The 112,733-nt window shown below is 61.5% G+C and carries 104 protein-coding genes, 3 tRNA genes and 4 pseudogenes (1 of these 111 cut by a window edge); 51 read left to right on the top strand and 60 right to left on the bottom strand.

All coding sequences use genetic code 11. The features are described 5' to 3' along the window. Positions 1-265 precede the first annotated feature (265 nt). Positions 266-1,540, bottom strand: a complete 1,275-nt coding sequence (locus tag ACOZ4H_RS09625; RefSeq protein WP_424329068.1) for a PGF-CTERM sorting domain-containing protein — start codon at positions 1,538-1,540, stop codon at positions 266-268. A 609-nt stretch (positions 1,541-2,149) separates the two neighbouring features. After that, a tRNA-Leu gene (locus ACOZ4H_RS09620) sits at positions 2,150-2,233 on the bottom strand. A 204-nt stretch (positions 2,234-2,437) separates the two neighbouring features. Here ACOZ4H_RS09620 and ACOZ4H_RS09615 point away from each other — a divergent pair. Both ACOZ4H_RS09615 and ACOZ4H_RS09610 read left to right on the top strand, forming a co-directional pair. Beyond that, positions 2,438-2,920, top strand: a complete 483-nt coding sequence (locus ACOZ4H_RS09615; protein WP_424329067.1) for a DUF309 domain-containing protein — start codon at positions 2,438-2,440, stop codon at positions 2,918-2,920. A gap of 45 nt (positions 2,921-2,965) precedes the next feature. Beyond that, positions 2,966-3,754 carry a succinylglutamate desuccinylase gene (locus tag ACOZ4H_RS09610; protein ID WP_424329066.1) on the top strand — a complete coding sequence of 263 codons (789 nt, stop codon included), beginning with the start codon at positions 2,966-2,968 and terminating at the stop codon, positions 3,752-3,754. A 35-nt stretch (positions 3,755-3,789) separates the two neighbouring features. On the opposite strand, the gene ACOZ4H_RS09605 is transcribed toward ACOZ4H_RS09610, so the two are convergent. The 10 genes and pseudogenes from ACOZ4H_RS09605 to ACOZ4H_RS09560 form a co-directional block, all read right to left on the bottom strand. Beyond that, on the bottom strand, positions 3,790-3,927 hold the full coding sequence (locus ACOZ4H_RS09605) for a hypothetical protein (RefSeq protein ID WP_424329065.1): 138 nt from the start codon (positions 3,925-3,927) through the stop codon (positions 3,790-3,792). Between the two features lie 141 nt (positions 3,928-4,068). Continuing rightward, complete coding sequence (locus tag ACOZ4H_RS09600; RefSeq protein ID WP_424329064.1) at positions 4,069-5,385, bottom strand: ABC transporter ATP-binding protein; 1,317 nt, start codon at positions 5,383-5,385, stop codon at positions 4,069-4,071. Next, positions 5,378-6,433 (bottom strand): ABC transporter ATP-binding protein, encoded by a 1,056-nt coding sequence (locus ACOZ4H_RS09595; protein WP_424329063.1) that lies wholly within the window; start codon positions 6,431-6,433, stop codon positions 5,378-5,380. Before ACOZ4H_RS09595 ends, ACOZ4H_RS09600 begins: the two co-directional genes overlap by 8 nt. Next, entirely contained in the window at positions 6,430-7,605 is a 1,176-nt protein-coding gene (locus tag ACOZ4H_RS09590) for an ABC transporter permease (RefSeq protein ID WP_424329062.1), read from the bottom strand. Before ACOZ4H_RS09590 ends, ACOZ4H_RS09595 begins: the two co-directional genes overlap by 4 nt. Beyond that, positions 7,605-8,573 (bottom strand): ABC transporter permease, encoded by a 969-nt coding sequence (locus tag ACOZ4H_RS09585; protein WP_424329061.1) that lies wholly within the window; start codon positions 8,571-8,573, stop codon positions 7,605-7,607. The genes ACOZ4H_RS09590 and ACOZ4H_RS09585 overlap by 1 nt, the downstream gene beginning before the upstream one ends. Next, positions 8,570-10,462, bottom strand: a complete 1,893-nt coding sequence (locus ACOZ4H_RS09580) for an ABC transporter substrate-binding protein (RefSeq protein WP_424329059.1) — start codon at positions 10,460-10,462, stop codon at positions 8,570-8,572. The genes ACOZ4H_RS09585 and ACOZ4H_RS09580 overlap by 4 nt, the downstream gene beginning before the upstream one ends. Positions 10,463-10,690: 228 nt before the next feature. Then, positions 10,691-10,803, bottom strand: a pseudogene (locus ACOZ4H_RS09575) (IS6 family transposase); the annotation flags it as partial. A 182-nt stretch (positions 10,804-10,985) separates the two neighbouring features. Further along, positions 10,986-11,507: a hypothetical protein gene (locus ACOZ4H_RS09570; RefSeq protein WP_424329058.1), complete on the bottom strand. Its 522-nt coding sequence runs from the start codon at positions 11,505-11,507 to the stop codon at positions 10,986-10,988. Next, on the bottom strand, positions 11,500-12,111 hold the full coding sequence (locus ACOZ4H_RS09565) for a DUF7344 domain-containing protein (RefSeq protein ID WP_424329057.1): 612 nt from the start codon (positions 12,109-12,111) through the stop codon (positions 11,500-11,502). Before ACOZ4H_RS09565 ends, ACOZ4H_RS09570 begins: the two co-directional genes overlap by 8 nt. Before the next feature lie 182 nt (positions 12,112-12,293). Beyond that, positions 12,294-12,455 carry a hypothetical protein gene (locus ACOZ4H_RS09560; RefSeq protein WP_167467371.1) on the bottom strand — a complete coding sequence of 54 codons (162 nt, stop codon included), beginning with the start codon at positions 12,453-12,455 and terminating at the stop codon, positions 12,294-12,296. Positions 12,456-12,926: 471 nt separating this feature from the next. Between ACOZ4H_RS09560 and ACOZ4H_RS09555 the strand changes: the two genes are divergently transcribed. The 5 genes from ACOZ4H_RS09555 to ACOZ4H_RS09535 all read left to right on the top strand — a co-directional run bounded on the left by ACOZ4H_RS09555 (position 12,927) and on the right by ACOZ4H_RS09535 (position 18,048). Beyond that, the gene (locus ACOZ4H_RS09555; protein ID WP_148709131.1) at positions 12,927-13,670 is read left to right on the top strand and encodes a hypothetical protein; all 744 of its coding nucleotides are present in this window, start codon (positions 12,927-12,929) and stop codon (positions 13,668-13,670) included. Positions 13,671-13,703: 33 nt separating this feature from the next. After that, positions 13,704-14,267, top strand: a complete 564-nt coding sequence (locus tag ACOZ4H_RS09550; RefSeq protein WP_424329056.1) for a hypothetical protein — start codon at positions 13,704-13,706, stop codon at positions 14,265-14,267. A gap of 252 nt (positions 14,268-14,519) precedes the next feature. Further along, complete coding sequence (locus tag ACOZ4H_RS09545; RefSeq protein WP_424329054.1) at positions 14,520-15,395, top strand: hypothetical protein; 876 nt, start codon at positions 14,520-14,522, stop codon at positions 15,393-15,395. A 240-nt stretch (positions 15,396-15,635) separates the two neighbouring features. Continuing rightward, positions 15,636-16,778, top strand: a complete 1,143-nt coding sequence (locus ACOZ4H_RS09540) for a signal peptidase I (RefSeq protein ID WP_424329053.1) — start codon at positions 15,636-15,638, stop codon at positions 16,776-16,778. Between the two features lie 85 nt (positions 16,779-16,863). Continuing rightward, positions 16,864-18,048, top strand: coding sequence for a DUF5305 domain-containing protein (locus ACOZ4H_RS09535; protein ID WP_424329052.1), 1,185 nt, complete (start codon positions 16,864-16,866; stop codon positions 18,046-18,048). 272 nt (positions 18,049-18,320) lie between these two features. On the opposite strand, the gene ACOZ4H_RS09530 is transcribed toward ACOZ4H_RS09535, so the two are convergent. Beyond that, positions 18,321-19,115 (bottom strand): hypothetical protein, encoded by a 795-nt coding sequence (locus tag ACOZ4H_RS09530; protein WP_424329050.1) that lies wholly within the window; start codon positions 19,113-19,115, stop codon positions 18,321-18,323. Between the two features lie 142 nt (positions 19,116-19,257). Here ACOZ4H_RS09530 and ACOZ4H_RS09525 point away from each other — a divergent pair, with 142 nt between their 5' ends. Next, positions 19,258-19,824 (top strand): hypothetical protein, encoded by a 567-nt coding sequence (locus ACOZ4H_RS09525; RefSeq protein WP_424329049.1) that lies wholly within the window; start codon positions 19,258-19,260, stop codon positions 19,822-19,824. A gap of 50 nt (positions 19,825-19,874) precedes the next feature. Here the strand turns inward: ACOZ4H_RS09525 and ACOZ4H_RS09520 are convergent, their stop codons facing one another. The 3 genes from ACOZ4H_RS09520 to ACOZ4H_RS09510 all read right to left on the bottom strand — a co-directional run bounded on the left by ACOZ4H_RS09520 (position 19,875) and on the right by ACOZ4H_RS09510 (position 22,235). Further along, positions 19,875-20,162: a hypothetical protein gene (locus ACOZ4H_RS09520; protein ID WP_424329048.1), complete on the bottom strand. Its 288-nt coding sequence runs from the start codon at positions 20,160-20,162 to the stop codon at positions 19,875-19,877. A gap of 104 nt (positions 20,163-20,266) precedes the next feature. Further along, positions 20,267-20,776 (bottom strand): metal-dependent hydrolase, encoded by a 510-nt coding sequence (locus ACOZ4H_RS09515; protein ID WP_424329047.1) that lies wholly within the window; start codon positions 20,774-20,776, stop codon positions 20,267-20,269. A gap of 241 nt (positions 20,777-21,017) precedes the next feature. Next, positions 21,018-22,235 (bottom strand): orc1/cdc6 family replication initiation protein, encoded by a 1,218-nt coding sequence (locus ACOZ4H_RS09510; protein WP_424329046.1) that lies wholly within the window; start codon positions 22,233-22,235, stop codon positions 21,018-21,020. 1,005 nt (positions 22,236-23,240) lie between these two features. On the opposite strand from ACOZ4H_RS09510, the gene ACOZ4H_RS09505 reads away from it, so the two are divergent. Beyond that, complete coding sequence (locus ACOZ4H_RS09505; protein WP_424329044.1) at positions 23,241-23,468, top strand: hypothetical protein; 228 nt, start codon at positions 23,241-23,243, stop codon at positions 23,466-23,468. Between the two features lie 116 nt (positions 23,469-23,584). On the opposite strand, the gene ACOZ4H_RS09500 is transcribed toward ACOZ4H_RS09505, so the two are convergent. Next, positions 23,585-24,484, bottom strand: a complete 900-nt coding sequence (locus tag ACOZ4H_RS09500) for an alkaline phosphatase family protein (protein ID WP_424329042.1) — start codon at positions 24,482-24,484, stop codon at positions 23,585-23,587. 654 nt (positions 24,485-25,138) lie between these two features. Here ACOZ4H_RS09500 and ACOZ4H_RS09495 point away from each other — a divergent pair. Then, a pseudogene (locus ACOZ4H_RS09495) lies at positions 25,139-25,878 on the top strand (IS701 family transposase); the annotation flags it as partial. A gap of 20 nt (positions 25,879-25,898) precedes the next feature. Here the strand turns inward: ACOZ4H_RS09495 and ACOZ4H_RS09490 are convergent. The 5 genes from ACOZ4H_RS09490 to ACOZ4H_RS09470 all read right to left on the bottom strand — a co-directional run bounded on the left by ACOZ4H_RS09490 (position 25,899) and on the right by ACOZ4H_RS09470 (position 32,704). After that, positions 25,899-27,326, bottom strand: a complete 1,428-nt coding sequence (locus ACOZ4H_RS09490) for a flippase (RefSeq protein ID WP_424329041.1) — start codon at positions 27,324-27,326, stop codon at positions 25,899-25,901. After that, positions 27,323-28,381 (bottom strand): glycosyltransferase family 4 protein, encoded by a 1,059-nt coding sequence (locus ACOZ4H_RS09485; protein WP_424329040.1) that lies wholly within the window; start codon positions 28,379-28,381, stop codon positions 27,323-27,325. Before ACOZ4H_RS09485 ends, ACOZ4H_RS09490 begins: the two co-directional genes overlap by 4 nt. Continuing rightward, positions 28,381-29,811 (bottom strand): sulfatase-like hydrolase/transferase, encoded by a 1,431-nt coding sequence (locus tag ACOZ4H_RS09480; RefSeq protein WP_424329039.1) that lies wholly within the window; start codon positions 29,809-29,811, stop codon positions 28,381-28,383. Before ACOZ4H_RS09480 ends, ACOZ4H_RS09485 begins: the two co-directional genes overlap by 1 nt. Further along, complete coding sequence (locus ACOZ4H_RS09475) at positions 29,808-31,379, bottom strand: hypothetical protein (protein ID WP_424329038.1); 1,572 nt, start codon at positions 31,377-31,379, stop codon at positions 29,808-29,810. The genes ACOZ4H_RS09480 and ACOZ4H_RS09475 overlap by 4 nt, the downstream gene beginning before the upstream one ends. Positions 31,380-31,552: 173 nt before the next feature. After that, positions 31,553-32,704 carry a glycosyltransferase gene (locus tag ACOZ4H_RS09470; RefSeq protein WP_424329037.1) on the bottom strand — a complete coding sequence of 384 codons (1,152 nt, stop codon included), beginning with the start codon at positions 32,702-32,704 and terminating at the stop codon, positions 31,553-31,555. A 125-nt stretch (positions 32,705-32,829) separates the two neighbouring features. On the opposite strand from ACOZ4H_RS09470, the gene ACOZ4H_RS09465 reads away from it, so the two are divergent. Beyond that, positions 32,830-33,969 carry a glycosyltransferase family 4 protein gene (locus ACOZ4H_RS09465; protein WP_424329036.1) on the top strand — a complete coding sequence of 380 codons (1,140 nt, stop codon included), beginning with the start codon at positions 32,830-32,832 and terminating at the stop codon, positions 33,967-33,969. 156 nt (positions 33,970-34,125) lie between these two features. Here the strand turns inward: ACOZ4H_RS09465 and ACOZ4H_RS09460 are convergent, their stop codons facing one another. Together ACOZ4H_RS09460 and ACOZ4H_RS09455 are read right to left on the bottom strand one after the other, a co-directional pair. Further along, positions 34,126-34,767, bottom strand: a complete 642-nt coding sequence (locus ACOZ4H_RS09460) for a hypothetical protein (RefSeq protein WP_424329035.1) — start codon at positions 34,765-34,767, stop codon at positions 34,126-34,128. 19 nt (positions 34,768-34,786) lie between these two features. Further along, positions 34,787-35,095: pseudogene (locus ACOZ4H_RS09455) on the bottom strand (minichromosome maintenance protein MCM); the annotation flags it as partial. Positions 35,096-35,108: 13 nt separating this feature from the next. Between ACOZ4H_RS09455 and ACOZ4H_RS09450 the strand changes: the two are divergent. Next, positions 35,109-36,416 carry an acetamidase/formamidase family protein gene (locus ACOZ4H_RS09450; protein ID WP_424329034.1) on the top strand — a complete coding sequence of 436 codons (1,308 nt, stop codon included), beginning with the start codon at positions 35,109-35,111 and terminating at the stop codon, positions 36,414-36,416. Positions 36,417-36,674: 258 nt separating this feature from the next. Here ACOZ4H_RS09450 and ACOZ4H_RS09445 read toward each other — a convergent pair whose 3' ends face one another. Together ACOZ4H_RS09445 and ACOZ4H_RS09440 are read right to left on the bottom strand one after the other, a co-directional pair. Then, positions 36,675-37,127 carry a UPF0179 family protein gene (locus ACOZ4H_RS09445; protein ID WP_424329033.1) on the bottom strand — a complete coding sequence of 151 codons (453 nt, stop codon included), beginning with the start codon at positions 37,125-37,127 and terminating at the stop codon, positions 36,675-36,677. 32 nt (positions 37,128-37,159) lie between these two features. Then, positions 37,160-37,537: a DUF5820 family protein gene (locus ACOZ4H_RS09440; RefSeq protein WP_424329032.1), complete on the bottom strand. Its 378-nt coding sequence runs from the start codon at positions 37,535-37,537 to the stop codon at positions 37,160-37,162. 611 nt (positions 37,538-38,148) lie between these two features. On the opposite strand from ACOZ4H_RS09440, the gene ACOZ4H_RS09435 reads away from it, so the two are divergent. The 5 genes from ACOZ4H_RS09435 (at position 38,149) to ACOZ4H_RS09415 (ending at position 46,327) form a co-directional block, all read left to right on the top strand. Next, positions 38,149-40,221 (top strand): PrkA family serine protein kinase, encoded by a 2,073-nt coding sequence (locus tag ACOZ4H_RS09435; protein ID WP_424329031.1) that lies wholly within the window; start codon positions 38,149-38,151, stop codon positions 40,219-40,221. Next, positions 40,221-42,503 carry a PrkA family serine protein kinase gene (locus ACOZ4H_RS09430; RefSeq protein WP_424329030.1) on the top strand — a complete coding sequence of 761 codons (2,283 nt, stop codon included), beginning with the start codon at positions 40,221-40,223 and terminating at the stop codon, positions 42,501-42,503. Before ACOZ4H_RS09435 ends, ACOZ4H_RS09430 begins: the two co-directional genes overlap by 1 nt. Then, positions 42,494-43,810: a YeaH/YhbH family protein gene (locus tag ACOZ4H_RS09425; RefSeq protein WP_424329029.1), complete on the top strand. Its 1,317-nt coding sequence runs from the start codon at positions 42,494-42,496 to the stop codon at positions 43,808-43,810. Before ACOZ4H_RS09430 ends, ACOZ4H_RS09425 begins: the two co-directional genes overlap by 10 nt. Further along, entirely contained in the window at positions 43,807-45,846 is a 2,040-nt protein-coding gene (locus ACOZ4H_RS09420) for a SpoVR family protein (protein ID WP_424329028.1), read from the top strand. The genes ACOZ4H_RS09425 and ACOZ4H_RS09420 overlap by 4 nt, the downstream gene beginning before the upstream one ends. A gap of 88 nt (positions 45,847-45,934) precedes the next feature. Then, complete coding sequence (locus ACOZ4H_RS09415) at positions 45,935-46,327, top strand: secondary thiamine-phosphate synthase enzyme YjbQ (RefSeq protein WP_424329027.1); 393 nt, start codon at positions 45,935-45,937, stop codon at positions 46,325-46,327. A 30-nt stretch (positions 46,328-46,357) separates the two neighbouring features. Here ACOZ4H_RS09415 and ACOZ4H_RS09410 read toward each other — a convergent pair whose 3' ends face one another. Continuing rightward, positions 46,358-48,340, bottom strand: a complete 1,983-nt coding sequence (locus ACOZ4H_RS09410; protein ID WP_424329026.1) for an AMP-dependent synthetase/ligase — start codon at positions 48,338-48,340, stop codon at positions 46,358-46,360. Between the two features lie 164 nt (positions 48,341-48,504). On the opposite strand from ACOZ4H_RS09410, the gene ACOZ4H_RS09405 reads away from it, so the two are divergent. Next, positions 48,505-48,714, top strand: a complete 210-nt coding sequence (locus tag ACOZ4H_RS09405) for a hypothetical protein (RefSeq protein ID WP_424329025.1) — start codon at positions 48,505-48,507, stop codon at positions 48,712-48,714. Between the two features lie 109 nt (positions 48,715-48,823). On the opposite strand, the gene ACOZ4H_RS09400 is transcribed toward ACOZ4H_RS09405, so the two are convergent. The 3 genes from ACOZ4H_RS09400 to ACOZ4H_RS09390 form a co-directional block, all read right to left on the bottom strand. Continuing rightward, complete coding sequence (locus ACOZ4H_RS09400) at positions 48,824-49,003, bottom strand: DUF7576 family protein (protein ID WP_424329024.1); 180 nt, start codon at positions 49,001-49,003, stop codon at positions 48,824-48,826. Positions 49,004-49,153: 150 nt separating this feature from the next. Next, positions 49,154-50,335, bottom strand: coding sequence for a bifunctional sugar-1-phosphate nucleotidylyltransferase/acetyltransferase (gene glmU, locus ACOZ4H_RS09395; RefSeq protein WP_424329023.1), 1,182 nt, complete (start codon positions 50,333-50,335; stop codon positions 49,154-49,156). A 103-nt stretch (positions 50,336-50,438) separates the two neighbouring features. Then, positions 50,439-50,513 (bottom strand) — tRNA-Glu (locus ACOZ4H_RS09390). Between the two features lie 138 nt (positions 50,514-50,651). On the opposite strand from ACOZ4H_RS09390, the gene ACOZ4H_RS09385 reads away from it, so the two are divergent. Continuing rightward, on the top strand, positions 50,652-51,323 hold the full coding sequence (locus ACOZ4H_RS09385; RefSeq protein WP_424329022.1) for a DUF502 domain-containing protein: 672 nt from the start codon (positions 50,652-50,654) through the stop codon (positions 51,321-51,323). Positions 51,324-51,416: 93 nt separating this feature from the next. On the opposite strand, the gene ACOZ4H_RS09380 is transcribed toward ACOZ4H_RS09385, so the two are convergent. Then, entirely contained in the window at positions 51,417-53,381 is a 1,965-nt protein-coding gene (locus ACOZ4H_RS09380; protein ID WP_424329021.1) for a 3-hydroxyacyl-CoA dehydrogenase NAD-binding domain-containing protein, read from the bottom strand. A gap of 113 nt (positions 53,382-53,494) precedes the next feature. Here ACOZ4H_RS09380 and ACOZ4H_RS09375 point away from each other — a divergent pair, with 113 nt between their 5' ends. Then, positions 53,495-54,652 (top strand): acyl-CoA dehydrogenase family protein, encoded by a 1,158-nt coding sequence (locus tag ACOZ4H_RS09375; RefSeq protein ID WP_424329020.1) that lies wholly within the window; start codon positions 53,495-53,497, stop codon positions 54,650-54,652. Positions 54,653-54,663: 11 nt separating this feature from the next. Here ACOZ4H_RS09375 and ACOZ4H_RS09370 read toward each other — a convergent pair whose 3' ends face one another. After that, positions 54,664-55,941, bottom strand: coding sequence for an RNA-guided endonuclease InsQ/TnpB family protein (locus ACOZ4H_RS09370; protein ID WP_127013100.1), 1,278 nt, complete (start codon positions 55,939-55,941; stop codon positions 54,664-54,666). A 254-nt stretch (positions 55,942-56,195) separates the two neighbouring features. On the opposite strand from ACOZ4H_RS09370, the pseudogene epsC reads away from it, so the two are divergent. Together epsC and ACOZ4H_RS09360 are read left to right on the top strand one after the other, a co-directional pair. Beyond that, positions 56,196-56,644, top strand: a pseudogene (gene epsC / locus ACOZ4H_RS09365) (serine O-acetyltransferase EpsC); the annotation flags it as partial. A 45-nt stretch (positions 56,645-56,689) separates the two neighbouring features. Continuing rightward, entirely contained in the window at positions 56,690-57,301 is a 612-nt protein-coding gene (locus ACOZ4H_RS09360; protein WP_424329019.1) for a DNA-3-methyladenine glycosylase family protein, read from the top strand. A 30-nt stretch (positions 57,302-57,331) separates the two neighbouring features. Here the strand turns inward: ACOZ4H_RS09360 and ACOZ4H_RS09355 are convergent, their stop codons facing one another. Next, on the bottom strand, positions 57,332-58,684 hold the full coding sequence (locus ACOZ4H_RS09355) for a RimK family alpha-L-glutamate ligase (RefSeq protein ID WP_424329018.1): 1,353 nt from the start codon (positions 58,682-58,684) through the stop codon (positions 57,332-57,334). 114 nt (positions 58,685-58,798) lie between these two features. On the opposite strand from ACOZ4H_RS09355, the gene ACOZ4H_RS09350 reads away from it, so the two are divergent. The 4 genes from ACOZ4H_RS09350 (at position 58,799) to ACOZ4H_RS09335 (ending at position 61,596) form a co-directional block, all read left to right on the top strand. After that, entirely contained in the window at positions 58,799-59,821 is a 1,023-nt protein-coding gene (locus ACOZ4H_RS09350; protein WP_424329017.1) for a succinylglutamate desuccinylase/aspartoacylase family protein, read from the top strand. 99 nt (positions 59,822-59,920) lie between these two features. Further along, on the top strand, positions 59,921-60,340 hold the full coding sequence (gene sdhC, locus ACOZ4H_RS09345; protein ID WP_004592522.1) for a succinate dehydrogenase, cytochrome b556 subunit: 420 nt from the start codon (positions 59,921-59,923) through the stop codon (positions 60,338-60,340). Then, positions 60,340-60,705, top strand: a complete 366-nt coding sequence (locus ACOZ4H_RS09340) for a succinate dehydrogenase hydrophobic membrane anchor subunit (protein ID WP_424329016.1) — start codon at positions 60,340-60,342, stop codon at positions 60,703-60,705. The genes sdhC and ACOZ4H_RS09340 overlap by 1 nt, the downstream gene beginning before the upstream one ends. A gap of 3 nt (positions 60,706-60,708) precedes the next feature. After that, the gene (locus ACOZ4H_RS09335; RefSeq protein WP_424329015.1) at positions 60,709-61,596 is read left to right on the top strand and encodes a succinate dehydrogenase/fumarate reductase iron-sulfur subunit; all 888 of its coding nucleotides are present in this window, start codon (positions 60,709-60,711) and stop codon (positions 61,594-61,596) included. A gap of 146 nt (positions 61,597-61,742) precedes the next feature. On the opposite strand, the gene ACOZ4H_RS09330 is transcribed toward ACOZ4H_RS09335, so the two are convergent. Then, a complete protein-coding gene (locus tag ACOZ4H_RS09330) occupies positions 61,743-62,663 on the bottom strand; it encodes a 2-dehydropantoate 2-reductase (protein WP_424329014.1) in 921 nt (306 codons plus the stop codon). Positions 62,664-62,737: 74 nt separating this feature from the next. Further along, positions 62,738-64,087 (bottom strand): PAS domain S-box protein, encoded by a 1,350-nt coding sequence (locus ACOZ4H_RS09325; RefSeq protein WP_424329013.1) that lies wholly within the window; start codon positions 64,085-64,087, stop codon positions 62,738-62,740. A 249-nt stretch (positions 64,088-64,336) separates the two neighbouring features. Between ACOZ4H_RS09325 and ACOZ4H_RS09320 the strand changes: the two genes are divergently transcribed. Next, complete coding sequence (locus ACOZ4H_RS09320; RefSeq protein ID WP_424329012.1) at positions 64,337-66,163, top strand: FAD-binding protein; 1,827 nt, start codon at positions 64,337-64,339, stop codon at positions 66,161-66,163. 39 nt (positions 66,164-66,202) lie between these two features. On the opposite strand, the gene ACOZ4H_RS09315 is transcribed toward ACOZ4H_RS09320, so the two are convergent. Further along, the gene (locus ACOZ4H_RS09315; RefSeq protein ID WP_424329011.1) at positions 66,203-66,523 is read right to left on the bottom strand and encodes a cupin domain-containing protein; all 321 of its coding nucleotides are present in this window, start codon (positions 66,521-66,523) and stop codon (positions 66,203-66,205) included. 214 nt (positions 66,524-66,737) lie between these two features. Here ACOZ4H_RS09315 and ACOZ4H_RS09310 point away from each other — a divergent pair. Beyond that, positions 66,738-66,839, top strand: a tRNA-OTHER gene (locus tag ACOZ4H_RS09310). A 379-nt stretch (positions 66,840-67,218) separates the two neighbouring features. On the opposite strand, the gene ACOZ4H_RS09305 is transcribed toward ACOZ4H_RS09310, so the two are convergent. After that, entirely contained in the window at positions 67,219-67,443 is a 225-nt protein-coding gene (locus ACOZ4H_RS09305; RefSeq protein ID WP_004592515.1) for a DUF7385 family protein, read from the bottom strand. Positions 67,444-67,529: 86 nt separating this feature from the next. Here ACOZ4H_RS09305 and ACOZ4H_RS09300 point away from each other — a divergent pair, with 86 nt between their 5' ends. The 4 genes from ACOZ4H_RS09300 to ACOZ4H_RS09285 all read left to right on the top strand — a co-directional run bounded on the left by ACOZ4H_RS09300 (position 67,530) and on the right by ACOZ4H_RS09285 (position 71,572). Beyond that, complete coding sequence (locus ACOZ4H_RS09300) at positions 67,530-68,570, top strand: nicotinate-nucleotide--dimethylbenzimidazole phosphoribosyltransferase (RefSeq protein WP_424329010.1); 1,041 nt, start codon at positions 67,530-67,532, stop codon at positions 68,568-68,570. Between the two features lie 2 nt (positions 68,571-68,572). Beyond that, complete coding sequence (locus ACOZ4H_RS09295) at positions 68,573-69,892, top strand: cobyrinic acid a,c-diamide synthase (RefSeq protein ID WP_424329009.1); 1,320 nt, start codon at positions 68,573-68,575, stop codon at positions 69,890-69,892. A gap of 73 nt (positions 69,893-69,965) precedes the next feature. Further along, the gene (gene dacZ / locus ACOZ4H_RS09290) at positions 69,966-70,775 is read left to right on the top strand and encodes a diadenylate cyclase DacZ (protein WP_424329008.1); all 810 of its coding nucleotides are present in this window, start codon (positions 69,966-69,968) and stop codon (positions 70,773-70,775) included. Positions 70,776-70,777: 2 nt separating this feature from the next. Further along, the gene (locus ACOZ4H_RS09285) at positions 70,778-71,572 is read left to right on the top strand and encodes a mechanosensitive ion channel domain-containing protein (RefSeq protein WP_424329007.1); all 795 of its coding nucleotides are present in this window, start codon (positions 70,778-70,780) and stop codon (positions 71,570-71,572) included. 6 nt (positions 71,573-71,578) lie between these two features. Here the strand turns inward: ACOZ4H_RS09285 and ACOZ4H_RS09280 are convergent, their stop codons facing one another. The 3 genes from ACOZ4H_RS09280 to purD are packed head-to-tail and all read right to left on the bottom strand — an operon-like array spanning position 71,579 to position 75,055. After that, positions 71,579-72,127 carry an acyltransferase gene (locus tag ACOZ4H_RS09280; RefSeq protein ID WP_424330356.1) on the bottom strand — a complete coding sequence of 183 codons (549 nt, stop codon included), beginning with the start codon at positions 72,125-72,127 and terminating at the stop codon, positions 71,579-71,581. 20 nt (positions 72,128-72,147) lie between these two features. Continuing rightward, a complete protein-coding gene (locus ACOZ4H_RS09275) occupies positions 72,148-73,644 on the bottom strand; it encodes a TrkH family potassium uptake protein (RefSeq protein WP_424329006.1) in 1,497 nt (498 codons plus the stop codon). A gap of 58 nt (positions 73,645-73,702) precedes the next feature. Further along, positions 73,703-75,055, bottom strand: coding sequence for a phosphoribosylamine--glycine ligase (purD, locus tag ACOZ4H_RS09270; protein WP_424329005.1), 1,353 nt, complete (start codon positions 75,053-75,055; stop codon positions 73,703-73,705). Positions 75,056-75,208: 153 nt separating this feature from the next. Here purD and ACOZ4H_RS09265 point away from each other — a divergent pair, with 153 nt between their 5' ends. Both ACOZ4H_RS09265 and ACOZ4H_RS09260 read left to right on the top strand, forming a co-directional pair. Then, positions 75,209-75,472, top strand: coding sequence for a hypothetical protein (locus tag ACOZ4H_RS09265; RefSeq protein ID WP_424329004.1), 264 nt, complete (start codon positions 75,209-75,211; stop codon positions 75,470-75,472). A 54-nt stretch (positions 75,473-75,526) separates the two neighbouring features. After that, positions 75,527-77,728: a thioredoxin domain-containing protein gene (locus tag ACOZ4H_RS09260; RefSeq protein ID WP_424329003.1), complete on the top strand. Its 2,202-nt coding sequence runs from the start codon at positions 75,527-75,529 to the stop codon at positions 77,726-77,728. 2 nt (positions 77,729-77,730) lie between these two features. Here ACOZ4H_RS09260 and ACOZ4H_RS09255 read toward each other — a convergent pair whose 3' ends face one another. The 3 genes from ACOZ4H_RS09255 to ACOZ4H_RS09245 form a co-directional block, all read right to left on the bottom strand. Next, positions 77,731-78,120, bottom strand: a complete 390-nt coding sequence (locus ACOZ4H_RS09255) for a thioredoxin family protein (RefSeq protein ID WP_424329002.1) — start codon at positions 78,118-78,120, stop codon at positions 77,731-77,733. Positions 78,121-78,229: 109 nt separating this feature from the next. After that, positions 78,230-80,389 carry a beta-glucosidase family protein gene (locus tag ACOZ4H_RS09250; RefSeq protein WP_424329001.1) on the bottom strand — a complete coding sequence of 720 codons (2,160 nt, stop codon included), beginning with the start codon at positions 80,387-80,389 and terminating at the stop codon, positions 78,230-78,232. A 41-nt stretch (positions 80,390-80,430) separates the two neighbouring features. Then, positions 80,431-82,149 carry a histidine kinase N-terminal 7TM domain-containing protein gene (locus ACOZ4H_RS09245; RefSeq protein WP_424329000.1) on the bottom strand — a complete coding sequence of 573 codons (1,719 nt, stop codon included), beginning with the start codon at positions 82,147-82,149 and terminating at the stop codon, positions 80,431-80,433. 27 nt (positions 82,150-82,176) lie between these two features. Between ACOZ4H_RS09245 and ACOZ4H_RS09240 the strand changes: the two genes are divergently transcribed. After that, positions 82,177-82,500 (top strand): DUF5827 family protein, encoded by a 324-nt coding sequence (locus ACOZ4H_RS09240; protein ID WP_424328999.1) that lies wholly within the window; start codon positions 82,177-82,179, stop codon positions 82,498-82,500. Beyond that, on the top strand, positions 82,497-83,321 hold the full coding sequence (locus ACOZ4H_RS09235; RefSeq protein ID WP_424328998.1) for an ATPase: 825 nt from the start codon (positions 82,497-82,499) through the stop codon (positions 83,319-83,321). Before ACOZ4H_RS09240 ends, ACOZ4H_RS09235 begins: the two co-directional genes overlap by 4 nt. Before the next feature lie 21 nt (positions 83,322-83,342). Here the strand turns inward: ACOZ4H_RS09235 and ACOZ4H_RS09230 are convergent, their stop codons facing one another. Then, on the bottom strand, positions 83,343-83,918 hold the full coding sequence (locus ACOZ4H_RS09230; RefSeq protein ID WP_424328997.1) for an MBL fold metallo-hydrolase: 576 nt from the start codon (positions 83,916-83,918) through the stop codon (positions 83,343-83,345). Positions 83,919-84,030: 112 nt separating this feature from the next. Between ACOZ4H_RS09230 and ACOZ4H_RS09225 the strand changes: the two genes are divergently transcribed. From ACOZ4H_RS09225 to ACOZ4H_RS09205, 5 genes are all read left to right on the top strand, one after another. Further along, positions 84,031-84,615: a response regulator gene (locus ACOZ4H_RS09225; RefSeq protein ID WP_424328996.1), complete on the top strand. Its 585-nt coding sequence runs from the start codon at positions 84,031-84,033 to the stop codon at positions 84,613-84,615. A gap of 10 nt (positions 84,616-84,625) precedes the next feature. After that, entirely contained in the window at positions 84,626-85,285 is a 660-nt protein-coding gene (locus ACOZ4H_RS09220) for an RAD55 family ATPase (RefSeq protein WP_424328995.1), read from the top strand. 78 nt (positions 85,286-85,363) lie between these two features. Next, positions 85,364-86,107 (top strand): FAD-dependent thymidylate synthase, encoded by a 744-nt coding sequence (gene thyX / locus ACOZ4H_RS09215; protein ID WP_424328994.1) that lies wholly within the window; start codon positions 85,364-85,366, stop codon positions 86,105-86,107. Positions 86,108-86,305: 198 nt separating this feature from the next. Next, positions 86,306-86,479: a DUF7556 family protein gene (locus ACOZ4H_RS09210; protein WP_424328993.1), complete on the top strand. Its 174-nt coding sequence runs from the start codon at positions 86,306-86,308 to the stop codon at positions 86,477-86,479. Between the two features lie 135 nt (positions 86,480-86,614). Next, entirely contained in the window at positions 86,615-87,019 is a 405-nt protein-coding gene (locus ACOZ4H_RS09205; RefSeq protein ID WP_424328992.1) for a translation initiation factor IF-2 subunit beta, read from the top strand. On the opposite strand, the gene ACOZ4H_RS09200 is transcribed toward ACOZ4H_RS09205, so the two are convergent. The 6 genes from ACOZ4H_RS09200 to ACOZ4H_RS09175 all read right to left on the bottom strand — a co-directional run bounded on the left by ACOZ4H_RS09200 (position 87,020) and on the right by ACOZ4H_RS09175 (position 90,419). Beyond that, positions 87,020-87,199, bottom strand: coding sequence for a hypothetical protein (locus ACOZ4H_RS09200; RefSeq protein WP_004515550.1), 180 nt, complete (start codon positions 87,197-87,199; stop codon positions 87,020-87,022). It abuts the gene before it with no gap. A 72-nt stretch (positions 87,200-87,271) separates the two neighbouring features. Continuing rightward, the gene (locus ACOZ4H_RS09195) at positions 87,272-88,240 is read right to left on the bottom strand and encodes a transcription initiation factor IIB (protein ID WP_424328991.1); all 969 of its coding nucleotides are present in this window, start codon (positions 88,238-88,240) and stop codon (positions 87,272-87,274) included. Positions 88,241-88,719: 479 nt separating this feature from the next. Beyond that, positions 88,720-89,022, bottom strand: a complete 303-nt coding sequence (locus ACOZ4H_RS09190) for a hypothetical protein (protein WP_424328990.1) — start codon at positions 89,020-89,022, stop codon at positions 88,720-88,722. A gap of 55 nt (positions 89,023-89,077) precedes the next feature. Then, positions 89,078-89,353 carry a winged helix-turn-helix domain-containing protein gene (locus tag ACOZ4H_RS09185; RefSeq protein WP_424330355.1) on the bottom strand — a complete coding sequence of 92 codons (276 nt, stop codon included), beginning with the start codon at positions 89,351-89,353 and terminating at the stop codon, positions 89,078-89,080. 201 nt (positions 89,354-89,554) lie between these two features. After that, a complete protein-coding gene (locus tag ACOZ4H_RS09180) occupies positions 89,555-90,058 on the bottom strand; it encodes a fasciclin domain-containing protein (protein ID WP_424328989.1) in 504 nt (167 codons plus the stop codon). Between the two features lie 76 nt (positions 90,059-90,134). Further along, positions 90,135-90,419, bottom strand: coding sequence for a DUF357 domain-containing protein (locus ACOZ4H_RS09175; protein WP_424328988.1), 285 nt, complete (start codon positions 90,417-90,419; stop codon positions 90,135-90,137). A gap of 101 nt (positions 90,420-90,520) precedes the next feature. On the opposite strand from ACOZ4H_RS09175, the gene ACOZ4H_RS09170 reads away from it, so the two are divergent. From ACOZ4H_RS09170 to ACOZ4H_RS09155, 4 genes are all read left to right on the top strand, one after another. Then, the gene (locus tag ACOZ4H_RS09170; RefSeq protein ID WP_424328987.1) at positions 90,521-91,570 is read left to right on the top strand and encodes an NAD(P)/FAD-dependent oxidoreductase; all 1,050 of its coding nucleotides are present in this window, start codon (positions 90,521-90,523) and stop codon (positions 91,568-91,570) included. Between the two features lie 388 nt (positions 91,571-91,958). Beyond that, entirely contained in the window at positions 91,959-93,878 is a 1,920-nt protein-coding gene (locus ACOZ4H_RS09165; protein ID WP_424328986.1) for an Ig-like domain-containing protein, read from the top strand. 63 nt (positions 93,879-93,941) lie between these two features. Continuing rightward, positions 93,942-95,033: a hypothetical protein gene (locus ACOZ4H_RS09160; RefSeq protein WP_424328985.1), complete on the top strand. Its 1,092-nt coding sequence runs from the start codon at positions 93,942-93,944 to the stop codon at positions 95,031-95,033. A gap of 58 nt (positions 95,034-95,091) precedes the next feature. Further along, a complete protein-coding gene (locus tag ACOZ4H_RS09155) occupies positions 95,092-95,379 on the top strand; it encodes a DUF7545 family protein (RefSeq protein ID WP_049919156.1) in 288 nt (95 codons plus the stop codon). A gap of 19 nt (positions 95,380-95,398) precedes the next feature. Here ACOZ4H_RS09155 and ACOZ4H_RS09150 read toward each other — a convergent pair whose 3' ends face one another. Both ACOZ4H_RS09150 and ACOZ4H_RS09145 read right to left on the bottom strand, forming a co-directional pair. After that, a complete protein-coding gene (locus ACOZ4H_RS09150) occupies positions 95,399-96,058 on the bottom strand; it encodes a 2,5-diamino-6-(ribosylamino)-4(3H)-pyrimidinone 5'-phosphate reductase (RefSeq protein WP_424328984.1) in 660 nt (219 codons plus the stop codon). 44 nt (positions 96,059-96,102) lie between these two features. Then, a complete protein-coding gene (locus ACOZ4H_RS09145) occupies positions 96,103-96,561 on the bottom strand; it encodes a hypothetical protein (RefSeq protein WP_424328983.1) in 459 nt (152 codons plus the stop codon). A gap of 243 nt (positions 96,562-96,804) precedes the next feature. Between ACOZ4H_RS09145 and ACOZ4H_RS09140 the strand changes: the two genes are divergently transcribed. From ACOZ4H_RS09140 to ACOZ4H_RS09130, 3 genes are all read left to right on the top strand, one after another. Next, positions 96,805-98,085 (top strand): Single-stranded DNA binding protein, encoded by a 1,281-nt coding sequence (locus ACOZ4H_RS09140; protein WP_424328982.1) that lies wholly within the window; start codon positions 96,805-96,807, stop codon positions 98,083-98,085. After that, positions 98,082-99,803: a hypothetical protein gene (locus ACOZ4H_RS09135; RefSeq protein WP_424328981.1), complete on the top strand. Its 1,722-nt coding sequence runs from the start codon at positions 98,082-98,084 to the stop codon at positions 99,801-99,803. Before ACOZ4H_RS09140 ends, ACOZ4H_RS09135 begins: the two co-directional genes overlap by 4 nt. An 86-nt stretch (positions 99,804-99,889) precedes the next feature. Continuing rightward, positions 99,890-100,639: a metallophosphoesterase gene (locus tag ACOZ4H_RS09130; protein WP_424328980.1), complete on the top strand. Its 750-nt coding sequence runs from the start codon at positions 99,890-99,892 to the stop codon at positions 100,637-100,639. A 19-nt stretch (positions 100,640-100,658) separates the two neighbouring features. On the opposite strand, the gene ACOZ4H_RS09125 is transcribed toward ACOZ4H_RS09130, so the two are convergent. Beyond that, the gene (locus ACOZ4H_RS09125) at positions 100,659-101,507 is read right to left on the bottom strand and encodes a class 1 fructose-bisphosphatase (RefSeq protein WP_424328979.1); all 849 of its coding nucleotides are present in this window, start codon (positions 101,505-101,507) and stop codon (positions 100,659-100,661) included. Between the two features lie 174 nt (positions 101,508-101,681). Here ACOZ4H_RS09125 and ACOZ4H_RS09120 point away from each other — a divergent pair, with 174 nt between their 5' ends. After that, positions 101,682-104,516 carry a DEAD/DEAH box helicase gene (locus ACOZ4H_RS09120; RefSeq protein WP_424328978.1) on the top strand — a complete coding sequence of 945 codons (2,835 nt, stop codon included), beginning with the start codon at positions 101,682-101,684 and terminating at the stop codon, positions 104,514-104,516. A 14-nt stretch (positions 104,517-104,530) separates the two neighbouring features. Here ACOZ4H_RS09120 and ACOZ4H_RS09115 read toward each other — a convergent pair whose 3' ends face one another. After that, a complete protein-coding gene (locus ACOZ4H_RS09115; protein WP_424328977.1) occupies positions 104,531-105,268 on the bottom strand; it encodes a sporulation protein in 738 nt (245 codons plus the stop codon). Positions 105,269-105,377: 109 nt separating this feature from the next. On the opposite strand from ACOZ4H_RS09115, the gene ACOZ4H_RS09110 reads away from it, so the two are divergent. Both ACOZ4H_RS09110 and ACOZ4H_RS09105 read left to right on the top strand, forming a co-directional pair. Then, entirely contained in the window at positions 105,378-105,986 is a 609-nt protein-coding gene (locus tag ACOZ4H_RS09110; RefSeq protein WP_424328976.1) for a zinc ribbon domain-containing protein, read from the top strand. A 35-nt stretch (positions 105,987-106,021) separates the two neighbouring features. Further along, positions 106,022-107,779, top strand: a complete 1,758-nt coding sequence (locus ACOZ4H_RS09105) for a MutS-related protein (RefSeq protein ID WP_424328975.1) — start codon at positions 106,022-106,024, stop codon at positions 107,777-107,779. Positions 107,780-107,787: 8 nt separating this feature from the next. Here the strand turns inward: ACOZ4H_RS09105 and ACOZ4H_RS09100 are convergent, their stop codons facing one another. The 6 genes from ACOZ4H_RS09100 to ACOZ4H_RS09075 all read right to left on the bottom strand — a co-directional run. Then, positions 107,788-108,249, bottom strand: coding sequence for an SRPBCC family protein (locus ACOZ4H_RS09100; protein WP_424328974.1), 462 nt, complete (start codon positions 108,247-108,249; stop codon positions 107,788-107,790). 289 nt (positions 108,250-108,538) lie between these two features. After that, positions 108,539-108,850, bottom strand: coding sequence for a hypothetical protein (locus ACOZ4H_RS09095; RefSeq protein WP_424328973.1), 312 nt, complete (start codon positions 108,848-108,850; stop codon positions 108,539-108,541). A gap of 354 nt (positions 108,851-109,204) precedes the next feature. After that, positions 109,205-109,375, bottom strand: coding sequence for a hypothetical protein (locus ACOZ4H_RS09090; protein WP_199722474.1), 171 nt, complete (start codon positions 109,373-109,375; stop codon positions 109,205-109,207). Positions 109,376-109,506: 131 nt separating this feature from the next. Continuing rightward, positions 109,507-111,888 (bottom strand): heavy metal translocating P-type ATPase, encoded by a 2,382-nt coding sequence (locus ACOZ4H_RS09085; RefSeq protein ID WP_424328972.1) that lies wholly within the window; start codon positions 111,886-111,888, stop codon positions 109,507-109,509. Then, positions 111,885-112,658 carry a sulfite exporter TauE/SafE family protein gene (locus ACOZ4H_RS09080; protein WP_424328971.1) on the bottom strand — a complete coding sequence of 258 codons (774 nt, stop codon included), beginning with the start codon at positions 112,656-112,658 and terminating at the stop codon, positions 111,885-111,887. Before ACOZ4H_RS09080 ends, ACOZ4H_RS09085 begins: the two co-directional genes overlap by 4 nt. Before the next feature lies 1 nt (position 112,659). Further along, positions 112,660-112,733: the 3' end of a hypothetical protein gene (locus ACOZ4H_RS09075; protein WP_424328970.1), read on the bottom strand. Its footprint extends 103 nt past the window's final position; 74 of the gene's 177 nt are visible here — the last part of the coding sequence; the start codon falls outside the window, past its right edge; the stop codon is at positions 112,660-112,662.

Raw genomic sequence — 112,733 nt, 5'->3', positions numbered from 1 at the left:
TACGCAGTATTCCATCAAACCTCAAAAACACGTGGACTCTGTCAGAGGATTTTACGCGTACACCTCGAGAGCCAGTCAGCTATTCACATCGCATCTGTGAGAACTATCTATGGTCGTAAACGGGCGGCAGCGGATAACCAGTAGCGCGGACAGTTTATATCAACCTGCTCGTGTATCTGGCTGCGGCACCGGTCAAAAGCCGCAAACCTTGGTGCCGCAATACGTGGCCGATCAATCGAATCTGTGAACCGGCGTTCCAGATTAGTTATTCTTCTTCGTCGTCATCGCCGTCCCCAGCATCGTTCGGTCCGCCAGCGTTGTCCGGGGGACCGCCGCCGTTTCCTGGGCCCCCACCGTTGTCAGGACCACCAGCCTGGCTCAGTGTCACCGTTCCGGTGTCCGAGTTGATGGTCCCGGACTCGTTGCCGACTGCGACGTGGACGTACTGATACGCACCGTTTGGCCAGGAATCCAGCGTCTGGACCGTCACGTTCGCGTCGGAGTCGTCGCTGACGACCGTTACAGAGGCATGGATAACGTCGCCGTCAGCGTTCGATTCAGCCTCGGAAACCACCATACCGAACAGTCCCTGCAACCCGATTGCGGGTATCGACTGGTTCGCGGAGAGGGCGGCACCCGCGAATCCGGTGTTCTCGCCGACTGTTGCAACACCACTGACGTCGTCAAACGAATTCTCGGCGGAAATCTGGTCCAGACTGAAGCTCTCGTTCAGTTCGCCCGACACCGTCACTGTGCTCGACTGCCGTTGGAGCTCACCCTGTCTCACCAGCAACACCGCGTGCGTGGCGTTTTCGTCTTCGATCTCCGTATCGACATCTAGCGTGACGTTGTCTCCGGGATTGGCCGGGTTCTGAGTCGGCTCGACGGCCGAGGCGTTATCCTGCACGATAGCCTGCTCGACACCGACGACAGTCACGTCCCCGTTGACGGAGACATTGCCGTCGGAAACCGACAGCCCCTCGTCACCATCGTCGACTGTCACCAGGACGAAGGCGTATGTACCACCCGACTCGGGAGTGTAGGACGCGCTCAGCTCGCCCTCTTCACTTATCGCTCCAACGCCCTCTGAGTCATCGAGAAGCTCAGACGACGTAATGTTCGAATTGTTTACGAAGATATCCTCGAGAGAGCCCGAGACGTCGCTGGTGTTAGCCCCTTCAGTAGTCGGTGCCTGATCTAGCTTGACAGCCAGCAGTTGTGCCTCGTCGCCGGCAAGTGTCCTCGTCCCGGCACCGATCCTGGGTTCGAAGGACATGTTTATCGACTCGTTGCGCTCGTGGATCGTCACTGTGCGCTTGTTGAGCGGTAGGTCGCCGGTCGCAGCCGACTCGACATTGATGAACGTCCGCGGTGCCGTGATCGTGGTCGGCCCTTCCGACGTTGTTCGGAGCGTAAGCGGGGACCGTTCCCACACGTCGACGTTTTCGGTCACCGAGAACGACTGGCTCTCAGCAACGGGGGTTGCCCCAACAGTGGACGTCACCGACAACGGGCCTGCGAGTACCAACGCAACTGCCATCATAGAGATGACAGCGGATTTTAGTATTGGAGTTTTTACCATTACTGAAACATTACAGAAGCCTGTGATATATTTCTTGTGCAGTGACAATACTTTGTGGCGCCCCGAGTGGCTCCTAACCCCGCTATTACATACAAACGGAGGTAGAAATGACTAATATCTTGTAATTAGATATATAAAATATGTATCCGTAGATAAGGTGGTAATTAACCGATAGTAAAATAACCTGTATAATAAGTCAATAGCCGTAGACAGTGTCTAGAGCGGTAATTACTGAAGTAAATCTGGTATAATCCGTAGGTGAGATGGTGGCCCTCTTTCCGGATACACGTCTCTGGCACAGTGGATCGGAAAATTGCGAGGGAAGACCGCTCCGTGCGAGTCTTCCGGCACCGATCAGCTACCGTCTTTTCAGCGAGGTTCCATCGGGGTCGATGGAACGTTCGCGACCGTGACGATAGCCGCCCGCTGTTTGCGAGGGACCGCGTCGGTCCAACAGTGCGAAGGAAGGGATTTGAACTACGCGAAGGCGGGCAACCGTCCCGCCTCCTCTCATCCAAACTCTTCCGTGTGCATCCTTCGGCGCCGCGTCGTGCGGCCCCTATACGATGCGAGGGAAGGGATTTGAACCCTTGGACCCCTACGGGAGCGGATCTTGAGTCCGCCGCCGTTTCCTGGCTTGGCTACCCTCGCACGCGTATGCATTCGGAACACATGATGGTACGATATAAATGTCGTACGGAAGCGACTCGGAACAACGGGGCACTGTAGTAACAATTGAAACGATTTACATGCTGATCGCACCGCTGACGTGCGATCAGGCGTGCATCGAGTTTCAATGGCTTCTATAGCCGACAGAACCGGTGGTTTGACCCCCCGTGAGCCAGTAGCGTAGGCATGGACGACCACACGCGCGACCCGACCGTCGAACCCCCCGACGGGAACCCCTCAGGGTGGCGAGCCGACGGACAGTGGGAGCACGAGACGCTCAGGCGGGCTGTCGTACACGGCGTCCGTCTGTACAACTCCGGGGAGTTCCACGAATCACACGACTGTTTCGAAGACGAATGGTACAACTACGGCCGCGGAAACACGGAGAGCAAGTTCCTCCACGGGATGGTGCAGGTCGCTGCCGGCGCGTACAAGCACTTCGACTTCGAGGACGACGACGGAATGCGGTCGCTGTTTCGCACATCGCTGCAGTACTTCCGTGGGGTCCCCAACGACTACTACGGCGTCGACCTGCTAGATGTGCGAACGACGGTAACGAACGCGCTGTCGGACCCGTCGGCACTCCACGGCTGGCAGATCCGGCTTGACGGCGAGTACCCGACGTGTCGTCCGGAGGATATCGAGTTCGCGGAGTCCCTCGAACATTGAATGAATCCGGATAATTCTAAAGGCTGGAGGCGCTATCACGGACAGATGCGAATCGAGCAACTGGGAGACGGGGTTCCAGAGGTGGCCGTCGTGGGGAGCATCCACGGCGACGAACCGTGCGGTCGGGACGGCATCGAAGCCGTCCTTGCCGACCCGCCGGAGATCGAGCGACCGGTCAAGTTCATCATCGCGAACGAAGCCGCCCTCGAGGCGAACCAGCGATACCTCGACACGGACCTCAACCGCTCGTTCCCCGGCGACGCTGACAGCGAGTCCCGTGAGACACGGTTAGCCGCGGCTATTACGTCTGAACTCCGTGACTGCACCGTGCTTTCGTTGCACTCCACCCAGTCCTACGACGGGATGTTCGCCCTCGTCGACGAGCTCACGCCAGAGATGGAGACCCTCTGCAGTTCGCTCTCCGTGGACGCCGTCGTGCAGACGAAAGGCGCAAACGAGGGGCGAATGATCGCGACAGTGGACTCCGTGCTCGAAGTCGAATGCGGCTATCAGGGCTCGCCGGAAGCCGCCGAGAACGCGGAGCAGGTCATCCGCGAGTTCCTCGCCGCCACCGGCGTCACCGCCGAATCACCGCCACAGCGAGATACGTCACTGCCAGTGTTCCAACTCGGCGAGCCGATCCCGAAGGCGACAGCAGAACAGTACGAGGTTTTCGTCCGGAATTTCGAGCCGGTGCCCAAGGGTGACCCTGTGGCAGCGGCCGACGACGAAACCGTCGTCGCGGAGGAACCCTTCCACCCGGTCTTGCTCTCAGCCTACGGCTACGAGGACGTGTTCGGCTTTACCGCGGACCGTATCGGCGTACTCGAATGAGACGGCGTTCGGTCCGGCCCTGAGGGACTCTCAGGTCAGTCACCGCTCTCGGCGACGGTTTCGTAGGAAGTGTATTCGGTCTTGTCCGGGTCGACCGCCGCCGCGACTGCGTCGCGGAAATCGGACGGGGTTGCTGAGTCGGCTAACTCGCAGTGGTGGATGCGTACTATCACCTTGCCCGCTCGTTTCGACTCTCCGTCACGACTGCTGAATAAGCTACCTACGGTCGAAGCGGTACGGTAGCCCGTCCGCCAGCATCGGGCGTTCTAACGGGGGTATCGTGCGACGGATGACAGCGTTCTGGTCCGGACAGGTCAGTCCTCCGGTGTGGCCGAATCCTCCCTGGACTGGCACTGGCCATCGGCGTCGGCTAGATGACAGGCAGCGCGGTGACCGTCCGCGATAGATACTGTTCGCGGTTTTTCCCGAGCACACACTGTCGGGAACGTTTCGACGAGTAGTTCGTGTGCGCGGTCGACCTCGCCGTCGAGAACGAGGTCGAGTGCCTCTTTCACAACCCTGTCAGCCCGGCTATCGCCAAGCGTCTCTGGCATGTCGAATTCATCGCGGATCGCCTGTCGAGTCTGGCGGTCTGTGACCTCCTCAACTGCGAGGCCGGTCTCGGCAGCGACGAACTCCCGGACTGTCTCGTGGTCGATTCCCTCTTCGTCGAGTCGCTGTCTGAAATCGAGTATTGCCCGCCAGGTGGACTGCTCGAAATCGTATGTGTCGGGCGGGATGACCTTCGGACACCGAGTGTGGAACCGACAGCCACTCGGTGGGTCCGCCGCCGACGGCACGTCACCGGAGAGCGTAATCCGGTCGCCACGCGCTCGTGGGTCGAGTGTCGGTATCGACGAGACGAGCACTTCCGTGTAGGGGTGTGACGGTGCGTCGAACAACCGCTCGGTCGGCGCACTCTCGACGATCTCGCCGAGGTACATCACCGCGATCCGGTCACAGATTTCCCGGATCACGCTCATGTCGTGACTGATGACGATGACGCTGAGGTCGAACGCCGACTGCAGGTCCCGGAGCAGCGAGAGGATGTCGGACTGGACCGAGACGTCAAGTGCACTCGTCGGTTCGTCGGCGATCAGCAGGTCCGGGTTCAACACGAGCGCCCTGGCCAGGGCGATTCGCTGTTTCTGCCCCCCGGAGAACTCGTGGGGGTATCTGTCGATATCATCCGCGGAGAGGCCCACCCGTTCCAGCAGGTCCGACACCACTTCGCGCCGTCGCTCTCGGTCCGTCACGCCGTGGATGACGAGCGGTTCAGCGACCGAATCCCCAATGGACATCCGCGGATCGAAACTGGCGCTCGGGTCCTGGAAGATCATCTGTGCGTTCCGCCGGAAGGCCTTGAGTTCATTGTCGTCGAACGCCGTTACCTCCTGCCCGTCGAACCGAATCGATCCGGCGGTCGGTTCGACTAACCGCAACAGCGCCCTGGCGGCGGTCGATTTCCCACAGCCGGATTCGCCGACGATACCGACTGTCTCCCCGCGCTCGACCGTCAGGTCGATTCCGTCGACGGCTTTGACTCGGCCGACCTCTCTGTCGAGAATGCCCTCTGTAATCGGGAAGTGTTTGCAAAGGCCCTCGACTTCCAGCAGCGGGGGCTCACTCATCGGTGCGCTCACCCGCGTGCCCGTTCTGTAACACGTCCGGATCGCCGTTCGGGCCGTAGTGGATACAGGACGCCGCCTGTCCGACGCCGAGGTCGTGCAGGGGCGGCTGGTCACCGGTGAAACAGGCGTCCCGGGCGTACGCACAGCGGTCGGCGAACCGACAGCCTGGCGAAATGTCGTGAAGGTCTGGGAGCGTTCCCGGAATCGTGTCCAGATCGGTTCCGCGTCCGGGGAGACAGTCGAAGAGGGCTTTCGTGTACGGGTGGGCCGGCGACTCGAACACGTCGTAGACGCTCCCGCGTTCCATGACAGCCCCTGCGTACAGCACGACGACCCGGTCGGCCACCTCGGCGACGACCCCCAGGTCGTGCGTGATGAGCAGAATCGACATCCCGAACTCCGACTGGAGCCGCTGGAGGAGGTCCAGCAGCTGAGCCTGGATGGTCACGTCCAGCGCCGTCGTCGGTTCGTCGGCGATCAGGAGGTCGGGATTCGCCGCGAGCGCCATCGCGACGGCGACCCGCTGTTTCATCCCGCCGGACAGTTCGTGTGGGTAGGCGTCGTAATGGCTCGACGCGTCGGGAATATCGACCTGGTCGAGCAGCGTCACCGCGCGCTCTTTGGCCTCGGCTTTCCCGATATCCTCGTGTAGCTGGATCGCTTCGCGCACCTGCCACCCGACCGTGTAACAGTGGTTGAGGGCGTCCTGCGGGTTCTGGAACACGTGTGCGATGCGGTTCCCCCGGACCGCCCGCAACTGCCGCTTCGAGAGCGACACCAGGTCGCGCCCGTCGAACGTGACCGACCCGTCAACGATTCGGCCGGGCGGCATCGGAATCAGCCGGGTTAGCGTTTCTGCCGTCACCGTCTTGCCACTCCCGCTCTCGCCGACGATACACACCGTCTCGCCCCGGTCAACGTCGAAGGAGACGCCGTCGACGGCCCGGAGCCGCCCGGTGTCGGTCTCGAACTCGACGGTGAGATCCCGGACAGACAGGAGCGGGGCACTACCTGAGGTTCTCGTCGCAACCTGGCGCTGGTCGCTCATGTGTTACCCTCCGAGCGCGGGTCGAGGGCGTCCCGCAGCGCATCGCCCACGAAATTGAACGCTAGAATGGTAAGAAAGAGGAAGACGCCGGGGACCGTCGAAACCCACCACGCCGATCCGAGGTCGGACCGCCCGGCTGCGATGGTCTGCCCCCAGGACGGAATCGTCGGGTCACCGAGCGAGAGAAACGCCAGGCCGGCCTCGAACAGGATAAGGCCCGGAATCAGCAGCGTCAGGTTGGTGATGACCGTCCCGGAGACGTTCGGGAGGATGTGTCGTCGGATGACGTGTGTCGCGTCCGCGCCGGCACAGCGAGCCACCTCGACGTACTCGTCTTCGGACCGCTGGAGCGCTGCGCTCCGGACCAATCGCGCGGTGCCGCCCCAGCTGAGCAGCCCGAACACGAGAATGAACATGAGCAGGCTCCCGCCGAAGAGGTAGATGAGGAGGATGTACAGCAGGAACGAGGGGAACACTTGCTGAATGTCGACGTATCGCATCAGCACCTCGTCGACCAGACCGCCGAGATAGGCGGCCACGGTCCCGACGGTCGCGCCGATGCTGATGATGAGAAACGACGTGATCAGGCCGATTCGGATGGAAACCCGCATCCCCAGAACGACCAGTGCGAGGAGGTCCTTGCCCTCACCGGTCGTCCCGAGGGGGAACGCCCAGCTCCCGTAGCACTGCCCGTTCGCCACCCGACCGGCGCACTGTAACGGGACCGAGTTGTCGACGGCCACGCCGACCGGTGGCTGATAGCCCTGTATCAGTTCGACCGACGGTTTGCCGACGAGCAGCGGTCCGAACAGTCCGAGGGTAAAGAGGATCACCAGATAGCCGAGGCTGACGACGGCGGCGCGGTTCTTCCGGAACTCGCGCCAGTAATGGGCAGCCATCCGCCGATTCGTCCAGAGCGGGGCGATAATGTAGAAGCAAAACAACAACAGCGACAGCGTGAACAGCCAGTCAAGCTGCGTGATGTCCCAGCCGTCGCGCAGCACAGGGTTCGGTTCGAAGAGGGGTGACTGACGGAGATAGTCGTAGACGAACAGGGTCGCGAGCACGAGGAGCGACGCGAGGAAGCCGGTCGTCTGCCGGGTGAGCCCGACGCCCCGGTCGGCGTCCCAGTCGATGTCCTCGAACTGACGGCGGGGCGTATCCGAACTCATTAGCGATCACCGTAGTCGATTCGGGGGTCGAGGACGGTGTACGCGATGTCCTGAAGGAGATTCCCGACGATAGCGATGAACACGCCGATGAGCGTCGTTGCGAGCACGAGCGGCGTGTCCTGGTTCTGGATCGCACGGAAGCTCAACTGACCCAAGCCGGGGATGCCAAACACCACCTCGACGAGATACGAACTGGCGATGAACAGGCCGAGCAGGTCGGCGACGAGAATCGTCGACAGCGGGACAGCGGCCGGCCGGAGCACGTGTCTGAGCAGTATCCGTCGCTCCGAGGCTCCTTTGGCCTTCGCCGTCTTCGTGAACGTCGCCTGGACGTACTCCAGCGCCTCCGCTCGGGAGTAGCGCGCGAGACTGGCAATCGAGCCAGTGGTCAGGACGAACACCGGCAAGACGAGCTGTTTGATATTGGCCAGGCTGAACACGGGGACGTCGGGGTCGAACACGATGGGGACGAGGTCGAGGTGGACGCCGAAGATGACGAGCAGGATGATTCCGAACCAGAAGTTCGGGATCGCGTAGCCGAAGAAGGCGACGAACGTCGCCGCGTAGTCGAACTTCGAGTACTGGTGGGTCGCCGAATACAGTCCGACTGACAGTCCGAACACGACGGTCAGCACCGTCCAGGGCACCGAGTACATGACCGTGTACGGCAGTGCGTCCATGATGGCCGCGGTCACCGGCTGGCCGCGAGAGGTGCTGTACCCCCAGTTGAACGTCGCCATATTCGTCATGTAGTCGACGTACTGTCGCCACAGCGGCCGGTCCAGCCCCCGCCGCTGTTCGTACGCCTCCCGCGCAGCCTCCGCGTCACCGCCGGAGACGGCCGCCTGGAACTGGATCGAGGCGAGCGCCTGTTCCTGGGTTACGAGCAGCAGTGCCCAGGTGATCGAGAGGATGATAAACGTCGCGACGACCGCCCAGAGCAACCGGCGGACGACGTACCACCTCATCTATCGAAGTAGTACCGCTGGTAGTCCCACCCACTGGCGAAGGTATCGCTCGGCCCGACGAGGGGGTCCTGTGCGCCGACGATATCTGACTCCATCAACAGGAACCCGAAGGGCTGCTCCCGGGCGATCTGCTGGAACACTTGGCCGAACAGCTCCCGGCGCTCGGACTCGTCGACGGTTCGGGACGCTTCCGCGTACAGCTCCGGGATGTTCGATTCAGGCACGTAGCCCGCGTAGTTGGCGTTCCCTCGCTCCCGGAAGAACGTCGCGCTCGAACTCGGCGTTCTCGGGTACGTATTGAACCCCAGCACGACCGACATATCCCACGGCTCCTGACTGACGGAGACGTCTCGCGGCCCGCCGTTGAACGTGCCGGAGCTCCAGGGGACGTCTTCGCCTTCCGGCGGCGAGTTCGACGCGTACTGTTGCTGAAACGTGTTTCCGGGGATCGTCTCGATCTGGATACTGATCCCCAGATTGGACTCGATCTGCTGGCCGACCAGTTCCGCCAGGGTCTGGTTCGTGTTGCTGGCCGAACTGGCGTACAGCGAAAGCGTCACGGGGTCGCCGTCCGGATTGAGTAGCGTCTCCCCGTCGTACTCGTACTGTGTCCCCTCGATGCCCCGCTCCATCCGCGTTCTGGCCGGTCCCGAGCCCTGGAGGTCACCGGTCCCGAACGTGTAATCCTGAATTCCCTCCTCGACGTACCACTTGGAGAAGCGCGGTTGCATCGTGTACGCCGGTTCCGCGAAGCCCCGATAGAGGTTCTCCGCGAGCGTCGTCTTGTCGACAGCACAGACGAACGCCTGGCGTACCGGAATCTCCCGGAACAGTTCCCATCCGTTCGCACGCATATTGTATTTCAGCGCCTGGACGAACGGCTGTGGCTGCACGTAGACGTCGATGTCTCCGTTGTCTTGGAACTCCTGTGCGTTTCGCGGCGGGATGCCGGCAATCGTCACCTCCCCGTTCCTGAGGGCGTTGAGCCGCGAGGACTCTTCGGGAATCACCTGGACCGTGTACGATTCGAAATACGGGACGTCCTCCCACTCCTCGCCCAGGTCCTCGACCTCGCGGAGATAGTAGTCGTCGTTTCGCACGGTGACGTACTGGGACTCGCGTTCCCACTCCTCGTACGTGTACGGGCCCAGATTGCCGGTGTACTGGAGCGTGTTGATCTCCTCGTCCTGCCGGAGTCCCTCTGCATCCCTGTCCGGGACGTACTGTTCCAGAATGCCCTTCGGGAGACACGACTGCCCCCACATGATCGGCTTGAGCGGAAACGTCGGGTCGACTTCCGGGAGCCTGATCTCAAAGGTGAGAGTGTCTACCTGCTCGACTGGTATCGGCTCGCCCTGTCGGAACCAGTCTCCGGCGTTCGTGTACCCCGCCCAGTTGCCCTCGCCCTGGAAGACGTTCGTGATCATGTACACCCAGTCTTCGGCGGTCATCTGCCCGTAGCCACCGCCCCACTGGAGGTTGTCCCTGAGCGTGATCCGGTAGGTCTGTCCGTCCTCCGTCGACGGCTCGGCCCACAGCGGGAAGACGTTCTGGTCGTTATCGATCGCCCAGGCGCTGTCCAGCGTGAGATCGACGTACGCTCCGGAGGTCGTGTCGTTGGTGTACAGCCAGTTCAGCGAGTTCGCGTCCGACCCGGCGACCGACGTATACTCACCCGAGACGGTCCGCGAGCGCGCAGTCTCCGTTGCGTCCGCCGCGGCTGTGCCGCCGCTGTCACTGTCGTCGTCACGGTCAGTCTGTTCCGCGTTCCCGCCGAGAAACCCATCACACCCCGCGAGTGCTGTGGCCCCGCCGACGCCGAGCACGTGCAACAAGTCTCGCCTGTTCGGTCGGTAAAGCCCACCCTGGTACTGGTCCTCGGGTGACATTAACTATCATGATGTGTTCAGTATGAATAAGTATCACTGCTATTTTCGTGGACGACGTATTTTCATCAATATCTTAGAAGATATAACACATTCATTTCAAAAATCGAATCTTATTGCCGCTTCTGTATCCGTCTCCCCTCCCGGACTGGTCCAAGTGGTCCCGCCTGCGCCAACTAGAGTTGCTGGTGTGATACCCCGTGGTGGGATTCCGCCGCGTTCTCTTGCTAACGCCGCAGGGTCAGTCCCGCGGGGCTGAACACATCAGCTTCGAGCAGCGGCTTTGATTCAGTGTCGGTAGCGGCGTACAACCACTTACTGTCAAACTCGATTTGATTCTCGTCGCCCCGGGCTTCAATAGGACGGCTGACGGTCCAGAGCATAACGAGGGCGCGGTCGTTCCTGGCAAGGAAGTCGTCCAGCTCGTCGCAGGTCTGGGCGGTGTAGACGGTCATACCCCGCGACGTTTCGGAGGCAAGTAAGGGTCTCGTGATGAAACGCAATCGTCTCACTCGTCGGCAGTATCTCAGTTCGTATCGTCCGTTGCTTGATCCGTACTATCCTCAGTCGCTTCCTCGCAATCAACCTCGTACTCTACCGTCCGGTTCGCCGTCGTCTTTGCCGAGACGCCGTCGCCGTCTGCCGCTACGTCGAAGTCGATGATCGCAGTCGAAGACGTACTACTGGAGGAGTCACACTCCAGTGTGACCGTCCCGTCGACGTTTTCACCTATACCTACGTTTTCCTGGATGATTGGATCGCTACTGGAATCTGACGTCAGCCCACCGGTGGTATCGACGGTGAAATCTATTCTGAAATCCACGACTTCAGCAAAATGATTGGCGACGGTGACGAACTCGACTTCCTTTGTCCCGTCAGTGGGATCGACCGTTTCATTAGAATAATCCAGCGACATGTACGCGCTCTCGTCGCCGACCACATCGACGGTCACGGCTCTGTCCGCACCCATCGAACTGAATCCCCCACTGCCCATCCCCAGGCCAGCGCTGGCCACCAGCACGCACAGGGCTACGAACACTTTACGCATTCTCCACCTCCGGTGGTGCCTCGCCTGCGCCCACACGCATGCGGCGCGTGAGGAGATAGTGTGATGCCGACGAGACCAGCAACGCCGCGAGGAGGAACACCGTCCAGCCCATGTCCGGAATCACGGCAAACGGCGCCACGCCGAGCCAGGAAAGCGTTACCAGAATCGTCCCGATAGCGCTGAAGCCGATGTAGTAGAAACTCCACGGGATGTCGTAGCGGTCGACGACCTCCAGATACACGTCGAGCTCTTGGGCGGCATCGGTGATGGCCACCTCACCGTCCCGTTGGTCGAACTCGACAGCACCCGTCTCGTCCATCTTCGGCAGGTGGAACTGCTGTAGCGACGTGTAGACGGTCTTGCGCTCGCTCGCCGAGATGTCTTGAATCCGCGTGCCGTTCTCCCAGGCGGCGACCTGTTCGGCGAGGTCGGAGAGCGTCGCCGGCCCATCGGTGTCGTGGAGATAGTGGAGAATGTATCGCCGGCGTCGGTTGCTCAACATCTCGAACATCTCGTCCCGCGAGAGCGTCTGTGGCTCGTCGTCTTGGAGCGTCTGTTCGTCGATCTGTGGGGATTCTGCCGCCCCGGCTTCTGCCTTACTCATGATGTCCACCCCCTGGCGACCGCAGCAGCAATAGTCAGTGATCGGTTCGTAACATGAACAATCAGGTTATAATGTGATAAGCGTTTTGCATGTAAAAGTTGGTAAGTCTGTAATAAGAATAGAACAGCCTATGTTTCGAGAGAACTCCGATTCTTGGCTCTGGCCCGATATTAGCTGACCCGTTACCGCGGTTCTGATGGCTCGTCTTCGCCCACGATACACTTCTGGTACGCTTCACGGAGATGGTATTTCGCCTGGTCGTCATCAGTGGCTTCAAGCGCCGTTTGCAGCAGTGTCTCCACCGCAGTTGGCGAAGAGTCGTCGATGTGTGGTGGCTCTTGCATCGGATATAGAAGTAGTATCAGAGTTGTCTCCACTTCGTATCCTGGTTGTTGAAGAGATGCAATAGCTGATTGAATCTGTATCAATCAGTGTAATATCTGATTCAGAAGCCTCCTAATACCGAAAACCACTCTGTAGCCCGACGCACTCAGACTCTCAGGTTCGAAAATTACGCTCCACAACGGTGGCAAGGAAGATGGTCAAGTCCGTGCTCTACGCTTTTCCCGGGTATATTTCAAGTAATCAAACAGTGCGATACGCCAGTGAGCAGTGCTACGGCGACTGTTTGAAGTTTCAAGGCGCTACTGGTTCGCGGCGACTGATCGGTTAAACAGTGTATACTGGGCTTCAAAGGGCCTATTCGGGGGTGTCAAAGAGAATACTACAATGCCCCTAGGGGTGATGGACTCAAGTAGCACGTTCGACCCACCTGCGGTGCAATGGGGGGTGGGAAGGCGTGCGTTGAGACAACTATGAACCGACGAAAGTTCCTCATCGGCGCAGGATCGCTCGCGGCCGGCTCGGCCGCTGCAATGGGTACTGGTGCGTTTAGCTCAACTGCTGCAGGACGATCGGTTTCCGTTTCTGTGGCAGGAGATCAGAATGCTTACTTAAGTATAGTTCCTGGCGACAGTCCTCACGCGTACACTGAGGGAGGAGAACTGGTGTTGGACTTCGATGGTAGCGAAGTTTCTGGCGAAGGTCTGAATACGAACGCATTCATTAAGTTTAATGATTTATTCGAAATTCAAAATAACAGCGGAAACAAAATCGCATTGTGGCTAGACGATGGTGCTAAGAATGCCCCCGATGTGAACAACGGATATGATGCTGACTTCATACAGCAACTCAGCGGTACGAAGCTGAATCAAGACTGGCGGTTCTTCTGGTCATTCGCTCGTGAGGATCAACCCGCAGCATACGATCCCAATGGAAGTGATGACTTAGGTAATGAGTTCGAATATGGGCTTGATGATAACGGAGTTCTTGCACCCACAAACGTTTCGGCTGGTCCACAGGGCATTTTTAATCGAGCAGGAAAGCATCCAGCAGTTCTTGAATCCGGTGATAATCTGAGTATTAACTTCCAAATCAACACGAAAGCCAGTGCTGACGGAAATCCTCAGGCACCAGATCCAAGTGAGATTACTGATGTCGGTGGCGAGATTGTGCTAAACGGATACTCGAAAGAATTCGCGCAGGATCTCCAGAGCTAAACGGATCCCCGGCTCCACACTTAATTTCAAATAATGAAAAGAAGAGAATTACTCCTTGTTTTGGGTACGATGACGGGATCTAGTGGAGCTCTAATGGGTTCTGGAGCCTTCTCAAGCACCGCAGCCGGTCGTTCGGTTACGGTCAGCGTAGCTGGTGATATGGAAGCATATCTTGGTATTGATGAACTGGGTTCGGGAGGGAGAAGCACGATCGATAATAACACGCTCGAACTCTATTTCCCTTCACTTAGTGAAACCAGTTCAAGAACAGGAGGCGACCCAGACCTCGGTCTTGGTACAGACTCAGTATATTACTTTGATAAAGATGCTGAAGAAGGAATAAATGGGGTCAATGGACTTATACAACTCACTAACCGGAGTGCAAATCCAATAAAAATTTACACCAAGGAGGATCCGGATAACAGTGTAAATATTGAATTATACGATGTGTCAGATGTGAATAGAACCCCCTTAAGCGATGATCCTCCAGAGTTAGCGGTCGGTTCCAATATTCGGCTCGGAGTCAAAATAGATACGTCCGGAGTGGAGCCAGATAGTTTGAATGAGACATTGACAATTATTGCTAACTCAGTCTGACAGAGGTGGGGCGCCATCAATATCACACCCATCCGGTATACTTACGCTTCGACTCCGCCGGTGAATCTCGGTTCCGAGGGAGAACTAATTCATGATGAATAGATCGACGATTTCCAACATAGAAACGTGATCACTCCCGGGTTCCGCTGCTTCGGTGGTGAAGACGCTCTTTGACCACAGTTCAAACACCGGAATACAATACCTATACAGCGGCTACCGGAGTTAACGAGCGGCTTGGCCGCGACAATACTGATGAACAGGACGGCACCCCTCGTCGTGATTGCCCTCGTCACAGCCGTGCTGCTCGTTCCGACCGGCGCGGTGCCGTTCGGAACCGACGCGGTGAACAAGGACCTGGTCATGGCGCCCGCCGAGGGACCCAACGGTGACTACGCTATCCTGAACGAGGACGAGGAGATCGAGTTGCTCCTGACCGGCGCGAACCCATCGGTCGACGGTGACGGCCTTGACGCGAACGCCATTACGCCGCTGTCCAGGGTGTTCACGATCACCTACACCGGCGATGGGACCGCAGAGGTCTGGCTGACCGACGACAGCGAAGACGTGCGGTTCTACCGCGGCGACGATACCGACGACTCGCTCGAAGGGGAAGACAATAGTGTCACGCTTGAACCGAGTGAGTCCCTCGCAGTCGGCTTGCTGGTTGACACGCGTGGCGACCACGACGTCGAAAGCGCAGATACGTTCACCATCCACGCCGAGGAATCGGGAACCGGCGACGATGACGACAGCGACACCGATGATGCCGGTGACAATGACGATGGTGACGACGACGATGCCAGTGCCGATGCCGACAGTGACGCTGATGATGCCGGCGATGGCGAGGACGACACCCGAATCGAGACGCCTACGCCAGATCCGTCGACCGAGACTGATGAAGAGGCGTCGCCGTCCGTCGGACAGGGCGAGGCCGACGGGACCCCGACGCCGACTGAGACGGTTGAGCCCGGAGGCGGAGCGCCGCCGGACAGCGGTGGCGGACCACCACCAGACGACAGTGACGGGCCGGCCAAGCTCGGTGGTATCGGGCTCGGCGCGCTGCTGACAATCACTGCGATCATGATTGCCCTCCCCAGTAGCCTCGCGGTGTATCGCTGGTACAGTTAATTGTTGGGACCATTTCGAACTTAGCGTCGCCGCAACGGTGCTGTTTCTGGCCTTCCCGCTACGAAGTTCCCGCTGCCCCTATCGACGGCGGCAACGTATTGGAACCCTCTGTTCATCTGCTGGGCCACGCTCTTGGGTTCATCGGAAGCTACGCCATGACCGTCGTGGAAGCGGCACTGCTTCAGGGAGTGAGTGTCAGGCCGGTACTTATTTGCCAAATGAGACGTTGATAGTTCAACGATGGGCCTACGGAGGGGTGGCGAAGTAGTTCTAGAGGCGGCATTGATAGTGTTCCTCGTCTCGATGATACTCGGGCAGGTGCTTGGACAGCCAGTGTTGCTCGGGTTCGTCACCTCCGGCAGCATGGCGCCGACAATAGAGACCGGTGATGGGTTCGTCGCGATTCCGGCCGCCCTTGCCGGCCCCGTTGAAGAGGGCGACGTGGTGACGTTCCGCGCCGAAGAGATACAGGGCGGTGGGCTGACGACCCACCGCATCGTTGAGGAGACCGATCGGGGGTACATAACAAAGGGTGACGCCAATCCGTTCACCGACCAGGACGGCGATGAGCCGCCGGTCAAGGAGACACAGATAGTCGCCATCGTTTGGCAACCCGGCGGGACCGTGGTAACCGTACCTGGCGTCGGGGCCGTCGTCACGGGAACCCAGTCCACGCTTCAGGGGATACAGCGACAGATCGCCGCCTTGGTCGGCGCGCGCTCGCTGCTGGGCACGCAGGGGCTCGCATACTTTGTGGTGGCCCTTTCGGTGGTCGCGTACGTCGCTGACATACTGCTGAGCGACGACAGGAAACGGAAACGGGAGCCCGAGCGATCGACTGGTACGAACGTCCGACTCATCGTCGCTGTCTTTGCCGGGGCGATAGTGTTGTCGGCGACGGCCGCAATGGTAGGGCCGGCGGGGCCACAGGAGTTCGGCGTCGTCAGCGCCGAGAGCGACTCGCCCGGCCCCCGGGTCATCGAGCAAGGGACAAGCGAATCCGTCCAGTATATCACGCCCAACGACGGGTTCGTCCCAGTAGTCCGGTACGTCGAGCCCGCGACTGAGGGTGTCGAGATCGAGCCCCGAGAGGCTGTCGTGCCCGCTCGCTCGTCAGTCAACGGGACGTTGACGCTGACCGCCCCGCCTGAGACAGGGTACTACCGGTACTACGTGGTCGAACACCGGTATCTGCTCGTTCTCCCGCAGTCGACTATCGAAACGCTCCATGCGGTCCACCCGTGGCTGCCCATCGTTGTCATCGATGGGCTGCTGGGCGGGTCGTTCTACCTGCTCTGGGTAGTCATGGTTGATAACGGACGCGTCCGTCGACGGACGCGCGACGGGCCGTCACGGTTAGACCGGATACTGTCACGAATATGACTAGAATGCTGACAAATGGTTATGATTCCAAAACTGCCAGATTCGAAGGATTGGGTGGGGAGTCGGACAGAGGTGGATGGCATAGATGAGTGAGCGCCGGACGAGAGCCCGCATCCTGCTAACGGACAATTTCGAACTGGTCGTACTCGCACTCCTAGTGGTGGCCGGCATCGGTGCGTTCGTGACCTACACGACACACATCGAGCCTGGGACGACCACCGAAGAGCGGCAGGTGTCCTCGTGGGAATCCACCGGGGAGTTCTTCCACCGGGCGACTGTCCAGAACGACACCGAGGTGTACGCACAGGGGACGGTGCTACACAACCAGTCAGTGTATTTCCAGCAACTGACTCCGGAGCTCGACGGCGTTTTCGCCTATGAGTACACCGCCAGTGACGGAGGTAACCTTTCCGTCGAGACGGATATTACCCTCCGCTTGCAGTCCGTCCAGGCCGATACCGAAGGGAACGGCACGGTCTATTGGGAGACTCAGGACCGGCTGGCCGCCGACACCGAGGCGGGCGTCGGGCCTGGTGGGCGCGTCAGTGTCCCGTTCCGCGTGAACGTGACCGACGCCGGCCGGCGGTTGGCGGCTATCGACGAGCAGTTCGGCGGGACGCCCGGGGAGAAACAGGCGCTCCTCGTCGCCGAGGTGACCGTCTCAGGTACCCGGAACGGCTCGCCAGTCGACCGGACACGGACGTACCAACTCCCCCTAAACAGTCAGGGGTCGGTCTACCGGGTCGACGACCCCGGTGCCGTGGTCGCGTCGGATAGCCGAACCGATCAGGTGAGTGTCCCGGCAGAGTACGGGCCGCTCCGGTTGGCCGGCGGCCCCTTCCTGTTCCTGCTCGGACTCACCGGCCTGAGTGCGGTCGGCTACTACCACCGAAACGCGCCGCCACTCACTGAGACCGAGCGGACCTGGTACGACCACCGACAGACACGGGCGGAGTTCGACGAGTGGATTACGACCGGGCGGGTGCCAGAGGAACTGTCCGAGCGCCCGGTCGTAACCACGGCATCCCTGTCGGGCCTGGTTGACGTAGCAATCGACACTGGCGAGCGCGTCATCGAGGACGAGGACCGGAGCGCGTATTTCGTCCTCGGGGAAAGCCAATGGTACCGCTACGAGATGCCGCCCCAGCCGGAGCGGAGTGACGAGCAGTCATCAAAAGACGATGATAATTCCGGATCTCAGACAGATGAAGACGACGGCGAGACGCCGTCGGACATACTCGACGCCAGCGCGCCGACCCGCGACCGCTGACATACCGTGTGGGGTATTTTTGCGCTGATGAAGGCTTCAATCACAGTTCCCACCGTGTCGCCATAGCTGTGAAATCAACCGTCTTCGAACCCGTCGCCGCCCGAAGCGGCCCGTACACAGTCACCTCTACACTGAACAGTCGCAGCCCGCAAAAGGCACGTCCCCCTCTCAAGGTCGCCGATGGATGTGAGCGAATTCACCGGCAGGCGGGTGTCACGGACGTTGTCGCGGATCCGTGGTAACAGAATCAGTCAGTGCCAGGGACATGCATATCAGATTACAACCGTGGTGTCGGTGAGAAATTCCCGCTTCGCTCGTTTGGCCTCCGGCCCTTGCGAAACGAGACCAGGTTCTGCTGCGGTGTCATCGAACCGGTCCGGATCCGGCGAGATGGAGTCGAGTATCTCCGCGAATGTTGCTCCCTGTCTTCCAGTGATGTGGACGAACCCCCCGCGCTGACGCTGCTTAACCGGGATCGCATCTGGGTCCGGGAACGCTTCGCGGATACAACTGACGTTCTTGCGAAGATAGTCCGAAGCGTTGTGCTGTGAGTACTGGCAGTCAGCGTATAATTGCTCTTTCTCGTCCTCGTTGAGGTCAGATTCGACATGCTTAGAGGACTCGTACCGAACTCCCGCAGAGCAGATCTCGCCCGTGAGAAAGCTGAGGTTGATAGTGAGACAGTCCGGATATCGCAGAATCAGTAAAAAGAAAATTTGCTCGTCAACGGTGTAGCGTTCCTGCAGGCGATAATAACACTCCAGATAATACGCCGCGAGCGCACCGATCCAGTCATCACGCTCGCCGTCGAGATACGCGGTTGCGACATCGTAGTAGTTCTCACCAGCGACCTGCTGTAAGCGGTGCTCGAAACTCTGTCTCATTTCGTCCAGTTCGTCCTCGTACACTTCGGTTAGCGGCACGTCTGGGTCATCCAGTAACTTGCTCTTTCGCTCGCCGGCAGCCGCAATTCGCATCATATTCTCGTGGACGGACCGTTCTGTCTCCACATCTGTGAGCGGAATTCGAACTGCCTGTCGGCGCAGGATTTCCGACCCGGACTCCATACGCTCCCGCCAGTCAGTCATGAACTTATGGCTGCGTGCTCGCAAGTATTAATCATTCGAAATCACGTGTTGAAGACTTGCAAGAGGTAGCAAACATCCAGAAGAGGTTTACAATCGCAATTAAAATCGCAAAGATGCTACTATGCCCTCCAAGCAAGCCGTTAGTAGCCTCGGGAGTCTACTCGCCGTATTCGGACTCTCCGGGGTCGCAACAGCACAGTCAACAGTCCCGGGTGGGACCGCCAGCCCGGCCTTCGGAGTCGTGCTCCGGTTCGGTATCGGGTTCGTCATTCTCGCAGTATTAGGAGCTGCCGCTGCCGCTATCGGACCGAAGTACACGACCAACGCCGTCCGGGAGATCCAGGATGACCCCGGCGCTGCCATCGGCTGGGGGATTCTCGTCGGCATCCTGCTCCCCATCGGGCTGGTACTGCTCGCATTGACGGTTATCGGCGCGCTGATCTCGATTCCCGGGTTGCTCCTTATCGGCGTGCTCGGCATCGTCGGCACCGGCATTACTGCCGTCTGGATCGGTAACTCGGTTATCGGAGATGACGGCACCGTCAGCGCAACGGACGGCGTCGCCGGCGGACTGCTACTGGCCGTCCCCTTCGCAATCCCAGTCGTCGGTGGCTTCCTCCTCAACCTCATAACGCTCGTCGGCCTGGGTGTGGTCGGACGTGGACTGTACGAGGATTGGAAAGACTGAGCGACCAATTGTCCTCCTCTAAGTGACGGTCCCGGAGTTAGCTAGCGGATTCAGCCAGCACCGGGACAGCCGAGTTCGTACGGGTCGTCGTACACGTCTGGCGGAATCGAGATAGCGGTCGGTCCACCGTACTCACTGTACTGGACCGTGAGCGTCGCGGTTGCAGTCGCGCCACGCTGTGAGATTTTTATCTCGAGTTCCGACTTTACCGGTCGGTTCGTGTCTGGATCAAGCCACAGTCGCGCTGTCGCGTTCTCAAGCGACCCACGGTTTAGATCCATGTCGCCAGCCTGTCGGCGATCCATGAGCGACTCGATGGTCTCGGCGCTCGGGGACACGCCGTGACGAGGACAGTCCGGTTGCCATCGAGTGTCTCATTGCCCCGCCAGTAAACATTCGAGCGTTCGAAGAGCGTAGGGCTACGTACGGACTACTGCAGTTACTATTCAAGATGGGTTTTTAGATCCACTGCCAGAATATACGCTGCCAGCGCAAGGATAGCTACTGAAAACCCGGTCCAGAGGTGTAGATTCATCGCGCCCTCGCCGACCCACTGCGGGACTGCCGGGCGCACAACGGGCGGCTGGAGCGGCCAGAGCAAGTCCGACGACACGTACGGGTTCGGGTGAAGGAGTTGCTGATTGTCGGCCACCAGATGTGAGAGATGCGCGAACGCAAACGCGGCCCCGAGTCTGGTCCGGTCCGTTCGGACTGCATACGCGATGACGGCAATCGAGAGCGGGACGGCGAACGGGAGCGAGTGCATGAACACCCGCCCGGAGGGGATGAGATGGAGTTCGTACGCTAACGGTTTGTCGATGAGATCCGGAAACTGACTCCCGAAAAACGTGACTGCGACTAGCTGGAGTGATGGGAGTTGTTTGTCCCGGAGAAGTGCGTATACTGCCACGGGGAGAAGGGCGAGGATGAAATGCTCGATGGGGAGGACCATTCTCTGACTCGGTAGTGTACTACGTTGATGTGTGAGGAAATACCTTGTGCGAAACTGCGTATCCCACTTGGGGTAGATGCATAACTGGCCCGCATCTTTCACAATCACACCCCACTGTGTCCAGTGTCCCTGAGGAGGCTGTCGCTTTGGTTGTGTTGTAACGGCCCTGATGACTGCCCCTCCCACCCCAGTGTGTCCAGTGTCTTTGGTAGCAGTTGGACGACATCGTGTCGAGGACAGCTCAGCAACTCCGATCAAGACGCTGCTGTACTTCGTCCGTAACGCCGACAATATCCACCGTTTCGCTGAGTGCCTCGATAAGGAGGTCAGGATTCGTATCAAGAGCGTACTCGTAGTAGCGGCCTCCAACTTCGCCTTTATTTTTCTCGACCCGACTGGCGATCCCCAGCATGGCGAGTTCGTTCAGGTGATCCCGCATCCGCCGAGGGACGAGTGCATCTGTCGCCGCCCGGTCGCAGATGACTTCGTACCGCTCTTGGATCGTTCGCGCCCGAGCTGGCGTATCTCCTTCCTCGTGGAGCATCATGAGGGCATACAGCACCAGATGACCATGTTGGGTAAGTCCGGCAACGCCCTCAGTGATACGACTGCGTTCAAGCGCGGTTCGTGCAGAATCCACATGAGCCTCGGTGAGTTTCGTGGCGTTTTTTTCAACCGCAATGTCACCCGCTTCCATCAGTAGATCAAGGCTCTGGCGGGCGTCGCCAGCGTCTTTCGCGCCGAAGGCGGCACACTTTGCGATTACTTCCTGTGGGACAACGCCATCATAAAAAGCAATCTCAGCACGCTGACGAAGGATGTCTCGAAGTTCGTTCGCGTCGTATGCGGGAAACTGAAGTTCCTTTTCACAGAGGCTTGATTGGACCTTCGAACTGAGTCGTTCGCGATATTTAAAATCGTTTGAGATTCCGATGATACCGACTCTACACTCGGTAAGATTACCATTCGCTCGTGCACGGGGAATCTGATATAAAATTGAGTCATCCTCAATATGGTCAACCTCGTCAAAAACGATGACGATTGTCCCCCCAATCGAATCGAGTTCGTCCCAGAGCCACTCGTTTACTTGTCGCCGCGGGTACCCGGTCGGCTTTAGCTGGTCCGTGGGTTCACGTAGTTCATTCACTAACTGTATCGCAACCTGGTAGCTCGTACTCAGATCTTCACAGTTCGTTCGAATTGTTGTAACATCAATGTCGTGTTCGGCTGCATCCGACTTGAGCTCATCAAGAAGATAGCGTGTGCATGCGGTCTTGCCAACACCGGCTTTTCCGTATAGAAAGATGTTCGACGGTTGATCGCCGTTGATAACCGGCTGCAACGCGGCGATGTACTGCTGTAGCTCTTCGTCACGTCCCACTATCTCCTCAGGCTGGTAATCTTCACGAAGTGCATCACGGTTCTGGAAAATGTCCGTGTCTGGTTCAAACAACCCCATGTGTTTCTTTGTCGACACCATGACGGGACAGTATTTAAAAGCACTGTGTCTTCTGTGTCTACTGACTTCAAATCACCACCCCATCATGTCCAGTGTCGTAGGATCTGATCAGGGTCTCATCAGCGCATAGCGTGAGTGTCTTGGGCAGCTGATACACGTGGCTTGATGTGCACAATAGTACCGTGGGTTCGGTAACGACGTGTATGCGCCTCTCCGTCAGTCAATGTGACCGCGGACAGACCAGCGAAGACACTGGACATACTGGGGTGGGAGAGCAGTGTTACTGCTAAGGAACTCCATTCAGCCACTAAGAGATACGCCGGATTGGCTCGTGCCGAGCAAAGGCACGTTGCCAGCAGAAGTAGCCTTTCGGGTTATAACCCAGATGACTGCCTCGAGCAGGCAATCCATCCAACTGCGTCTGAGCGCGTTTCTGCTCCGATCCGACGCCTGAAACCCTCATTTTCGGCCGTGTAGAGCGATTTTTGTGCCGGAGGCGGAAAAGGAACCCAATTAATTGCCTCCCAGAATATTTCGATTGAGCAGGTCGAATTCGAGGCTGAGATAAATCACCCAGATGAATGCCCGCACCGAATCTTCGAGGCAATCATCTGGGACTGCTGATTTGTGCGTTCTTTATGTCTGCCAGAGTTTAATCCAGATATCTTCTTTTCGAAGGAACAGGCTGCCAGGCAATCTTTATATACGATCTTTTGATCAAAAAACCGGGTTATTCTTCTCTTGTGATTGATAGATGATCTGGCATAACCGATTACGAGTCCATCACAATGGAACATCGAGTTGACGAACTGGCGACTTGCACAGGACGCTAGTGCAACCTAATAGGAGATTCTGAGCATCTGAATTCTCTCCTGACACAACCGAGACAACGTATCACCGAACATCTAGCGCAACATCAGAACTACGGGGTACCCATCGGGTAGTCCATTTTGTGTTCGGGGCTTTCGACGCTGCTTTGTTGGGTTTTCCCTTGGCTTCGCTCCAATGGTTCCCTCTTCTATCTACCGTCTCTGTGTTTATATCTGGGCGTACAACCGGGACTACTGCGAGCCCAATCTAGCCGACAACGACTCACTGGACGACACCGATTACAATCACATCGACTTCGGGAAGCGCGAAATCCGCATCAAGTCCGCGAAGGCAAATGCGGGCGACGAGAGCTCCATCCGATACGTCTACTACTACGAGCTGCCTGATGCGCGAGTGGGTTGAGAAGTAACGCCAATCGTACGCGCCGGTAGCCGACTCCGAGTACCTCTTTCTCGCTCAGCAAAAGCCGAATTAGCAGATATCAGTATATAGGAGACCACCAACGGATAATATCTATCCTATATATAACCTAAATCCTCAAGTTGTTCCCGAGTTGTATCACTCATAGCCTTTGATTCTTCACCTGCTCTCTCTAATGTGTTTTTTTCAAGCCAGTCAGATACGTCAAATACAGAATTGGGTAATGAGGCTTCAAAGTTCGTTGAAACTATTGCACGCATACTATGTGTGCCAGGATCAGTATCTTCTGTTATACAATTTGTCTGCATTCCATGGTCTGATAGGATCACCAATCGGTCAGCCTCCTCTTCTAGTTGGCCAATTTGCTCATCAACCCATTTGTAAGCTTTCCGTAGTTCATCTTCACTTTTGGAGAAAGTATGGCCTGCAGTATCAAGCATATGGCAATGAGCTCCAACGATAGGCACATCAAACTCTGAAGCACCTTCTAAATACGCGAGAGAACGTGCGCAGTTTCCTTTCATGTTCCCCCAGAGTTCCGCATACCCGAGGTTCTCTCCTACGACAGATTCTGTAGTCCACTTAACAGCATCTACTACGGTTTCTGCGGGTGTTATTCCCGGCCACCAAGCTACTAGTCCTTCTTCAAAAACATGAGGAAGATCAGTTTGGGGGTATCCGGCATTTGAGAAGTTATGGGCAAACCTCCCCAGCCATTCCCGCCAATCATCCGGAAGCACAGTTGCAATTTCAGAGGCAAAGTTCACTAAAGGATTATGCCACTCCATGCTAGGCCCCATAATTGCGTTATGATCCTCTGGACCGACTCCGGTAGCCATTGTAGCCCATACCTCAACTGTACTGGGATGATTATACGTGTGACAATAAGTTTCGAGCTTTGTGTTATTATCTAATAAAATATTCTCGCAGTCCCATCGTTTCAGAAGGTCATGATCTGCAGCATCGAGAGCCAATACAGTCAGTGTTTCTTGAGCCATAGTTTAGGTATCCTATTTTAGGGGGTTAAACCCATTGCCAGTATCGCCGAACACAACTATTCTACCAGTGATAGGTGACCCTATATTGATTTTTCGCTATTGTATAGTTCTAACCAGTTAGTAGGATACGTTTTTGAGGATGATCTTGAGCTGACTGGTTGAACGCGAGATAGCACGGGTAAATCGATCATAAACAATTTCATAGCATCAAAAATGAGATTGAGTCCAAAGGTGTACCAGCGGTCATTAGTAGTGTTTTGCGGAATATAAATATTCAATACCTCACAAAGCAGCCTCTGCAAACCCAATCTGTCGTCACACCCTATGTGATTCCCTGAATTTAGAAACAGGCCGCGCAATCCTAGCGTGTATCTCGCCGACAGAATGTATCGGAGTACAGTGCCTCATGAGACCAAATCGGTAAGAATAATACACCTCTCTAATCTAATATCTAATGGATTATTTTCCGGTTTTGATATATAGTGATAGGGTGATATGACGTAGGCAGTAGCAACGACAGATGATGCCGATTACGGACTTCTGTTCTACACTCATATATACAAGAGTTAGACTCACTGTCACTAGCACAGCGCCGTCGCGCGAAAATCTTATCACCGATTTTCGCCCCCTATCCATAACAGGACGAAGATAATCAAGTACGATCTCACGGGCAAGATCGTTACCGAACTCGAAGAGGACGTAGTGTGCTTACGGACAACTATCTCTTCGACTCGTGGTTCGTCCATGATTCCGGCCTTCCTAAACACATCGAATCCTACGGCAAGGACGGGGTCGGCCCACTCCTGCACAGCCGGCAGGTGACCCATGTCGGAGAAGAGATCCGCGTCAATACGTTTGCCAAGCTCATCGACAAACCGAGTGTACCATCGGGGACAAAACTCACCAGATCTGTACAAAAAAGCTTCCGCTCTCCCAACTGGGGGACGAGAAGCCGGTAATCGCTGAGAAAGAGACTGACGAAGATGAGGAAAAGCCTGTCAAGTACCTCGCTACGAACAAAGATCGACGCACCGACCGAGCACGTGAGTCGCTTCTACAGGATGTGGCACATTGAAGCGTTCTTCGAGAACTCAAAGCAGGGTTTCGACTTGAGAGACAGTGAGATGTAGACCGGCGAAGGTGCTAGTCGCCACTGGCACCTTCTGAGGGCTCGCTACAGTCTCGTCGTTTTAATCCAGAATCGTGTGCCTTTGGGACAATTCGCTCGAAAGTATCATCCCTTCGAGCGAAGCTCAAAATTCCCTGAAAGAAGCCATGTACAATCTTCTCTCGAAGGTTCAAGACAACAATGATTCCGGTGATCCTGACGTCGGGGATCTTATGAAAGAAATTACTACTTCTTCGTTCACTCAACAACTGACGCTAACGTATAGAGTGTAGAGATATTCCTACATTATATAATTTCTCTTATGGCTTCTAGTTCAAACTTTGAAACAGATTTCATTAAAGTGACTATCGAAAAAGCCAATATCGAAATGGAGTACGCTTGCCAGTTCGGTATGTAGAGTGAGAGTGCAAACCAAATTCCAAACCCTACTATAAGTGGAAGAGTCATACTCTTACTAAATATCGATGCCCCCATCTCTCTAAACAGATAGTAGTATAATATAATATTCATCACTAAATATGTTAGTACTGAAGCCACAGCTGCCCCAACAATTCCGAATTGCGGTACTAATGCGATATTCAGAGCGGTATTCAGTAATAGAACGATCAGTCCGCTATAAAGCACGATTCGTGTTCGACCAATTGCTATCAGGCCCCCCTTATTCACACCAAATATTGTGTGTGTGAAGAAACCAATAGCTATAATTGGTAGTACCCCTCCTGCTGTCAAATATTCCTCGCTATAAAACACGTTAATGAGGCGAGTTGGGAAAGATATCATAAGCAATACTAGTGGAAATGAAAGGATTGCCATCCATTTTGTCGATGATTCATAGATGGCATTCCACCGTTTACTATTATTTGACTCAAATTCTTTAGAGAGGAGAGGTAGTATAATAAAACTGGCTGACGCTGGGGCTAATTCCAGCACTTTAGCTAATGTGAATGCAGAACTATAAACACCCACAGAGGAAGATCCAGAAAAATATGTTATCACATAATTGTCTATTTGCTGTATTAATATCCATACTGCATCAGACAACAATAATGGAACTGAAAACACAAATAAGCGGCGAGTAAGTGTCCAGTTCAGATCCCGTGTGAATATTTTACCAGCTTTCCACCGCATCACCATTATTGTCGTTATAGCAGATAATATCATAATCATCACCCAAAATATAGAAAATAGATGGTGATCAATTCCAGAAAGGTAAGCAAATGCTGCCAATAGTACTGGAGTGAATTTCATCAAAAAGTTCTTTGTTATAACTCGACCCGGCGGCCATTCCAGTGCTTGGAATAGACCGTCACCAAGCTCAACTAACACTACAAAAGGAATAGCCGCCAAAAATGTACCATATATGATTGAATGTTTTTGTATTCCAAGAAATGTAGTTATCGAGTCGAGACCAAAAAGAACTAACATTGTTCCGACAACTGCCGTGGTGATCGACATCAGAGCAGTAGCTGAGAACAATTGATCGTGATTTGTGTGGATTGCACCTTCACGAGCGATAGCCCGGGGAAATCCTAATAAGAAAAATATGGATACTAGATTAACAGTTGTAATTGATAAAACCATAATCCCATATATTGATGTATTATAGGTATTTGCTAAAAGGATATGTAGGAAAAATGTGCTTCCCATACCAAGGATATTACCAAGTAATATAAGCGTGGATTTGCGAATGATTGTTTGATTGGTGTCTGTCATATATTATGATAAAGAGAGGAATATTCACGAGACATCCTCTGTATAGAAAATTTGCTTTTTACCTCCTCACGAGCACGTTTTCCAATATTCAGGCGGATATCGGGGTCATCAATAATATCCTTGATTACAGCCCGTATCTCAGAGGATCCGTCAACAATATATCCAGTAATAGTCGGAGTAAGAATCTCCCTAACAACAGGATGATCAATTGCAATAACAGGAAGACCATAGGACATTGCTTCTACCATACTCATTCCGAATCCTTCGAATTTACCCGTGGGAAATAAAAAGGCATCTGCACACTCGTAGTAGGGAGATACATCTTTGACAAACCCTTCAAAAATAATTCCAGAAGTTTGATTAAATCTCTCCTCTAATTCCGACCGAAGTTCTCCGTCACCAATCACCCGTAATTGAGCGTTTTCCTTAGAAACCATCTTGAATGCTTCTAAGAAGGGAATTATTCCTCGTCCCTCAACTAACCGACTAACCATTAGGAATTCAACCTTACTATTGGAGTGAAAATCGTATTTCCTCATTTCTGGTATCGGGACTCCATTATGAATTACAGTAGGTTCCGTAGTCTTGAAAACATCTACAAAGGTTTCCCGAACATGGTTTGACACACAAACAATTTCATCATATGGTCTAAATATACGCTGGAATATATTTTGTTCAACAGGATTTGGTTGATGACGAACGACATGCTGAGTAAAAACCGCATTAGATATGTTTTTACGAGCGATCAGACTCCCAATAAGACTTGCTGGATAACCATGGGCATGCACGACGTCTGGATTAAGTTGTTCAACAGTTTTAATTATTCCTCTATAATTTGCTATTGAAGATAATGCCTCCTGGACTATATTTTTGTTATCGCGTATTCCTGCTATTACAGAACCGTTCACTGATCGAGACGAAAGATATTCCGACACACTAGCACCGAGATGGAGAGAGAGATACTGCTGCTCAAAGTGTTCATTCCCCTCCAAATAGCAGAGGAGATTTACTACCCCACTTACACTATGTTCATCAATAATGTGCAAAACTTCCATTATAGATATCCGAGTTCCTCTAGGCGATCTTTGGTAGAATCACTAACTTCTGAAAGTCCGCTGCCCCCGATATTCACTCCAACCGATTCTACATGTTCTTCAAATGTTTTTCTCGAAGGGGTACTGAAATTCTCAGAGATAGTCTCAACTAACCTCCGCTCGTACTTTGGCCCATATATATCCGTCGTCTTCTTCAACTTTTCACGATCTTCGGTGTACTTCACGAATTCCTCACCTAGCAGGTATTCAGGATCCTCACAATAGTAGTCTGCATGTTCCCTGTCGGGTGTTACTAAACCCATAGAAAAAGCATAAATTTGCTCATCAGTGTATATATTTGGCCGAATTGACCCATTATTAACAGCATCTGAGATCATTTCTGGTATTTTTATCAAGCTAATTATGTCATCTATCCTTTTCTCCCTCTTGTCCCCAGGTATGTCTACAATCAATGGGACGTGTAAAAGTTCCTCAATCATACTGACACCGTGCGCGGCGATCTTCTTTCCTCCTCGGACATTACTAGTTTCGCCAAAGCATTCTCCATGGTCACTAGTTATAATTACAATCGTTTCTTCGGTTATATCCCTATTATCTAACTCAGAATATAAGTAATTGAGTGCTGCGTCCATTTGACGGATTGATCCATCATATAGTGACTCTAAAGCGCTGAGCTTCCACCAAGGTTCTGAACCCGAGTAGAATTGCCACTTATGATCTGTTAAATAGTTTTGTATTTTTCGAGAATTTTTATCTGACCAAATATCATATTCAGAATCCGGTGTATATGGCAAATGTGCGTCCATAAGATTTAGGCAAGCTGCCCAGTCACCCTTCTGGTGATCAATCCAATCAAGTAATAGTTCAACGTAATCATGGGCAGATCCAGTTGGGGCTAAATCATCGGGCAATAGTCTAGGATAATCAAGACTAAGCTTCTTCGACAATCCGTTAATCAGTGCCCGTACCGGTGAATTACTTTGTAAGGACTCGTTGAAATATTGGAGTTGGCCATTTATTCCTGGATCAAGTGTTAATTGATCAGGTGATAAGGCCTCGGCAAATGGATATAGAGTATTGGCATCGATGATTTCTGAGAACGGGTCTTTAAGACCTACATCCATTGTTGTAAGCCATGAGTTCCCAGAGACAACGGCTGTTGAATGACCATTATCCGAAAGATCAGAGAAGATATTGGATTGGGGATCCAGTTTATCATCAATGTCAAAAACACCATGTTCTGGAGGGTAGTAACCAGAAAACATACTGGAGTGGCTAGGAAGACTCCAGTTTCCTGGCGCTCTTGCCTCAGTATACGTTATTGAACGGCTCGTAAGTGCATCTAAGAATGGGGTTGTATCTCTATTATAACCATGAATGGAGGTGTTCTTGGCTCGAACGCTGTCGAGAACTACTAAGAGGACGTTCAATTTTCACTCACCATTGTTACCTGCCCGTTGGAATAGATTCGGGATTTACTCATAGTGTTATTCTTATATCGTTTCTCCCCGATAGGCCTTCGCATAAACTCTGGTACATAAAACCCAGTTGTTGCCATATCCTCATAATAAACTACAGCACTGACTTCCTCTGGATAAGTACCATTGTACAAATGGCGGATGATATTCTCCTCTCGATTTGGCTTTGTCGGATAGCGATAATCATAGTATCCGGCTGCAATCTGTTGCGACCCAAATTTCATATCACCAAATATTGTCCCCTGCTGATATTTAGAATTCCAGTCGGCAGCAGTAACACTACCATCTTGATAAGTTTGAACATCAAGTCTAGTGCTCTGTGCAAGCAATATAAATGAGGAAAAGGAAGCGATTAATAAAACAACTATGATGGCGCAGTTTAAAAACCTTCCATATCTCCAGTTTTGCTGAAATAGGCCTCTATAACCGATAGCTGCCCCGATAACCAAGACAGGGAACGCAATAACATATACCCGAGAAGCAAGCCACACTACACCAGTGAATAAGTGTAATAATGAGATAATAAATGCAGATGCACCAAATGAAAATACCACTAGTTCCTTGTTTTCGAATTCTCTGAACAATGCCTTGATACTAACTTGAAGGCCTCCTCGAATACCTAGAAGAAATAGAAGCGGTACCGCGATTAAGCCATAAGGACGACTTCCCATTGCTGTAGAGGGCAATTGAGCTCCCGATCCCTGTAGCGGGATGATAAACGACAAGTTCACTAACCCAATGAGAACTTTCTCAGCAGCAACCTGATATCCAGGTAAGGTGACTAATATGTGAAGAAAGAGTACTGTAGTTGTTGTTAAAAATGCGCGATATGGAGGGGTATTCCTTCCCCTCAATTTTGATAATAGGATATATGATGATAATGCTAAGGGTAAAAAGAGAGCCAATCTTGGATATAGATATATTATATAGGTCTCAAGTAGCGGTAAAATAATGATCATAACTAGAGAGAATTTCTTCTCTTCTATTCTAGTTCTAAGGAGAAGAATAAACACGCCCATCAATACTATTGAGTATTTGAAGGGAGAAATACCAAGTGCACCAATCGGCCCTAAATTCGGGCCTACTGTGCCGATAGCCGCAAAAATTGCTGCTATCCATTTTGTCTGAAAGTGTTTTATGATAACGAAATAAAAAAGGAATATCACAACATATCCAGGGATATGAGAGTGAATTACGGACAGAGAGAGCCCAGATACTTCTGAAAGGATGTAAAGCGAGATCGGCACAATAGGTGTTTTCGCGCGTGTGGACAGCTTAGTCCATGAATTAATAAATGAATCGGTAAACGTAGACTTTAATACGTTTTGTGAAACATGCCCTGTTTCAGCTATCAGTTGGGCATCTACAATATCTGCATAGAAGAATACATTTCGGTATGACGAGGTGGGTGCAAAATATGTAACTATGAAGTATGGTGAAACAAGGAGAACTAAAATAATTGAAATGCGGATTTTTGCAGACCTACGCATAGTTCCGTGGATATCAATCCATTCTATCACTGCTTCTTAGTGGTTGCGGTTACATAAATCAATTTCCGCAGATTTTGCGCGCGAGAGAATCTGTTGAGTCCCTTTCTGTGTGTCATCAACTCAGGCTACAAGATATGTCATCACACCTAATTATATTTTATCTTCTATATAGCCCCGTAAGAATGTATTCACGAGTCGATATTTTAGTGACAGAGTTCTAAATACATCTGCTCAAGGTGTTCAGCACTTGAACGCCACGAGTATTCGTTCTCACAGAGCGCGCGAGCACTATCGGAATTGAACTCTAGTGTCAACAAATGTTCAATTGTGGTGGCTAGCTCTGTCGGGTCGTCCTGTGGCACAATCTCACCAATCTCATTATCGCGCACCGCATCGGAGACACCAACAACATCGGTCGTGACAACAGGCGTTCCAGCGGCCAGCGCCTCTAGAAGAACCAGACCGAATCCTTCTTGATCCGATGATAGTGAGGGAAGGGCGAACAGATCCGCTTCTGAGTAATAGGCGACGAGGTCATTATCCTCGACGTATCCCAAGAAAGTGACGTGGTCTTCAACGCCGAGCATCTTAGCCTGCTGCTCGTACTGTGACCGTGCCTCTCCGTCGCCACCGACAAGCAGGTGCGGAACGGTCTCACTTCGGTCATTCAGAATAGAAATAGCCTCCAACAATACATCTAATCCTTTGTAGCCGTGATGGCCGTCAAGAACACTGAGGAAGAACACGTTCGGTCGGCTGGCGTCAAAACCTAACCGATTACGCTCGGCCTTGTCAATAGTGGCTGGTCGAAATCGGTTGACATCAACCCCGTTTGGGACAACCTCAATTTTGTCCTGATGCGGGCCGAGATGCGGTGAATCATCATAGTAATCCGGTTGAGTAATAACGACAGTATCTACCAACTGCAGGGTGGCCCGTAGCATCGTTTGGTTGTACAGTCGAGCGACGTAGTTTGCGAACCCCTCGCCGATAATGTCGTTATGGTAGGTCAACACAACTGGCGTTCCGGTGGCAACCCCAACCAACGCGCTGAGATCGGCACTCCATGGTGTCGGAAGATGTGTATGGATAACGTCGACAGTTTGAGCCTGTCGGTACAGCTCCATCGGTAATGCTGGTGTGATGTTCGTATTGGCTATGCTGCCGATACTAGTGAACCGGTGGACATCAATATCATCGATCTGCTCGTGGTGGTCTGTTTCCGGATTGACCTTCGCACAGACGACACTAACATCATGCCCCAGCTCAATGAGCTTTTTCGAGAGGTCATGAACGTACGTCTCAACTCCACCGATATGAGGATAAAACCGTACAGGCGTTTGCAGGACATGCATTATAGGGAACTTCGTGAGCAAGCAAGTAATAATGATTCGGTGCAGACAGATGTTCGACCTATGGATTTCGATAATGTCATACTGAACCGTAAGTCAATTATCAAGCAGTTGAATCTACATAAGTGATGCGTGTGGCTTTCGTGTCGAACGTCGTCTACCCGTTCGTCACTGGCGGGGCCGAGAAGCGAATTCACGAAATCGGTACCCGACTCGCCGACGCGGGCCACGGCATCACCATCTATGGCCGCCACTTCTGGGACGGACCAGAGGAGACCACCCACGAGGGAATGACGCTGCGGGCAGTCGCCCCCGAAGCCAACCTCTACGACGGAGATCGACGTTCTATCACGGAAGCCATAGACTTCGTGGTCCGTGCACTCCCACCGCTCCGCAGACACCTCCGCCGCGACGAACACGACGTTGTCGTCGCCAGTGTCTTCCCGTACTTCCCGGTGCTCGCCACGAAACTCACGAGTCTTCGCACAGACACACCACTCGTGACAACGTGGCATGAGGTCTGGGGCGACTACTGGGAGGAGTACCTCGGTCACCTCGCCCCGTTCGGCAAGCTCAGCGAGCACGTCACCGCACGCACACCACAGCATCCGATAGCGATTTCGTCTATCACAGCTGACCGTCTCGCCGCTATCGGCCCCGCCCGGGAGACCATCGAAATTGTCCCGAATGGCATCGACATCGATCAGGTCAGAAGTGCCCCGTTCTCCGAACAGGGCTACGACGTACTCTTCGCTGGCAGGCTCATCGAACACAAGAATGTGAACGTGCTTCTAGAAGCCTTCGACGAAGTCACCGACGATCACGACGCCACACTGGGTATCGTCGGTGACGGTCCCGAACGCGAACGCCTTGAAAGAAAGCAGGAATCACTGACTCACGCCGACTGCGTCGAATTCCTTGGCTTCCTCGACGACTACGATGACGTTCTCGGTCACATGCGCGCTGCCGATGTCTTCGCTTCTCCGAGTACCCGCGAGGGGTTCGGCATCACGTTCGTCGAAGCGATGGCCGCAGACTGTACCGTCATCGCAGCCGACCATCCTGATTCGGCCGCAGACGAGGTCATCGACGACGCGGGCTTCCTCGTCGATCCCACGGTCGAGTCCCTGACGGAGACACTCGACGCCGCATTAGGTGGTGAACGTCCACCGACGAACCCCGTCGAACGAGCACAGCGATATGACTGGGACGCAGTAGCTGATCAAGCAGAAACGGCCTATCAGCGTGCCATCGACGGCTCGTGGTGATCAGTAGTTCATCGCATCGAACAGCCCCCGAGCAATCTCGTATGTTCCACTATCGAGCGGCCCATCCTCTGGATAATCCCGATCCACACACGCCCTTCAATACTACTGTGGACGACTTCTCCGTGATTCCGTCGAAACAGTAGCCTCTGCTCCAGACTACGATTTCCGCAGTTCGCCGTCTATCTCGTAGACCTGACCGCGCTGCTTCAGCGATTCGATGTCGCGCTCAACCTTCGTCTCGTCCATGTCGATGATGTCCATGACCTCTTCGACGGTCGTGCCGTTCTGGTCCTCGATGACGGCAAGAACCTGCTTTCGCCGGTCGCGCTGACTCTTGCTCTGCCCCGTCTCGACGACGTCCGCATCGAACTGCCCGTTCTCGGGTTCGATTCCGACCTGCTCCATCGACTTCCGAACCAGCGAGAGGGCACGGTCCACGTCCTCCCGCCGGACTTCGTCGGAGAGACGCACTCGTGCGGACGCCTCAGCGAGGCGCTCGATGGCTTCCTCCTGCCGGTAGGTCACCGGCACTGGGTTGTCCTCCTCGTCGGCGTTGGCGAGACGGAGCTTCAGGAACTCCTCACGGAGGTACTCGCGCGCCTCCGTTTCCGTCTTCCGCAGGTACGGCGTCACCTCCTCCTTCGCATAGGCGATGTACGCACGCAGTGTTTCGTGAGGGATCTCCGGCTCGATGCTCTTCCGCTCCTCCTCGGTGAGCTCCTTGCCGAGCTCCTTTTTTTGCCTCCGCTCGCCGGGACCGCATCTGGTGATTGACGGCCCTTCGGTCAGTCTCCTCATCGGGCGAGTCGGAGACCATGAACATCAGATCGAACCGCGACATCAGCGTTGGTCCGAGATCGAGTTGCTCAGCAATCGGCTCGTATTTATCGAACCGTCCGTATTTCGGATTCCCCGCCGCCAGCATTGCGGTGCGCGAGTTCAGCGTCGCGTTGATGCCCGCTTTGTTTACCCGGACCTTCTGACTCTCTAGGGCGTCGGGGAGTGACGAGACGGCGGTGTCGTTGATCTTGTCTATGTCCGCGGCATACTGATTCGAATACCAGGCTTGGCGATGACTGTCTTCACCCCACTCACTCGGCACTACGGTTATGTTACGGTAGCACATAACAGACACTGGTATGTCACAACAGAGCGTCCAGGAGGAGCTACACGTTGACCAGTACACACTCGGATTAGTGGGTCCCGATCAAGAGTGGGCTGGCACGGTCGCTGACGGTGGCCGAGTCACGACGTACACGCCACCGGGCTGTTGGGGGCCGATGATCACGCCCTCGTTCCGTGGCGGGCACGAAGTCACACGGCCGATCCGGGTCGAAGGGGCAAGCGTCGGCGACGCCGTGGCGATCCACATCCGCGACATTGAGGTGACGAGCATGGCGACGAGCACGGGGTCGATGGCCGAGCGCGCCGGGGCCTTCGAGGATGACCCGTTCGTCGATCATCGGTGTCCGGAGTGTGGGACGACGTGGCCCGATTCCGTCGTCGAGGGCACTGGTGAGGACGCCATCCGGTGTGCAGAGTGCGGTGCGAACGCCTCCTCGTTTGGTTTCGAGTACGGCTACACCGTCGCCTTCGACCACGAGAACGCTGTCGGGCTGACACTCGACAAGGACGGCGCACACGAGTTAGCGACAGACGCTGAGGAGGTGATGGACATCCCCGAGAACGCCCGGCAGCATCCGATCTTGCTGTACGAACCCGACGGGATGCCCGGGACGCTCGGCCGACTGCGGCCGTTCATCGGCAACATCGGCACGACGCCGCCCGTTACGATGCCGGATTCACATAACGCGGGGGACTTCGGACAGAGCCTCATCGGTGCCGACCACGACTACGGCGTCGAAACCGAGGCCGATCTGGAACAGCGGACCGACGGGCATATGGACATTCCGGAAGTACGCGAAGGCGCGACACTGATCTGTCCCGTCGCCATCGACGGCGGTGGCGTCTACGTCGGCGACCTGCACGCAAACCAAGGTGACGGGGAACTCTCGTTACACACGACTGACGTGAGCGGGACCGCCACGATGGATGTCGAGGTCATCGAGGGGCTCGAACTCGACGGTCCCATCCTGCTGCCCAACGAGGAGGATCTTCCGTTCATCAGCCAGCCCTACAGCGACGAAGAGCTTGAGGCCGGCCGCAACCTCGGTTCGGAACACGGCGTCGACGTACAGGAAGACATGGCACCGATCCAGGTGGTCGGCTCAGGTGCGACAGTCAACGACGCCACGCAGAACGCCTTCGACCGGGCGACGACGCTGCTGGACATGAGCGAAGGCGAAGTCCGGGCGCGCTGTACCTTTACCGGCGGCGTCCAGATCGGTCGGCTCCCCGGTGTCGTCCAGCTCGATATGCTCGCCCCGCTCGATATATTAGAGGATCGCGGCCTCGGCGGTGCCGTCCGGGAGCAGTACGGGTTGTAGATCATTTACGTCTTGAAGTGAGTTGAGTCGGAGCCTCGAAGGCAATCAAGCAGAAACGATGCCGCGTAAAAACTCTCGAATAGCCTAATTCAGAATAGGATAACTGGAGTCTGAGATCCGTTCTGGTACCCTGGCCGACCGGTCCAGTACTGCACCACTTCTTGTCAGTACACAAATATTATATTCCTAAACGACAATGGGCGTTCGTCTTTTTTATGCAATGTTAATAAAGCAATATGAATTGCACTCAAGAGTAGGTCAGCTATCTTCAGCCGCCTCCAACTCCACCAACGTCAAATCCCGATCTAGCATACAGTAGTCATGGGGCGGGTCACCGATGATCTCGGCAATCCGATACTCTTCGTCAAATTCAGCACCGGCTGGCTCACAGTAGGGATGGCTGGGACACTCGGTGTGTGGACACGGGCCCATCAGTGATGCTTTGCTCCCAGCATACGCACCCTTCGAAGGTACGTTCGCCTTGATCGGCGCGGGCTCAACTTCGACGGCTCGCACGCCGTCTTGATGCATAGCACAGTCTAGCGTTTGCCCGCTCTGTCTGACATTGGTGATCCGATACCGGTTCCCGGTCGTCAGGTTGAGACATTGGTCGCGATAGGGACAGCCCTCACAGCCGCTGGCTTCGCCGCGGTAGACGAACTCCTCGCCGACTTCGGCGAGGCGCGTCCCGACGAGCGTGACAGTAGTCATACTGGGCTATAGAATGTCGCCACGGTAAAACGTCATGTCCGACCGGTCAGCTCATCTAGTTTGGCCAGATACGCCTCGCGGGGTACCTGATACAGTGAGCGGTAGTCAAGGTCGCCGTCGGCGAACCGGGTCGCCAGTTCCACAGCGCCCTCGACGGCAGCCTCGCGGCGCTCGTAGGAATCGGCGTCGCGCTCGACCTCGGGCTCCAGATAGAAGGTGACGTACCAGCTCTCCCCGGTGCGGTCAGCGCCGGGGCGGCGGGTCCGTTTCCCGCGCGTGAGATAGATCGTCGGGAGACACGGCGCTGGAAATTGCTCGGAGTCGAAGACGTCCGGGCGGTACGCGAGAATGAGCTTGTCGTCGGTCTCGTTCCACACCGTCCAGTCTTCGGGGAGGCCCGACAGGTCCATACCGCTGAATTAGCGCGGACCGGCAAGAATCCGCTGGTCCGTCCCGAAAACTGCCAGGCCCAGATACCGACGATTGTTCGGACGACGGCAACATCGATGTGTCGAGCCGCCATGCCGTGAGGGTCGCTCTCACCCGCCAATCAATCCAGCAACAGATTCACATCAATCCAGCGCCAAACACTGGCCGACACACCGAAGTGAACAGTTGACAAGCGACATAGTATATAAATCCAACCAGAACTAATGAGAAATGGTAACACACGTGTGGCCCGCCATCCCCGTGTTCGGTTTATCACGGCGTCGGAATTTATCGGCGGTATACCCACAGGAGGGCAAAGTTCTTATATGAACAGAACTCGTACGGTAAATAGTATCGGAAACAGTGCCGCACTGTCTCCCGTTACCACGCCAGGTTGGAGCAGTCCCCGTGTTCCGCCCGGCAGGTCAGCCATGGAAGGGCACACCCGTTACCCCGCAGTGGTGGGGCATTCGACGGCCGTACGCGAGCACGCACACAGCGGACAGCACCGACGGAGTAGACACACACAGCGGCGGGGCCGTCCCGCAACAGTCGGTGGTCGCCTGCAGCCACGACGAACTACTGAGATAGCATGAGCAAGAACAAAGAGACACTCGAAGCGCTGAGCAAGGAGTACCGTGACACGATACCGGCGGACCTCCGGAAGACGAACACGTTCGACTGGTATCTGCAACAGTTGTACGAGGAACCGAAGGTAGCCCGCAACGCCCACCAGCGCGTGGCGGACATGTTCGACTACTACGGCAAGACCTACGACGAAGAGGCCGGCGTGGTCGAGTACGAACTGGCGAGCGACGACCCCCTCCACGACGGTGAGAACACCTTCTACGGGCGGGTCATCCACGAGGCGATCCACGAGTTCGTCAACAAGGTCAAATCCGGCGCTCGCGGGCTCGGCCCCGAAAAGCGCATCAAGCTCCTCCTGGGGCCGGTCGGGTCGGGTAAGTCCGACTTCGACCGGCAGGTCCGGCGCTACTTCGAGGACTACACCAGCCGGGACGACGGGCGGATGTACACGTTCCGCTGGACGAACCTCTGTGACGTCATCCACGATCAGGACCCCGCCGACGACGTGGTCCGGTCGCCGATGAACCAGGACCCGCTCGTGCTCCTCCCCCAGGAGCAGCGGGACAAGGTCATCGAGGACATCAACGCGGAACTCGATGCCCCCTACACTATCCGGAACGAGCAGTCGCTGGACCCCGCCTCGGAGTTCTACATGGATCGGCTGCTGGCCGAATACGACGACGATCTTCAGTCCGTTCTGGAGAACCACATCGAGATCATCCGCTTCGTCGCCGACGAGAACCAGCGCCGCGGGATCGAGACGTTCGAACCCAAGGACAAGAAGAACCAGGACGAGACCGAACTCACCGGCGACGTCAACTACTCGAAGATCGCCATCTACGGCGAGAGCGACCCCCGAGCGTTCGACTACTCCGGGGCGTTCTGTAACGCCAACCGCGGGATCTTCTCTGGCGAGGAGCTGCTGAAGCTCCAGCGGGAGTTCCTCTATGACTTCCTCCATGCCAGTCAAGAACAGACGATCAAGCCCAAGAACAACCCCCGCATCGACATCGACCAGGTCATCGTCGGCCGGACGAACATGCCCGAGTACCGGGACAAGAAGGGCGACGAGAAGATGGAGGCGTTCAACGACCGGACCAAGCGCATCGACTTCCCGTACGTCCTCCAGTACGAGGCCGAAGCCAACATCTACCAGAAGATGCTGCGTAACGCCGACCTGCCGGACATCCAGGTCGAGCCACACACCCTGGAGATGGCGGGCTTGTTCGGCGTCCTTACCCGCATCGAGGAGCCGGACAACGAATCGATAGACCTCGTCCAGAAGGCGAAAGCCTACAACGGCGAGATCGACGAGGCCGACGACGTCGACGTCAAGAAGCTCCGTGAGGAGGCCGAGAAGATGGCCGACATCGGCGAGGGGATGGACGGCGTCTCCCCGCGGTTCATCGGCGACGAGATCGCCGAGGCCATCATGGACTCGATGCACCGCAGCCGCGACTTCCTCTCGCCGCTGACGACGTTCAACCACCTCGAGGGCAACCTCGAGAACCACGGCTCCATCGACGAGGAGTCGTTCAGCAAGTACTACCGCTTCCTCGAACTTGTCCGCGAGGAGTACAAGGAGCGGGCCATCGAGGACGTGCGCCACGCGCTGGCCTACGACATGGACGAGATCCAGCGCCAGGGCGAGAAGTACATGGACCACGTCATGGCCTACATCGACGACGCGACCGTCGAGGACGAACTGACCGGCCGCGAGCAGGAGCCGGACGAACAGTTCCTGCGCTCCGTCGAGGAGAAGCTCAACCTCCCCGAGGACCGCAAGGACGACTTCCGGCAGGAAGTGTCCAACTGGGTGTCCCGGCGCGCTCGCGAGGGCGATACGTTCAATCCTCAGGATAACGACCGCCTGCGTCGCGCCCTCGAACGCAAGCTCTGGGAAGACAAGAAACACAACATCAACTTCTCCGCGCTGGTCTCCAGTTCGGAGATGGACGACGAGGAGCGCAACCAGTGGATCGACGCCCTCATCGAACAGGGCTACTCCGAGGAGGGCGCCAAGGAAGTCCTAGAGTTCGCCGGCGCGGAGGTCGCCAAAAGCGAGATGGAAGAGTAATGACCGGCGAGGAGTACATCGACCGCGCGGACGAGTCACTCGATGCCGCCTACGAGGCCCCGATGAGCCTCGCGGAGTACGTCGACACCGTCCTCGAAACGCCCCAGGTCGCAGCCCACGCCTCGAAGTACCTGCTCGATGCCATCGAAGCCGCAGGCACGCGGACGGTCATCGAAGAGGGCGAGGAGAAGGAGCGCTACCGCTTCTTCGACGACCCGCACAACGACGGCGAGCACGCCATCCTGGGCAACACCGAAGTCTTGAACGCCTTCGTCGACGACCTCCGCTCGATTGCAGCGGGCCGCGGGAAAGACGAGAAGATCATCTGGCTCGAAGGGCCGACAGCCACCGGCAAGTCCGAACTCAAACGCTGTCTCATCAACGGCCTGCGGGAGTACTCAAAGACGCCCGAGGGGCGGCGCTACACCGTCGAGTGGAACGTCGCCGGGGCCGGCGGCAGCGCCACCAGCATGACCTACGGGAACGCGGCCATCGAGGACGAGGACGACTGGTACGAGAGCCCTGTTCAGGCCCACCCGCTGACGGTGTTCCCCGACGACGTGCGCACCGATCTGCTCGCCGAGGTCAACGAGCGCCTCGACGACCACATCCCGATCCGCGTCGACGGCGAACTCGACCCGTTCTCGCGGGAGGCCTACGACTTCCTCGAAGAGCAGTACCGGCGGCAGGGCGAGACGGACCTGTTCTCCGCCGTGACACAGCCCGCACATCTCCGGGTGAAGAACTTCGTCGTGGACGTGGGGCACGGCATCGGCATCCTCCACTCCGAGGACGAGGGCACGCCCAAGGAGCGGCTCGTCGGCTCGTGGATGCACGGGATGCTCCGCGAACTCGATTCGAGAGGCCGGAAGAACCCGCAGGCGTTCAGCTACGACGGCGTCCTCTCGCAGGGCAACGGCCTGCTGACCGTCGTCGAGGACGCCGCCCAGCACGCCGATCTGCTCCAGAAGCTGCTGAACGTTCCCGACGAGTCCCACGTCAAGCTCGACAAAGGCATCGGGATGGACGTGGACACCCAGCTCATCATCATCTCCAACCCGGACCTGGAAGCCCAGCTCAACAAACACGCCGACCGCGAGGGCCAGGACCCGCTGAAGGCGCTCAAGCGGCGGCTGGACAAACACGAGTTCACGTACCTGACGAACCTCTCGCTCGAAGCCCAGCTCCTGCGGCGAGAGCTGACAAACGAGACGCAGGTGTGGGACCCCGAGACCTGGGACGAGCTGGAAACGTGGATTCAGGAGCCCCTGACCATCTCGGTCCGGGACGAAGTCGAGACGGCCACCGACAAGGAACTGGCCCCGCACACCGTCGAGTCCGCGGCGCTGTACGCCGTCGTCTCGCGGCTCGATAGCGCCGAGATCCCGACCGGACTGGACCTCGTCGACAAAGCGCTGTTGTTCGACCGGGGCTACCTGATGGAGGGCGACGAGCGCGTCGACATCGACGACTACGACCTGGAGACCACCACAGAGGACGGCGACCACGGTATCCCGGTCACCTACGTGCGCGACATCGTCGCCGACCTGCTGCACGAGCCACAGGACCGACACCACCCCGACCTCCCGGTGGAACACGTCCTGATGCCCCGGGACGTGCTCAACGCCGTCGCCGAGGGGCTCGAGGACGCCCCCGTGTTCTCGACCAACGAGGCCACGGAGTACGAGGAGCGCGTCGTGACTGTCAAGAACTACATCTTCGGCCAGCAGGAACAGGACGTGCTCGACGCGATGATGCGGGACAAGCGCGTCGACGAGGCGACCGTCGAGGAGTACATCGAGCACGTCTACGCCTGGGAGTCCGACGACCAGATCGAAAACGAGCGGGGCGAACGCGTCGACCCGGACCCGCTGAAGATGAAGGTGTTCGAGATCGAGCACCTGGGGCGGTTCGACGACAAGAACTACGACGGCAACGAACCCGACCACGCCGTCGAGCAGTTCCGCACCGACAAGATCATCACCGCCCTGAACCGTCACGCGTGGCAGCGCCGCGACGAGGAGTTCCGCGTCGGCGACGTCAACCCCAAGGAGATTCCGGTCATCAACACCGTCCTCGGGAGCTACGACTGGGACGACATCCAGCGGACCTACGAGGACTTCGAGCCCGGGCAGTGGGACAACCCCCCGTCCGGAACCGAAACGGCCCGCCTCAAGGACAAGACGCTGGATAACATGGTAGAGATGTTCGACTACACGCCGGCGTCGGCCGAACTGACGAGCCGTCACGTTATGAGCCAGGTGAGTTACAGATGGGACTGAAAGACGACCTCGAACGGTACCGCGACGTGGGCGAGGAGCGCCGACAGGACCTCGCCGAGTTCATCCAGTACGGCGATCTGGGTCAGTCACGCGGCGACTCGGTCCGCATCCCGATCAAGATCGTCGATCTGCCCGAGTTCGAATACGACCAGCGCGATCAGGGCGGCGTCGGCCAGGGCGAGGGGGCCGAACCGGGCGATCCGGTCGGCGAGCCACAGCCCCAGCCCGGCGACGGCGACGGTGACGAGGACGGCGAACCCGGCGAGGAGGGCGGCGAACACGAGTATTACGAGATGGACCCCGAGGAGTTCGCCGAGGAACTCGACGAACAACTGGGGCTCGACCTCGAACCGAAGGGCAAGAAGGTCATCGAGGAGAAGGAGGGCGACTTCACGGACATCACCCGGACCGGCCCCTCCTCGACGCTCGACTTCGAGCGACTGTTCAAGAAAGGGCTCAAGCGAAAGCTCGCGATGGACTTCGACGAGGACTACGTCCGCGAGGCGCTCAAAGTCGACGGCTGGGGGCCGGCCACCGTCTACGAGTGGACCCGCGAGCAGAACATGCCCGTCTCGAAGGCGTGGATCGACGACGCCTACGAGGAACTGCCCGCCGACGAGAAGGCCGTCTGGGACTCCATCGAGGAGATGGAGGACAACGTGGAGAAAGTCGAGACCTCACAGCGCATCCGCCGGGAAGGCGTCGACCAGATCCCGTTCCGCCGCGAGGACGAGCGCTACCGGTACCCCGAAATCGTCGAGGAGCGCGAGAAGAACGTCGTCGTCGTGAACATCCGCGACGTCTCCGGGTCGATGCGCCAGAAGAAGCGGGAACTGGTCGAGCGGACGTTCACGCCGCTCGACTGGTATCTCACGGGCAAGTACGACAACGCCGAGTTCGTCTACATCGCCCACGACGCCGACGCCTGGGAGGTCGAGCGCGACGAGTTCTTCGGCATCCGCTCGGGCGGCGGGACCCGGATCTCCAGCGCGTACGAACTCGCAGCAGAAATCCTCGAGGAAGAGTACCCCTGGAGCGAGTGGAACCGCTACGTGTTCGCGGCGGGCGACAGCGAGAACTCCTCGAACGACACCGAGGAGAAAGTCATCCCGCTGATGGAACAGATCCCGGCGAACCTCCACGCCTACGTGGAGACCCAGCCGAGCGGCAACGCCATCAACGCCACCCACGCCGAGGAGGTCGAGCGCAACTTCCGCGACGCCGACAACGTCGCGGTCGCGTACGTCTCTTCGCCGGAAGACGTGGTGGACGCCATCTACGACATACTCAGTACGGAGGACCAATGAACGACGACAGATTCGCGAAACAGCGCGTGGCCGACGACCTCGACGAGCCCGTCGAGGAGGCCGGCAATCTCGCCAGAAAGCTCGGGCTGAAACCGTACCCGGTGAACTACTGGATCGTCGACTACGACGAGATGAACGAACTCATCGCCTACGGCGGGTTCCAGCAGCGCTACCCGCACTGGCGCTGGGGGATGCAGTACGACCGCCAGCAGAAACAGGGCCAGTTCCTCGGCGGCAAGGCATTCGAGATCGTCAACAACGACGACCCGGCCCACGCGTTCCTCCAAGAGTCGAACACGCTGGCCGACCAGAAGGCCGTCATCACCCACGTCGAGGCCCACGCGGACTTCTTCGCCAACAACGAGTGGTTCCGCATGTTCACCGACGGCTCCTCCCGGACGACGACCGACGCGTCCGGCGAGGACCGCCGTCGCGGCCCCGACGCCGCCGGGATGCTCGCCCGCCACGGCGACACCATCCAGGAGTACATGCAGGACCCCGACATCGAGCGGGCCGAGGTCGAGCGGTTCATCGACCACGTCCTCTGTCTCGAGGACAACATCGACCAGCACGTCCCCTACAGCCCCGTCGAGACGGTTCCCGAGGAGTTCGAAGACATCGAAGGGGCCGACGTGACCGACCAGCTGGAGGACCTGGACCTCTCCGAGGAGGTCAAGCGGCAGGTGTTCGACGACGAGTGGCTGGACGCCCAGCGCGACGACGACGAGAACGTCACGTTCCCCGCCGAACCCGAGAAAGACGTGCTTGGCTTCCTCCGCAAACATGGGATGCAGTACGACGCGGACGCCGAGCGCGCCACGGAGATGGACGACTGGCAGAAAGAACTGCTCGAACTGCTTCGCCGGGAGGCGTACTACTTCGCGCCCCAGAAGATGACGAAGGTGATGAACGAAGGCTGGGCCTCCTACTGGGAATCCCTCATGATGACCGGGGAACAGTTCGCCGGCGACGACGAGTTCATCCTCTACTCCGACCACATGTCGAAAGTGCTCGGGTCGGGCGGGCTGAACCCCTACAGCCTCGGTCTGGAGATCTGGGAGTACGTCGAGAACACGGAGAACCGCCGCGAGGTCATCGAGCGCCTGCTCCGCGTCGAGGGCATCACCTGGCGGAACTTCGACGAGAGCGTCGATTACGAGGTGGTACAGGACCACCTCGAACCTCCGGCGTGGCTTACCGACGTGCCCAGCCACCTCGACGACCTCGACCCCGAGGACCCAAGGGTCGACAGCGAGGGGCTGGCGGCGGCCCGCGACGGCGAGTTCGACATCGAGCAGTACCCCTGGAAGGTCCTGACCTACGAGGGGCTGGCCCACCGCCACTACTCGCTCGTGAAACCCCAGTACCGCGGCTTCGTCTCCCGGATCGGCCAGGAGGAACTAGAGCGGACCGCCCGCTATATGTTCGACGACTCGCGTTACGACAGCGTCGAAGACGCGCTGGCGGACGTGGACTACACCCGCGGGTGGGAGCGCATGCGGGAGATCCGGGAGAGCCACAACGACGTGACCTTCCTCGATGAGTTCCTCACCCAGGAGTTCGTCGACGACAACGACTACTTCACCTACGAGTACACCCACGCATCCGGCGACTACCGGGTGACCTCGACGGACCACGAGGACGTCAAGAAGAAGCTGATGCTGCAGTTCACCAACTTCGGGAAGCCCACCGTCGTCGTCGAGGACGGTAACTACCAGAACCGCAACGAACTGCTGCTGGCCCACCAGTACAACGGCGTGATGCTCGACATCGAGCAGGCCAAGGAAGTGCTCAAGCGCACCTTCGAACTCTGGGGCCGGCCCGTGAACCTCCTGACCATCGTCAAGGAGTTCGACGACCACGACGTGGAGGTCGCCAAGCGCCGCGACCGCGAGCCCGAACCCGAGGAGGTCGGCAAGCGAATCCGCTACGACGGCGACGAGGTGACTGTCACCGACGTGGACTGGTCCGAGGTCGAACACCTCACGGCCACGGACATCGATTACAACACCAAGCCGGACGAGTGGCTGGCCTAACGGCCGGGTTTGACCGACCCCGATCTTTTCGACGATCTATATTGAGTGGAACGGTACGCTTGAGTCCCGTGCGCTCGTGGGCGCAGATATGCCAACGAATCGGTTCACTGTCGCGACTGACGACCAGCTCTCGGTAGTCGACATCACCGAGCGGGTCCGGGACGTGATTCCCGAAGACGCCGAGGGGACCTGTACAGTGTTCGTCCGTCACACGACCGCGGGCATCACGGTCAACGAGGCCGAGCCGCGATTGCTCGGCGACCTCGGCGACGCACTCGGTGATCTCGTCCCGGACAGCGGGTGGGATCACGACGAACTGGACGGCAACGCGGACTCGCACGTCCGGGCGATGCTCGTCGGACCGAGCGAGACGATTCCCGTCCGCGACGGGGGCCTCGATATGGGAACGTGGCAGTCCGTGCTGCTCGTCGACTGCGACGGGCCGCGCGAGCGAGCCGTCGACGTGGTCGTCACCGACTGAGGCGGCGGGGACATCACCGGCGACTGCCAGTCAGGCGGCCCCGACGTGCTGCTCGCCGTATATCTCGGCGAGCTTTTCGCGGTACGCGCTGCGGATGTTGCGGCGCTTCTTTTTCATCGACGGGGTGAGCAAGTCGTTCTCGGCGGTCCACTCCCGGGGAACGAGGGCGAACGATTTGATCCGCTCGACGCGCTCGAGGTCCTCGTTGACCGCGTCGACGGCGGTCTGGACCCACGCGTGGACGCGTTCATCGTCAATCAGCTTTTCCGGGTCGTCGGGGAGGTCGACGCCCTCGCTGTCGGCCCACCGACGGAGTTCCTCGAAGTTCGGGACGATTATCGCGCCGATGAACTTCTGGTCGTCGCCGACGACCATGACCTGGTCGACCCGGTCGCTCGTCGCGAACTGGTCTTCGATTGGCTGGGGCGCGACGTTTTTCCCCGTCGAGAGGACGAGCAGTTCCTTGAGGCGGTCGTGGTAGATAAGGAAGTCGTCGTCGGTCCGCTCGACGATGTCGCCGGTGCGGAACCACTGGGAGCCGTCGATTTCGGTGAAGGCCCGCGTCGTCGCATCGGGCGCGTTCCAGTAGCCCCCGGTGACGTTCGGGCCGGCGACGAGCAGTTCGCCGACCTCGCCGCTCACGTCATCGAGTTCGCTGGCGTCAACGACGGCGGTATCGAGGTGAATATCGACGTCCGGGACCGGCGGTCCGAGCGTTCCGGGCCGGATGTCTTCCGGTGGGTTCACAGTCAGGACCGGCGAGGTCTCCGTGAGGCCGTACCCTTCGAGTATCGGCAGCCCCATCCCGAGGAACGTCTCACAGAGCGTTTTCGAGAGGCTGCCGCCGCCGCTGACCATGAACTCGATGTTCCCGCCGAGCCGCTCTTTGACGGTGCTGAAGACGAGGCGATCCGCGAGCGAGCGTTTGGCGCTGAGTATCGGCCCCGGGTCGTCGGTCCGGGCGTAGTCGCGGGCCACGTCCAGCGACCAGTCGAAGATCCGTTTTTTGATCGGGGATTCGCTGGCCTGCGTTCGCATGGTGTCGAAGATGCGTTCGTACACCCGGGGGACGCTCGCGCCGGTGGTTGGTTCGACCGTCCGCAGGTCCTCGGCCAGCGTGTCCGGGCTTTCGGCGTAGCTCACAGCCGCGCCGGAGGCGTACATCAGGAAATGGCCCGCGAGGCGCTCGAACACGTGGGCCAGCGGGAGAAAGGCTATCGAGCGCGTGTCCACAGAAATCGTCGGCAGGTCGGGGTGCTTGTCGGGCCGTGGCCCCATCCGCTTGCGCGTCTGATTGACGTTCGCCCGGAAATTGCGGTGGGTGAGCCGGACCCCTTTCGGCTGGCCCGTCGTTCCGGAGGTGTAGATGAGGCTCGCGAGGTCGTCGGGGTCGCGTTCGTCCAGCCAGGACTGGTACGCCGTCTCGGTAAAGGTCTCCTCACCGCGCCTGTACACCGTTTTGAGCGTGTAGACGTCCTCGCGGTCCACGTCAGTGTCGTCCATGACGACGATGAACGACAGCGACAGATCGTCCTCGACGGTCAGGACGCGGTCCAGCATCTCAGCGTTCTCCACGACGACGGCGCTCGCCTCTGGGTCCGAAAGCAGATACTGGACCTGCTTTGGCGAGGAGTCCGTGTACACGGTCGTCACCACCCCACCTGCAGAGAGGAGGGCGAAGTCACTCAGCGCCCACTCCATCCGCGTATCGGCCAGGATACCGACGCGGGTGTCCGAACCGACACCCAGGTCGCGAAACCCTGCGGCCAGATATTTGACCAGATGATGCATCCGCTCGTAGCTGAGTTCGGCGTAGTCGCCGTCGGGAGCCGGCGGAATCACGTCGTCTGTCAGTGACCGGTCGTAAACACCGCCCTTGTACAGTTGAGCAGTCGTGTCGGCGTTTCGCACCGCGCTCGCGGCGAACATCTCGCCCAGCGTGTCGTCGCCGATGGCCGCATCAGTGTACTCTTCCTCGGCCACACGCCAGTCAGCGTGGTTGCCCGTGGTCATGTCATACCGCAGTGTTCAGTAGGCCGTCCCAAATATGTGTAGGATGTTAACACTCACTGCGTTTGTCAGAGTTGATTCCTACAAGGGTTTCGGGAGCTACGACGACGGCGGGACTGTGAAAGTGTCACACCAGCATTTTATCAATGCGACCGCGAAGTTGGACTATGGTCATCTCGTCGGAACCTGTCTGGGGTGACGCCGTCGACCAGTTCGTGCAAGAGTACGACCACGCCATCGTGTACGCCGATATCGACCAGGAGACAGTCCTGCACGAGGGGGCGGTTCGCGTGCTCGCAAACGGCTGGGTCGAACTCCCGACAGGGCGACTCCTCTCACCGGACGCGGTCCATCACATCGATACGCAGACCGGCTAGGAAAGATTCGGTGTGGCTTCGTTGGCGAAGCGGTCGGGCCAAGGGCCTACGGCGCGAGCGAAGCAATCGGCGAGCGGTCGACATCCAAGAGACAGTCAGAGCAGGCGCGTTACTGCCACTCTATCCGGCAGTCTTCATTGCAAAAGTGGGCTGTTTCGACGCTGCCGTCCTCTATCCATGTGATGACACGGTGTGTCACTTCGTTAGCGATAGCGTCACCGCAGGTAGCACACTCCGGTGCCTCGTCCTCGTCGATATCTTCGTGGTGATCTGATGTCGGGTCGACCATCTTAGTTGAGAGTGGCTTTCACGCCACTTAATCCCACATACTTGCAGCGTACGTCACGATCCTACACGAATGTCGAATCGGTAACAGAATGGGAGCTATCTGTACGGAAGCCGAACAGAAAGTAGACCGATAGACGCGGGAATGTCCCCGCTATCGGTCCCGCGTGACGGCCTCGCCAGGGGTTGTCGTTGCCCCGGAAGAAAGGACGACGCCAGCGTTCAGGCTCGTGTTGATCGCCGTCTTCGCGCCGTCGCCCGCGACGACGCCGAACTTCCGCCGCCCCGTCGAGACGCGGTCGCCTTTCACCGTCATCCGGACCGGATCGCCGTCGTGGCGGAGGTTCGCCACCTGTGTTCCCGCGCCGAAGTTGACCTCGCGCCCGATGACGCTGTCACCCACGTAGGACACGTGGGGCACGTTCGATCCCGCCATCAGAACCGTGTTCTTGAGTTCGACCCCGTGGCCGACGTGGGTATCCTCGCCCAGAAGGGTCGCCCCGCGGACGTAGGCGTTTGGGCCGACGTGTGCGCCCGAGCGGACCAGCGCCGGTCCCTCGATGACGACGCCGGGTTCGACGACCGCTCCTTCCTCGACGACGACTTCGCCGCGCAAGTCGGCGTCGCCCCGCACCTCGCCGTCGAGTCGGCGGTCCAGTTGGCCCAGTTTCCACTCGTTAGCTTCCAGTAGTTCCCAGGGCCGGCCCACGTCCAGCCAGCGGTCCACCTCGACGGCGGTGACCGTCGACTCCTCGATGACCTTGGCGAGTACATCCGTGATTTCCCGCTCGCCGCGGTCGCTCATCGGTACATCGAGCCAGTCCCGCGCTTCCGCCGGGAGGACGTACGCCCCGGCGTTGGCCAGGTCCGTCGGCGGGTCGGCCGGCTTCTCGACGATGCCGGTGATGGTGTCGCCCTCGGTCGACAGCACGCCGTAGCTCGTCGGGTCGTCGACGCGGTAGGCGGCGACCGACGGCGCGGCGTCGAAGAGGCCGCCGAGACTCTCGGCGTCGTAGAGGTTGTCGCCGTTGAGCACCGCGAAGGGACCGTCGAGGTGCTCCCTCGCGGCGGCGACGGCGTCGGCGGTCCCCAGTTGCTCCTCCTGAACGGCGAAGCTGACCGGGACGCCGCCGTACTCCTCGCCGAAGTACGACCGGACCGCCTCGGCCTCGTAGCCGACGACGAAGATGAGTTCGTCGGCCCCCGCCTCGATGGCGGTGTCGGCGGTGTGTGCCACTAACGGTCGGTCCGCGACCGGGAGCATCGGCTTCGGCGTGTGGTCTGTCAGCGGTCGCATGCGCGTCCCCTGCCCCGCCGCGAGTACGACTGCTTGCATGGTCGGCCCGTCGCCCGGCCCGGAAAAATACCTACCGCTGTTGCCTCGTTAGGATGCTATGACAACGCAGCAGTCGCTCACGGATTCGTTCGCGACAGCAATGTGCTCGGTCAGGGATTTGAACCCTGGTCCTCGGCTCGAAAGGCCAAGATGATTGGCCGGACTACACCAACCGAGCGTACTCTGGCGTTTCGGGTGCTCCAATTTAATCCCATCGAAATAGACGCTACCTGTGGATGCGTACCACTCACAGAGTGGTTCAGCCTCCCTGACAGGAGCCAGCACACTTTACTCCCCTCACGGCCGGGCTGTGGATATGTCTGTCAACTCGTTCATCAAGAGCAACTTCCTGGCCGGGCTCGTTCTCGTCGGCCCGCTCGTGGTGACTATCGCCATCGTCCGCATCCTCCTGAGCTGGATCGGTGGCTTTCTCGACCCGCTCATCCGCGGGACGCGGCTGGCGACGCTGACGGCGAACAACGTCCTGCTCGCCCAATTGCTGACGCTCTCGATTCTCTTCGCGCTCATTACGGTTCTCGGATATCTCGCCCAGCGGAGCGTCGGCCAGCACCTCTTCGGGAAGACGGGACAGCTGGTCACGTTCGTGCCCGTCGTCCGGACAATTTACGGAAGCATTCGGCAAATGACCAGCTCCGTGGTCAACCGGCAGTCGGACTTCGAGTCCGTCGTGTACGTGGAGTACCCCCGCGAAGGCGTCTACCAGTTGGGCCTCAAAACGGGAACGAGTCCGGCAGATATCTCCGAGGCGGCCGGCGAGCGCGCGTCGAGCGTGTTCATCCCCGGGAGTCCCAACCCCACGCAGGGAATGCTCGTGATGGTTCCCGAGAGCCAGACCTACGAATCCGATCTCAGTGTACGGGCGGCCATCCGCCTGCTGATGACGACCGGCATGGCCCAGTCCGACGACATCATTCGACTCGACGAAACCGAAGTCGGCGGCGGAGCGACCGGCCAGCAGGTAGAGTAGTCGGAGCGGTGAGGGTCGGTGGCGTTCTGCCCGCTTACTTTCCTTCGAAGTCCGGCTCACTTCCGTCAGAGCTTCGCTCTGACGACGGTCGCCTCACTTCCCTTCGAAGTTCGGCTCCCCGTCGCCCATGAACGCGTTGATGCCCTCCATCACGTCGTCGGTCCCGATGAGGTGGCCGAAGGCCTGCGCTTCGACTTCGAGGCCGGCATCGATGTCGTCGCGGCCGGCGAGCATTGCGCGCTTGGTCAGCTTCTGGGCGACCGGCGGGCCAGCAGCCATGTCTTTAGCCAGTTCGAGCGCCCGCTCGTGGAGCGAGTCGTTGTCGACGACCTCGTTGATGAAGCCGTACTCGGCCAGTTCCGCGGCGTCGTAGCGCTCGGCAGTGAAGATGATCTCCTTGGCCCGGCCCTCGCCGACGATGCGGGCAAGGCGCTGCGTGCCGCCCCAGCCCGGAAGGAGGCCGAGGTTGTGTTCGGGCTGGCCCAGCTCAGAGCGCTCCGAGGCCACGCGAAGGTCGGCACAGGTCGCCAGTTCCATCCCGCCGCCCAGCGCGTAGCCGTCGATGCCGGCGACGACCGGCATCGAGCATTCCTCGAGCTTTCCGAACGTCTCCTGGCCCTTGCGGGAGAGATCGATAGCGGACAGCGGCGTCGCGTTGGAGGCCATCGATTGCACGTCAGCCCCGGCCGAGAAGGCCTTGTCGCCGGCCCCGGTCAGCAGAATGGCGCGCACCTCGTCGTCGTCTTCGAGCAGGTCGACGGCGTCGGCGAGGTCGTCCATCAACTCGGGGCTGACAGTGTTTATCCGGTGGGGGCGGTCGAGTTCGATGTGGCCGACCATGTCGCCGGGGTACTCGACGGTGACGTTGTCGAACTCCGCGGCACCCTCGTCCTCGTCGCCGTAGAAACCGCCCGCCTCAGCGGCCTCTCGGAGACCGTCGGAGACAGCGTATCGCTCCGCCCCGGTCTCCTCGTGGGTTTCCTCAAGCGTCTCGACGAGCGTCTCCAGCCCGGTCTTGTCGGCCATCTTCGCGGGGCCATCCGGGAAGCCGCCGCCGAGCTTCACGGCCTGGTCGATGTCCGCAACGGGAGCCACGTCGTTCTCGACGAGCTTCCCGACCTCGTTGGCCATCACGGCGACGAGTCGGTGCTCGATGTCCTCGCGGCCGGCATCGGTCGGGATATCGACACCACCGTTCTCGTAGTCGTAGAACCCTTTGCCGGTCTTCTTCCCGAGTTCCTCGTTTTCGACCTTCTCTTCGAGCAGCGGACACGGGGCGTAGGGCTCGCCCAGCACTTCGTGCATGTACTCAAGCACGTGGAGGCCCACATCGTTGCCGACCTGATCGGAGAGTTCGAACGACCCCATCGGCAGGCCCATGTCGAACTTCGTCGTGGAGTCGACCTCGGCGACGGTCGCCTCGTCGGTGTGGACGAGCCAGGCGGCCTCGTTCATCAGCGGGACGAGGATGCGGTTGACGATGAACCCCGGCGAGTCCTTGCGGACGCGGACCGGCGTCTTGCCGAAGTCCTCGGCGAGGGCCTCGATGGCTTCCAGCGTTTCGTCGCTGGAGTGGGCCCCGGAGATGACCTCGACCAACTGCATCCGGACCGGCGGATTGAAGAAGTGCATCCCGCAGAACTGCTCGGGCCGTTCGGTGACTTCCGACAGTTCCGTGATCGAGAGGCTGGACGTGTTCGTGGCGAAGATGGCGTCCTCGGGCGCGTACTCTTCGACTTCCGTGTACACGTCCTTCTTGATCTCCATCTTCTCCGGAACGGCCTCGATGACCACGTCGACGTCGCTGACGGCTTCTTCGACATCGACCAGCGGCGTCACGCGGTCCAGCGCCGCGTCGGCCTCGTCCTGGCTGAGCTGGTCTTTCTCGGCCAGCTTGTTCAGCGACCACTCGATGTTGTCGTAGCCGTCCTGGACGAACTCGTCTTTGATATCCCGCATTCGCACGTCGTAGCCTGCGAGCGCGGCCACTTCGGTGATTCCATGGCCCATATTCCCGGCACCGAGCACGGCGATAGTGTCAATATCCTCGAAATCCATGACATATCGTTCCACTGCCGGCCGACGCTTCAACGTTTCTCTCGAAAGCAAACCACTCTTCAGTTTATTTCGGATTACGAACCATTAATGCATTCCACGTCAACACACCACACATGGACTTCGGACTGACGGACGAGCAGCGACAGATACAGGACGAGATCGCTCGGTTCGCCGAGAACGAAATCAAGCCGGTCGCGACCGAGTACGACACGGAAGAGAAGTTCCCCCGTGAAATCGTCGAGAAGGCCGCGGAGATGGGGCTGACAGGTGCGAACATTCCACTTGAGTACGGCGGGGCGGGCTACGACACGCTGACGAACGCCATCATCGCCGAGGAACTGTTCGCGGCCGACCCCGGTATCGGCCTGAGCATCCAGTCGGCCGCGTTCGGTGCCGACGCTATCATCGGGTTCGGGTCCGAGGCCCAGAAGGAGGAGTACCTGGAGCCCGTGGCGACTGGGGACGCCATCATGGGCACGGCCATCTCCGAACCCGACACCGGCTCGGACGTGTCGTCGGTGTCGACACAGGCGCGAAAGGAGGGCGATGAGTGGGTCATCAACGGCAACAAGATGTGGATTACCAACGGGTCGGTCGGCGACTACTTCGTCGTGCTCTGTGAGACCGATCCCGATGCGGAGGGGCGGTACAACGGCTTCTCCCAGATTCTCGTCGAATCCGATCGTGACGGGTTCGAGGCCGAGAAGATTACCGGGAAGCTCGGCATCCGCGCGTCGGACACGGCGGAGCTCATCCTCGACGACGTGCGCGTCCCCGAGGAGAACCTCATCGGTACGCGCGGAGCCGGCTTCCTCCAGATCATGCAATTCTTCGACGAAACGCGGACCGGCGTGGCCGCCCAGGGTGTCGGCATCGCCCGCGGGGCCGCCGAGCGCGCCCTGGCGTACGCCCAGGACCGGGAGCAGTTCGGCCAGTCCATCTCGGAGTTCCAGGCCATCCAGCACAAGCTCGCCGAGATGTTCACCGAGATCGAGGCGGCGCGCCAGCTCACGTACAAATCGGCCTGGAGCGTGGACAATTCCGAAGACCAGCTCACCCAACTGGCCTCGATGGCCAAGGAAAAGGCCTCCCGCGTCGCCGTCGAGACAGCCGACGAGGCCGTTCAGATTCACGGCGGCGCCGGCTACGTCAACGACTTCGACGTCGAGCGGTTCTACCGCGATGCCAAGATCACCCAGATCTACGAGGGGACGACCGAAATTCAGAAGAATATCATCGCCCGGGAACTGCTCGGGAAGGGCATGACGTAAACTACCCCACCCTACTTCGCTCGGTCTGACGACCTCGCTTCGTTGAGGGTGGGGCTTTCGCGTGGACTCCCGCTCTGGCCGGAATCTCCGGCAGGAGTCTCATACTCTCCGTTCGCGTTCAACGTCCCGCGATTCAAGCGCACGCCTACGGGTGCGCCTCCACCGTCCCCAGTTTGGTTACGACGGAGATACCGCAAACCGATGTTTTTTGCCGCATTGTAGTCGGCGTGGTTCTCGTAGCCGCATTTCAGGCACACGAACGCCTCGCTGTCGCGGTTGTCCGGGTGGGTGAACCCGCAGTGTGAGCAACGACGTGACGTGTTTTCCGGGTCTACCACTGCCACATCAATGCCGTGCAACTCGGATTTGTATTTGACGTACTCGTACAACCGCTCGAACGCCCACTTGTGGCCCCACGACGCTTCGGGGAGTCGGTCACGGATGCCGCTCAACTCCTCGAAGGCGATGATCGTACACCCGTTCTCGGCGGCTTCTTCGATGATACCGTTGGCAATCCGGTGGAGCATCAGTTTGAACCGGCCCGTTTCCTTCCCTCCGACCGACTGGATATTCTCGTGAGCGGCCCGCGTGCCACACTGCTGGAGCGAGCCACGCCGCTCCTCGTACTCGCGCCTCCAGTGGTCGAACTCGTGGCCGCTCCAGAACGTCCCTGTCGAAGTAACAGCGAGTTGGTTCACGCCGAGGTCAACGCCGAGGACTGTCCTGTGCCCGGTCGTCGCCTGTTTCGGCGTGTCAGACTCCACCTCCGCCTTTGTACGGAGATGAAGGAACCACTGGCCGTCTCTGTGGTGCAGTTCTGCGCCCGTCACTTGGTAGTCGTCGCTGTCGAGATACCGACTGTGTGGTGTGTCGCGGTCGGCGGCGGGAAGGAGGTACTCGACTTCGATACGGCCCTCAACGGTCGCCAGCGACACGTACTCGTCGTGGAATGTCGCGCACCGTTTGTCGTACACCACGGTCGGACTCGTGAAGTGCGGTTTTCCCGCGTACTCGCCCTGCTTCCAGCGGGCGACGGCGCTCTGTACGGCGTCGGCGGCCTTGTTGCGAGCGTTCTGGACGAGATTCGCGTGCAATCGTGTTTGCTCACGCACGTCGTCGTAGGTTTCTGCCTGCAACTGGGCCTTGCTCGTCGTTTTGTATTCGCCCTGCCATGCGTGGTCTACGACGTAGTTGGCGGCCCACAGAAATTCATCGACGGTTTCGCGGAGAAGTGCGGCGTCGTTGCTGTCCACGTCGAGTTTGACTGAAACAGTGCGCCGCACTTCCATAGCTCAGACGTGTGCTCGGTGTTTTATCAGCGTTGGGGAGAACAGACGGCAACAGTCCGTGGTCTGTGTCCGGGTTGTCGGCTTCCTCTCCGGCCTACTCGTTCGCTTCGCTCACTCCTTGAGGCCGGAGGCTCCGCCTCGAAACTGCATGATTTTCGCCTCGGTCACCGCTTAGTGGCCTGTGGACCTCCCGCTGCTTTCTTTAATTGCTGGTCGAACCACTGCTTTTTAAGCTATCGAGCGTCGTAGTTGTGGCCTATCGCGTCGCCCACTGGCTCTGGGGCCACGACCGGCAACTGCTCGCCAGAGTCGTCTCGCACATCACTCGGTTCCTGACCGGCGTCGAGATACACCCCGCGGCGGAGATCGGCGAGCACGTGTTCATCGACCACGGGATGAGCATCGTCATCGGCGAGACGGCCGAGATCGGCGACGATATGCTCCTGTACCACGGCGTGACGCTGGGCGGCACGTCCATGCGTCGGGAGAAGCGCCACCCGACAGTCGAGGACGGTGCGACCATCGGCGCTGACGCCTCGATAATGGGGCCGATCACCGTCGGGGAGAACGCCTTCGTCGGCGCTACGCTGTCGTCGTTGACGACGCGGCCCCGGAGACGGCGGTGGTCGGCAATCCGGCGGAGCCCGTCGGCACTGCTGGTGTCGCTTCGCTCAGCCCCGATCCTGCCACCACCGACGGCTGACGGCGACAGACACGTTCTTTTCGGTCGAGGCGTTACCACAGAGCGATGAGTAACTCGCCACACGAGGCGTTGCGCGCAGACCCCGACATCGGGCCGCTGGTCGAGACGCACGGCGAACTCACGCTCGACCCGGCGTCGGACCTCTTCGAGCGGCTCGTAATCTCGATTCTCCGCCAGCAGGTGTCGATGGCCTCGGCTGCCGCGACACGGGAGCGGCTGTTCGACGCCGTCACCGTGACGCCGGCTGGAATAAGCGATGCTGACAACGATCTCCTCCGGGACGCCGGCCTCTCGCGGCAGAAGGCCCGCTACGTCAACGAGGTCGCCGACGCGTTTCTGGAGCATGGGTACTCCATCGAATCGTTCGAGGACGCCGCCGACGAGGAGATCCACGAGGAACTGACCGCTATCACCGGTGTCGGCGACTGGACCGCGAACATGCAACTCCTGTTCGCCTTCGGCCGCGAAGACGTGTTCCCGGTCGGCGACCTCGGTATCCGCAAGGGATTCGAGGCCGTCGTCGGCGGCGGGTACAGCCGCGCGGAGATGCGGGAGTACGCCGAGCGCTGGTCGCCGTATCGTAGTTACGCGAGCCTGTATCTGTGGCGGGCCAGCGAAGATATCGCTGAGAGCGTCGCGGAAGTGAACGAAGACTGAGCCGGCTCGGAAGCCGGCACTGGAGCGTCGCTACTCCTCGCTCTGTTCCTCTTCCTCGGTGTCCACTTCTGACTCGTCGTCCGCGCGGCGGTTCACGTCGACCTGGTAGTGCTTGAGGATATCCCGTCCCAGCAGGAGCGGGTAGTCCATGTGCCCGCGGTCTTCGACGCTGGCGGTGACAGTATGCTGGGTCCCGCCGACGCCGACGACGAGGTCGACGACCGGACGCGAGCGGCCGGACTTGAGGCTCCCGGACTTGATCTTCACGATGTCGAGAATCGGTCCCGTCCCGATTTCCGCGGCGAGTTTGGCGTCGATGCTGGTCCGGGTCGCGCCGGTGTCTGACTTCGCGAGGACGGACTTGGTCCCCTGTGTTCCGGTGACCACGACCTCCTCGATGTAGCCGACGACGACGTTCTCCTGTGCTTTCGGCTGTGGCTTTTTCGGCGTACACGCGGGCTTGGAATCGTCGAGTCGGTCGGAGAGCCGCTCGACGGTTTCCTCGTCGACGCTCCCGCCGGCCCGCTCGATGGCGAGTTTGGCGATGTAGGGGGCGGGGCTGACGCCGCTGGCCTTGAACAGTCCGCGGAACCCGGCGGTGGGGTTCACTTCGAGCACGTAGTAGCCGTCGTCGCTCTGGACGATATCGACGCCGGCGTAGTCCAGGCCGATAGCGTCGACCGAATCGAGCGCGATTTCCCTGACCCGCTCGGGGAGTTCGCCCGTCATATCCTCGACATCACCGCCCAGTGCAACGTTCGTCCGCCACTCGCCTTCGGGCGCGTAGCGGTTCATCGCGCCGACGATCCGGTCGCCGACGACGTAGACGCGGAGGTCGTGATGGCGCTGCTCGTCGTGTTCCATGTACTCCTGTAAGAACGCGTAGCGGCCGCCGACCTGGGCGTTGACCTGGTTTTCCAGATCGACCATCCACGTCCCGCCGCCGTGGGTCCCGATAGCCGTCTTGTACACCGCGCGGTCACCGAAGCGATCCCGTTCCTCGTTCAGCAGGTCGCTCGACAGCGCGAGCAGCGCGTCCGGGACCGGGACGCCGGCGTCGGCCAGTGCGGCAGCGCTGGCGAACTTGTGCAAGGCCGTCGTCGCCGCCATCGGTTCGTTCAACGTCGGTGCGAGCCGGCTGATAGTCATCCCGAGCCCGATCCCTTCCGCGGGGTGCTCGTTGCTGGAGAGCAGCAGGCGGTTCGCGACCACGTCGACACTGGGTTCGAGTGTCATCTCGCCGTCAGCAACGCTGATCGCGGTGTTTTCGTTGCGGAGCCACTCCGTGTCGTAGCCCATCTCGTCGACTGCGTTCAGGATGGCCTTCGACTCCTTGCTGGAGTGGAGGCTGAGAACGCCAACTGTGATATCCTGGTCGCTCATGCTGTCGCCTTCTGTCGGCCACAGTATAGATGTACGGATATGGCATGCGAGACGACCCGACCGCGGGACCGCTTTGCCGGAGGGGTTTTAGCCGGCGCCTCTCGTTGTGATGGCATGGACGAGGTCGAGCCGTTCACCTACGATGGGGGGATCGTTGCGCCGGGAGAGACCCGCAACGTTCGCTACACGGTCAGCGAGACGTACCTGGGGGACGCCGTCCGGATGCCGGTTACCATCGTCAACGGGGTGCGGCCCGGTCCGACGGTGTTTCTCACCGCAGCGGCACACGGCGACGAACTCAACGGCATCGAAGTCGTTCGGGAGGTGGCCCACGAGTGGGACCACGAGGGGCTGGCGGGGACGCTGATCTGTCTGCCGGTGCTGAACGTCCCGGCCTTCCTCGCTCAAGAGCGGTACCTACCGATCTACGACCGGGACCTGAACCGCTCGTTCCCGGGCGACCCCGAATCGACGAGCGCGAAACGGATGGCCCACGAGATTTTCCGGAACTTCCTGGCCCCGTGTGACGTGGGCCTCGATTTCCACACGTCCACGCGCGGGCGAACGAACATGCTCCACGTCCGGGCGGACATGGACGACCCCGAGGTTGCGCGGGTCGCGAACGCCTTCGCCTCGAACGTCATCATCTCTTCGGAAGGTCCGTCGGGATCGCTCCGGCGTGAGCTGAGCGATTCGGGCGTCCCGACGATCACGATAGAGATGGGCGAGGCGCACCGGTTCCAGCGGCCGCTCATCGACTCGGCCTTGGAGAGTGTTCGGTCGGTGCTCGCGGAGTTCGGCCTCCGAGACTCCGACACCGTCCAGTGGCCGGGCTGGCGGACAGTCATCGACGACACGGGCGAGAAGACCTGGATCCGTGCGGACTCGGGCGGCCTGGTGGATATGCACTACGACCGCGGCGACCTGGTGTACGAGGACGACGTGATCTGTACGATCACCAACCCGTTCAAGACGGAGAACACGCTGATGCGTGCGCCGTTTACCGGCCTGCTGGTCGGCATCCTCGAGAACCCGCTGGTGTACCCCGGCAACCCGCTCTGTCACCTAGTCCGCCTCGATGACCGGACACAGCGGGCTATCGAGTGGAACCGGCGGCCGGACGACGACGATTGGTAACGACGGAGTAGTCAATTGACGAACGTCTTCGGGCAGGATTCCGGCGATACGCGTCCGCTGTAGAAACTACTATCTGTCCCCGGACTAACCCCCCTGTGTATGAGTCAGTCTTACAATCGCGGCACCGTCGAGGATTTCGGACGGTGGCGGGAGTTCACGGCCGGGATGTGGGCCTGGATATTCCACAAGTTCACCGGCTGGGTACTCGTGGGCTACCTGTTCACCCACATCGCGGTGCTGAGCACTTCTGTCGGCGTCGACCCGGCGAGCGCGCAGGCAGGCAGCGACCTCTACACCAGTACGCTCAGCGGCCTCGAATCGCTGCTGATCGTCCGGTTCCTCGAAGTCGGTCTGCTTGCCGTCGCAGTCTTCCACATCCTCAACGGGATTCGGCTGCTGATGGTTGACCTCGGCGTGGGTCTGGAATCGCAGGACAAGAGCTTCTACGCGTCGCTCCTACTGACGGGCGCGATCGTCATCGCAAGCGTGCCGACCTTCCTCGGGGGGAAACTAGCCTAATGGCGCAGCACTACTCCTCCTTTGACCGTGGCGGTCGTCGCTGGCTGTTCCAGCGGCTGACAGCGGTGTTCCTCATCGGCGTGCTCGCGTTCCACTTCATGCTGTTGCACTTCGTGAACCACGCCTCGGACATCACGTTCCTGGGCACACAGGCCCGGATGAGCCAGGTCAGCTACTTCGCGACGATGTGGCTGTTCCTCGTCACCGCGACGTTCCACGGCGTCAACGGCGTGTACAACGCGCTGGTCAACCAGGGGCTCACCGGCTCACGGAAGAACGCAGTCAAATACATGCTTGGCATCGCTGGCCTCCTGCTCGTCGTGCAGGGGACCCGTGTGTCGCTGGCCATGACGACCCTCGTCTAAACTATGAGTACGCAAATCGAACAACAGGAAACCGAGACGGAAGCCGACGAAGAGACAGAGCCCGAGGTCGAATCCCCGGGCGACCGTCGGCGCGCACAGCGAGACGAACGACAGGCACAGGAGCAGGCCCAGCGGGAAGTCGAAGAGGAGACGCTCGACGACGAAGACACGATCACGCTGAAAGTGTTCCGCTACGACCCCGAAATCGAGGGGAAGCAGGAACCACGCTTCGACGACTTCCGCGTCCCGTTCCACAAGGGGATGACCATCCTCGATGCCCTCATCTACGCACGGGACCACTACGACTCCTCACTGACCTTCCGACACTCCTGTCGGCAGGCCGTCTGTGGGTCGGACGCGCTGTTCGTCAACGGGAGACAGCGCCTCGGCTGTAAGACGCAGATATCCGAGCTCGAGGACCCCATCCGAATCGAGCCGCTGCCCCACCAGGAAGTGGTGAAGGACCTCGTCGTCGACATGGAGCACTTCTACGACCAGATGGAGGCCGTCGAACCGTACTTCGACGCCGACGAGACCCCGGACGACAAACTCGAAGAGCAGCGCCAGACCCGGGAGAACCGCGAGAAGGTCAAGATGTCCACGCGGTGTATCTGGTGTGGCGCGTGCATGTCCTCGTGTAACATCGCCGCCGGCGACAACGAGTACCTCGGCCCCGCCGCCATCAACAAGGCCTACCGGTTTGCGATGGACAATCGCGAGGGCGAGGACCGCAAGCAGGAACGCCTTCGCATTATCGAACAAGAACACGGCGTTTGGCGCTGCCAGACCCAGTTCTCCTGTACCGAAGTGTGTCCGAAGGACATCCCGCTGACCGAGCACATCCAAGAACTGAAGCGGGAAGCGGTCAAGAACAACCTGAAGTTCTGGTAACGCGGTTCGACTGGCTAGTTTTCCGGTTCGCGTTCAGAGTCCGACAGTGACAGTGAATGTGATTCGAGTCGTATAGCCACAGCGACCGTAATATACGCCAGGTCCTCACAGCGAGTGGGAATCAAACCGGCGGCCCACTCGCCCAGTCAACCGCCCCCGTCGGCCCACGGCGACAGAATTGCGGTCACGGCCTCGTTCATCGGGGCCTCGACGCCAACGTCGTCGGCGTGGCGGACCACTGAGCCGTTGAGTGCGTCCAGTTCCATGGGCTTGTCGTGAGTCAGGTCGTAGTGGAGCGAGGAGTACATCCCCGGGTCGAGGTCCGCGGCGAAGTCGAGCCACTCCGAAACCGTATCGTCGGGTAGGTCGACGCCCTCCGCCCGGCCGACAGCACACACTTCCTCGATGAGCCGGCGGTACATCTCCCAGGACGCCTCGTTTTCCCGGACATCGCCGACCGGCCGCCTGGTCGTCGCCGTCATCCCCGCCTGGGCGCAGATGAAGGCGAACTTCCGCCAGAGTTCGACGCGGATGTCGTCGGCGAACACCGCGTCGACGCCCTCACTCGCCGAGAGCGCGTCGTCCAGCGTCTCGATTCGCTTCGTTCGCTGGCCGTCGAGTTCGCCGTAGACGAACCGGGCCGGCCCGCCGGTGTGTTCGACGACGCCGGGCTCCTTGATGGTCGAGAAGATGTAGGTCACGCCGCCGACGACGTGGGACTCGGCTATCGACTCCGCCAGCCACGCCTCGTTGTCGACGCCGTTCTGGAAGGAGACGACGGCGGTTCCATCGCGGAGCAGCGGGGCCATGTCCGCGGCGGCCGCACGCGTATCGTTCGCTTTCACGCAGAGCAGAACGGCATCGCAGGGGCCGATCTCGGCCGGATCGTCGGTCGCGGGGAGGTCGACGGCCGTATCGCCGTGGATGCTCTCGACCCGGAGTCCATCGGATTGTAACGCGGCCAGGTGCGCTCCCCGGGCGATGAGGTGGACTTCGTGGCCCGCGTCAGCGAGTCGTGCGCCGAGATAGCCGCCGATACCGCCAGCGCCGAAGATGCAGAGTTTCATGTTCCGTATAGCTACAGCGAACCGGGTGAAATGAGTTTGGGCGGCGACCACAGCCGTCGAACGCAAAAGCGCACTCAGCTATCGCGACAGATGAACTCGAACCGCGCACCGCCGCTCTCGCTGTCAGTCGCGATTACCTCCCAGTTGTGTGCATCGACGATCTGTTCGACGATGCAGAGCCCGAACCCGGTTCCCTCATCGGCCGTCGAGTAGCCGGGTTTGAACAGGTCCGCAGTGTCGTCATGGAAGCCCGCCCCGTCGTCCTTGACGTAGAACCCCCACGACTCCGTCCCGACAGTGACGGTCACGTCGTCGCCACCGTGTTCGATAGCGTTCCGGAAGAGGTTTTCCAGCAGTTCTAGCAATGCACCTTCGTCGGCTTTGATGGTGTCGTCGGCGTCGGTTTCCAGCGTCGCGTCCTCTGTGTCGACCATCGACCAGGCCCGCTGTGAGAGGGATCCGAGGTCGACTGTTTCGATCTCCTCCGGGTCGACACCCTGTTTGGCGAGCATGAGCAGGTCGTCGATAAGCGTGTACATCCGGTCGATGCTCCGCTCGGCACGCTCGAAGTGCGCCTCGTCGCCCGTCTCACGCGCGAGTTCGAGCGAGCCGTCGAGGACATCCAGTGGGTTCCGTAGGTCGTGACTAATCGCGTCAGAGAACCGTTCGAGGCGCTGGTTCTGTCGCCTGAGTTCCTGCTCGCGCTGTTTCTGCTCGGAGATATCGCGGGTCGTCACGACGACGTGGTCTTCCAGCGGGCCGCTCTCGACCTGCTGGCCGCGGGACTCCGCCCAGATCCAGTTGCCATCGGCGTGACGGTACCGGTGTTCGATGACGGCGATGTACTCCGGTTCGTCTATCATCCGACCGAACTCCTCAAGCGCGTTCGAGAGATCGTCCGGATGGACGTACTCGAAGAGGTCGGAGTCCTGCATTTCGTCCTGATCGTAGCCGAGGACGCGTTCGACGGACGGACTGATGTACTCGACGTTGCCTTGCTCGTCGAATACGGTGAGCACGTCGGAGGTGTGTTTGACGAACTGTCGGAACCGGGCCTCGAAGCGCGGCCGGTCGCTGACCTCGCGGGACGTGAACACCCGGCAGTCACAGTCCGTCTCGGTGTCCGTGGAGACTATGGTTTCGAGCCAGACCCAGTCGCCGTCCGCGTGACGGAACCGGTACTCGGTCCCGTTTTCCTCTCGTTCGCCCGTGAGCGTGGCGAGGACACGGTCCGCATCCTCTGGGTGAACGAGGTCCAGCCAGTTCGTCCCGACGAGCGAATCCACGTCGTACTCCAGCACCCGTTCGACAACCGGGCTGACGAACTGTATTGATAAATCTTTGTCAGTAACTGTCAGTACTGAGGGTGCTTCGGCTAGCACCGCTTCGAAGTCATCAGTTGACGTGAGATACTGGTCTGGCATCAGATTTGAGACGGGTCGTCGCCCGTAGGGATACCGTCTGCAGTGTCTGGTATCAGTAGTTGCTTCCTAAGTATTCACAGCACGTGATATAATTCCATCGGATAGGACAAAAATACTTTCTCCCTAACAATACTTCTCGATGGCAGGAACGGGATGCAGTCCACCAGTGGCGTCGCCCGCGGTAGCGCAACAGGGAGGCTTAAGTTTGGCTAATCCTAAGCCGAAACCACGCCAAGAGACACTCTCACAATGTACGAACACGATGTCATCGTGGTCGGCGCGGGTGGCGCTGGCCTCAGGGCGGCTATTGCAGCGGACGAAGAGGGTGCAGATGTGGCCCTCGTGACCAAGCTCCATCCGGTTCGGAGCCACACAGGTGCCGCGGAGGGGGGAATCAACGCCGCACTCCAGGAAGGGGACTCCTGGGACCTCCACGCCTACGACACGATGAAAGGGTCTGACTACCTCGGCGACGCCCCTGCCATCGACACCTTCGCCAAGGACGCCCCGGAAGAGGTCATCCAGCTCGAACACTGGGGGATGCCCTTCTCCCGCGAGGACGACGGCCGCGTCTCCCAGCGTCCCTTCGGCGGTCTCTCCTATCCGCGGACGACGTACGCGGGTGCCGAAACCGGCCACCACCTGCTGCATACGATGTACGAGCAGGCGGTCAAGCGCGGCATCGAGGTGTACGACGAGTGGTACGTGACCCAGCTGGCGGTCACCGACCACGACGACCCCGAGGACCGCGTCTGTCACGGCTGTGTCGCCTACGACATCAAGTCCGGCGAGATTCAGGGCTTCCGGGCCAACAACGGCGTGATTCTCGCGACCGGCGGCCTGGGGCAGGCCTTCGACCACACCACGAACGCCGTCGCCAACACCGGCGACGGCTGTGCGATGGCCTACCGCGCCGGCGTCCCCATGGAGGACATGGAGATGATCCAGTTCCACCCGACCACGCTACCATCGACAGGCGTCCTCATCTCCGAGGGGGTCCGTGGTGAGGGTGGCATCCTCTACAACGACGACGAGGAGCGGTTCATGTTCGAGCACGGCTACGCAAACAACGAGGGGGAACTGGCCTCCCGCGACGTGGTCGCCCGTGCCGAACTGACTGAAGTCAACGAGGGCCGCGGCGTCGAGGACGAGTACGTCGACCTCGACATGCGCCACCTCGGAGAGGAGCGCATTCTCGACCGGCTCGAGAACATCCTCCACCTCGCGGAGGACTTCGAGGGCGTCGACGGCCTCGACGAACCGATGCCGGTCAAGCCCGGCCAGCACTACGCCATGGGCGGCATCGAGTGCGACGAGAACGGCGAGACGTGCATCGACGGCCTCTACGCGGCCGGCGAGACCGCGTGTGTCTCGCTGCACGGTGCGAACCGGCTCGGGGGCAACGCCCTGCCGGAACTGCTCGTGTTCGGGGCCCGCGCCGGCCACCACGCCGCCGGGAAGGACATGAAGACCGCCGAAATCCAGACCGGCCCCTCCGCCAAGAGCGAGCCCGGCGACGTGGAGCCGCCGGTCGAACCCGGCGCAATCGATGCCAGCAGCGACGACGTTGCCGCTGACGGGGCGGCCGTCGAGCCGAAGGCAGTCCTCGAAAGTACCGTCGAGCAGGAACGCCAGCGCGTCGAGGACCTCATCGAGTCCGACGGCATCAACCACGCCGAAGTCCGCGCGGACGTCCAAGAGACGATGACCGAGAACGTCAACGTGTTCCGCAAAGAAGACGGCCTGAAGAAGGCCCTTCGGGACCTCCGGGCGGCGCGCAAGGAGTACGAGAACGTCGCCGTCGAAGATCCATCCCGGACCTACAACACGGACCTCATCCACACCATCGAGACCCGTAACATCCTCGACGTGGCCGAGGCTATCACGCTGGGCGCGCTCGCACGCGAGGAGTTCCGCGGCGCACACTGGCGCGCGGAGCACCAAGAGCGCAAGGACGACGAGTGGATCAAGCACACGATGCTGGCCTGGAACGAAGGACAGCCGGAGCTGTACTACAAGCCGGTCATCCTCGAAGGCGACGAAGAGACCTACGAACCGAAGGTCCGGTCGTACTGACGACCTGCACACCGCCTGCCGTCTCTGTTTCTGCGCGTATCAGGGTGCGCCGACGAGGACGAACGTACTCTCGGTATCGCCGTTGTGAATCGTTCGCTCCGCCTCCGGCAGGAGCCTGATCGCATCCCCCGCAGCGAGGGCCACGTCTTCGCCGTCAACCTCGACAGTCGCTGTTCCCTCGACGAGGACGTACACCTCCTCGTGACCCTCGTCGGCGTGGTCGTGCGGTTTACCGGTCCAGCCGGCGTCACAGTCCAGCACAGTGACGCCGACCTGCTCACAGTCCAGGGGGTCCCGGAGGAAGTGCATCGCATCGGCGACCGGTTCGACGTCGGTGTAGTTGACTTTCGTGTAGCTCACGTCCGCAGTTGTCGCCGGCCAGTCCGAAATAAGTTGTTGTGAATCCGAAAGGAAAAGCTGCAGAGGCGGATACCGCTCCCGCTCTGGGCGTTGCCACTGGTGAGATACCGGATGAGCAACCGACTCAACGGCATTCGAATGTCGGCAGCGTTGACTGCGGAAACACCCGGAATCATCACTTACTTGGTTGTCAGGAACGTATTACTGATAGCTTGGAAGGGTGGCTCAGTGGTAGAGCGCTACCGACCAACATGCCAGAATCGGTTGGTGGTTACCCCGCAAAGGGCTCCGCGTGGTTCGACTCCCGCCCCTTCCATTTTTTGCGTTTCGCTGATAGCGATTGCAGTTGGTTTCAGTGGTGACACACCAGTCGGACGTGTCTGACGGTTCGCTGCCCCGGACCCCCGGTAACTCCGGGAATTGGATTTGACTGTGGGTGATGCGGCAGTGAAAGGCGTCGATGTGGGAGCCGACGCCTCACAGGAAGTGGAAAGGTAAGGAATGTGGGGGGTGGGGGGTGGGGGTGGTGCGGCACCAGTACGGTGCCTATCAGAACAAACGGGGGGAGCTACATAAAAAATCACCGCTGCGATTATCATATTTGATTTTTCGGTAGAGCACCAGCAGCGGATTCCACGCTACTGGCGCAGAGAGCAATCGGAGAAACAACGGCGACGTGTCCCAGTTCCGGCCAGTTACTTGTGGGTAAACAGCACGACGTTCCCGTCGTTGATCGTCGTACAGAGGTCCATCTCGAAATCGAGATTGAGTGAGGTGAACTCCTGCTTGCAGACGACCATATCGTCGAACGGTTCCTCGCAGGACGGACAGGCCACGGCCGTCGTGTTCTGATAGGAAGCGATAGCCTCGTTGTCCTCGCGTGGCGTCAACGACGAGAGGAGTTCGTCGAAATCGTCCATGTTCGGGGAACCGCGGGCGTGCGGCATAAATCATACGCCGCCCTGGCACCAAGATATTAAAGTCAACTTGTGGTAATACAAGCACAATGACCTCATCCGGTGGCAGAACACGCTTCGCACTCGTCGCAGGAACCACGGAGACCGCGGGTCGGGCGGGGATCAGCGCCGCCGGAGCCGATCCCGAACTAATGTCGGTAACGCCCGCGGCCGACGCGGAGTTAGTGACCTACGGCACGCCAGTTCGAACGGACGTGACACCGGTCAGTCCAAGCGGCTGTCCGACGCCGGCGCTGGTGACACGAGCCGTCCGGGACGTACTGGGATTTGACGTCACAGTCGTCGACGGCGGCCTGGCCGAGAAAACGGGGGCCCCAACAGTCTCCGTCGGCGCACATCCGGGAAAAGACATCGCGGAGCAGGACCCGGTGTCGACGGCCCACGGGGCGTTCGCGGCCGCCCGACAACTCGGCCACGCGCTCCCGGCCGACGAACTGTATCTGGGCGAGAGCATTCCCGGCGGGACGACGACGGCGCTCGGTGTCCTTCGTGCGCTGGGCGAGGACGGGATGGTCTCCTCGTCGCTTCCGGAGAACCCCACAGAACGGAAGGCGGAACTGGTCGCCGAGGGACTCCAGGCCAGTTCGTTGTCACCGGGCGACGCCGCAAACGAACCGAAGCGAGCGGTCCGCCGGATGGGCGACCCCGTCCTGGCAACGCTCGCCGGACTCACAGCGGGGGCCGTCGAGAGCGACACCGCCGTAACGCTTGCCGGCGGCAGTCAGTGCGTCGCTGTCGCTGCACTGGTCCGCCATGGCGGCTACGAGGGACCGCTCGGACTGGCGACGACGAGCTACGTGGCCGACGACGAGAGTGCCGACGTGCGGGCGTCGGCTGACCGACTCGACCTCGACCTGACGGTGACAGACCCCGGCTTCGACCGGAGCGACCATGTCGCGATGGAGCGGTTCGTCGCCGGCGAGGCCAAGGAGGGGGTCGGCATGGGCGGTGCGCTAGCGCTCGCCGACCGCGCCGGCATCCCGATGGCAGAGGTTCGGGACCGCTTCGCGACCATCTACGACGACCTGATCGGCGACGAGCCCACAGCGACGGCCGAGGAGGGGCCGTGACAATGGAGGGGGTCGTCCTCGCCGGCACGAGCTCCGGCGTCGGCAAGACCGTTGCCACGCTGGCGACCCTGACAGCGCTCGAAAACGCCGGATATCAGCCCCAACCGGCCAAGGCTGGCCCGGATTTCATCGACCCGAGCCACCACGAGGCGCTCGTCGACACGCCCTCGCGGACGCTCGACCCCTGGCTGGCAGGCGAGGACGGAATGCGCCGGACCTACTGGCGCGGCGCGGGCGATATCTGCGTCGTGGAGGGTGTAATGGGCCTCTACGACGGGAGCAAGACATCGACGGCAGCGGTCGCCGAGGGGCTTGACCTCCCGGTCGTTCTGGTGGTGGACGCAAAGGCCGGCATGGAGAGCGTCGCCGCGACAGCGCTCGGGTTCGCGCAGTACGCCGACCGCATCGGTGTCGACATCGATGTGGCCGGCATCCTCGCACAGCGCGCCCATGGCGGCCGACACGCCGACGGCATCAAGGATGCCCTCCCCGAGGACCTCACCTACTTCGGCCGGATTCCGCCGATGTCGGACCTGGAGATCCCCGACCGCCATCTCGGGCTGCACATGGGCTCGGAGGCCGGGCTCAACCGTGACGCGCTCTCGATGGCGGCGGAGACTATCGATGTCGAACGGATGGTCGACGTGGCGCGGGAGCCGCCGGAAGTCGCGCCTCAGGGAAACGACAGCGACGGCGTGGCGGCCGACCACCGAATCGCTGTCGCGCAGGACGGCGCCTTCTGTTTCACCTACCCCTCGGTGCTCGAACGGCTCCGGTCCGAGGCGGCCGTCGAGCCGTTCTCGCCGGTTGCCGGTGATCCGGTGCCCAACGCCGACGCGGTATATCTGCCCGGCGGCTATCCGGAACTCCACGGAGAGTCGCTCGAAACCGGCGGCACACTCGACGAGATAGCCCGTCGTGCCGCCGACGGCGTCCCGGTCTACGGCGAGTGTGGCGGCCTGATGGCGCTGTCGGAGTCGCTGACGACGACCGACGGGGACACCTACGAGATGGCCGGAGTCCTTCCGGCAGAAATCGAGATGCAGGACCGGTATCAGGCGCTCGACCACGTGGAGCTAGAGGCGCAGTCGGACACGGTTGCGGCCGCGTCCGGGGAGCACCGGCGCGGACACGAGTTCCACTACTCCGCTGCGACCCTCGGCAGCGACGCGTCGTTTGCCTTCGACATGGTCCGCGGCGACGGCATCGACGGCGACCACGACGGCCTCACGGAATACAACACCGTCGGCACGTACTGTCACTGTCACGGGGAGAGCGGCGCGTTCGACCGTCTGCTGGCAGTGCCTTCGAAGGATATCTGACGCGGCGGCCCGCCGTCGGACGTGTGGCTGACTGCCCGCAACCTTTTTTTCGGCTGACAGCGTCGTTCTGTTAATGAACGAGTTGCGCGACCTGCTCGGAGACCTGGTCGCAGACGTCGACGCCGTGTTCCTGTTTTCCCCGAACGCGTCGTTTTTCGAGGAGTTCGACGAAGTCGACGAGGAGATTGTCGTCGTCGGCCCGGAGAACACCCTCGATGCGGAACCGTTCGTCGAACTACCGATTGATTTCACCGACCTCGAAGGCCGCCTCCGCTTCGGGATCGAGGGCGCGCTGGAGCAAGGCATCGTCGACGAGGGCGACGAGGTGCTCTGCGTGACCGAGGTGCTGGACGGAGCCGAGAACACGCTCGTTCGGGTCCAGACCAACGACTTCTCCCCCTCCGGCGTGTACGACATGTTCGTCAACTCCAGGGCGGACGCGAGCGTCGTCCGCGACGTCTTCGAGGTCGCCATCGAACTGGGGAAGAAAGGCCAGAAAGGCAAGCCCGTCGGCGCCCTGTTCGTCGTCGGCGACGCCGGCAAGGTGATGAACAAGTCCCGGCCGCTGTCGTACAATCCCTTCGAGAAATCCCACGTCCACGTGGGCGACCCTATCGTGAACGTGATGCTCAAGGAGTTCTCGCGGCTCGACGGCGCGTTCGTCATCTCCGACGCCGGGAAGATCGTCTCCGCGTACCGGTACCTCGAACCCTCCGCGGAGGGGGTCGACATCCCCAAGGGGCTCGGCGCTCGGCACATGGCAGCCGGCGCAATCACCCGTGACACCATGGCGACGGCTATCGTTCTCTCGGAAAGCGATGGGCTCGTACGGGCGTTCAAAGGCGGGGAGTTGGTCCTCGAAATCGATCCCGAGGAGTACTGAGGATGCAGTTTGGTTTCGACTGGGCGACGGTCATCCGGCGAGTGTTCTCGCCACAGGGGACGTTCGTCTTTTCGCTCGTGGTACTGGCTGTGGGCATCGTTCTCGGCTACCTCGTCTGGCGCTCGTCCCGGCGGTTCATGCGCGAACTCGGTGTGCCCGAGGCAGTAGAGGGCACACCATTCGAACGAACGGCGAGGGGACTCGGAACATCGACCGTCGGCATCGTCTCGAACCTTGCGGCGCTGTTTATCTACATCACGACGGTCACCGCCGTCCTCAACATCGCACAACTGACTGACCCGGAGCTGTACTGGGCTCGCTTCACCTCGTTCCTGCCCGACCTGTTTATCGCCCTGTTCGCCGTCATCATCGGCCTCATCGCGGGCGATAAGGCCAAGCTCGTCGTCTCCGAGCGACTGCGCAGCGTCAAAATGCCCGAGGCGACGGTCCTCCCCGAACTCGTCAAGTACAGCATCTTCTATCTGGCAGTGCTCATCGCGCTCGGGCAACTGGGCGTTGAGACCCTTGCTCTGCTCATTCTCCTCGGAGCATACGCGTTCGGGCTGGTGTTCATCTGTGGCCTCGCGCTGAAAGACATCCTGCAGGCGGCCGCCGCCGGCATCTACCTCCTTCTGACAGAACCCTACAGTATCGGGGACGAGGTCGTCATCGGCGATCAGAGCGGTATCGTTCAGGAGGTGGATATACTCGTGACGCGTATCGAGAGCGACGGCGAGGAGTACATCATCCCGAACAAGCGCGTATTCAACGCGGGTATCGTCCGTATCCGAAGCTAAGCGGAGTTACGTCCCTTCGGTCGCCGCTTCGTCCGAGCCGAACGGTTCGGCCGGGACGCCGGCGACGGTCGTCTCTGGCGGCACGTCGTCAGCCACGAGCGAGTTCGCGGCGACCTGTGCGCCCGCGCCGATTTCGACGCCGGGAAGGACGATTGCGCCCGCGCCGATCATCGCCCGCTCCCCGACGACGACCTCGCCGGTGCGGTACTCGTCCTGCAGGAACTCGTGACACAGCAGCGTCGCGTCGTAGCCGATGATGGCGTGGTCCTCGACGGTGATGAGTTCCGGCCAGAACACGTCTGGCGTCGACTCCAGGCCCCAGGCGACGCCGTCGCCGACGGTGACGCCGAGCCGGGACAGCAGCCAGTTCTTCAGCCGGAGGCTCGGCGAAATGCGACAGACGAGAATGACGACGTAGTTAACCATCACCCGGAGCGGGTGTTTGGCTTCCGGCCACGGGAACAGGGAGTTGTGCGGGCCGGGCGTCGGGTGCTGGGTCAGGCCGTCGTGTCGTGGACCACTCACGTCCGTCGTGTACGGGGCCGCGGTAATCAAACCCGTCGGCTCGCCGGCGGTCACCGCGTCCAGAAGGTCGGCGTCAACAACACCAGCACGGGAACGATTTCGATGCGGCCGACCCACATCAGGAGTATCATCAGCACCTTGCTCGACCGGGCGAAGCCCTCGTAGGTCCCGAAGGGGCCGGCCTGGCCGAAGGCCGGCCCGATGTTGAAGAACATCGATGCGGCGGCGCTGAGCGCCTCGAACTCGGTTATCGGTGCGCCCGCTCGCTCGCCATCGGCCACGAGCAGGACGGTCCCGAGTATGAAGAACACCAGCGCGACCAGCGTGTAGGCGTACACGTCACGGACAGTCTCCTCGTCGACGATATCCGAACCCAGTCGGACCGGCCGGACGCTCCCGCGGTAAGCCGCGACGTTCAGGTCCCGCCAGAACGACTTGGTCACGATGAGCCAGCGCAGCGTCTTGACAGAGCAGGTGGTGCTCCCGGCCATCCCGCCGATGAACATCATCACGAAGAGGACGTTCTTCGCGCCAGCCGACCAGGTGTTGAAATCCGTCGAGGCGTAGCCCGTCGTCGTGACGATGGCGGCGGTCTGGAAGACGGCGTGGCGAACTGTCGTCCCGACACCGCCAGTGAATCCCTGGTCGAGCACGAGCAGGCTTCCGATGAGCAGGGTGCCGACCCCGAGAATTCCCAGGTAGAAGTGGAACTCCTCGCTGTCGCGCAGTCGGTCGGTATCGCCCCGGATCAGTGCGTACAGCAGGACGAAGTTCGTCGCGCCGACGATCATGAACAGCGTCACCGCCCACTGGACGGCCGGCGAGAACGCGCCGATGCTCTCGGCCCGCGGGGAGAAGCCGGCCGTCGCGATAGCCGTGAAGGCATGGGCGATTGCGTCGAAAAGGGTCATCTCCGGCGCGAGCCCGCTCGCTCCCATGACAAACAGAATCGCCGCTGCAGCGGCTGTCAGACCCAGATACAGCAGGCCGAGGATGCGCGCGGTGTCCCCGATACCGGGGGTGAGCTTCGTGACGTTTTCCGTCCGCGTCTCGGTCTCCATGAGCTGTGCGCCGGCGACCGAGAGCCGCGAGAGTACGGCCGTCGCAAGCAAGAGGACACCGAGCCCGCCGAGCCACTGGAGGACCTGCCGCCACATCAGCAGCGCCTGTGAGTGGGCATCGAAGTCCCGGATAACCGTCGCACCCGTGGTGGTGATGCCGCTCATCCCCTCGAACACGGCGTTGATCGGGCTGGTGAACACGCCCGTGCCCTCGATGTACAGGGGTATCGCGCCGACGACAGCGATGGACAGCCACGTCAGCGAAACAATCAGAAACGCCCCGCGGTCGTCGATGCGGTCGCGCTGGAGGCGAGCGAGCGCCGTGCCGACGCCCAGCGTAATCGCTATCGTGGCCAGATACGGGACCGGTGACTCCCCGTAGATGACGGCGACCAGAACAGGAATCGCCAGCGGAACGGCCAACCACCGCAAAATCGAACCGAGAACGCTCAGCGACGACCGCACGCCGACAGTGGTCAGCGCCATCGGGGCTCACCGCCCGGAGAGTCGCCATCGCGTGGCCGCTGACGCTGCCACCACGCGCTCAGTCCGCGCCGCCGCGGATGTCGTTCATGTGGTCGATCCGCTGCTGGACGAGGTCCGATTTGCCGATATCGTGGCGAACGCGCAGCCCTTCGGTGCCGGCCCGCTGGAGCGACGCCTCGGCGATGGCCTCCGCATCCCCGATTGTGTCGGCCAGGCCGACGACGGCGTAGGAGCGGGACGTGGTCGTGTAGATGCCGTCCTCGCGGTCGTCGACGCTGGCGTAGTACAGCAGCGCCTCCGGGGCCGTCTCCGCGTCGTCGCCGGACTGGTCACGGTGATCCCGAACGACTTCTGCGATGACGTCGTCGTCAATGGTCACCTTCGCTCCGGCGTCGGGATCGGTCGGGTAGCCGTCCGGGACGGCGTACTTGCAGACCGTCGCCATCGGACGGAACGAGAGCTGTGGCAGGGGTTCGTCGTCTCGGGCGGCGGTCAGTACGTTGAGGAAGTCCGTGTTGAGTACCGGCAGCGTGTTCATGGCCTCGGGGTCGCCGAAGCGGGCGTTGAACTCCACGACCCGCGGCCCGGTCTCGGTGAGCATGAACTGCCCGTAGAGGACGCCCTTGTAGCCGTCGAGCGCGTCGACGGTCGCCCGGAGCACGTCGACGGCGTCCATGTAGTCGTCCTCGTCCATGAACGGCAGGTGGAGGCTGGCGTCGGAGTAGCTCCCCATCCCGCCGGTGTTCGGCCCCTCGTCGCCCTCGTAGGCGCGCTTGTGGTCCTGCACCGCCGGCGTGACGCGCAGTTGGCCGTTGGCGACGAACGCCTGAACCGTGAACTCCTCGCCGACGAGGCGCTCCTCGAGGACGACGCGGTCGTAGTCGGAGCGCCGGAGGTACTCCTTGGCCTCCTCGGCGGTACACTGATCGCCGATGACCCGGACGCCCTTGCCGCCGGTGAGACCGGCGGGCTTGACCGCGAGGTCGCCGTCGTACTCGTCGATGTATTCGCAGGCGGCGTCCATGTCCTCGAACGTCTCGAAGTCCGGACAGCCGGGGATGTCGTGTTCGCGCATGAACCGCCGCTGGAACGCCTTGTCCGTCTCGATGCGGGCCTCCTGCTCCTGTGGTCCGAAGGTGTAGATGCCGGCGTCGTCCAGCGCGTCGGCGACCCCAGCGGCGAGTGCCGCCTCGGGTCCGATGACCGCCAGCGTGGCGTCGACCTCCCGGGCGTAGGTCGTCACGGCCTTCGGGTTGGTCGTGTCGAGTGCCTCGAAGCCGTCGGCGAGGGCGACGATGCCCGGGTTCCGGTTGCCGGCACAGGCGTACAGTTCCCCCGGCGAGTCCGCGAGCGAGCGCGCAATCGCGTGTTCCCGGCCGCCGCCACCCACGAGCAGCACTGTCTCTGACATACCCGAAGGCCGGATGGGCTCTCACGTAAGTATTGTCTTTTCGCCGGTTTTCGCTGACTGCGACGGTCGTTTCGATATCGGAAGCGCTACCGCGTACGGTCCGCCGGACCGAGACCGGGAGCTACTTTGCCCGACCTCGTGACGCACAGGTGCATGCCCTCGTCCCGCCCCTTCATCGACCCCGCCACAGGAGGCATAAACACAGCCCAGATGATCTCGGAGGCCGTTCCGCTCGGGAAACTCATCGGCGTGTTCGTCGCTGGGAGCCTCCCTCTCTATGCCCTCGCGTTCTTCGGCGCGGAGAACTCTGCACTGGGTGCATTACTGGCCCTGCTCGGTGATTTTATCATCGCCGTCGGGGCTGGTGTCGTCCTCATATACGTCATCGCACGTGGAATCCGACTGGCTAGCGAGTGAGGCGTCGCTGCCGGCGTCGCGTTCCTTTTCACCGCGGCGCTCCCAGCCAGAGGTATGAGCGATGCCACGGACCCCACAGCCCGAAATCGCCTCGACGAGGCGGAAAGCCCGTATCTCCGCCAGCACGCGGACAACCCCGTCAACTGGCAGCCCTGGGACGAGACAGCCCTGGAGGCCGCCAAGGAACGGGACGTACCCATCTTCCTCTCTATCGGCTACGCGGCGTGTCACTGGTGTCACGTCATGGAGGAGGAGAGCTTCGAGAACGAGGCCATCGCCGAGCAACTCAACGAGCACTTCGTCCCGATAAAGGTCGACCGCGAGGAACGCCCGGACCTCGATTCGGTGTACATGAGCATCTGCCAGCAGGTGACCGGCGGCGGTGGCTGGCCGCTGTCGGCCTGGCTCACGCCGGAGGGCGAGCCGTTCTACGTCGGGACGTACTTCCCGCCGGAGGAGAAGCGCGGCCAACCCGGGTTCGGCGACTTGCTCCAGCGGCTCGCTGACTCTTGGTCGGACCCCGAACAGCGCGAGGAGATGGAGAACCGCGCCCAGCAGTGGACCGAGGCCATCGAGAGCGACCTCGAAGCGACGCCGGCCGACCCGGCGGACCCCGCCGAAGATATCGTCCAGACCGCCGGAACCATCGCCCACCGCGGCGCGGACCGACAGGACGGGGGTTGGGGCTCCGGCGGGCCGAAGTTCCCCCAGAACGGCCGGCTGCACGCGCTGTTGCGAGCACACAGTGACGGCGGCCAGGAGGACTACCTGAACGTCGTCGAGGAGACGCTGGACGTGATGGCCGACCGAGGGCTGTACGACCACGTCGGCGGCGGCTTCCACCGCTACGCGACGGACCAGCAGTGGGCCGTCCCCCACTTCGAGAAGATGCTGTACGACAACGCCGAGATTCCGCGGGCGTTCCTCGCCGGCTATCAGGCCGTCGGTTCTGAGCGGTACGCCTCGGTCGTCCGGGAGACCTTCGAGTTCGTCCAGCGCGAACTCCAGCACCCCGACGGGGGCTTTTTCAGCACGCTGGATGCCGAGAGTGCGCCACATAGCGATTCGCAGGGCGACTCGGAACAGTCGAGCGGGGACAGCCCGCGAGACGACCCCGGCGGTGAAACTGAGGAGGGGCTGTTCTACGTCTGGACGCCCGAGCAGGTCCACGACGCCGTCGAGGACGAGACGGACGCCGAGATTTTCTGTGACTACTTCGGCGTCACCGAGCGAGGTAACTTCGAGGGCGCGACAGTGCTTGCCGTCCGGAAGCCGGTTCCGGTGCTGGCCGAGGAGTACGAGCGAAGCGAGGACGACATCACGGCGAGCCTCCAGCGGGCCCTGAACGAGACGTTCGAGGCCCGCAAAGAGCGGCCGCGGCCGGCCCGCGACGAGAAGATCCTGGCCGGCTGGAACGGTCTGATGATTCGGGCGCTCGCCGAGGGCGCGATTGTCCTCGATGACGCCTACGCCGACGTGGCCGCCGACGCCCTCTCGTTCGTCCGGGAACACCTCTGGGACGAAGACGAAAACCGGCTCAACCGCCGGTACAAGGACGGCGACGTGGCCATCGACGGCTACCTGGAGGACTACGCGTTCCTCGGCCGCGGCGCGCTGACGCTGTTCGAGGCGACCGGCGACGTGGAACATCTCGCGTTCGCGATGAACCTCGGCCAGGCCATCACGGAGGCGTTCTGGGACGACGACGAGGGCACGCTCTTTTTCACGCCGACCGGCGGCGAATCGCTGGTCGCGCGACCCCAGGAACTGACCGACCAGTCGACGCCCTCCAGCACCGGCGTCGCCGTCGACCTCCTGCTGTCGCTGTCCCATTTCAGCGACGATGACCGCTTCGAGACGGTCGCAGAGCGGGTCATCCGCACCCACGCCGACCGCGTCTCCTCGAACCCGCTCCAGCACGCCTCGCTCACGCTGGCGACGGACACCTACGAGCAGGGCGCGCTGGAACTGACGCTGGTCGGCGACCAGTCGGACTACCCGAGCGAGTGGACGGAGACCCTCGCCGGGCGGTACGTCCCGCGCCGCCTGCTCGCCCACCGACCGGCCGACGATACCGACTTCGAGCAGTGGCTCGACACGCTCGAACTGGACGAGTCACCGCCGATCTGGGCCGGCCGCGAGCAGGTCGACGACGAGCCGACGGTGTACGCCTGCCGGAACTTCGCCTGTTCGCCGCCGAAACACGACCTCGGTACGGCGTTAGAATGGGGTGCAGCGACCGACGACGGGGAGTAGCCTCACGCCATCGCGTCTTCGATCTGGTCAGCGAGAGACACGGCGATAGGGACCGGCTCTTCTTCGACGAACCGGGCGATCTCTTCCCCGTCGTGCTCGACGACGACCGTCGGGATGAGTTCGATGTCGTACTCCTCGACCTGTGGTCCGGTCTTCGAGCCGTCGTCTTCCTTCTCCACGGGGTAGTGGTGAATCTGGGCGTCCGGAATATTGGCGGCTTTCAGGGCCGCCCCGAAGTCGGGGAGCTGGGCCCGGCAGTCCTTGCACCAGTCGCCGCCCCAGATTTTGTACTCGAACTCGTCAGCGTAGCGTGTGAGAACGTCGACAGTGTCGGTGTAGGCGTCTTCGACCCACACTGGATTCGGCTCCATGGTTTCGAGCGTTTGACTCATAACTGGCTATATGTATTCAGGGGGCTTGAAATCCCCGGCCGCGGATTTTCCGCTGCAGACACGTCTTAGCCGACGAATCGGTGTTTCAGTCGATAGAGGGGCAGACGCGCTAGCGGTCGACTGTCGCAGTCGTCCGAACGTCTCGCGACGACCGGCCGATTTCGACGGTGTACGTTCCGGTATCGACCGTCCAGCCGTCCTCTGGGTCGTACCGTGAGAACGCCAGATCGTCCAGCGCCAGTTCCACCGTCTGGCGCTCGCCGGCGTCCAACTGCACGGCCTCGAACCCGGCGAGTTCGCGTGCCGGGCGGTCGACGCCAGCCACGGACGGCGGTCGGACGTAGGCCTGGACGACCTCTCGGCCCGGCCTGTTGTCGACGTTCTCGACGGGGACTGCGACTGTCTGCTCGCCTGTGGTTTCGGCATCGCCGTATTCGAACGTCGCGTACGAGTGGCCGTGGCCGAACGGGTAGGTCGGGTCCACGTCCGCGTCGTCGAAGTGCCGGTAGCCGACGAACACGCCCTCATCGTAGTAGACTTCATCGTCGACGCCGGGGTAGCGGCGTTCGTCCCCAACGGTCGGGTACTCGTTTTCTGGGGCGAAGGTGACCGGGAGCCGGCCGCTCGGGTCGCGGTCGCCGTAGAGGACGGCGGCCGCCGCGTCGCCGTCCGCCTGGCCGGGATACCACTGTTCGAGGACTGCGGCCACGTCCTCGCGCCACGGAAGTTCGACGGGGCCGCCGGACCTGATGACGACTACGGTGTTCTCGTTGGCCGCGGCGACGGCCGAAACGAGTTCGTCTTGCTGGCCTGGCAGTGCCAGTGATTCGCGATCCCGCGCCTCCGTCGTCGCATCGCGAACGAACACCACGGCGACATCGGCGGCCGCGGCCGCTTCGGCGGCGTCATCAAGCGACTGGTCCCGGTCGGCGGTGTCCTCAGCCGCACCGTCGGCTTCCTCGTCTTCGCCGACGAACGGCAGGAGGTCGAACAGCGAGACGGACTCGATCTGCGGCACGCCGAACGCTGTCGTGACTGCTCCCTCGGCGCGAGATTCTATCCCTTCGACTGGGGTAACCGAGTGGATCGGTGTCGTCTCGGAGGAACCGCCCCCGCCCAGTTTCGGCTCGTCGATGTTCGGCCCGATGACAGCCACGTCCGCCCCGTCATCCAGCGGCAGGACGCCGTCGTTGTCGAGCAGCACGGTCCCGCGGGCCGCCACGTCCGCGGCGATATCTCGGTGCCGCTGGCTGTCGAGTTCGCCGGTGTCGTCGTCGGTTTCACCGCCTTCGGCGGCGGTCTGATCGCTGTCCAGCCGCCCGAATCGGTCCATCTGGCCGAGAATCCGGCGGACCATGTCGTCCAGTCGGTCGGCCGGAACCTCGCCACTGTCGATGGCGTCGGCGAGCGGGTCGCCGAACAGGCCCGCGCGCGTCGCGTCCGGGATGCCGTCGGGCCATTCGAAGGCCGCGTCGCCGCCCTCGGTTTCGCTGTCGGCGGCTTCCGCCGCTCCGGGGGCTGCCACGCCGGGCATCTCTAAGTCCAGTCCCGCGTTCGCCGCACCGACGGTACTCTCCAGTCCGTACCAGTCCGAGACGACGTAGCCGTCGAACCCCCACTCGCCTTTGAGCACGTCGCCGACGAGGCGCTCGTGGTCGCTCATATGGATGCCGTTGACCCGGTTGTACGCCGTCATCACCGACCCAGCTCCGGCATCGACGGCCGAACGGAACGGTGGGAGATACAGCTCTCGGAGCGTCGGCTCGTCCACCTCGGCGCTGACGGTCGTGCGGTGTGTCTCCTGGTTGTTAGCGACGAAGTGTTTCACTGTGGCGACGACATCCGCGGACTGAATGCCGTCGATAAGGCCGGCCCCGACAGCGCCGGCGTGGACGGGGTCCTCGGAGAGATATTCGAAATTGCGACCGCAGTGTGGAACCCGAATGATGTTCACGCCGGGTGCGAGCAGCGCGTCCTGGCCGAGCGCCGTCGCCTCGCGGCCCATCGCTGCCCCGTGTCGCCGAGCCAGGTCGGGGTCGAACGTCGCCGCGGTCGCAATCGACGACGGAAAAGCAGTCGCACGCTGGCCCTCGGCGCGGATACCCAGCGGCCCGTCGACGAGACGAAACGGCGGAATCCCGGCCTCCTCGACGCCCGGCAGATACCCCGTCGCTATGCCCTCCGGGTCGGTTGCGCCGCGAACGAGGGCGAGTTTCTGTGGGCGGGACAGCCGGGCGAGCAACGCTCCAATGTGATCGTCGGCAGCCATACCGCAGTTCACAGCCGAACGGGCCTTATACTGTCGACTGCTCAGGACGGCGTCTCAGACAACTGTGTCGGCCTCGTTTCGAGCCCGGAAATAACGAGTTTCGCGCCGCCGGACCGGCTTTCCGTCATCTCGACGTCCCACCCGTGGGACTCGATGACGTGCTGGACGATGGCCAGTCCGAGGCCGGTTCCCGACTCGGAACTGGTAACGCCATGCGTGAATACCTCTTCTCGTTCCTCGGGCGGCACACCGGGGCCGTCGTCGCTGATCGTGAACCCGTCCGGGGTGGCGTCGACGCGTATCGTTACCCCCGCACCGCCGTGTTCCACGCTGTCGTCGGCCCCCGGCCGACTGCCCGTGGAGCCATGCTCCACGCTGTTCCGAAACACGTTCTCGAACAGCTGGAGGAGCTGGTCGCGGTCGCCGGTGATCTCCCTATCGCCGGCGATTCGCAAGGTCGCCCCTCCGGTGTCGACGTGGCCCCAGGCCGCCTTCGCCAGCGCCGAAAGCTGTAGCTTGACCCGGTCGGTCGTCTTCTCGTCGCGGGCGAAAGCGAGCACCTCGTCGATGAGGCTACTCATCCGGTCGTGGGCCGCTTCGACACGGTCGAACTCTTCGGGATCGTTCCGCTCTCGTGCCAGCGCCAGTCGGCCCGAGGCCACGTTCAGCGGGTTCCGCAAGTCGTGCGAGAGGACAGCGGCGAACTGGTCGAGCTGCTGGTTCCGGCGTTCGAGCTCCCGCTCGCGCTCTTTTTGCTCGGTGATTTCGTGGACGAGAAACACGCGTCCGACCAGCGCGTCGCGGGAGTCATACAGCGGAGTGAGCTGGACGTCGAAAAACCGGTCGTTCTGCTCGATGATGGCCTGCGTTTCCTCGGCATCGTCGTTCAGACCGCGGTACTTTTCGAGTAGCTCCGGCGACGTGTCGAGCGCGTCGTCGACGGACTGCCCGACGATGATTTCGTCCTCGAGCAGTCGGCGGCCGGCGTCGTTGGCCTCGATTATCGTGTCGTCCGTATCGACGACGAACACGGCGCTGTTGAGCGATTCGACGACCTCTCGGTAAGCGACCGGCGAGATATCCAGCAGCCGCCCTTTGAAAAATGCCCACGAGAGGACGATCCCGGTCCCTCCGACCAGCAAGGGAGTGAAGGCGATCTCGGTGTCTGCGAAGGTGCTGACGACGCTGCCGAACCACGGGAGGAAGACGGAGAGCAAGACGGCGTACACCTGTTTCCTATATAGACTGCCGGAGACGAGCGCGTAATGTATAATGAGGACACTCGAAACCGCGATGAGCGCGTACGAGTAAACCAGATGGCCCCAGAACACCGGGCCGAGAGCCATATTCCAGCCGTACATGCCAACATCCGCGGGGCCGGTGACGCGGTATATCAGGCCATCAGGGCCGGCGAGAAGCACAGTAAAGAACACCACAGGCTCGATAGTCAGGAGTGCGTACGTCCGTGGTCCGAGGAACCGTTCCTTCCCAGTGTAGGCCAGCGCGAACACCAACAGGCCACCGACGGAGATAACCACGCCAACGAAGACGGTGTGGGCCCAGACCAGAGCCAGTTCACTGCCGCGAGTGAGGATACCGACCGCGACAGAGGTGGTCCAGATCACGAGCCCGGCGAGCAGAACCGAGAGCGCGGTCCCGCCGGTGTAGTCGCGTCGACCCCACGCATACAGCGACAGCGCCCCGATGACGACGGCCACGACAAGCAGGAGAAAGGCGTAGCCGACGAGCAGCGTGGCCATTGGGTTATAATCCAGCCCAGCAAGTAAATGGGTTCCGCCCAGTTCGAGGGATTTACCCACTCGCTCGGCATACCGGCGGGTATGCCTGTCGACAAGCAGGAGTTCGACGAGATACTGTCGTTCGAACTCCACGAGCCCGCGGACATTCTCGACCCCGACAAACTGTACACCATCCCGGAAATCGCCCGCCTCCTCCAGGGCCTCCCGGCGGACGCCGAACTCAGCGAGGCCAACGAGTCGGTGTTCATCGACTGGGCGATCCCGTGGATGATCTTCAACCAGGACGACCTCGTGATAGCCGACCCGCAGGACGACGACGTAGTCGGGCTGTATGGCCTCGCCGAGTCATGAAGCTCCTCGTCGCCGGCAGTGACCGGGTCGACGCGGGCAAGACCACGTTCAGCGTCGGCCTGCTGGAGCGGACCAGCGCCCAGGGGTTCAAGCCCAGGGCGGGCAACAACTACTGGTTCGACCACGACGACTACCAGCGCGCAACGAACGGGGGGCGGCTGTACGGCAAGGACGCGAAGCGCCTCGCGGCCGCGTCACCGAGCGATGTCGCCCCGGAAGAACTCAACCCGATTCACCGCCTGTGGCATCCCTCGCCGGGGGCCGAGACGGGGCTGCTCGGCAAGGACAACCAGCAGTTCGTCGTCGACCGGGTCGGCCGCCCGAGTTCCGAAACGGGCGTCGAGTACGTCGTAAACGGGACCGTCGACCTGCCCGACTCTGTCGGCGAGCGACTCCCACTTGCTAACGCGCCACGGGTCACCTCAGTCGCCGATTTCAACGACCTGATGCGGGTGATGCACGTCGAAGCGCTGGAGTCGCTCGCCGCGGACATCGAATCGACGGACCGGGCGGTCGTCGAGTCCTACGGCGACGTGGCCCGGCCGCTGTCGGGCATCGAACCGGACGCCGTGGCCGTCGTCGAACCGGGCCGAGCGCGCATCTACGACGGCGACCGGTACAGCAAGGCCTGTCAGATCGCCACCGGCGGCCCCGGCGACGGCCAACTGGAGGAGCGGGTGCCAAACGTCGTCGACCTCATCGAGCAGGTCGCCGCGGTGCGCCTGCCCGCGCTCGACAGCGAGCAGCGCAACGACCCGGCGGCTGTCGCCGACGCGTACGACCACGCCTACGACGCGCTGCTGGCCTGTGCGTTCGACTAAAACTATCGCTCAGCCGCGCTCTCAGAACTTCGCGGCCTGCAGGGCCAGTTCGATGTCCTGGTACGGCGCGTCGGTGACGCTCGGTCCGTGGCCGGTGTGCATCTCCTGTAGGTCCTCGTCGACAACCGACAGGACCCGCTGGATACTGTCGACGAGCAGGTCACGGTCGCCCTCTTCGAGGTCGGTCCGGCCGAAGCTCCCGTTGGCGAACACGAGGTCGCCGGCGAACAGGACGCCGGCGTCCGCCGAATAAAAGCAGAGGTGGTCGTTCTTGTGGCCGGGCGTGTGCAGCGCCCGGTAGCCGTGGTCGCCCAGCTGTATCGTCTCGTCGTCAGCGATAGCGTGCTCGACGCCGTCTTGGTCCGTGTCGTAGCCGTACACCGGCACGTCGAAGGTGTCGACGACACTGTCGAGGTTCTCGACGTGGTCGTAGTGGGTGTGAGTGACGGCGACAGCGTCGATATCGTCGGCGTGTTCTTCGACAGCCGACACCACGTCGAACTCGTTGCCGACGTCGACCAGAACGGTTCGGTCCCCGGTGACGAGGAACACGTTGCTCGTGAAGGCCTGTTGCCCACGGGCGAGATTTCGAATCATTACCCGCCCATTGGCCGTCGTCCCGGATGTGGGTATCGTTCTGTCACCGGCCGCAATCACGCACCCACAGGGCTATGTACGTGGATATGCAAACGGGGGATAGTAGAACATTATGTCAGATTCGGACCTACCTGTGGTGCTTATCGTCGAAGACGAACCAGATGTTGCCGAGACGTACAAACTGTGGCTGCAACAGGAGTACGAGGTCCGCATGGCACAGAACGGCGACGAGGGCCTGGAGCAACTGGACGCGGATGTCGACGTCGTGTTGCTCGACCGGATGATGCCCGGCCTCTCCGGGGACGAAGTGCTGGAGCGCATTCGCGAGCGGGACCTGGGCTGTCGGGTGGCGATGGTCACCGCCGTCGAGCCGGACTTCGACATTCTGGAGATGGGCTTTGACGCATACCTCTCAAAGCCGATCCGGAGCGAACAGCTCCACGAGACGGTCGACAATCTGCTCGACCGCTCCGAGTACGACTCCCTGCTGCAGGAGTACTACGCGCTCGTCGAGAAGCAGGCGACGCTCGAAGCGACGAAATCGAGCGCAGAGCTGGCGGAGAGTGACCAGTACGACGAACTGAGCCAGAGAGTCGCTGAGATGCGAGACGACCTCTCGGAGACACTCGGTGGCATCGAAGACGACTCCGATTTCATCGCAACGCTTCGCGGACTGAGCGACGATGAAGACAACTGAGCGACAAACAATGTATGATCTCACCTCAGTACTAGAGTTCGATGCGCTCAGTGAGGTCCGGCCAGGGTCCAGCATCCTGATCTCCGGACCGGCAATGAGCGGGAAGGAACGACTCGCGTACGATGTGCTCGCCGATGGGCTGCGCAAGGGCAACGGCGCAGTTGTCGTGACGACCGGTGACGGCGCGGGCAGTGTCGTCGAGGAGTTCCGGTCGCTCGTGCCCGACCTCGACGACTCCCAACTCGGTGTCATCGACTGTCGCGGCGAAGGTGGCACAGACGAAGCGGCAATCGGCAACGCCCACGCCCACCACGTCTCTTCGCCCGGTGATCTCACCGGCATCGGTATCGGCATCACGAAGGCGCTGGAGGGACTGCACAACGCCGGCAACGAACAGGGCCGTCTGGCCCTCGTCTCGCTGTCAACGATGCTGACCTACACGGACAAGAAGACCGTATTCAAGTTCTGTCACGTGCTGTCCTCGCGGCTCGACTCCGCGGGCTACATCGGCGTGTTCACCATCGACTCCGGCGCTCACGATGACCAGACACTGCAGGTCATCAAGCAGGCGTTCGACGGGATGATCGACGTGCGCGACGCCGAGGGCGGCGGCCGCGAGGCCCGCGTGCTCGGACTGGCCGGCGAACCGACCGACTGGCAGGACATCTGATCACGTAGCCACAGGCGGTCCGAACATCGTGTCGGTCCGGTAAGGAAGTATTTTGCCGCTCCGGACCACCCACCCGATATGGACGTAAAGCTGCTCGAAGCGACAGACGACCCCGAGGATCTCATCTGCAAGGCAGCACGCAACGACTACAGCGACACCTCCGTCGGCAGCCAGTCCCTGGAAGCGACGATGGCTGAGGTCGACGGGGACACCCTTGACGACAAGAAAGAGACGCTCATCGGGCATCTGCTCGACCACGGCCACTTCGGCCCCTTCGAACACGCGCAGGCCACCTTCGCCGTCGAAGGCGTCTCCCGCTCCTGTATGGCCCAGATCACCCGCCACCGACACGTCTCCTTCGACGTGCAGTCGATGCGGTACGTCTCCTTCGACGATGTCGACCCCGAAGCCGTCCGCGAGGGCGAGATGGTCGTGACGCCGCCGTCCGCGACGGACCCGGACTGGGTGGGTCGGAACCAACAGAAAGCGAGCGTCTCCGACGAGGAGTTCGAAGAACGCGCGGAGATATTCAAAGACACCATCGAGCAGGCGGTCGAATCGTACCAGGAACTGCTTGAGCTGGGAATGCCGCCGGAAGACGCTCGGTTCGTGCTGCCAATCGGCACTAAGGTGAACATCGTGATGTCGATGAACGCCCGGATGCTGATGCACGTCGCGGACATGCGAGCCGCGGCGGACGCACAGTGGGAGATCCGGGAGATGACCGAGGAGATGCTCGACCTGGCAGCCGACTGGTGTCCCAAGACCTTCGACTACTACGAGCGGGAGATGAAAGGGCGCAAGAACCGGCTGGCTCCCTGACATATCCGGGACTGCTCGCGGCGATTCAGCGCGGCTGTCTCCGGCCGTTGGCATCGACGATTGTTGAATCGGCCTTGATACTCACAACGGCAATAGGAAGACACGAGTCGTTTTGTTGCATAAATGGCCGGGTTTCAGAGTATCAAAAGACGAAACGAGTACGACACATTCATTACCGCACATCCTAGATGAACAATTGTGTCTTACGAGGTTGAACGTCCCACCCGTCGGTCGGGAACTGCGTCTGATGTGATGTGTGCTGTCGACGATGTCGACGGCCAGCAGCGGTTCGTCATCGCCGATATTGCCCACGATGACACCTGGGTCTCGATGGTAGCGGACGAAACCTGTACACTTACAGCCTGGCGATAGCGGGCGACCACCGGCTGATACGGATTGTTGTAGATCACTTCCGGATAGTGCCGACCTCGGGATCGACACATACCGGTAAACCGACCCAGCAATCCGTATGAAAAGTTTTTGTCGACTGCTCCGTGACGTATGAGTATGGAATACGACGATATGCTTGACCGGGCGATGGAAGAGACACCCGAGATCGACGGCACAAGCGAACGCTTCGAGGTCCCGGACCCGGAGGTCCGCCAGGAAGGCAACGTCACCGTGTACGAGAACTTCCAGTCGACGTGTTCCCGACTCGGACGCGAGGACGACCACGTGATGAAGTTCCTCCAGAACGACCTCGGGACGAGCGGGCACATCGACGAGAGCGGCCGGGCGCGGCTGACCGGCGAGTTCGACGCCGACCGCATCGAGGCGTCTATCGACGATTACGTCGACGAGTTCGTGCTCTGCTCGGAGTGTGGGCTGCCGGACACGCAGCTAGAACGGGAACAGGGCGCGCTGCTGCTCCGCTGTGAAGCGTGTGGCGCACGCTCGGCGACGAGCGAGTAGCTACTGCAGACCTTTCAGCGTCTGCAAGTCGTTTTCCGTACGGGTGAAAACGGCGAGCCGATGGCTCGCGTGACAGTTCGGGCAGTGGAACGTCGTGTCGTGTCGCGGCAAGTCTGTCGGCGTCGACTCCCAGTCTTTCTTACACTCAGGACAGAGCAATCGCACGTACGCTTCCTCCATGTATGTTACTCACACACATGGCCAATGATAAAAAGCCTTGGCGTCTCCCCACCGGTCTGCCTTCATCGGGCGTTAGGCCGGAAGGTCTTCAGCTTCGAGGAGTTCCTTGTAGCGGTTTCGGATGGTCACTTCGGAGATGTCGGCCACGTCGCTGACCTGGCTCTGGGTGACCTTCTCGTTGGTCAACAGGGCGGCGGCGTAGACGGCCGCAGCGGCGATGCCGACCGGTGACTTGCCGGAGAGCATCCCAGACTGGCGGGCTCCCTCGACGAGGTCACGGGCCTGTCGCTGGGTCTCCTCGCTGAGTCCGAGGTCGGAGATGAACCGCGGGAGGTAGTGCTCCGGGTCCGCCGGCTGGACTTCGAGGCTGAGTTCCCTGACGATGTACCGGTAGGTCCGTGTGAGTTCCATCTTCTCGACTCGGGAGACGCGGGCCATCTCGTCGAGCGAGCGGGGGTTCCCGGCCATGCGAGCGGCCGCGTACAGCGCGGATGTCGCGACGCCCTCGATGGACCGGCCCGGGAGCAGGTCGTCACCGAGCGCGCGGCGGTAGATGACGCTGGCCGTCTCGCGGACGTTCTGGGGAAGCCCCAGTGCGGAGGCCATCCGGTCGATTTCGCCAAGCGCCTGCTTGAGGTTGCGCTCCTTGGAGTCCCGAGTCCGGAACCGCTCGTTCCAGGTTCGGAGCCGCTGCATCTTCTGGCGCTGCTCGCTGGAGAGGGAACGCCCGTAGGCGTCCTTGTTCTGCCAGCCGATGTTGGTCGAGAGGCCCTTGTCGTGCATCATGTTCGTCGTCGGCGCGCCGACGCGGGACTTGCGGTCCTTCTCGGCGGAGTTGAACGCCCGCCATTCCGGTCCGCGGTCGATCTCGTCCTCTTCGACGACCAGTCCACAGTCCTCACAGACTGTTTCGCCGTGTTCGGTGTCCGTGACGACGTTGCCGCTACATTCGGGACAGGTCTCTACGTCCTCCTGCTCCGTCGATTCGGTTATCTGCTCGTTTCGTTCTCGTGTGCTTGTCCGCGTTGTTGATTCACTCATGATTGGGAGTCCTGTTCTGCCGGGTGCAGAAATTTTAAGACCGTTTGGGGAAACTGTCTTACCCTATAGTTAGTCCGTAAAGTATATAAACCTTTCGCCGATTTTCCGCCAGGATCGCCGGACAGCGCCGTGATAAGAGATGACATGGCTAGAAATGCCCCTATATAACCTTGGTGGTCGTCGCCACCCTTCGTGCGCAACGCATATATGGGGGATTGCGGCGCCGTCTGACTCCGTCGATGCGCCGACGAACGACCAGCCTTCGCCTCGATACGGCCGCTCCGGAGAGGCTGGGAACGCCGATTCAGTCCCGGAGTTACCGGGTCAGCGGGAGTCACCGTGTGGTTCCGCACATCGTGGGGGAGTGATGAGATATAAAAAACGATGTTACCAGTCGATACAGTTTGGTTACAATTACGCTCCAGATGCATACATCCGCGCGACGAGAGCCCCCGTTCGTGGGATGTCGCGGCGACCGCTCAATCGAGCGAGATCCACGCCAGAAACAGCAGCCCTCCGAGTTCAAGTATCGCGACAAACGTCATTGCGCGGCCGGCGACAGGCGCGGCGCTTCGCAACAGCACGGCGACCTCCGGGTCAAGGACGTAGTAGTAGACGGACAGACAGTTCTCGGCGAGCAACAGTGACCCGAAGACGGTCAGTCCGAGGGCGTGTTTCGAGCCTACTGCCAGGTAGTTCCGGGTCCAGACTGACAGTAGCACGAGCAGGACCACGACGTTGAGCGCGGAAGCGACACTCGCCGCGGTCATCCAGACTGCCATCTGTGCCCTCCTATGCCGGCTCGTGGTAAGACTCCTTTCCCGATTTCAGCCATTGTCACTCGATCTCCGCGATGATTTCCTCGATGGTGTCCCAGTACTGTTCGGTCCTGTCCGTCAGCGTGTAGACGGAGCCGTAGTCGCCGCCGGTGTTGTCGACGACGCCGTTGTCCAACAGCACGTCGAGGTGGTGCCGGACGGTCTTGTAGTCGAGGTCGAGGTCCTCCGCCAGTTGGTTGGCGTTCCGGGGCCGTCGCTCGAGGGCCTTGAGGATACGGGCTCTGTTCGGCCCCCCACGGGTCCCGGAGAGAACGTACCAGAGGACACCCTCCATCACTGGCCCCAACTCCCGGGGCATACGTATATCCTCTGGCCGACTGCATGATAACTGCCCACGAACGCAACTGCAGTAGTTATTCGTCAGTAGCGAGCGTCGGGATCGGAAACGACCCGACCGCGGTCGATAAGGCGGTCAGCGGGGCCGGCGACTCTGGCCGGCCGCCACGCACGAACGTGAGACCCCGTGTGTGCCGGGTTACGGGAGTAAAACGCCGTTTTCGATGACGTGGATGAAACCGTTCGACGCCTCGATGTTCGTGGCGACGATGTCGGCCTGATCGCCGTTGAGGTTGGTCCCGTCGACATCTATTTTCGCCCCGTTGAGTGTTGGCAACTGAGAGGCGTTGACGATAGACTTCTCTTTGCGGCGGCCCGGTATCACGTGGTACAAGAGTATATCGGCGAGGTCATCTCGCGCGAGGAGTTCCTCTTTGCTAATACCGAGTTCGTTCAGCAGGTCGCCGAACGCAGCGTTCGTCGGCGCGAGCACTGTGAGTTGTCTGTTGCCGTCGAGTGCCCCGACAAGGCCTGCCTCGGCCAGCGCCTCAACCAGGGTTGTAAACTGACTATCATTCGAAGCAATATCGGCAATCGTCTCACCCTCACTCGGCGGCGAGGCACTGGCGGCACCGACACCACCGACCGCGACTGCTGTTCCGGCACCGATACTCCGCAGGACACTGCGCCTGGTCTGTTTCATGATGTGACCCGAAAGATTCGGAGGACTGTTGACACTTAACCGATTGCCGAACTGAGACCCAAATTAGGCCATAGTTTCAGACAGTGAATAGGTGACCGTCGGTCGGCACGTCGAAGAGGCCGATGCGTGCGCCCGCGTCCAGCCACGCGTGCCCGTACGAGAACGACGCCAGGGCGTTCACCAGATCGTCGTCGTCCCTGAAGTGGCGACCGTCCTCAAGATACGACGCCGCCATCTCCTCACACTCCAGGGCGGCGTCGTGCATCGGCGTCCCTTCAGGGGGCGCGACTGATGCCGCGTCAAGTGCCTCCGCGAGCAGTCCCTCGTAGCGGTCGGTCTTCTCTTCGATATCGGCGGCCATACCCCCAGCGAACGGTGGCAGCGGCCTAAGCGTGTCGTCCCGGTTCGAGTTCGGCGCACGACAACACAAGCTAAATACGGGCCGGTAGTTTAGCTTGACTAATGACAGAATCCGTCGAACACCGACGACTCATCGTCGCTGGCACCGGCGCAGCGGGACTGACAGCGGCCATCTACGCCGCCAGAAGCAACAACGACCCACTCGTTCTGGAAGGCGACGAACCGGGCGGGCAGCTCACGCTGACCAGCGAAGTCGAGAACTTCCCCGGCTTCCCCGAGGGGCTCTCCGGACCGGACCTCATCAACAATATGAAAGAGCAGGCCCAGCGGTTCGGGGCCGAACTCGAACACGGCATCGTCGCGGACATCGACGACAGCGAGCGGCCGTTCCGCGTGGAACTGTCGAACGGCGACGTGTACACTTGTGACGCCTTTATCGCCGCCTCCGGGGCCAGTGCCCGGACGCTGGGCGTCCCCGGCGAGGACGACCTGATGGGCTACGGCGTCTCGACGTGTGCCACCTGCGACGGCGCGTTCTTCCGCGGCGAGGACATGCTCGTCGTCGGCGGCGGCGACGCGGCCATGGAGGAGGCCCACTTCCTCACGAAGTTCGCCGACACCGTCTACATCGCACACCGCCGCGAGGAGTTCCGCGCCGAGGACTACTGGATCGACCGCGTCCAAAAGAAGGTCGACGAGGGCGAGATCGAGATCATGCGGAACACCGAACTGCTGGAGGTCCACGGCTCCCCCGAGGACGGCGTCGACCACGTCACCCTTGCACGGAACGACGAGGGGTATCCCTCGGAAAACCTCGACGACCCCGACACCGAGACGTTCGACTTCGACGTGGGCGCTGTCTTCATGGCCATCGGCCACACGCCCAACACCGGCTACCTCGAAGACACCGGCGTCGAACTCGACGACACCGGCTACATCGTCGCGAAGGGAGGCAAAGGCGGCGGGCAGACCGCCACCGACGTCGACGGCATCTTCGGTGCCGGCGACGTCGTCGACTACCACTACCAGCAGGCCGTCACCGCCGCCGGGATGGGCTGTAAAGCCGCCATCGACGCCGACGAATACCTCGAATCAGAGGCCGAGGCCGCCGCAGAGGCGGAGGCCGAAGCCGCCGCGGAAGCCGACGACTGACGCCGCCTACAGCGACGAATTACCAGCCAATAGACGGTCAGTTTTTATACCTGACAGGCGAGGAGCCATCGCAACAGTATCGGTTCGGTTCCGCTGCCAGTCGACAGATATCGAGTTCGCCACCACCGGTCACCGGAGCTACAAATTCGTTTTGGTTATTTAGAATGATAATATTGGGGTAAGGTATTAATCAGATACCTCAGAAGATATACCTAAGAAGGTCAGTGGCTCGGTACGGACGGTGGGCGGTCGTCGGCAGGTCGATTGGTCACGGCCTGGTATCCCAGCGAATCACGCACTACCCGGTCTAGCTGTGTGTATACTGAAGCGGCTATCCAGCGCGGTCCGGGACAGAACAACCAGCTGTCCGCACTGACAGACATAAAAAATGACAGGCTCCACGTCACGAACACGAACGCAGGCGCTCGGATTATCAATACTGTTACTGATCGCAGTGTTTGCGACAACAGTCACGTTCTCGGCTAGCGTCAGCGCGGCGGTCAACAGTTCGACTTTCACGGTTACAGACGATCCCGTTACACCGGACGGTCAGATAACCGTCGAGGGCAACGTCGATTCTTCCGGTGAGGTTACGTTCCTCATTCAGGACCCCGCTGATGACGACATCGCCACGGTGACAAAATCGGTGTCGAAGGATTTCTCCGTCACCCTCGATCTGAGTGCGATGGACTTCGGCGACGGTCTCGACGCCGGAGAGGCGACGATATCCGCCGACAAGGGAACCGGGTTTACGTCCGCTGAGGCATCGACCACGTTCATCGTCGACAATGAGTATCCCACGGCTAACATCGAATCGCCCGCTGACGGAGCGAATCTGACCAGTCCCGCGACTATCACCGGGACTGCCGGTGACGACAACAGCATAGACAGCGTCGAAATATCACTCCAGCGGAGCGACGGAAAGTACTACGACGGCTCCGGCTGGCAGGATTCGGAACAGTGGCTGAGCGTCTCCGGAACGTCGGACTGGAGTTACAATACGAGCGACAACGGCATCAGTGATGACGACTCGTACACTGCGTCAGTTCGCGTAACAGATGCCGCCGGACAGACGCGGTCGTACTCTGCAGGGCCGCCGACGCCGGACGGAAACACGTTGCAGGTCGAGTACGCGGTCGACACGACGGAGCCGACACTGGAGAACGTGAAAGTCACTGAAAAAGGCGGCGACGACACCGTCGAAGTTGGAGACACAGTCAAAGTCTCTGCAAAGGTGACTGATAATCAGGCTGGTGTCGATACGGTGACCGTCGACGCGTCGTCCCTCGGCGGCGATGGATCGCTAACCCTGTCGCACACTTCCGGTGACACGTACTACGATTCCTTCACGGTATCGGACCCGACAGCGAGCGATGGCGACGTCTCGCTGACGCTTACTGCGACCGATGGCTTCGGTACTACGGACACCGCGACGGACTCGGTGACGCTTGAGACCGTAATCGCGTCTGTTGACAGTCTGCAGGTCCATCAGGAGTTCGTCGGCGTTGTCGAAGACTCGAACACATCGGTACGAGTGACGGCATCGGGTGTCCGTGATGCACAGGGGAACCTCATCGCCAGTGGCGGCGCAGCCACCGAGACTGCAGACATCGAAATCGCCGGTACGACCTACACTGTCGACGTGAACGATGGCGCTATCGACGGTCGGATCGATCCCACGAACATCGCGGACGACGCAGCGACCGGGGAGACCACGGTCGAAGTCACGCAAGCCGACGCTGGGTCAGACACCGATACGCTCACGCTCGTCCACGAGGCTAACGGGCTGGACGAGGGGTATCAGGTCGAAGGAACTCCGATGGACGCGGAGGACGTTGTCTTCCAGAACGTCAGCGACGTGACGACGTACGACCCAACCGCCGATAACTCGAAGTGGGTGTCGCCGACGGAGAAGGAGGCCGGGGAAGGATACTACGTCTACGGTGAATCCTCGAGCGCACGCGTGGGGTACACGTACAGCCAGACCGGCCAGCTGCACTCGCGGTACCTCCACGAGGGGTACAATCTCGTCTCCGCAACGCCGGACCTGAACGCGGAGTCGTCGGTCGACGTGACCGACGACCTCGGGGACGGCGTCGATGTCGGCAGCGACGTCACGGTGTACGTCCGCGATGAGAGCGTGGACCTCACGGACCCATCCGGCGACGCTGACACGTCGGCGTTTACCGAAGTCACGGATGGCACGAAGGATGTCAGCGAGTACGATGGGTACTTCGTCTACGTGGATTCCGGGACGGAAATCCGAACGGTCGAGGAAGCCGGATACAACCCGAGCGAAGGGAGCTAACCGACTAGAGATGCAAACGAGCGCAGCTCTCCAGTCAGTTACCCGCCGTTGTTGGACTTGCTTATGACGCACGGGTCGCAACGATTCAATCCACGACGAGGGGTCGCCGTCGCGCTGGTCGTGTTACTCGCAGTTGTCACCGGAGCCAGTGTCGGACTCTCGGTTGCTCAGACAGCCGCGCCGAACGCGTACTACGGGGCTGCTGAGTCCAGCACCGGAACGCCGGCTCCTGAGGGAACGACTATCGTTGCTGTGGCGAACGGCGAAGTTCAGGACTCGATAACCGTCGACACTGCCGGCGAGTACGGCGGTTCCGAGGCCACCGCGGACAAACTACGGGTCAGCAGCGACATCGATTCGACGGTCACGTTCCACGTCGATAGCGCCGACGGCCCGGAGGCCGAGGAGACTGATCCGGACCCGCAGGGAGAGGTCGAGCGGCTTGATCTTACCTTCCCAGGCGGAACGTTTGGCGGTGCCACACCGACGCCCACACCGACCGAAACGGAGACGCCAACCGAGACGCCGACCGAAACCGCCACCGCGACCGAAACGGCCACCGCGACCGAAACGGAGACCGCTGTCGAGACGCAGACAGAGACCCCCTCGGAAACCGACACTGCCGCGGCGACGGCGTCACCTAGCTCGGGTGGGACAGAGAGTTCGTCTCCCGACGCCACCGAATCAGCGGCTACACAAGCAGCGTCGGATACAGAAGGAGAGTCAGTGGCCTCGACTGCGACAGCCACCGGGGGACGTAGCCAGGGAGACCGCTTCCGAGTCACGAGCGCCGAACTGAACCGGACACAGGTACCGCCCGGTGGCGCGGTGGCCGTCAACGCTACCGTCAGAAACGACGGCAACGAAACAGAGAGCCAATCCGTCACGCTCTCAGTCGACGGCACTCCGGTTGAGGAGCGCAACGTCACCCTTGCAGGTGGGACCGCAGACCAGATTGCGTTCCGGTACCGTGCGAACCAGACAGGCGAGTTCACAATCACCGTTGGATTCACCACAGCCGGAACGCTCACAGTGGGCGAGAACGGCGGGCTGATTCCCTGGGGGCTGCTCAAGACAGTGGCCCTCTACCTCGGCGCTACGGTCGCCGTCGTCTATGGGGTGCTGAAAGGACTCGCGATCTACTTGGGGTACTGAGTCCCGCCGTCAGTCCCACATCCACAGACCCTTTAGGACAGCCCCCGGAGTCGATGACATGGCAACCAACACTGTCACGCTGACTATCGACGATGGCGAGGAAACCGACGAACTCACAGTCCCGAGCGAACTCGTGGACATCCTCCGAGAGTCGCCGGACGAGACGGACCCGCAGGTCGTCGGCGACATCGCGATGTTCGGCATGACCCAGCGGATTCACAGCGCCGTCCACCACGCCCAGGGCGAGCCGGACGAGCAGATCGTCGCGCTCGAGGAAGAGACGAGCGAGCTGTTCGAGGAGCGCTTCGGCCAGTCCTTCGCCGAGCTGACCGGCCACGACCACTGATTTCGACGCTCGACAGTTCCTATAACTGCCAGTGAAGCACCACGCCGTCGTCGACCCGTTCGACGCCGGCCAGCTCCGGCTCCGGGAAGTCCTCGATGAAGCCGTCACCGTCGGCCAGCGTCGGGGCGTCCCGGCCGCCGATGACTTTCGGGCCGATATAGACGAACAGTTCGTCGACCAGCGCCTCGTCTAACAGGCCGAAGATGAGTTCGCCGCCGCCTTCGACCATGAGCTGGTCGATACCGTCGCCCTCCAGTTTCGCGAGCGTCGTCGTGAGGTCGACCCGGTCCTGACCGGCAGCGATGACGTACGCGCCGGCGTCTTCCATCTCCTCGATGAAGTCCGGCGGCGCGGCTTCGCTGACGAGGAGGTAGGTCTGGGCACTGTCGTCCAGGACCGAGGCGTCCGGCGGCGTCCGGATTCTGGAGTCGGCGACGACGCGAGCGGGATTCGGCGGGTCGCCGCGTTCAGCCCGGGCGGCGCGGCGGTCAGGATCGTCGACGGTCAGTGAGGGGTCGTCGGCGAGAACTGTGCCGACGCCGACCATCACGGCGTCGCTGTCGGCTCGGAGCTGGTCGACGCGGTCGAAGTCGTCCGGTCCGGAGATAGCGATCTGTTCGCGGCGGCGGGAGGAGAGCTTCCCGTCGACACTCATGGCGGCGTTGACGACGACGTGCATACTCGTTCGTGCCGGCGACACGTCAAACGGCTTTTGGGTTACAGTCAGGAGGACGTTGTTTCGGGGCGCTTCGAGAGCTTCCGAACGTCGAGTTTCTTCACCGTACCGTCGGCGGTTTTCAGCTTCAGAACCGTCTTTTTCAGTACGAGTTCCTCGACGTCGAGCGTTGTTTCGGTGGTCCAGCCCCGGAGTCTGACCATCCCTTCCTCGTCGATTTCGATGAACGTGCGGGGCTTGCGCTGGGAGCCCATCGTCCACTCCTCGTCACCGACGGAGAGTTCCTGCCCGCCGCTTTTCGACCAGCGGAACACGCAGGCGAACTGCTCGCGGGGTTCGTCACCGCGGTCGTGGTCGACGCGGGTCCACTGCTCGAAGTCGACGCCGAAATGAGCGGCCCACAGCTCCAGATACTCGAAATCGAACTTCTTCTTGCCGTCGTTGTTCCGACCGCTCCGCCAGATGACGTGGGCCTCAGACGGTTTCGACCCGAACATACTGCCCACAGTCAGGCCCCCGGTAGGCTGCCTTCATTATCAGATTCGATATCATACACTCCGACTGTTCGAATATCTCCAATAGCGGACTCTTTGGCCGTTCGATACGTTCCGACGCGGTCAACGCCCATATGCTGAGAGATTACAGTATCATAAATAAGAATTGTGGGCGATTTTGTCCAGGTGTGAACGGGCGTGTCGCGCGCGGCTGGCCGAAAACGCTTTTGAGTGCTCCCGTCGAACCGTCAGTCGATGTCTCTCGAAGACCATGCCGAGGAGCTCGCCTCCGACCTCGGTGTTGACAAAGAGGAGGTCACACGCGACCTGGAGAACCTCGTGAACTACTCCGTCCCGATGGACGAGGCCAAGCAGAGCCTCAGACGGAAGTACGGCGATAGCGGCTCGGGCGGCGACGGCACGCCGTCGAGCAAGGCCATCAGCGAGGTGTCGACCGACGACTCCAACGTGACAGTCACCGCCGTGGTGCTCACGTCGGGTCGCCGGTCCATCCAGTACAACGGGGAACAGCACGTCATCCGCGAGGGCGAACTCGCCGACGAGACGGGGAAGATATCCTACACGGCCTGGGACGGCTTCTCGGGCGACCTCCAGCCCGGCCAGACCGTCCGGCTCGGCAACGCCGGCGTCCGCGAATGGGACGGCCAACCGGAGCTCAATCTGGGCGACAGCACCGACCCGGAAGTCGTCGACGAGACGCTCGACATCGACTACGAGGTCGGCGGCCGCGCCGCGCTGCAGGACCTCGCGCCGGGTGACCGCGGCATCACTGTGGAGGTGCAGGTGCTGGAGTGCGAGCAGAAGGTCATCGACGGCCGCGACGGCGAGACGACGATTCTCAGCGGCGTCCTCGGCGACGAGAGCGGCCGGCTCCCCTTCACCGACTGGGAGCCCCACGACGAAATCGAGGAAGGGGCGTCCGTGCGCCTCGAAGAGACGTTCGTCCGCGAGTTCCGCGGCGCGCCATCGGTGAACGTCTCGGAGTTCTCGACGGTGACCGCGCTGGACCGCACGGTCGAGGTGGCCGAAGACGCTCCGCGGCTGTCGATCCGCGAGGCCGTCGAGAGCGGCGGCCTGTTCGACGTGGAACTGGCCGGCAACGTCATCGAGGTGCGGGACGGCTCCGGCCTCATCGAGCGTTGTCCGGAGTGTGGCCGCGTCATCCAGAACGGCCAGTGCCGCTCCCACGGCGCTGTCGAGGGCGAGGACGACCTGCGGACGAAGGCCATCCTCGACGACGGCACCGACACCGTTACCGCGGTGCTTGACGACGAACTCACTGCCAGGGTGTACGGCGGCGACCTCGACGACGCCCGCGAGCACGCCCGCGATGCGATGGACAAAGAAGTGGTCGCCGAGCGCATCAGTGACCGCATCGTGGGCCGCGAGTACGTCGTCCGCGGGTCGCTGTCGGTCGACGAGTACGGCGCGAACCTCACCGCTTCGACCTTTACCGAGGCCGACGACGACCCGGCGGCGCGTGCGCAGACGCTCCTCAAGGAGGCAGACGCATGAGCGAATCCGGAGATAGCGGCCCCGGCCGCCGGGAGGTCGCTCATCGGCTGTTCGCCGCGGAGTTCGACGACGCCGACTTCTCGTACTCCGAGTCCGACGAGGAGCGCGCGCCGAACTACGTCGTCACGCCGACCGGTGCGCGGATCAACCGACTGTTCCTCGTCGGTGTCCTCACCGAACTCGAACAGGTCAACGACGACGTGCTCCGTGCCCGCGTCGTGGACCCGACCGGGCCGTTCGTCATCTACGCCGGCCAGTACCAGCCGGACGAACTGGCCTTCCTCGAAGCCGCCGACCCGCCGATGTTCGTCGCCGTCACGGGCAAGGCCCGCACCTTCCAGCCCGACGACAGCGACCGGGTGTTCACCTCGGTGCGACCCGAGAGTATCAGCGAGGTCGACGCGGACACGCGGGACCGCTGGGTCGTCCAGGCCGCCGAGCAGACTGTCTCACGCATCGGGCAGATAGCCAGCGCGAAACAGGCCGGCCTGGCCGGCGACGAACTCCGCCTCGCGCTGCTGGACCAGGGCATCGACGAGAGCGCCGCGGCCGGCATCACGCTCGCGCTGGATCATTACGGCACGACCGGCGACTACCTCGACGCGCTCCGAACGACGGCGCTCGACGCCGCTCGCGTCGTCGCCGGCGACACGGATGAAGCGGAAGGGTTGTCGCTATCGCCGGGCGACGGGACCGACGACCCGATTCCGCTGCTCGCCTCCCTCGACCTCGATACTGACGTTTCCACGCCGGCAGCGACGACGGACGAGACAGGCGCAGACACGACGGCTGACGAACCGGCGACGGAGACAGCAGCCGATGAGACGGCGACTGAGACGACAGGGAGCGACACGGCCACAGACGAGCCAGCAGCAGAACCGGCAGCCGGGACGGCATCCGAGGACACCGCGGCTGAAACGGCCATCGATGAAGAACCGGAGGCCTCAGAGGCGACTTCGGCTTCGGAAACCGGAACGGTGGACACCGAACCCGACACGTCGACTACGGCCGCGTCACCGAGCGAGGCGGAACAGTCGTCCGGGACCGACGGTGTGTCAGGCAGTGAGACGCTGGAGGAGAGCGACTCTGACGCCGCCGAGCCGGAGACAGCTACGTCGACGACCCCAGACAGCGACACAGCGGCGACAGACGCGGACGAGGACCTCGGCGAGTTCGATCCGGAGTTCGAACTGGACGACGACGAGCGCGAGGAGATTGAGCAGGAGTACGGCACAGACTTCCAGAGCGGGACCGAAGTCGACGAGCCCGGTGAGGCCGACATCGAGACGCCGGACCCCGAAGACCTGGCCGACGCGGCCGAGGAAGGCGCGCCGGCTGCCGCCGCCGACGCCGAGCCCGCGCCCGAATCAGCCGGCGCACCGGCCGGCGACGAATCCCCCGAGCCAAGCGCCGACGCGGCCACGAGCGACGCGCCCGCCGAAACACCCGAGACCGCGACAGACGCCGGAGCCGACGAGACGACCGCCGGCGAGTCCGCGGGTGAGGACGTGCCCGCTGAGGACGTTGACCTCGAAGATGCCGTCATGGAGGTCATGGACGAACTCGACGACGGCAGCGGGGCCGACCGCGAGGAACTGCTGACGGCGGTCGTCGACCGCTACGGGGCCGACGCCGATGCGGTTGACGACGCCATTCAGGACGCCCTGATGGGCGGTCGGTGTTACGAGCCCGACGACGGGAAGCTCACGCCGATATAGAACGGACAGCGGTTCACAGCCGCTTCCGAGACCGACTCGGAAGCGAGCCGCGGTGCTTTTCTCGCCAGACGGCCAATACGAGAGCGATGCGTGTCGAACCGCTTCCCGGCGTTCCAGCGGCTACCGTTGACACCGACGGGGAGCGACTGCTGGCGGTGGCCGATTACCACGCCGGCATCGAGGCGGGGCTTAGATACGAGGGCGTCGAACTCCAACCAGCCGCCGAGGACCGCCGGGAGCAATTGCTGACATGCCTGCGGCGCGCTCGCGCCGACCGGCTGGTGGTCGTCGGCGATCTAGGCCACGCTATCGGCGACCCGTTTGATGACGAGCGTGCGGAACTCGAAACGCTGTTCGACGCCCTGGATGTGCCCGTGACACTGGTGAAAGGGAACCACGACGGCAGCTTAGAGCCGGTCCTGGCCGACCTCGACGCCGACGTCGAAGTGACGCCGGGACACGGCACGCGCATCGGCGCTGTCGGGTTCGCCCACGGCCACACCTGGCCCGCGCCGGACGTGCTCACGGCTGATGTCGTCTGTGTCGGTCACGAACACCCAGTCGTCCGGCTGGAGGACAGCGTCGGCGGTACACAGAAGGAGCGGGCCTGGCTTCGCGGCTCGCTGGTGGCTGACCCCTTTTCCGAACAGTTCGACCAGCCGGTCGAGGACCCACCGGATATCGTCGTCTTCCCGGCCTTTAACGACCGCTCCGGGGGGACGTGGATCAACGTCGACGGCCAGGAGTTCCTGGCTCCGTTCCTGCCCGGGGGGATGGCGGGTGCCGAGGCGTTCCTGCTCGATGGCACGCGGTTAGGGGCCTACCAGCAGGTCTGATCGGGGGGTCTGGACCCGTTTAGGTCTCTGAAAGTTCCGATTCGAGCTCGTCGACCAGTTCGGTGTTGCCGAGGAACGTCGGCGTCCGGTCGTGGATACCGTCCGGTTCGACGTCGAGTAAGGACTGCGAGCCGTCGCTGGAGGCCCCGCCGGCCGCCTCGACGAGGTACGCGAGCGGCGCTGACTCGAAGTGGACCCGGAGCTTGCCGTCTGGATACCCCGAGGTCGCCGGATAGCCGAACAGGCCGCCGTATTCGAGCACCTGCGCCAGATCAGCGACAGTCGCGCCGCCGTAGCGGAGCTTCAGGTCCCGCTCGAAGGACTGCGCGATGTCGTTGAACTCGTCGCTTCGCTCGCCGGTCTTGCCCGCCAAGCCGACCACTGTGGCCTCCGGTGGCAGTTCGAACTGGCCCCAGCGCTCGCTGTGACCGTCCCGGAGGAGGTGCTCCTGGACGACTTCGCGGTCGGACCGTGCGATGGTCAGCGTCGTGTATGGGCCGTACAGCACCATCAATGAGGCGACCATCGAACGCCCGCTCGCCGGCAGCTCGGCGTCGTAGATGCCGATTATCGTCCCCACGGAGTTGTTCGAGGCAAGGTTCGAGGAGCCATCGAGCGGGTCGATAGCGATGCTGTAGCCTTCACCGCAGTCGACCACGTCGCTACGCTCCTCGCTTGCGTACGCGCCGATACCGTCGATGTACGCGAGCGCGTCGAAAAACAGGTCGTCGGCCCACACGTCGCCACCGACCTGTTGCTCCCCGCTGGGGTTCTCACCGGCCGATCTGTTGGCGTAGTTCGCCAGGTTACCGCTGACGTAATGCGCCGTATCTTTCACCGCCCGTTCGATCTCGTCGAGCGTATTCACAGGCCATCACCGGCCGAAGGGGCAGATGTGTTCGTCATAGCTCCACATATCTCTGGGCAACGACATAAGGCTGTACCCATCGCTCCCCCGCAACGCTCGCAGTGCCTTTACCGACGGCGTACGAGAGGGGGTGACACAACGTGTTTAACCCGGTGTAGTCGCTAGAGAGGGGCGATGACTGACGGGGTCGCTCGCGGCGATGACGCCTTCACTGCGCTCGGGTCGGCCGTCCGCAGTGCGCTCTCCGAGCGTGGCTTCACGACGCCGACCGACCCACAGCGGAAGGCGATTCCGACCCTGGCCGCCGGGCGGGACGCGCTGGTGGTCGCCCCGACCGGAACCGGGAAAACGGAGACGGCGATGTTGCCGGTCTTCGACGCACTGGCCGAGGCCGAGGACCGATTCGGCATCGGCGCGCTGTACATCACCCCGCTCCGGGCGCTGAACCGCGACATGCGCCAGCGCCTCGACTGGTGGGGCGAGACGCTCGGCCTCGAAGTGGACGTCCGCCACGGCGACACGACGGACTACCAGCGCCAGAAACAGGCCAACGACCCGCCGGACGTGCTCGTGACCACACCCGAGACGCTCCAGGCGATGCTCACCGGGTCGAAGCTCCGAACTGCGCTGGAGGATGTCGAACATATCGTCATCGACGAGGTCCACGAGCTCGCCGCGGCCAAGCGCGGCGCGCAGTTGACGGTCGGTCTGGAACGACTTCGCGAACTGTCCGGGCGGTTCCAGCGGATCGGGCTCTCGGCGACCGTCGGCGACCCACACGAGGTCGGCCGGTTTCTCACCGGCGGCCGCACGTGTGCCATCGTGGAAGTTGACATCGGCAGCCGGCTGGACATCGAGGTGGTCCGGCCCCAGATTACTGACCGAGACGAGGAACTGTCGAGTTCCCTCGTCACCGACGCGGGAACGGCCAGCCACGTCCGGTTCATCGCGGACCTCATCGATGAGCACGAATCTGTCCTGCTGTTTGTCAACACTCGACAGACCGCCGAGGCGCTTGGCTCGCGGTTCAAGGAACTCGGGACCGACCTCGGCGTCCACCACGGTTCGCTGTCGAAGGAGGCCCGCATCGACGTGGAGGACCGCTTCAAGGCCGGCGACCTCGACGCCCTGCTGTGTACCTCCTCGATGGAGCTGGGTATCGACGTGGGCCACGTCGACCACGTCGTCCAGTACGGCAGCCCCCGGCAGGTCTCCCGTCTCGTCCAGCGGGTCGGCCGTGCCGGTCACCGTCGGGACCTCGTTTCCTCTGGTACGGTTGTCACCACCGACACTGACGACACGCTGGAGGCGCTGGCGATAGCGAGACAGGCCGAAGCCGGCGACGTCGAACCGGCCGAGATCCACGACGGCAGCCTCGATACGGTTGCCAATCAGATCGCCGGACTGGTGATGGATTCCGGCGAAATCCGGGCGATGCGGGCCTTCGAGATACTGACCCGCGCGTACCCGTTCCGGGACCTCGACGAGGCCCAGTTCAAGCAGGTCGTCGAGGAACTCGCGGCGAACAACGTCATCTGGCTCGACGAGGACCGGGACACTCTGGAGAAACGCCGCGGCACCTGGCAGTACTTCTACCAGAACCTCTCGATGATTCCCGACGAGGCCACATACGACGTAGAGGACGTGGCCTCGGGCCAGCAAGTGGGAACCCTCGACGAGAAGTTCGTCGTCAACTTCGCCACGCCCGGCGAGGTGTTCGTCCAGCGCGGGGAGATGTGGCGCATCACGAACATCGACGAGGAAGAGGAGGTCGTGACCGTCTCGCCTATCGAGGACCCCGCCGGCGAGGTCCCCTCCTGGGTCGGCCAGGAGATTCCAGTCCCGAGAGCCGTCGCCGCGGAGGTCGGCGAACTCCGCCGCGTGGCGGGCCGCCAACTGCAGGACGGGGCTGACACCGATGCCGTCGCCAGAGACGTAGCCACCCGCTACGCCGCCGGCCCGGAAACCGTCGCCGACGGCCTCTCACAGGTCGAAAAGCACGAGGGACCGATTCCCGATGACACGACCATCGTGGTGGAATTCCACGGCCGGGAGGTCATCGTCAACGCCTGTTACGGGCACAAGATCAACGAGACACTGGGGCGAATCCTCTCGGCGCTGCTCGGCCAGCGGGCCGGCTCGTCGGTCGCGATGGACGTCGACCCCTACCGGATTACGCTGGAAGTCCCGCGGCGGATCACCGCCGGCGACGTCATCGAAGTCATCGAGGACACCGACCCCGACCACCTCCCGGCGCTGATCGAACTCAGCCTGAAAAACGCCGACGCGCTGAAGTTCAAGCTCGCGCAGGTGGCGACGAAGTTCGGCTCGCTCAAGCGCTGGCGCGGCCGCGGGTCGACGGACTTCGGCCGCGACCGCCTGCTGGCAGCGCTTGAGGACACGCCGATGTACGACGAAGCCCTGCGCGAGGTGCGCCACGAGGACCTCGCTATCGAAGCGACAGCCGACCTCCTCCGGGATATCCAGCGCGGCGACGTGGCGCTGGAAACGGTGGGCGAACACACGCCAATCGGGACTGGCGGCAGTTCCTCCGGGCGGGAACTCCTCTCACCGGAGAACGCCGACGCGAGCGTCATCAAAACCGTCAAGGAGCGTATCCAGAGTGACCGCGTCATCCTCGCGTGTCTGCACTGCAAGAAGTGGGACCGCAAACAGCAGGTCAAGCGCGTGCGGGATCAGCCGTCGTGTCCGCAGTGTGGCTCGACCCGCATCGCCGCGCTGAATCCGTGGGCCGAGGAAGTCGTCTCGGCCGTCCGGACCGACGACAAGGACGAGGAGCAGGAGAAGATGACCGAACGAGCCTACCGCTCGGCCTCGCTGGTCCAGAGCCACGGGAAGCGGGCGGTGGTCGCGCTGGCCGCCCGCGGGGTCGGGCCCCACAACGCCGCCCGCATCATCAACCGCTTGCGGGAGGACGAAGACGAATTCTACCGGGACATCCTCCGGCAGGAGCGGGAGTACGCGCGCACGCAGTCGTTCTGGGGTTGAGACGTGACGGCGAACTAACTCAGTTCCCGAATCGCCTCCGCGAGTCGTGGCTCGATAGCATCGGGGTCGGGCGCGTCGACGGTGAGTTCGGTGTGTCGCTCGTCAGCGTCGGTCACCTCCGAGAGCAGTCCGGCGCTGCGGTCGACCTCGACGTACACCGTGAGCAGGTCGTCGTCGAACACCGGGACGATTTCGACCTCGTCGACCGTGCCGGCGAACTCGCCGCGCTGGGGCCGGAACTCGAACTCCTGAACGAACCTCGCCGAAGTCGTGAACAGGCTCCCAGCCGTCGCCTGACAGGACGACGAGTGCAGCGTAAAGCCGAGCGAATCCAGCGCGTCGAACACCGCCTGCGTGCGGTGGGTCGGTTCGACCTCGATGTAATCCTCGTCGCCGGGGTCGACCGCCAGCGAGATGTCGAGGCCGGTCTCGATTTCGACAGAGGTCGAGCGCGTGGTCACCGGCGTCTCCCGGGGAATATCGATAGTGGTCTCGAAGCGGCGTTCCTCGCCGGCTTCGATAGTGAACGGCTCGGTGAGTTGCCACTGATCGATGATTGCGTCCTTGTACCCCTCGTCGGACTTGTATTCGGTCTCCAGCGCGAAGTAAACCGCGTCGATATCCTGGTCCGTCGATCCGCCCTCGACGTGGACCTCGGCCTGCACTGAGTCGCCGGCTCTGACGGTGTCTGTCGGTAGAATCGTATCTACTGTGGCCGACCCGATGCCGATTCTGGAGAGCACGTCTTTCATTGGTATTGTGCAATTCGCCCGTCACGTCGTATAAACTTCAGGGTGAAATTTGGTCGAAAGAATCAGCGACCGCCGGGTAACTCAAGCCGCTTCACAATTAACGGGTGGTATGGCCGACTGGCGCGAGGCGTCGGACCCGACCTGCCCGGAGTGTGGGGAGCCGCTGGAGCCCACAGCGATGACCTGCCCGCACTGCGACGCGTCGCTGCTCACCGACGAGCAGGCCGAGATGCTCGACGAGCGCCTGACCGAGACGCTTGAGTCGATGGACTCCGGTGCGCCGACGTGGGCCGTCACGCTCACGGGGCTCTCGCTCGGCGTCGCTATCGCACCGCTCGTGCTGTACGCCGTCGTCATCCTCGTCGGCGATCTCTCGCTTCTCGTGGCCGTCGGCGTCTTGCTGGCCGGCTGGCTCGGTCCGGCCGCGTATCTCTCGCGGCTGCGTAATCCCAGTGAGGTGCTGGCCCGGGGGCTGTACCTCGTCGTCGCCGGCGTGGCCGTCGTCGTGCTCGCAGTCGGCTACGAAGTCCTCCTGTCGGATGGCCCGTCAGTCGTCTCGGAGCGGACCGCGCTCGTGTCGCTGGGTCTGGCGATTCCGGCGGCACTGGGCGCGCTCATCGCGCGTCGCGCCGCCCGGCGGGCTGACCGGCAAGCCCGCGGAGAGCCGGGGCCGCTACACGAGCGCTTCGGTATCGACGACGACGAGCCCGACAACTGAAAACGCCTAAGCGGGCCGCCGTTCTCCACCCGTGCATGCGACTGGAGGAGTACTGGGGCATCGGCCCGAAGACGTCCGAACTGCTGACCGAGGAGTTGGGCGTCGAGCGGGCCATCGAGGCCATCGAGTCGGCGGATACACGAGCGCTAACCACGGCCGGCCTCTCTCGGGGGCGAGCGACGCGCATCCTCCGGCGGGCGACCGGGGCCGAGTCGATGGACCTGCTCGCCACCAGGGACACCCGCGACGTGTACAAGGAACTGCTGGACCTCGCCGAGGAGTACGCGGTCACGGCGGACGCGGCGGACAGCATCCGGGTGCTGACGCCGCTACCGACCCGCAAGGCGATGGACGAGCGGCTGGACGACGTGCTCGAAGCGCGGGATACGTGGGCCGACCTCTCGGAGGCGGACCAGCGGGCCGTTCTCGACGGGTTCGACGCGTACGACGCTGACGGGGGTGAACTGGCCGCGGTCGACGTGGCGCTCGCACTCCGGGACACTGGCGTCGAGAGCGGCGTGTTCGAGCCGTTAGCGGCCCTCGACGGCGAGTCGCTGACGGCTGGCCGGGCGGCACTCGCCGGCCTCGCGGGTGACGGGGAGTCCGTCGGTGAGGGGGCCGACGAGGAACTCGACCGCCTGCGCGACCAGCTCGGGCAAATAGAGGACCTTGCAGCGGCATCGATGGAGGTCGTCGAGGCCGTTCAGGAGGGCGCGCGGCGGCCCGACGAGTTCCAGGACGCGCTCGTCCGGCACGTCACGGGCGAGACGGGTATCGACGCTGCCAGAGTCCGCGACGCGATGCCCCGCGAGGCGACAGACGCGCGCGATTTCGTCGACGTGGCGCTCCGGGAACTCCGGAATACGCTCCGAAGCGACGTACAGGAGCGCGAGCAGACCGTTGCCGACCGGCTAGAAGACGACCTCGCCGACGCGCGTGAGGACATCGACGCCGCTGTCGAGGCGGTGGACGACATCGCCTTCTCCGTCTCGCTCGCCCGCTTCGCCATCGCCTTCGACCTGACGCGACCCACCTTCGTCGAGGACCGCAAGACTATCGCAGTGAAACAGGCCCGGAACCTCACCATCGCCGACGTGGAGAGCGTCCAGCCGGTCACCTACGCTATCGGCGACCACACGCTAGAGTTGGATCGGGCGAACCAGCCGCCGACTGGCGACCGGGTGGCCGTCCTGACCGGCGCGAACTCCGGCGGGAAGACGACCCTGCTGGAGACGCTGTGTCAGGTGCAACTGCTGGCCCAGATGGGGCTGCCGGTCCCCGCCGAGACCGCCGAGGTGGGTATCGTCGACACCGTCGTATTCCACCGCCGGCACGCGTCGTTCAACGCCGGCGTCCTCGAATCGACGCTGCGCTCGGTCGTGCCGCCGCTGACCGAGAGCGACCGGACGCTGATGCTCGTCGACGAGTTCGAGGCTATCACCGAGCCCGGCTCCGCCGCCGATCTCCTCCACGGACTCGTGACGCTGACCGTCGACCGCGACGCGCTGGGCGTGTTCGTCACTCACCTCGCGGACGATCTCGAACCGCTGCCCACCGAGGCCCGTGTCGATGGCATCTTCGCCGAAGGGCTGAATCAGGACCTCGAACTACAGGTCGACTATCAGCCCCGGTTTGGCACTGTCGGGAGATCCACACCAGAGTTCATCGTCTCCCGCCTCGTCGCGAACGCGAACGACCCCGTCGAGCGCAACGGGTTCGAGACGCTCGCCACGGCCGTCGGCGAGGAAGCGGTCCAGCGGACGCTCTCGGACGCGCTCTGGACCGACGAGTAGCGAGGTTATCACAGCGACCTGGCGACGACTTGCTCCTCCCCTTCGACTGCCTCGGCGACGTTTTCCAGAAGCCGCCGTACCTCCCGGCGGTTGTACCAGCGGATAAGCGGCGCGAGGAGAACCTCAGGGAGTGGCCCGGGAACCTCGTACTCGGCCGCGTATGTGAGCCGCGTGCCCCCGCGCTCCGGTTCGAACCGCCAGGCTATCCGGCCCGTCAGGTCGCCGCTCATCTCGTAAACGATACGCTCGGTCGGCTTGTACGTCGAGGCACGGACCTCACCGGTGAAGGTGATTCCGAACATTTTGTACTCGTACGCAGCGCGGTTTCCGCTGTTTGGCAGCCGCTCGATGCGTTCGGCACGGGTAAGGCTCGGCGTGACGGCCGCCTGGTTCGACGGCTCGTCCATGAACGTGAACACCGTCTCAACGGGGGCATCGAGCCACCGGTCGTCGGACGTGTGAACCGTCATACGGACTACTTCACGCTCCAGTATCTTACAGGCTCGGCCACACAGTGCCAACAGACCGGTCCGAGGGCGGAAACTGTTGCAACCGGTCCCAGCGGTTACAGCCGCCGGGTGCGGCGTGACTGTGCTCGGCTCTTCGAGTCGCGTCGCCGCCTGTCGATGACAGCGGCGAGGTAGGTTCTATGCATCATGAATGATTTCCCGGCAGGAGCCGAACCTGCGCCGGGCGGGAACCCGGCTCCGCCTGGTGATTCCAGGGAGGCAAGAGACGGGACGAGTTGGAGGGCTGCGCTTACGCGTCACCGATCACGTCGACGCCGTTGACCGCCATCACGCCGAACCCCTCTCGCAGGAGTTCGGTGCGGCCATCGGCGGTGTTCCGTTCAGCGTCAACGCGCAACGTCAGCGACACGTCGGCGTCGACCCGGATGTCGGTCCAGGTGGGCCGCACGCTGGTCACGCGGTCGACGGCCACGTCTTCGACGCCGTCGACGGCCGCGAGGACGCCGGCGACACCGGCTTCGAGGGTCTCGGACCCGCCACGCGGGACGCGCAGTGATACGTCGGCCGATACCTCGGTCGGGGGGGTCGCCTGCAGCGACATAACGCCGACGGCCGGAGTCGAACCGGGCCGGGAGGGCACTCACCAATCGAGTCGCGTCGGTCGGGGACTGCGCGGGTGGCGGGCGCGTACGTCCGGCCCGGGGGCCGGTCCAGGATTCCCACACCGGGACGATGGGGAACCCGACGGCTGGACAGCGAGATAGCTACACGGCACAGTACAGGCTCCGGGGCGAGTCCCGACACGCCGACAGGCCACACCGGACGGTGTGAACCTATCTGAGCCGGTGGGCCGACCGGGAAGCGGAGCCTCACCGCTCGACAGTGAGCCGGATCGAATCGCCGCCGCAGTGCGGCGTCCGTGAGTGGGACGCCGGTCCCACGGCGGCGAACCAGTCTACGGTGCCACGAACGGAATCTTCACCGAGCGGGTGTCCGCGGCAGCCCGTTCCCCGATAAGGGGTGCATACTCGACCGTAGCGTCGAGGCTACGTTCGATGGCCGACCGCCCGCTGTACAGCCAGCGAGCGAACGACGTTGGCGCGGGAACGGGAATAGCGTAGGTCATGGGTCACCACGTCGGTGAAAGCGACGTACGTGTAGCCTGAACCGGTGATATATTAAATCTGTTTCAGACGTGATACCAAATGGCAGGCACTTGCGGTGATCGATAGCATGTGATCAATCGACACCACAGTGTCAGTCGGCCGCGGCCGGTTGCTGTGGCGTGGCCGGGCTCTCGGAACTCGCCTCGCTGTGTGAGGCAGTTCCCGCGAGCGTCCGCGTGGAGTTCCCCACGACGAGCAGGCTACTGGCCGTCATTGCCAGGGCCGCGAACAGCGGGTTCAGGACGCCGAGCAGCGCCAGCGGGAGCGCCACGGCGTTGTAACAGAACGCCCACGCGAGGTTCTGGCGGACCCGCGTGCGGGTCGCGGTCGTTACTTCGAACATGTCAGGGACGGCGCGCAGGTCGTCCGTCGTTACGACCGCGTCGGCCGCATCGGCGGCCAGTGACGTGCCCGACGCCATGGTGATGCCGACGTCGGCGGCAGCCAGCGCCGGGGCGTCGTTGCTCCCGTCGCCGACCATCGCGACGGTCCCGCGGGACTGCAACCGCTCGACGACTTCGGCTTTCGCTTCGGGCGGCACTCCGGCGAACACCTCGTCGACACCGTCGTGGCGCTCGAACGGGGTGGCAGCCTCGGGGCGGTCGCCGGTGATGACGACGACGTCACGGTTTTGGGCGAGCGTCGAGACGACCGACTCCCAGTGCGAGCGGAGCCTGTCCCCCGCAACGAGTACGTCCCGCGCTTCGCCGTCCCAGCCGACGAGCGCCGGGACGCGCCCGTTATCGGTCGCACGTTCACACCGGGTCCGGAGGCCGGCGGGCACGTCGAACCCGAGGTCGTCGAACAGCGCTTGCGTCCCGACGACAACCCGGTCCCCGTCGACCGTCGCACTGACGCCCTGACCCGGGTGTTGCTCGAACCCGGAGACGGCCGCATCCGGTACCGGGACGGCGTCCGTCACTGCCTCGGCGATGGGATGCTCCGCGAACTGCTCGACCGCGGCCGCCTTGGCCATCGCCCGCTCGTCGGCCCGCTCCAGCAGTTCCATCTCGCCGGTCGTCAGCGTGCCCGTCTTGTCGAAGGCGACCACGTCCGCGTCGGTCGCCGTCTCGAACACCGCGTCGCCGGTGACGACGGTCCCGCCGTCCAGCGCCCGGCGGATGCCGGCCGCGGTCGCCAGCGGCGTCGCCAACCCCAGCGCGCAGGGGCAGGAGACCACGAGCACCGCCAGCCCGGTCAGCATCGCGTCCGTGGGTGTCGCTCCAGCGGCGAGGTGCCCGCCGGTGGCGAGCACGGCCAGAACGACCACCAGCGGGACGAAGACGGCTGCGATGCGGTCGACCAGCCGCTGAACGCCGCCACGAGTGCTCTGGACCTCCCACAGCAGGTTCGTGAGCCGGTCGACGGTGCTCTCGGCGTCCGGCCCGACGCGCACGACGACGCCGCCCTGGGTCACCAGCGACCCCCCGATGACCCCATCGCCGTCCGCCTTCCGGACGGCCAATGACTCCCCAGTCACGAGCGACTCGTCGACGGCAGCGGTCCCCTCGAGCACGGTCCCGTCAACGGGGATTCGCTCGCCGGAGCGGACGACGACTTCGTCGCCGGGCGACAGCGCCCCCACGTCGACCTCCTCATGACCCCCGTCGGTGCGTCGCCGGGCACTATCGGCCCGCTGTGTCGTGAACTCCGTGAGGCGGTCCAGCGCGCGCCGCCGGACCCGGTCCTGATAGTAGTCGCCGACCGAGACTGCCATGACGATGACCGTCGCCACGTCGAAGTACACCTCTGTGTGTCCCAAGACGACAGCGACGACGCTGTATAAGAAGGCAGTCACAGCGGCCATCGCCACCAGCAGGTCCATGTTCGGACGGCCAGCCCGGAGGCTGACGTAGGCCCCGCGGAGCAGCGGCCACCCGGTGTAGCCGACCACGACGCCGGTCATGACGGCCATGTTCCACAGCAGGTAATCCCCCGCCTCCCCCGCCGGGTCGAACAGCAACAGGGACGGGTCGACACCGAGGTAGGCCGGATAGAGAAAGAGGACGTACCACAGCATCGTCATCATCCCGAAGAAACCGCCGACGATGAGACGCCCCTCCAGTTCGTACTCGTCGTCGGTCTCCGTGGCCTGGGGGCTGGCGTCGTAGCCGGTGCCGGCCACCGCGTCCGCGAGGTCCGACTCCGAGAGCGCGTCGGCGTCGTAGGTGAGTTTCATCGTCCCCGTCGGGTAGCTGGCGGCCGCGGCGGCGACGCCCTCGTGGTCTGTGGCCCGTGCTTCCAGGAACGTCTCGCAGGTCGCACAGTGCATCCCCTCGACGGAGAGGAAAGCCGTTTCACCGTCGGCGTCGTCCGGATCGGGTCCAGTGTCGGCTGCATCGCGGGTCTCCGTCGCCGGGTCGTCAAGGGTTCGCGCGACTTCCAGACAGCCGCGACAGCAGAACGTCCCCTCCACGGCGTCGTCGGTGACGGGCGTCTCGACCGGCAGGTCACAGAGCGTACAGTGGGTCATGTCCAGGGCATCGGCAGGGGTGGTTTCGGGATGGCGATGCCGAACGCCGCCAGCCCGTTCGATAGCGGAACGAGCGCCAGCGCGATGAAAACCACACCGAGCGCCCGGTGCAGCGTCGCGCGATGGCCCGGCGACAGCGTGCCGAAGGCGGTCCCGTAGGCGAACACCAGCGGAAACGTCCCGAGACCGAGCGCGGCCAGCGAGAGCCCGCCGGTGAGCGCGGAGCCGGTCGCGAACGCGTACAGGAACGCCGGGTAGAGCAGCGGGCAGGGGAGCAGCCCGTGCATCGCGCCCAGCGCGACCATCCCCGGACCGTCGACCCATCTGTCGACCCTGGCGACGAGCGACGCAGAAAGGCGCTGGAACAGGTCCCCGACCAGCGGCAGCGACCGGGCCACATCGACGGCGCGCCCACGCGAGAGATACCCTATGCCGACGGTGATGATAGCGAGTCCGACGAAAATCCCGACGGCGCCCCGGACGACGGTCCCGAGGCGTGCCAGGCCGGCGACGTCGTACAGGACGCCCCCGGCAGCGCCGAGAATTGTCCCGACGAGCGCGTAGCTCAGCGTCCGGCCGGCGTTGAACAGCGCGTGTTGGCGTATCTCGTGGCCGGACACCGGCCCGCCGTCGTCGAGTCTGTCGGCGTAGGTGGTGACTAACGGCCCGCACATCCCGAGGCAGTGAACGCTACCTACGAGTCCAAGCCCGACGAACGCCGCGAGGCCGGCCGTCTCACCGGAACTCAGCCCCGCCGTCCCGAACTGCATATCAGACGGTACTCGACTCTGTTGGTTGTGTCATCCAGAACAGACTGCCGGCGATGATGACGACGCTGACCAGCG

Source organism: Haloarcula amylolytica, assembly GCF_049705545.1.
In the GTDB taxonomy this organism is placed as follows: domain Archaea; phylum Halobacteriota; class Halobacteria; order Halobacteriales; family Haloarculaceae; genus Haloarcula; species Haloarcula amylolytica_B.
Note: the sequence above shows the minus strand (reverse complement) of the source record. Positions and strands in the feature narration are given on the sequence as shown.

Excerpts from the sequence above, each read along its gene's own strand:
- ACOZ4H_RS09110 (WP_424328976.1), top strand. The coding sequence starts at position 105,378 with ATGGCCGACTGGCGCGAGGCGTCGGACCCGACCTGCCCGGAGTGTGGG.
- ACOZ4H_RS09460 (WP_424329035.1), bottom strand. The coding sequence starts at position 34,767 with ATGAGGAGACTGACCGAAGGGCCGTCAATCACCAGATGCGGTCCCGGC.
- ACOZ4H_RS09445 (WP_424329033.1), bottom strand. The coding sequence starts at position 37,127 with ATGACTACTGTCACGCTCGTCGGGACGCGCCTCGCCGAAGTCGGCGAG.
- ACOZ4H_RS09295 (WP_424329009.1), top strand. The coding sequence starts at position 68,573 with ATGGAGGGGGTCGTCCTCGCCGGCACGAGCTCCGGCGTCGGCAAGACC.
- ACOZ4H_RS09355 (WP_424329018.1), bottom strand. The coding sequence starts at position 58,684 with ATGAGCGACCAGGATATCACAGTTGGCGTTCTCAGCCTCCACTCCAGC.
- ACOZ4H_RS09255 (WP_424329002.1), bottom strand. The coding sequence starts at position 78,120 with ATGAGTCAAACGCTCGAAACCATGGAGCCGAATCCAGTGTGGGTCGAA.
- ACOZ4H_RS09200 (WP_004515550.1), bottom strand. The coding sequence starts at position 87,199 with ATGGAGGAAGCGTACGTGCGATTGCTCTGTCCTGAGTGTAAGAAAGAC.
- ACOZ4H_RS09465 (WP_424329036.1), top strand. The coding sequence starts at position 32,830 with ATGCGTGTGGCTTTCGTGTCGAACGTCGTCTACCCGTTCGTCACTGGC.
- ACOZ4H_RS09275 (WP_424329006.1), bottom strand. The coding sequence starts at position 73,644 with ATGGCGCTGACCACTGTCGGCGTGCGGTCGTCGCTGAGCGTTCTCGGT.
- ACOZ4H_RS09220 (WP_424328995.1), top strand. The coding sequence starts at position 84,626 with ATGTATGATCTCACCTCAGTACTAGAGTTCGATGCGCTCAGTGAGGTC.
- ACOZ4H_RS09435 (WP_424329031.1), top strand. The coding sequence starts at position 38,149 with ATGAGCAAGAACAAAGAGACACTCGAAGCGCTGAGCAAGGAGTACCGT.
- ACOZ4H_RS09305 (WP_004592515.1), bottom strand. The coding sequence starts at position 67,443 with ATGGACGATTTCGACGAACTCCTCTCGTCGTTGACGCCACGCGAGGAC.
- ACOZ4H_RS09580 (WP_424329059.1), bottom strand. The coding sequence starts at position 10,462 with ATGTCACCCGAGGACCAGTACCAGGGTGGGCTTTACCGACCGAACAGG.
- ACOZ4H_RS09450 (WP_424329034.1), top strand. The coding sequence starts at position 35,109 with ATGTCACAACAGAGCGTCCAGGAGGAGCTACACGTTGACCAGTACACA.
- ACOZ4H_RS09235 (WP_424328998.1), top strand. The coding sequence starts at position 82,497 with ATGAAGCTCCTCGTCGCCGGCAGTGACCGGGTCGACGCGGGCAAGACC.
- ACOZ4H_RS09585 (WP_424329061.1), bottom strand. The coding sequence starts at position 8,573 with ATGAGGTGGTACGTCGTCCGCCGGTTGCTCTGGGCGGTCGTCGCGACG.
- ACOZ4H_RS09135 (WP_424328981.1), top strand. The coding sequence starts at position 98,082 with ATGAGCGAATCCGGAGATAGCGGCCCCGGCCGCCGGGAGGTCGCTCAT.
- ACOZ4H_RS09405 (WP_424329025.1), top strand. The coding sequence starts at position 48,505 with ATGGTCATCTCGTCGGAACCTGTCTGGGGTGACGCCGTCGACCAGTTC.
- purD (WP_424329005.1), bottom strand. The coding sequence starts at position 75,055 with ATGTCAGAGACAGTGCTGCTCGTGGGTGGCGGCGGCCGGGAACACGCG.
- ACOZ4H_RS09140 (WP_424328982.1), top strand. The coding sequence starts at position 96,805 with ATGTCTCTCGAAGACCATGCCGAGGAGCTCGCCTCCGACCTCGGTGTT.
- ACOZ4H_RS09300 (WP_424329010.1), top strand. The coding sequence starts at position 67,530 with ATGACCTCATCCGGTGGCAGAACACGCTTCGCACTCGTCGCAGGAACC.
- ACOZ4H_RS09245 (WP_424329000.1), bottom strand. The coding sequence starts at position 82,149 with ATGGCCACGCTGCTCGTCGGCTACGCCTTTCTCCTGCTTGTCGTGGCC.
- ACOZ4H_RS09160 (WP_424328985.1), top strand. The coding sequence starts at position 93,942 with ATGACGCACGGGTCGCAACGATTCAATCCACGACGAGGGGTCGCCGTC.
- ACOZ4H_RS09525 (WP_424329049.1), top strand. The coding sequence starts at position 19,258 with ATGCCCTCCAAGCAAGCCGTTAGTAGCCTCGGGAGTCTACTCGCCGTA.
- ACOZ4H_RS09240 (WP_424328999.1), top strand. The coding sequence starts at position 82,177 with ATGGGTTCCGCCCAGTTCGAGGGATTTACCCACTCGCTCGGCATACCG.
- ACOZ4H_RS09375 (WP_424329020.1), top strand. The coding sequence starts at position 53,495 with ATGGACTTCGGACTGACGGACGAGCAGCGACAGATACAGGACGAGATC.
- ACOZ4H_RS09260 (WP_424329003.1), top strand. The coding sequence starts at position 75,527 with ATGAGCGATGCCACGGACCCCACAGCCCGAAATCGCCTCGACGAGGCG.
- ACOZ4H_RS09555 (WP_148709131.1), top strand. The coding sequence starts at position 12,927 with ATGAACCGACGAAAGTTCCTCATCGGCGCAGGATCGCTCGCGGCCGGC.
- ACOZ4H_RS09095 (WP_424328973.1), bottom strand. The coding sequence starts at position 108,850 with ATGTCGCTGCAGGCGACCCCCCCGACCGAGGTATCGGCCGACGTATCA.
- ACOZ4H_RS09485 (WP_424329040.1), bottom strand. The coding sequence starts at position 28,381 with ATGGAAGTTTTGCACATTATTGATGAACATAGTGTAAGTGGGGTAGTA.
- ACOZ4H_RS09195 (WP_424328991.1), bottom strand. The coding sequence starts at position 88,240 with ATGAGTGAATCAACAACGCGGACAAGCACACGAGAACGAAACGAGCAG.
- ACOZ4H_RS09425 (WP_424329029.1), top strand. The coding sequence starts at position 42,494 with ATGGGACTGAAAGACGACCTCGAACGGTACCGCGACGTGGGCGAGGAG.
- ACOZ4H_RS09470 (WP_424329037.1), bottom strand. The coding sequence starts at position 32,704 with ATGCATGTCCTGCAAACGCCTGTACGGTTTTATCCTCATATCGGTGGA.
- ACOZ4H_RS09510 (WP_424329046.1), bottom strand. The coding sequence starts at position 22,235 with ATGGGGTTGTTTGAACCAGACACGGACATTTTCCAGAACCGTGATGCA.
- ACOZ4H_RS09350 (WP_424329017.1), top strand. The coding sequence starts at position 58,799 with ATGGACGAGGTCGAGCCGTTCACCTACGATGGGGGGATCGTTGCGCCG.
- ACOZ4H_RS09105 (WP_424328975.1), top strand. The coding sequence starts at position 106,022 with ATGCGACTGGAGGAGTACTGGGGCATCGGCCCGAAGACGTCCGAACTG.
- ACOZ4H_RS09265 (WP_424329004.1), top strand. The coding sequence starts at position 75,209 with ATGCCCTCGTCCCGCCCCTTCATCGACCCCGCCACAGGAGGCATAAAC.
- ACOZ4H_RS09190 (WP_424328990.1), bottom strand. The coding sequence starts at position 89,022 with ATGGCAGTCTGGATGACCGCGGCGAGTGTCGCTTCCGCGCTCAACGTC.
- ACOZ4H_RS09165 (WP_424328986.1), top strand. The coding sequence starts at position 91,959 with ATGACAGGCTCCACGTCACGAACACGAACGCAGGCGCTCGGATTATCA.
- sdhC (WP_004592522.1), top strand. The coding sequence starts at position 59,921 with ATGAGTCAGTCTTACAATCGCGGCACCGTCGAGGATTTCGGACGGTGG.
- ACOZ4H_RS09175 (WP_424328988.1), bottom strand. The coding sequence starts at position 90,419 with ATGGCCGCCGATATCGAAGAGAAGACCGACCGCTACGAGGGACTGCTC.
- ACOZ4H_RS09615 (WP_424329067.1), top strand. The coding sequence starts at position 2,438 with ATGGACGACCACACGCGCGACCCGACCGTCGAACCCCCCGACGGGAAC.
- ACOZ4H_RS09535 (WP_424329052.1), top strand. The coding sequence starts at position 16,864 with ATGAGTGAGCGCCGGACGAGAGCCCGCATCCTGCTAACGGACAATTTC.
- ACOZ4H_RS09420 (WP_424329028.1), top strand. The coding sequence starts at position 43,807 with ATGAACGACGACAGATTCGCGAAACAGCGCGTGGCCGACGACCTCGAC.
- ACOZ4H_RS09385 (WP_424329022.1), top strand. The coding sequence starts at position 50,652 with ATGTCTGTCAACTCGTTCATCAAGAGCAACTTCCTGGCCGGGCTCGTT.
- ACOZ4H_RS09085 (WP_424328972.1), bottom strand. The coding sequence starts at position 111,888 with ATGACCCACTGTACGCTCTGTGACCTGCCGGTCGAGACGCCCGTCACC.
- ACOZ4H_RS09610 (WP_424329066.1), top strand. The coding sequence starts at position 2,966 with ATGCGAATCGAGCAACTGGGAGACGGGGTTCCAGAGGTGGCCGTCGTG.
- ACOZ4H_RS09320 (WP_424329012.1), top strand. The coding sequence starts at position 64,337 with ATGTACGAACACGATGTCATCGTGGTCGGCGCGGGTGGCGCTGGCCTC.
- ACOZ4H_RS09225 (WP_424328996.1), top strand. The coding sequence starts at position 84,031 with ATGTCAGATTCGGACCTACCTGTGGTGCTTATCGTCGAAGACGAACCA.
- ACOZ4H_RS09545 (WP_424329054.1), top strand. The coding sequence starts at position 14,520 with ATGAACAGGACGGCACCCCTCGTCGTGATTGCCCTCGTCACAGCCGTG.
- ACOZ4H_RS09565 (WP_424329057.1), bottom strand. The coding sequence starts at position 12,111 with ATGAGTAAGGCAGAAGCCGGGGCGGCAGAATCCCCACAGATCGACGAA.
- ACOZ4H_RS09500 (WP_424329042.1), bottom strand. The coding sequence starts at position 24,484 with ATGGCTCAAGAAACACTGACTGTATTGGCTCTCGATGCTGCAGATCAT.
- ACOZ4H_RS09370 (WP_127013100.1), bottom strand. The coding sequence starts at position 55,941 with ATGGAAGTGCGGCGCACTGTTTCAGTCAAACTCGACGTGGACAGCAAC.
- ACOZ4H_RS09080 (WP_424328971.1), bottom strand. The coding sequence starts at position 112,658 with ATGCAGTTCGGGACGGCGGGGCTGAGTTCCGGTGAGACGGCCGGCCTC.
- ACOZ4H_RS09550 (WP_424329056.1), top strand. The coding sequence starts at position 13,704 with ATGAAAAGAAGAGAATTACTCCTTGTTTTGGGTACGATGACGGGATCT.
- ACOZ4H_RS09570 (WP_424329058.1), bottom strand. The coding sequence starts at position 11,507 with ATGCGTAAAGTGTTCGTAGCCCTGTGCGTGCTGGTGGCCAGCGCTGGC.
- ACOZ4H_RS09120 (WP_424328978.1), top strand. The coding sequence starts at position 101,682 with ATGACTGACGGGGTCGCTCGCGGCGATGACGCCTTCACTGCGCTCGGG.
- thyX (WP_424328994.1), top strand. The coding sequence starts at position 85,364 with ATGGACGTAAAGCTGCTCGAAGCGACAGACGACCCCGAGGATCTCATC.
- ACOZ4H_RS09170 (WP_424328987.1), top strand. The coding sequence starts at position 90,521 with ATGACAGAATCCGTCGAACACCGACGACTCATCGTCGCTGGCACCGGC.
- ACOZ4H_RS09100 (WP_424328974.1), bottom strand. The coding sequence starts at position 108,249 with ATGACGGTTCACACGTCCGACGACCGGTGGCTCGATGCCCCCGTTGAG.
- ACOZ4H_RS09335 (WP_424329015.1), top strand. The coding sequence starts at position 60,709 with ATGAGTACGCAAATCGAACAACAGGAAACCGAGACGGAAGCCGACGAA.
- ACOZ4H_RS09090 (WP_199722474.1), bottom strand. The coding sequence starts at position 109,375 with ATGACCTACGCTATTCCCGTTCCCGCGCCAACGTCGTTCGCTCGCTGG.
- ACOZ4H_RS09150 (WP_424328984.1), bottom strand. The coding sequence starts at position 96,058 with ATGCACGTCGTCGTCAACGCCGCCATGAGTGTCGACGGGAAGCTCTCC.
- ACOZ4H_RS09600 (WP_424329064.1), bottom strand. The coding sequence starts at position 5,385 with ATGAGTGAGCCCCCGCTGCTGGAAGTCGAGGGCCTTTGCAAACACTTC.
- ACOZ4H_RS09560 (WP_167467371.1), bottom strand. The coding sequence starts at position 12,455 with ATGCAAGAGCCACCACACATCGACGACTCTTCGCCAACTGCGGTGGAG.
- ACOZ4H_RS09530 (WP_424329050.1), bottom strand. The coding sequence starts at position 19,115 with ATGGAGTCCGGGTCGGAAATCCTGCGCCGACAGGCAGTTCGAATTCCG.
- ACOZ4H_RS09430 (WP_424329030.1), top strand. The coding sequence starts at position 40,221 with ATGACCGGCGAGGAGTACATCGACCGCGCGGACGAGTCACTCGATGCC.
- ACOZ4H_RS09440 (WP_424329032.1), bottom strand. The coding sequence starts at position 37,537 with ATGGACCTGTCGGGCCTCCCCGAAGACTGGACGGTGTGGAACGAGACC.
- ACOZ4H_RS09340 (WP_424329016.1), top strand. The coding sequence starts at position 60,340 with ATGGCGCAGCACTACTCCTCCTTTGACCGTGGCGGTCGTCGCTGGCTG.
- ACOZ4H_RS09595 (WP_424329063.1), bottom strand. The coding sequence starts at position 6,433 with ATGAGCGACCAGCGCCAGGTTGCGACGAGAACCTCAGGTAGTGCCCCG.
- ACOZ4H_RS09400 (WP_424329024.1), bottom strand. The coding sequence starts at position 49,003 with ATGGTCGACCCGACATCAGATCACCACGAAGATATCGACGAGGACGAG.
- ACOZ4H_RS09505 (WP_424329044.1), top strand. The coding sequence starts at position 23,241 with ATGGTTCCCTCTTCTATCTACCGTCTCTGTGTTTATATCTGGGCGTAC.
- ACOZ4H_RS09515 (WP_424329047.1), bottom strand. The coding sequence starts at position 20,776 with ATGGTCCTCCCCATCGAGCATTTCATCCTCGCCCTTCTCCCCGTGGCA.
- ACOZ4H_RS09330 (WP_424329014.1), bottom strand. The coding sequence starts at position 62,663 with ATGAAACTCTGCATCTTCGGCGCTGGCGGTATCGGCGGCTATCTCGGC.
- ACOZ4H_RS09185 (WP_424330355.1), bottom strand. The coding sequence starts at position 89,353 with ATGGAGGGTGTCCTCTGGTACGTTCTCTCCGGGACCCGTGGGGGGCCG.
- dacZ (WP_424329008.1), top strand. The coding sequence starts at position 69,966 with ATGAACGAGTTGCGCGACCTGCTCGGAGACCTGGTCGCAGACGTCGAC.
- ACOZ4H_RS09380 (WP_424329021.1), bottom strand. The coding sequence starts at position 53,381 with ATGGATTTCGAGGATATTGACACTATCGCCGTGCTCGGTGCCGGGAAT.
- ACOZ4H_RS09230 (WP_424328997.1), bottom strand. The coding sequence starts at position 83,918 with ATGATTCGAAATCTCGCCCGTGGGCAACAGGCCTTCACGAGCAACGTG.
- ACOZ4H_RS09590 (WP_424329062.1), bottom strand. The coding sequence starts at position 7,605 with ATGAGTTCGGATACGCCCCGCCGTCAGTTCGAGGACATCGACTGGGAC.
- ACOZ4H_RS09115 (WP_424328977.1), bottom strand. The coding sequence starts at position 105,268 with ATGAAAGACGTGCTCTCCAGAATCGGCATCGGGTCGGCCACAGTAGAT.
- ACOZ4H_RS09285 (WP_424329007.1), top strand. The coding sequence starts at position 70,778 with ATGCAGTTTGGTTTCGACTGGGCGACGGTCATCCGGCGAGTGTTCTCG.
- ACOZ4H_RS09155 (WP_049919156.1), top strand. The coding sequence starts at position 95,092 with ATGGCAACCAACACTGTCACGCTGACTATCGACGATGGCGAGGAAACC.
- ACOZ4H_RS09410 (WP_424329026.1), bottom strand. The coding sequence starts at position 48,340 with ATGACCACGGGCAACCACGCTGACTGGCGTGTGGCCGAGGAAGAGTAC.
- ACOZ4H_RS09415 (WP_424329027.1), top strand. The coding sequence starts at position 45,935 with ATGCCAACGAATCGGTTCACTGTCGCGACTGACGACCAGCTCTCGGTA.
- ACOZ4H_RS09180 (WP_424328989.1), bottom strand. The coding sequence starts at position 90,058 with ATGAAACAGACCAGGCGCAGTGTCCTGCGGAGTATCGGTGCCGGAACA.
- ACOZ4H_RS09360 (WP_424329019.1), top strand. The coding sequence starts at position 56,690 with ATGAGTAACTCGCCACACGAGGCGTTGCGCGCAGACCCCGACATCGGG.
- ACOZ4H_RS09540 (WP_424329053.1), top strand. The coding sequence starts at position 15,636 with ATGGGCCTACGGAGGGGTGGCGAAGTAGTTCTAGAGGCGGCATTGATA.
- ACOZ4H_RS09625 (WP_424329068.1), bottom strand. The coding sequence starts at position 1,540 with ATGGCAGTTGCGTTGGTACTCGCAGGCCCGTTGTCGGTGACGTCCACT.
- ACOZ4H_RS09250 (WP_424329001.1), bottom strand. The coding sequence starts at position 80,389 with ATGGCTGCCGACGATCACATTGGAGCGTTGCTCGCCCGGCTGTCCCGC.
- glmU (WP_424329023.1), bottom strand. The coding sequence starts at position 50,335 with ATGCAAGCAGTCGTACTCGCGGCGGGGCAGGGGACGCGCATGCGACCG.
- ACOZ4H_RS09205 (WP_424328992.1), top strand. The coding sequence starts at position 86,615 with ATGGAATACGACGATATGCTTGACCGGGCGATGGAAGAGACACCCGAG.
- ACOZ4H_RS09490 (WP_424329041.1), bottom strand. The coding sequence starts at position 27,326 with ATGACAGACACCAATCAAACAATCATTCGCAAATCCACGCTTATATTA.
- ACOZ4H_RS09325 (WP_424329013.1), bottom strand. The coding sequence starts at position 64,087 with ATGCCAGACCAGTATCTCACGTCAACTGATGACTTCGAAGCGGTGCTA.
- ACOZ4H_RS09130 (WP_424328980.1), top strand. The coding sequence starts at position 99,890 with ATGCGTGTCGAACCGCTTCCCGGCGTTCCAGCGGCTACCGTTGACACC.